Origin of the sequence: Streptomyces sp. SAI-127 (assembly GCF_029894425.1) — a bacterium.
Taxonomy (GTDB): Bacteria; Actinomycetota; Actinomycetes; order Streptomycetales; family Streptomycetaceae; genus Streptomyces.
In genome coordinates this window covers 2,621,495-2,736,837 of the sequence record NZ_JARXYJ010000001.1, presented here as the reverse complement: position 1 = coordinate 2,736,837, position 115,343 = coordinate 2,621,495, and the positions used below count along the sequence as shown (strand labels likewise).

The following is a 115,343-nucleotide window of genomic DNA, read 5'->3' as shown; positions in this document are numbered from 1 at the left end:
CGCCAACATGGTGTCCACGATCGACGGGGCCGCCCAGCACGACGGCCGTTCGCAGCCCATCTCCACCGCGACCGACATGCGGATCTTCGGGACGCTGCGAGCACTGGCGGACGTGGTGATCGCCGGTGCGGAAACGGTCCGCCAGGAGGGGTACCGGCCCGCGCGCGTACGGGACGAGTTCGCGGAGCCGCGCGAGGCGGCCGGACAGGGCCCGGTCCCGGCGATCGCGGTGGTCACCGCGAGCCTGGACCTGGACTTCTCCCTGCCGCTGTACACCTCGCCCCTGGTGCCCACGCTGATCCTCACCGGCGCCGCGGCCGCCCCGGACCGGATCGCCGCGGCCGAGAAGGCGGGAGCGCGCGTGGTGATCGCCGGGGACGGCGTCGGCGTGGACCCCGCGCGGGCGGTACGGGCGCTCGCCGAGCTGGGACACACCCGGCTGCTGACCGAGGGCGGCCCCCGGCTGCTCGGCCAGCTGGTGGCCGCCGGAGTGCTCGACGAGCTCTGTCTGACCCTGTCCCCGATGCTCACCGCGGGAGACGCGCAGCGGATCGCCGGGGGGCCGTCGGTGGCGGTGCCGGCACGGTTCGCGCTGGACTCCCTGCTGGAGGAGGACGGATTCCTCTACAGCAGGTACCGCAGGGCCTGACCGCCCCGCTTTGCTTCCGGCGGGCACACTCAATCCGGCAGTACCGTGCGACCACGGGGCAGGATGGTTTCCGCAGAGCGTAGAGAAGGGGACGCCCGGTGTTCACAAGCGTTTTGATGATCGAGAAGGCCCTGACGTCCGCCGACGTGGAGTTCGTCACCACCTTGCACGGTGACGAGTCGGTCGCGTTCCACGTGCTGCTCCAGCCGCGGGGGGATCAGGCCGACCGCCTGCTGCGGGCCATCGACGACGTGGCGCTGGGCGAGCTGGACGAGGCCGTACGGGAGCGGGAGACCCCCGAGGGGCAGGCCGCGAAGCCCTTCGGGGAACGGGCGCTGGAGGTGTCTCTCCAGGCGCTGCGGGTTTCGGGGAGCCAGGCCGACGGACGGCTGATCGAGGACCATCCGCTGGACGCGCTCAGGGCGCTGGTGGAGGAGATCGGGGCCGACGAGGTGATCGTGCTGACCGATCCCCACTACGTGGAGGAGTTCTTCCACCGGGACTGGGCGTCGAGAGCGCGGCACAAGGTCGGCGTGCCGGTGCTGAAGCTGTTCTCGCACAGCAAGGACTAGGGGCCGGCCGCGGTCGCCACAGGCAATAAGCTGGGGCCTTCGCCGTAGCCGTATGCACAGGGAGACACCACATGGCCCCCGGCCTTCCTACCGCCATGGACCGACCGCACTTCATCGGGATCGGTGGGGCCGGGATGTCGGGGATCGCGAAGATCCTCGCGCAGCGAGGGGCGAAGGTGGCCGGCAGCGACGCCAAGGACTCCGCGACCGCCGAGGCACTGCGGGCGCTGGGCGCGACCGTGCACATCGGGCACGCGGCGGAGCACCTGGCCTCCGACGCCACCTGTGTGGTCGTGTCGTCGGCGATCCGGGCCGACAACCCGGAACTGGCGCGGGCGGCCGAGCTCGGCATCCCCGTGGTGCACCGGTCCGACGCCCTCGCCTCGCTGATGGACGGCCTGCGGCCGATCGCGGTCGCCGGTACCCACGGCAAGACCACGACCACGTCGATGCTGGCCGTCTCGCTGAGCGCACTGGGCCTGAAGCCGTCGTACGCGATCGGCGGCGACCTGGACGCCCCCGGCTCGAACGCCCTGCACGGCGAGGGCGAGATCTTCGTCGCCGAGGCGGACGAATCCGACCGCAGCTTCCACAAGTACGCCCCCGAGGTCGCGATCGTCCTCAACGTCGAGCTCGACCACCACGCCAACTACGCGTCGATGGACGAGATCTACGCCTCCTTCGAGACCTTCGTGGACCGCGTCACCGAGGGCGGCACGCTGGTGATCTCGGCGGACCACGAGGGCGCGCGGGAGCTGACCCGGCGCGTCACCGCGGGTGACGTGCGGGTGGTGACCTACGGCGACGCCGAGGACGCCGACGTGCGTGTGCTGTCGGTCGTCCCGCAGGGGCTGAAGAGCGAGGTCACCGTGGAGCTGGACGGCTCGCCGCTCACCTTCACCGTGTCCGTGCCCGGCCGCCACTACGCGCACAACGCGGTGGCCGCGCTGGCGGCGGGCGTCGCGCTGGGTGTCCCGGCCGCCGAGCTGGCTCCCGCCCTGGCCGCGTACACGGGCGTCAAGCGGCGCCTGCAGCTCAAGGGCGAGGCGGCCGGAGTGCAGGTCATCGACTCCTACGCCCACCACCCCACCGAGATGACGGCGGACCTGGAGGCCATGCGGGCGGCGGCCGGTGACGCCCGCATCCTGGTCGTCTTCCAGCCCCATCTGTTCTCGCGGACGCAGGAGCTCGGCAAGGAGATGGGCCAGGCGCTCGCGGCGGCGGACGGCTCGCTGGTCCTGGACATCTACCCGGCCCGCGAGGACCCGATCCCCGGAGTGACGAGCGAGCTGATCATCGACGCGGCGCGGGCCGCGGGCGCGGACGTGACGCCGGTCCACGACAAGGCGGACGTGGCGTCGGTGGTCGCGGGAATGGCGAAGGCCGGTGATCTCGTTCTCACCATGGGCGCGGGTGACGTGACGGACCTCGGCCCGCTGATCCTGGACCGTCTCGCGAAGTAAGGGGCTGAGCTTCATGTCGTACGACGTCGAAAAGCCGGACGAGCAGTGGCGTGCGGAGCTGACCCCGGCCGAGTACGCCGTACTCCGTCAGGCCGGGACGGAGCCGGCCTTCACCGGCGAGTACACCAACAGCAAGACCACGGGCGTGTACTCCTGTCGCGCCTGCGGGGCCGAGCTCTTCACCTCCACCACGAAGTTCGAGTCGCACTGCGGCTGGCCGTCCTTCTACGACCCGAAGGACACCGACGCGGTCGAACTGATCGCGGACCGCTCCCACGGCATGGTCCGTACCGAGGTCCGCTGCGCCCGCTGCGGCTCACATCTCGGACATGTGTTCGAGGGTGAGGGATATCCGACGCCCACCGACCAGCGGTACTGCATCAACAGCATCTCGCTGCGGTTGACGGCGGACGAGGGCTGACGGAGCGGTTCCGGTCACGTTTCCTCCGGACGCCGACCGATCAACTCCGGCCATGTGAGCCCTCTTTGTGATGCGGTGCCGGGCGCGCGGGCGGGATACGGTGCGGACTCGGTGATCCAGAAGGAGGCCCGATGCGCGTCGGGGGAGTGGCCGAGGTCCGGCCCGTGGCGGAGTTGCTGGTCGGGAACTCCTCGCGATACGGCGGGAAGCTCGCGTTCGCCGACGACCGCCGGTCGGTGAGCTGGGCCGAACTGGAGCTCCGCACAAGGCGGTTGGCGGGCGCGCTGGACGTCGGGCGCGGGGCCAGGGTGGCGTTCTGTCTCGACAACAGCGTGGAACTGGTCGAGGGGTTGCTCGCCACGGTCCGAGCCGCCGCCGTGGGTGTGCCGTTGAGCCCGCGCGGGACCCACGCCGAACTCGCGGCGCTGCTCGCCGACTGTGATCCGGAGGTACTGGTCGTCGACCGGCGCCAGTTGGCCCGGATCGCCAGCGTGGTCGGGGAGCGGTCGCCGCGACTGGTGGTGACCGGGGAGGGGCCGGTGCCGGACGGGGTCGTGCACTTCGACGACCTCGTGGCGGACCGCCGTTCACCCGAACCGCGCGACGATCTCGGACTGGACGAGCCCGCCTGGCTGCTCTACACCTCCGGAACCTCGGGCACTCCCAGGGCCGCCGTCGCCAGTCAGCGGTCCGCGCTCTGGTCGCCGGTCGCCTGCTACGTGCCCCGGCTGGGGCTGGCGGCGGACGACCGGCTGCTGTGGCCGCTGCCGCTCGCCCACACCTACGCCCACTCGCTCTGTGTGCTCGGTACGACCGTGGCGGGCGGCAGCGCGCGGATCACCGCGGTGCGTGAACCGGCCGCGCTGTTACGGCTCATCGACGAGTTCGCGCCGACGGTTCTGGGCGGAGTGCCCCTCACCTACCAGCAGTTGCTGGACGCCGGACTCGGCGAAGTGCCCTCGCTGCGGCTGTGCGTCACCGCCGGGGCGCCGAGCGAACCGGAGCTGCGGGAGCGGGTCGAGGGGCGGCTCGGGGCGCCCCTGCTCGACGGGTACGGCAGCACCGAGACCTGCGGCAAGATCGCGATGGAGTCGCCGGCGGGGCCGCGGGTACGGGGGAGCAGCGGGACGGTGCTGCCCGGCATGGAGGTGCGGCTCGCCGATCCCGGGACCGGGGAGGAGGCCGTCGGCGCCGAGGGCGAGATCTGGGTCCGCGGGCCCGGCGTGATGCTCGGCTACCACGACGGGGGCGCCGTGGCGGGGGAGGGCTGGTACCGCACCGGTGACCTGGGGCGTTTCGGTGAGCACGGAGCTCTGACCGTCACCGGACGCGTGAACGACCGGATCGTCCGCGGCGGCGAGAACGTCGACCCCGTCGAGGTCGAGCAGGTGCTGCGCGGACTGCCCGGGGTGCTGGACGCGGCCGTGGTGGCGCGGCCGCACCCGCTGCTCGGAGAGGTCCCGGTCGCGTTCGTCGTACCGGGGGAGCGGGGCCTCGACACGGGCGCCCTGCTGCGAGCCTGCGCCGAGGTGCTCTCCGCGCACAAGGTGCCCGACGACGTCCTGTTCACCCCGGCCATCCCGCGCACCGCGGCCGGCAAGCCACGGCGGGCCGTCCTCAGGGAGGGCCTCGCCGCACGCCCGGCCGAGGAGACCCTCGCGGGCCTCGCCGACCGCAACCCGGCGGAGCGGCGGGCGGCGCTGACCGAGCTGGTGTGCGCGGAGACGGCGGCGATCGGTGGGTCGGAGGCCGTCGGCGAGCCGGTCGCTTCCGACGGGCCGGTGACCGGTGGTGCGACCGCGCCCGCCCCGGCGGCCGGCGGCGGTGAGGCGCCCGTCACCGATGCGGCGGCGATCGACCCCCACACCGCCTTCGCCGACCTCGGTCTCACCTCCATGGGCGCGATGAACCTGTGGCACCGGCTCAGCCTGCGCACCGGACTACGGCTGCCCGCCACCCTGGTCTGGGACCATCCCACCCCCGCCGCGCTCGCCGCCCACCTGGACGAGCGCCTCCACGGCGGCTCCCGTGAGACGGCACAGCCGCGCCGCGGCCCCGCCGCGGAGCCGATCGCGATCGTGGCCGTCGGCTGCCGTTACCCGGGCGGGGTGCGCTCGCCCGAGGACCTCTGGCGGCTGGTGTCCGACGGTGTGGACGCCACCGGCGAGTTCCCGGCCGACCGGGGCTGGGACGTCGACGCCCTGTACCACCCCGACCCGGACCGGCTCGGGACGACGTACACCCGACGCGGCGGTTTCCTCACCGACGCGGCCGACTTCGACCCGCTGTTCTTCGGTATCTCGCCGCGCGAGGCCACCGCCACGGACCCGCAGCACCGGCTGCTGCTGGAGGTCGCCTGGGAGACGCTGGAGCGTGCGGGCATCCCCGCGCCCTCGCTGCGCGGCAGCGCCACCGGCGTCTACGTCGGTCTGATGCACGGCGGATACGGCGGCGGGGCGTCGCAGCACCCGCTGGAGGCGCACCTCGGTGCCGGTTCGGCGGGCAGCGTGGCCTCGGGACGGATCTCCTACGTGCTGGGCCTGCGCGGCCCGGCCCTGACCGTGGACACGGCCTGCTCGTCCTCCCTCGTCGCCATGGACCTGGCCGCCGCGGCGCTGCGCGCGGGCGAGTGCACCCTCGCGCTGGCCGGCGGGGTGACCGTCCTGGCCAGTCCCAAGCCGTTCGTGGTGTTCAGCCGGCAGCGCGGGCTGTCGGCGGACGGCCGCTGCCGGTCCTTCGCGGACGGCGCGGACGGCACCGCGTGGGCCGAGGGAGTCGGCCTGGTGCTGCTGGAGAAGCTGTCCGACGCCCGGCGCAACGGTCACCCGGTCCTGGCGGTGCTGCGGGGCTCCGCCGTCAACCAGGACGGCGCGTCCAACGGCCTCACCGCCCCGAACGGCGAGGCCCAACGGGAGCTGATCCGGCTGGCGTTGGCCGACGCCGGACTCCGCACGGCCGATGTCGACGTCGTCGAGGGCCACGGCACCGGGACCGCGCTCGGCGACCCCATCGAGGCGGGCGCCCTGCTGGCCACCTACGGCCGCGACCGCGACCCGGACGACCCGGTCTGGCTGGGCTCGGTCAAGTCGAACTTCGGTCACACCCAGGCCGCGGCCGGGGTGGCCGGCGTGATCAAGATGGTCGAGGCGATGCACCACGGCGAACTGCCCAGGTCGCTGTACGCGGAGCAGCCGTCGTCGCACGTCGACTGGTCCGACGGGGCGGTACGGCTGCTGGACCGGGCCAGGCCCTGGCCGCAGCGGGACCGGCCGCGCCGGGCGGCGGTCTCCTCCTTCGGGATCGGCGGGACCAACGCGCACGTGATCATCGAGGAGCCGGGGGAGGCCGCGGAGGAACCCCGGAACGTCCGCTCCGGCCCGCCCGCCACCGCCCCCTGGCTCGTCAGCGGCAGCGACGAGGCCGGGCTCCGGGCCCACGCAAGGGAGTTGACGACAGCTCTGGCCGACCTGGAAGGTGACGCGGCCGCCCTGGATGTCGCGTACTCGCTCGCCACCACCCGGACGCCGCTCCAGCGCCGCGCCGCCGTACTGGCCGCCGACGCGGGCGGACTCCTGGCCGGACTGAGGGAGTTGGCCGACGGATCCGACAGCCCCGCACTGCGCAAGGGCACCGCCCGCGGCACCTCCAAGGTGGCGCTGCTCTGCGCCGGCCAGGGCGCCCAGCGGACCGGCATGGGCCGGGAAACGGCCGCCGCCTTCCCCACGTTCGCCAAGGCCTTCACCGAACTGTGCGACGCCTTCACCCCGTTGCTCGACCTGCCCCTGCGCGAGGTGATCGACGACCCCGACAGCGACCTCCTGCACCGCACCGACTACGCCCAGCCCGCCCTGTTCGCCTACGAGGTCGCGCTGCACACCCTGCTCGCCGACTGCGGGGTACGGCCGGACTTCCTGGTCGGCCACTCGATCGGCGAACTGGCCGCCGCCCACATCGCGGGCGTCCTCTCACGCTCCGACGCGGTACGGCTGGTGGCCGCGCGGGGCCGGCTGATGGCCGCACTCCCCGCAGGCGGCGCGATGTTCGCCGTACGGGCTCCCCTGACGGACGTGGTGAAACAGCTCGACGAGGTGCCCGGCGCCCGGGTCGCCGTCGCGGCGGTCAACGGCCCCGAGTCCGTGGTGCTGTCCGGTGCCGAGGAGGAGGTGTCCGCGCTGGCGGCTCGACTCGGCGGTACGGCAACCAGGTTGAAGGTCAGCCACGCCTTCCACTCGCCGCTGCTCGACCCGATGCTGGAGGAGTTCCGGGAGGTCGCCGAGTCGGTCACCTACCACCGGCCGTCCCTGCCGGTGGTGTCGACGCTGACCGGCCGCCCGGAGCCGGACGCGATCCGGACCGCCGAGTACTGGGTACGGCAGGCACGCGAGACCGTGCGGTTCGCCGACGCGGTGCGGTGGCTGGCGCGGGCGGGGGTGACGGCGTACGTGGAGGCCGGACCGTCGGCGGCGCTGAGCGCGGCGGCCGAGGAGTGCGTCGAGCCGGGCTCCGGGGCCCTGTTCACGTCCGGCGCCGAGACGGCCGTAGCTCTGGCGGAGCTGCACGTCCACGGCGTGCCGGTGGACTGGCGGTCCGTCTACGCCGGGACCGGCGCCCGGCGGCGGCCGTTGCCGACGTACCCCTTCCAGCGGCAGCGGTTCTGGCTCGACGTGCGGGGCGACGACAGCGGTGACGACCGGAAGCTGGTCGGACCGGCGCAGCCGGACGCCGACGGGCCCCGGACCCGGTACAGCGGTGTGCTGTCCACCGCGCGGCAGCCCTGGCTCGCGGACCATGTGATCGGCGACCGGGTGCTGGTGCCCGCGACGGTCTTCGCCGAGCTGGCGTTCCGGGCGGCCGGGGAAAGCGCGGCGGAGGGCTCGCCACGGCTGTCCGAGCTGGTCCTCCACGAGCCGCTGGTGCTGCCCGCGTCGGAACAGGTGCGGATCCAGGTGGTCGCGGACACCCCGGATCAGGAGGGGAACCGCCCGATCACCGTGTGGGCACACACGGGCAGCACATGGACCCGCCATGCCGAAGCGTCGGTCGCCGCGGCCGGTACGCCACCCGCCGCTCAGGACACGCCCTGGCCGCCCGTCGGCGCCGAGGAGCTCGCCGTCGACTATGCGCGGCCCGCCGCGTACGGCCACCACTACGGCCGGGCCTTCCGCGCGGTCACCAGGCTCTGGCGGCGTGGCGCCGAGACGTTCGCGGAGCTGGAGCTTCAGCCGCAGGAGGCGGCGGAGGCCGGCTCGTACACCCTGCATCCCGCGCTGTTCGACGCGGCTCTGCACGCCGCGCTGCTGGCCGGGGGGCCGGGCGAGGCGCGGGTCCCGCTCGCCTGCACCGGAGTGAGCGTGCACGCGACGGGCGCCACCGCCGCGAGGGCGCGTCTGGAGCGGCTCGGACCCGACGAGGTACGGGTGACGCTGACCGGCGTGGACGGGCGGCCCCTGGCCACGGTCGAGTCGATGGTCACCCGGGCGGTGAAGGTCCGGCCCAGCGAGCTGTACAAGGTGGCCTGGCGGCCCGCCCCGGAAGCCGGAAACACCGACACCGAGCACGAACTGCTCGATGCGGCACACCTGTCGGCCGGGTCCCGCGCGGACACGCCGGGCCGGGCCCGGGACCTCGTCACGGCCGTCCTCGCCCGCGTACGCGACCGGGTCGCCGACCCCCGCCCGGGCCGTCTGCTGGTACTCACCCGCCACGCCACCGGGGACGACCCGGACCCGGCGCAGGCCGCGGTGGCCGGGTTCCTGCGCAGCGCCCAGTCCGAGCACCCCGGCCGGATCGTGCAGGTCGACCTCCGTGACGGCACCGCCACGCCCGCGGCGCTGGACGCGGCCCTGCGCACCGGTGAACCCCAACTCGCCCTGCACGACGGCACGGTCCTGGTGCCCAGGCTGGTCGCCACGGGCCCCGCGAGCGCCCCGCCACCCGCCCTCGACCCCGACGGCACCGTGCTGATCACCGGCGGCACGGGTGCGCTCGGCGCGAGCCTCGCCCGGTATCTCGTGGCCGAACACGGGGCACGGCACCTGCTGTTGGCGAGCCGCGGCGGCCGTACCCCGGACTGGGCGGCCGAACTGCCCGCGGACGTGCGGGTGGTGGCCTGTGACGCGAGCGACCGGGCGGCCGTCGACGCGCTGGTCGAGTCCTGCAGGCCGCCCCTGACCGGCGTGTTCCATCTGGCCGGAGTGGTGGCCGACGGTGTCGTGGACGGTATGACGCCCGAGCGGGTGGCCGAGGTGCTGGCGCCCAAGGCGGACGCCGCCTGGCATCTGCACGAGGCGACCGAGGACCTGGGACTGTCCGCGTTCGTGCTGTACTCCTCTGCCGCCGGTGTGCTGGGCCGGCCGGGACAGTCCAACTACGCGGCCGCCAACGGCTTCCTCGACGCGCTGGCCGAGTACCGGGCCGCCCGTGGGCTGCCCGCGCAGTCCCTCGCGTGGGGCCCTTGGACCACCGCGCACGGCGAGGGCATGGCGGGCCGGGTCGCCCCGAACCTGCCGGACGAGGGCGGGGTGCCGGCGGTCACCGAGCACGAGGGCGTCGAGCTGTTGGACTCCGCGCTGCGCACGGCGGAACCGGTGCTGGTGCCCGTCCCGTTCGCCCGCGCGACGGCGAGCGGCTCGACCCCGCCGCCGGTGCTCGCCGACCTGCTTCCGGCGCGCCCGGCACCGGTTGCCGTGGCACCCGTGGCCGGCCAGGCTCCCGGTGCCTGGCGCAAGAGGCTCGCGGCGACTCCCGAGGCCGACCGCGCCGGTGTGCTGGCGGGTCTGCTCCGCGCCGAACTGGCCGCGGTGCTCGGCTTCCCGGACGCGGACGCGTTCCCCGCCGACCGGGAGTTCGGGCAGCTCGGCTTCGACTCGCTGACGGCCCTTCAGTTCCGCAACCGGCTCAGCGCGTTCACGCGGGTGCGGCTGGCGCCCACGGTCGTCCTCGAGCATCCGACGCTGGAGGGGCTGTCGGCGCACATCCTCGACGCTTTGGCGGAGGCGGGTGCGTTGCCGGAATCAGCGGGGCCGGAGGAGCCGGAAGGCACCCCGGTGACGGAGACCGCGGTTCAAGTACCGCCGTCCGCCTACCGGTTCACCACCCTCTACCACCGTGTCCTGGGCGAGCAGGGTCCGCTGGAGGCGATGACCCTGCGGTACGTCGCCTCGTACGCCCTGCCGTCCTTCACCGCCACGGACCGCGCCCGGCATGCCGTCGAACCCCTCCGGCTCGCCCGCAGCGGCACCGGACGAAGGACCGCAGCGCTCGCCTACATCCCCGACTACCTCGCACCCTTCCAGCGCGTCCCGGCCGGACTGGCCCGGCAGTTCGCCGGGGAGCGGGACCTGTACCTGCTGGAGCACCCCGGATTCGGGGCCGACCGGGCGGTGCCGGACTCGATGGAGACGCTGGCGCGAGCGCACGCCGACGCGGTGCGGGAGATCGCCCGGGGCGGCCCCGTGGTCCTGGTCGGCTACTGCGCCGGCGGGGTGATCGCGCACGAGGTGGCACGCCGGCTGGCGACCGCCGGGGAGCCGCCGGCCGGTGTCGTCCTGATCGACTCCCACGCGGGTGTGCTCCAGCGCGGTGACGCGCGCGCACTCGCCCTGATGGCGGCCGGGGCCGCCCTGCCGGAGGACGTGGTCGCGGAGTTCGACGACTCGTTGCTGATCGCGGGCGGCGGCTATGCGCGCGTTCTCGAGGGATGGCACCCCGAGCCGGTCCCCGAGTCGTCCCCCGTGCCGACGCTGCTGCTGCGCGGCCGGCCGACCGCCGAGATGCGGACGATCGACCCCGAGGGGGACTGGCTGCCGCACTGGCCGCTGCCCCACGACACCGCGGACGTCCCCGGCGACCACTATTCCGTCGTCCACCAGGACGCCGACTCCACGGCCGCGGCGATCCGCGCCTGGCTGCCCGCGTAGGCCGACAACCCGCGTAACCCCCGACCGAGAACTGGAGTTCCCGATGGACCCCGAGTACGACCTGATCGTCGTCGGTGGCGGGCCGGCCGGCTCGACCGCCGCGGCCGCCGTCGCGATGCGCGGGCACCGGGTGCTGCTGCTGGAGCGGGAGACGTTCCCGAGGTACCAGATCGGCGAGTCGCTGCTGCCGGCGACCGTGCACGGCCTGTGCGGCATCCTCGGTGTCGCCGAGGAGGTCGCCGAGGCCGGGTTCACCCTCAAGCGCGGCGGCACACTGCGCTGGGGGCGCGACCCGAAGCCGTGGCAGTTCTCCTTCTCCATGACGCCCCGGCTGCCCGAACCCACGGCGACCGCCTTCCAGGTGGAGCGCTCCCGGTTCGACGAGATCCTGCTGCGCAACGCCGCCCGCGTCGGCGCCGAGGTGCGGGAGGGCAGCACAGTGCGCCGGATCGTCGCCGACGACGAGCGGGTGCGCGGAGTCGAGTACACCGACGCTGACGGCAACGCCCGTACCGCGTACGGCCGTTACGTCATCGACGCGTCCGGCAGCACCAGCCGGGTGCACTCCGGGGTGGGCGGGACGCGGGTGTACTCGGACTTCTTCCGCAATCTCGCCGTGTTCGGGTACCTCGCGGGCGGACGGCGGCTCCCCGAGCCGAACAGGGGCAACATCTTCTGTGCCGCGTTCGACGCCGGCTGGCTCTGGTACATCCCGCTGCGCGACGACCTGACCAGCGTCGGCGCCGTGATCTCGCCCGAGCACACCGCCGCCGTCCAGCGGGATCCGCGGGCCGCCTGGCGGGACATGATCCGGGCCTGCCCGGAGGTCGCCGAGCTGCTCGACGGGGTGCCGGCCGCGACCGAGCCGCCGTACGACCGGGTGCGGGTGCGCAAGGACTGGTCGTACTGGAAGACGTCCTTCTCGACGCCCGGCATGGCGCTCGTCGGTGACGCCGCCTGCTTCGTGGACCCGGTGCTGTCGTCCGGCGTCCATCTGGCCACCTACGGCGCCCTGTTGGCGGCCCGCGCGGTCAACTCGGCACTCGACGGCAGTGTGCCCGAGGAGCGCGGCTTCGCCGAGTTCGAGGCGCGCTACCGGCGTGAGTACGGGGTGTTCTACGAGTTCCTCATCGCCTTCTACGACATGGAGCGCAACGACGAGTCCTACTTCTGGTCCGCGAAGAAGGTCACGAAGGTCGACAGCACCGAGGTGGCCGCCTTCGCCGAACTGGCGGGTGGACTGGTCTCGGGTGACTCGGCGGTGCTGGGCCCGGAGCGGCTCGGGGACCACTGGAGTGCCGCGGCGGCCGAACTGGAAGGCGCGGTGGGCCGGTTGGCGACCACCGACGACCGGGTGAACCCGCTGCTGTCCACGCGGGTCGTCGGCGAGACCTTCCGGACCGGCAACGATCTCCAGGAGCAGGCGCTCTACGGCGGACCCCTGGACGACACCGGTCCGGCGGGCACAGGTCACCTCGTCGCCTCCGCGGACGGGCTGGGCTGGGACCCGGCTTGAGGAACGGCCGCCCCGCGCGGCGATGAATGACCGAACCATTGGTATGTTGACTTTCGGCTGGACGAGCCAGAAGATTCCGGGGGTGACCCACACCGAGCGCCAGCCTGCCCGCACCGCCCTGCCCGTCGACCTCGACGAGGCCGCACACCGCTGTCTCGTCGCCGGGTTCGAGGGCACCACGGCCGTCCCCGACACCCTGAAGCGGCTCATCGACCGCGGTCTCGGCGGAGTCATCCTGTTCACCCGCAACGTGCGCGACGCGGAACAGGTGCGCCGGCTCACCGACACCCTGCGGGCGCTGAGGCCCGACCTGCTGGTCGCCATCGACAACGAGGGCGGCGGCATCGGGCACCTGGTCGCCGCGGGCGCCCCGGAGATCCCCGGCTCCTACGCCCTCGGCGTCGTCGACGACCCGGACCTCACCGCCCGCTGCGCCGACGCCCTCGCCGGACATCTGGCCACGCTGGGCATCACCGCCTCCTACGCACCCGTCGCCGACATCCAGCGACAGGCCGGCAACCCGATCGTGCGCACGCGCGCCTTCGGTACCGAGCCAGAGCTGGTCTCCCGGCACCTGGGCGCCTGGATCGCGGCCACCGAGGCGCGGGGCATCGCCTCCTGCGCCAAGCACTTCCCCGGGCACGGCGGCACCCTCACCGACAGCCACCACGAAGTCGCCGTCGACCCGCGGCCGTACGAGGAACTCGACCTCGGCCCCTTCCGGGCCGCGATAGCCGCGGGTGTGCCGATGCTGATGAGTGCGCACGTCGTCTTTCCGGCACTGGACCCCAACCGGCCGGCCACGCTCAGCCGGCGCATCCTGGGGGATCTGCTGCGGCACGAGCTCGACTTCGACGGGGTGCTGGTCAGTGACGCACTGGAGATGAAGTCGATCGCGGACCTGTACGGGGAGGCCGCGGGGGCGCGGATCGCCCTCGCCGCCGGAGCGGACCAGGTCATCGTCGCCGTGGCGGATCTGGGGGTGACTCTGGAGTGCCGGGACGCCGTGCTCGAGGCGCTGCGGGACGGGGTGCTGGCCGAGGAACGGGTTCGGGAGGCCGCGGGGCGGGTTCAGCGGCTGGCGGAGCGGTATGCGACGCCGGGCGCGGAAGTCGCTGTATGGGACGAAGGGGCGGGGCTGGAGGCGGCTCGGCGGGCCCTGCGGGGGCAGGTTTCGCCGGGTCCCGTGTCCGGGGCGCATGTCGTGGACCTGTTTCCGGCGCCGCATCCGGCGTTGAACTGGGGTGGGGAGGATCTGCTGACCGCGGTGCTGGCCGTTGATCCGACGGCCACGGGGACGGCGGTCAACGGGGAGCCCGCCGATCTGGAAGGTGCGGTCGAGGAAATCCTGGCCAAGGCCGGGGGTGCGCCACTGGTCGTGGCCACGTGCGATGCGGGCCTGCATCCCTGGCAGGCCCGCATGCGGGAGGTGATCGAGGCCCGGCGGCCGGGGGTGGTACGGGTCGCCACGGGGCTGCCGGAGGGGGATGCGTTGTGTTCTTACGGGCGGGGGAGGGTCAATCTGCGGGCGGTGGCTGAAGTGCTGGTCGGAGCGCGGTGATTCGTCTGCGGGCCGGTGGGGGCTTGTCGCGCCCACGCGGCGGAGCCGCATATCGATACAGCCCCGCGCCCCTTCGAGGCGCTCACCTTCATGGAATGTGTATGAGCTCCTTGACCCCTCTTGCCGCCAGATAGCCCGCGTCCTCCGCCCGTTCCGCCAGGACCACCGCCGGACGCAACCCCTGCTGGCGCAGGCGCATCCACTCCTCGAAGTACGCCCCGCCCGGCCCCGACACCGATCGCGTGGACGGTGTGCAGGCCAGGACCAGGGCCGTGTCGCGTGGCTCAGCCGGCAGTGATCCGGCCCGCAGTTCGGTGATCGTCGTCGCCAGCGCCTGAGCGATCGGCTTGGGGCGCCCCTCCGCGTCGAACAACCCCAGCGTGTACTCCAGCTCCGGGAAGTCCGCCAGGGAGCGGTCCACGTCGTGGGAGCACCACCACGTCACGCCCCACAGGTTCTCGCAACCCGACGCGTTCAGGATCGTCTCGCGGGCGAAGTGCGGGGCGTCGGCGGCCGGGATGTGGGGTTCGGGGGCGCCTGTCTCCTGGACCCAGACCGGGCGGGACGGGTCCGCGGCGTAGGCCTTGGCCAGTTCCGTGCCGTATTCGGCGAGGTGCAGGACCTGGGGGGAGCGGGGGCCGTAGAGGCTCGCGCAGCCGCCGGAGAAGACCCAGGGGTGGACCGTGGTGAGGTCGCCCTTGCGGGCCGAGGCCTCCGGGGTGAAGGGGTGGTCGTCGCCGTACCAGGCCGCGTCGTACGCGGAGTGGGTGACGAGGCCCTGGGAGCCCAGGCCGTCCCGGGCGGCGGCCAGCAGGGTGTCCAGGTAGTGGTCGACCTCCGCCACCGTCGCCGGGTTGTGCTCGATGAGGTTGTTGAGCTCGTTGCCCAGCTGGAGGCCGATGAGGTTCGGGCGGCCGGCGAGGGCGCGGCCGAGGGTGCGGAGCAGGTCCGCCTGGGCGTCGATCGCCTCCGGGTCGGTGAAGACGTTGCGGTGGTGCCAGCTGCGGGTCCACTCCGGGTAGAAGTCGAAGCTCGACAGATGGCCCTGCACGCCGTCCACCAGGACGTCGAGGCCCGCCTCGGCCGCCAGGTCGACCAGCTGCGTCAGCTGGTCCACGGCGGCGGTGCGGATCAGCGTGCGGTTGGGCTGCAGGAGCGGCCAGAGGTGGAAGACCCGGACGTGGTCGAGGCCGAGCCCGGCTATGTGGGCCAGGTCCTCGCGGGCGCGGCCCGGATCGAAGTCGTGCCAGGCGTGGAACCAGCCGTGGCGGGGCGTGTAGTTGACGCCGAAGCGGAGCGTGGGAATGGGATCCTCCTCGGGCCGGGGCCTTGTCCTGCGCGAATGTATCAATCACCATAGTCGTCGATGGGTAATGATTTGAACCAAGAATTGGTCGTCGGCCTCGACGCCGGGGGCACCCGCACCCGCGCGGTCCTCGCCGCCGCCGACGACGGTCGCGTGCTGGGCGAGAGCACCGGCGGCCCCGGCAACGCCATGACCGTGCCGGTCCCGCAGCTCATCGACCACCTCGCCGAGGCGCTGGCCCAAGTGGTGCCCGAGGGGGCGCGTGCCCGGGTCGTGGCCGTGACCGGCGGTTTCGCGGGCGCCACGGCGGCCTCCGAGCAGGACCCCGGCACTTCCAGGGCCCGCACGGCCCTCACCGAGGCCCTGGGACGCCTCGGCATCCCGGCCTGCCGGGTCGGCGTCTGCAGCGACATCGAGGCCGCCTTCGCCGCAGCCCCCGGCACCCCCTCCGACGGCCTCGCCCTGGTCGCGGGCACGGGCGCGGTCGCCATGCGCATCACCGACCGACACGCCACGACAACGGTGGACGGCGACGGCTGGCTCCTCGGCGACGAGGGCAGCGGCTTCTGGATCGGCCGCAGCGCGGTCCGCGCGGCCCTTCGCATGGCCGACGGCCGCGGCCGTCCGACCGTCCTCGCCGGCTGGGTCGGCCGCACCCTCGGCCTGCCGGTAGACGTCCTCCCGAAGGGCGGAATCCCTTCCTACGACCAAGGCGGCACCGCCCTGCCGAGCGGTACCGGCGCCCACCCCACCGGCGTCCCCGGCTGGTCACGCGCCCGGCGTGAGGACTTCCGCCGCCATCTGCTGCCCGCCGTCATGGCCGATCCGCCGATCCGGCTGGCCCGCTTCGCCCCGCTGGTCGCCGACGCGGCCGCCGAGCAGGACGCCGTAGCCAAGACGATCATGAGCGAGGCGGCGGACCACCTGCTGGAGACCGTACGGGCGCTGGAACCGCGCCCCGGCGAACGGATCGTCGCCACCGGCGGCCTGCTCGGTCCCCGGGGGCCGCTCACGGCCCCGCTGGCCGAACGGCTCCACAGCCACGGCCTGAGCCTCGACTGGGTGGCCGACGGCTGTCCCGGCGCGGTCGCCCTCGCACGGCTGGCGCACCCCTCATGAGCGATGTCCTCTACCGCGACCCCACCGCACCCGTGGCCGCCCGCGTCCGCGACCTGTTGTCCCGGATGACCCTGCGCGAGAAGGCCGGCCAGCTCAACCAGCGCATGTACGGCTGGGACGCCTACCGCCGCACCTCCGACGGCGGGTTCGAACTCACCGAGGCCCTGCACGCCGAGACCGACCGTTTCGAGGGACTCGGTGCCCTGTACGGCCTCCAGCGCGCCGACGCCTGGTCCGGCGTGGAGCACGGGAGCGGACCCGGCGCGCAGGACGGAGCCGCCCTCGCCGAACTGGTCCAGCGGCATGTCATGGGCCGGAGCCGGCTCGGCATCCCCGCACTCTTCGTCGAGGAGGTCCCGCACGGCCTCATGGCCCTCGACGGCACGGTCCTCCCGGTCAACCTGGCGATCGGCGCCACCTGGGACCCCGACCTCCACGAGCGCGCCGCCGCGCACGCCGCCGCCGAACTCCGTGCCCGCGGCGGCCACGTGGCCCTCGTCTCGGCGCTGGACATCGTCCGCGACCCGCGCTGGGGCCGTACGGAGGAGTGCTTCGGCGAGGACCCGTACCTGGCCGCCCGGCTGACGGAGGCGCTGGTCCGGGGAATGCAGGGGGTCCCGGGCGACGACGTCTTCGCCGCCGACAAGGCTCCTGTCGTCCTCAAGCACTTCGCCGGCCAGGGTGCCACCGTCGGCGGCCGCAACTCCGCCGAGTCCGAACTCGGCCTGCGCGAACTCCACGAGATCCACCTCCCCGCCGCCCGGGCCGGTGTCCGCGCGGGCGCCGCCGCCGTCATGGCCGCGTACAACGAGGTCGACGGGATGCCCTGCTCCGGCAACCGCGCCCTGCTCACCGGGCTGTTGCGCGAGGACTGGGGCTTCGACGGGCTCGTCATGGCGGACGGCCTGGCCGTCGACCGGCTGGCCCGGATCACGGGGGACAAGGTCTCCGCGGGTGCTCTCGCCCTCGACTCCGGTGTGGATCTGAGCCTCTGGGACGAGGGCTTCACCCATCTGGAGGAAGCCGTCGAGCGTGGTCTGGTGAGCGAGCAGACCCTCGACACCGCCGTCGCCCGCGTGCTGCGGCTCAAGTTCAGGCTGGGCCTCTTCGACCAGCAGGACGCGACGGCCCGCCCGCCGGCCGACGGTGAGGCGATCAGCAGGGAGGCCGCCCGGGCGGCCGTCACCCTCCTGCGCAACGACGGCGCGTTGCCGATCGGCGCGAACGTCTCACGGATCGCCGTCCTCGGACCCCAGGCCGCCACCACCGCACACCAGTTGGGCGACTACACCGCCCCGCAGCGTCCCGGCACCGGCAGCAGCGTCCTCGACGCCCTGCGCCGCCTCGCCCCGCCCGGCCTGGAGATCCGCCACGCCCCCGGCTGCGCCCTCACCGGCGCCGACCTCTCCGGGATCCCCGAGGCCATCGCCCAGGCCGCCGCGTCCGACCTGGCCGTCCTGGTGCTGGGCGGCAGCAGCGCCCGTACCCCCGAGACGGAGTTCGACGCCAACGGGGCCGCGCGCAAAACCGTGTCCGAGATGACCTGCGGCGAGGGCGTCGACCTGGCCGGACTGCGGCTCGGCACGGCCCAGTACGCGCTCCTGGACGCCGTCGTCGCGACCGGCACGCCCACGGCGGTCGTCCTGATCCAGGGCCGCCCGCACCTCGTCCCCGACACCGCCGCCGCGCTGCTCACCGCCTGGTATCCGGGCCCGTGGGGCGGTGAGGCGATCGCCGGGGTACTGCTGGGGCTCACGGAGCCGGCGGGCCGACTGCCCGTCTCAGTTCCGCGCTCGGCGGCCCAACTCCCCGTTCACTACAACCACAAGGACACCGAGTACGGCGGATACGTGGACGAGAGCACGCAGCCGCGGTACTCCTTCGGGCACGGGCTGTCGTACACGAGTTTCGCGTACGGCACGCCACGGCTCACGGGCCTCACGGTCGAGGTCGATGTCACCAACACCGGTCAGCGGTACGGGCGTTCGGTCGTCCAGGTCTATCTGCGGCGCCTGCTCACCCCCACCTGGCCGCGCACCCTCGAACTGTGCGCGTTCGAGGGTGTCGGCCTGGCTCCGGGTGAGCGCCGTACGGTCTCGCTGACCCTGGACCCCGAGCAGCTCGCCCCTTCCAGGACGGTCGAGATCAGGGTCGCCGCCTCAGCCGGGGAGGCGCTCGCCGCGCGGGGTCACAGCTTGACGGCCCCTGACGAGACACCCTTGTAGAACCACCGCTGGGTGATCACGAACAGCACCAGCACCGGGATCACGGAGATCACCGAGCCGGCCATGACCATCCGCTGGTCGTAGCCGAACGACGAGTTCTGCAGGCGGGAAAGTCCCAGCGTCAGCGTCATGTTGCTCTCGGAGCGCAACACGATCAGCGGCCACAGGAAGTCGTCCCAGGCGCTGATGAAGGTGTTGATGACGACCACCAGGATCGCGCCCCACGCGGACGGCAGATACAGGTGCCGGAAGCGCTGCCACTCGTTCGCGCCGTCGAGCATGGCCGAGTCCTCGATCTCGCGCGGGACCGCGAGGAACGCGCCGCGCATGAGGAGGACGTTGATGGCGCCGACGAACCCGGGCAGCCACACGCCGGCCAGGTGGTCGACCAGGCCCATGTCCCGGATGCTCAGGAACAGCGACACCATGATCGACTCGAAGGGGAACATCATCGAGGCGATCAGAACCACCCAGACCGCCTTGCGGCCCTTCCAGCCGGGCTTGGAGAGCATGTAGCCGGCGGTGGTGGAGAAGACCAGCTGGCTGGTGACCGACAGGGCGACCACGATCAGGCTGTTCCTGATGTACGTGCCCACCGGCACCTGGTCGAAGATGGTCCGGTAGGCCCGCAGGGTCGGGTGGTGGGGCAGCAGGGTGGCGTTCGCGCCGAAGACGTCCTCGCCGGTGCTCTTCAGGGAGGCGAGGAGCTGCCAGAGAAGCGGGCCGACGGTGAGGCCGAGGACCAGGAGGAGCAGCAGATAGCGGACGACGAGTTCGCGGGGGCGGCCGTAGTCCCGCCAACGCGGCATCAGGCGGCGGCGCTTGGGTGCGACAGCGGTCGTCATGCCTCGTCCTCCTTCGTCAGGCGCTGCGCCAGCAGGGTCAGTCCCAGCGTCAGCAGGAACAGGGCCACGCTGACGGCCGAGCCGTACCCCGCGTTGCCGGTGATCGGGTCCAGGCCGACGTCCCGGATGTAGAAGGGCAGGGTGCGGTCGGCGCCGCCGGGGCCGCCGGTGGCGCTGCCGAGCATGTAGATCTCGGTGAAGACCCTGAGCGATCCGATGCCGGTGAGGGTGCCGACGAGCATCATGGCCTGCCGTACGCCGGGCACGGTGATGTGCCAGAAGCGGCGGGCCGCTCCGGCGCCGTCCATGGCGGCGGCCTCGTGGAGCTCTTTGGGGACGTTCCCGAGGGCGGCCAGGTAGAAGACCATGTACCAGCCGAGGCCCTTCCACAGGGTCAGGCCCATCGCGGACAGCAGGATCAGCCAGGAGTCCGACAGGAACGGGACGGCCGACCTGATCAAGTGGGCCTTCTGCAGCCAGGTGTTGACCAGTCCGTCGTCGGCCAGCAGCCACTGCCAGCTCAGACCGACGACCACGCTGGAGGCCAGCACCGGTGTGTAGAAGGCGGACCGGAAGAAGCCGATGCCCGGCAGGTTCTTCTCCACCAGCACGGCGAGCAGCAGTGGCAGCAGCACCATCAGCGGTACGACGATCAGCGCGTACAGGACGCTGTTGCGGGTCGCCAGCCAGAAGTCCGAGTCGTCCAGCATCCGCGTGTAGTTGTCGAGCCCGACGAAACGGTACGCGCCGCCCAGCGGCTTGGCGTTGGTGAACGACAGCAGCATGGTGTTGAGGAACGGGAACACGCCGAAGATCACCGCGCAGGCGATCGCGGGCGCGGTCCACAGCCACGGCAGCCACCAACGGCGGTACATGGCCGCCCCGTTGGCGCCGGGGGCGGGCCCCGGCAGTACGGCCCTGGCGAGTCGGCGGGCGCGGGACGGGGCCGGGCCCGGTGCGGAGACCTTGGCCTCCGCACCGGGCACGGACACCGGGTTCGTGGTGTGCGTCGCCGCCATCAGCTGCTCTGCTTCAGCATCTCGTTGGCCTTCGCCTGGGCGTCCTTCACCGCGTCCGCCGCGCTCTTCTTGCCCTGCATGGCCAGCTGCACCTGGGCGACGATGGCGTTCTGCATGGCCGAGGAGATGTTGGTCTGGTAGGCGGTGGCCGTCTTCAGCTGCTCGGCGACCAGCTTGCGGGCCTGCGCGAACGGGTCGTCACCGGCGACCTTCTGGAAGAACGGGTCGTCCAGCGAGGCCGAGGTCGTCGGGAAGATCACCACCTTCGGGTCCTTGCACCAGGCCGTCTGGTTCTCGGCGTTGGTGAGGAACTCCGAGAACGCCAGCGCCGTGGTGGCGTTCTTGCTGGTCGCCGCCGTCGCGATGTACTGCGGGGCGCCGGTGGTGTGGCCGAGCGCGTCGAAGGGCTGCTGGCCGACCGCGGTCTTGTCGTAGACCGAGGGGCTGTTCTGCTGCACGAAGCGCACGAAGCTCGGGTTGGTCGAGCCGTAGGCGACCTTGCCCTGGCTGTAGAGCGTGGAGGGGTCGTTGCTGGAGGACAGCGAGTCCTTCGGCATCGCGCCCTCCTTGTACAGCTTGGTCATCCACTCGACCCACTGGACCGTGCGCGGATCGTCGGCGAAGACGGCGGACTTGCCGTCGGCGGACAGCGTCTTGATGTTCATCTGGTCCCAGTCGGACGGGATCCGCCACACCGGGTTGGCCATCGTCGCGTAGAACTTGCCGTCGCCCGCCTTGGCGACCTTCTCGTAGTCCGCGAACAGCCCGAACAGGGTCGTCGGCGGCTTCGCCGGGTCGACACCGGCCTGCTTCAGCAGATCGGTGTTGTACGTCAGAACGATGCCGCCGGTGTACCAGGGCAGGACCGTGTGGACCGACGCGCCGGAGGGGTCCTTCATGACGCTGGACTTCCAGAAGGCCGGGACGAAGGGCTTGGCGGCGTCGGGGTCCTTGACGCCCACGTTCAGCAGGTAGCCGGCCTTGGTGAGGGAGGTCGCGGTGGGGGAGTCGACGTTGAGGACGTCCGGCAGGGTGCAGGCCTGGGCGTCGGCGACCGTGCGCTGGCCGAACGTCGAGTCGCCCGGGTCGTCGATCCACTTGACCTTGGTGCCGGGGTGGGCGGTCTCGAAGTCCTTGATCACTCCGTTGAAGAAGTCTCCGAAGTCCTTCTTCAGGTTGGTGGTCTGGAAGGTGATGTCGCCCTTGACCTCGCCGGTGAGCTTGCCCGACCCGACGTTGCCCTTGTCGACCTTGCAGCCGCCGGCGGTGGCGTCTCCGCTGTCGGATCCGCCGCCGGACAGGCCGCAGCCGGCGGCTGTCAGCGACAGAACGGCGAAACAGGTCAGGGTGCGGGTCAGTCTCTTTGCACGCATGTGATGCCCCTCCACGGCTGGTTCAATGAACCAACTCCGACTCCGATTGATGAAAAGGTGGACCAGAATTCATCGGAGGTCAATGGTTTCCCGTGTTGCGTTTAGGTTCCGTGCGAGATCAGTGCCGGTGTTCGTGGTCCGGGTGCGAGGGGTCGCCGGGGTGTTCATGCCCGTGGGCGTAGGTCACACCGGCGCGTGCCTGGTCCAGCCAGCCGAAGAATGCCTTGCGGCCTGCCGCCCTGCGGAGCTCGCGTGTGATGCCTTCGCGGACCTCGTCGTACGGCAGCGTGTCGCTGGGCGCGGCCTCGTCGAAGGGATCGACGCCCCGCCTGAGGGCGTCCGGGGTGAGGAAGCGGTCCCGGTTGCGGTCGTAGTAGTCCCGTACGGCGGTTTCCGGGACCGTCTGTTCGGACTCCAGGGCGGCGAGGAGGGTGCGGGCGGCGGGGGAGTGGGCGAGGGCTGCGGCGACGATGCTGCCGAGGTCTGCGACGTCTGTCTCGGCGACGGCCAGGACGGAGGCGGGTGACACCTCTTCCGGTACGTTCAGGGCTCGGTCGGTGCAGGCCCTTCGGGCGAGTTCGTCGGTGACGACGACTTGGGTGGCCCACCGTCGTCGTTGCCGCGCGGCAGAGGGTGCCTCTGCTTGTCGTCTGGCGGGTGCGGGTTCGTTGGGGCTGGTCGCGCAGTTCCCCGCGCCCCTATGGGGCGCTCCAGGACCGCGTCCATCCAAGAAGGCGTCCACACGTGATTTCGCGATCGCCTCGCCGTCCACCAGTGCCGCGTGTTCCGTCACTCCGTCACCTCCAGGGCGATCGCCTTGGTGTAGGCCACGTGGCCGTTCCACGCCGCCTTCGCCATCAGCCAGTACGAGCCCGGTGGGATCGCGGAACCGTCCACCTCGATCGCGCACTCCACCTGTTCCCCGCCCGGCACCGTGAAGCCCCGCAGTCCGGGGCCCACGCCCTGCCACGTGCCCCATGAGGACACCGCCCACAGCTGGCCGCCGACCGGGCCCCGTGTGGTGTTGTGCAGGCTCACCGGAACCTGAGCCCGCTCACCCCTGCGCACGGTGACCCGGTCGGCGTTCAGCTCGCACACCAGCCCCTGTCCGGCGGGCGGACCGCCGGGCACGTCGAGGCCGATGACGTCCTCGTAGTTCTGCCCGCCGTACGAGAGCCGGGCCGTGAGCCAGTGGCGGCCGGGCTCGGCGTCCGGTGGCGGTGTCACCGTCACCTCGGCCAGCGAGAAGCCGCCGGGGCCGAGCGCGTACGGCAGTTCGGCGGGCTCCGCGGACCAGCCGGGCGGCACCTCGAAGAGCACCGTGCCGTTCGTCGAGGTGTCGGTGAGCTCCGAGCTGATCCGGACCGTCGCCGTGACGGGGCCGGAGGCGGTCAGAGCCGTGGGGGAGAGGTAGACGGAGACGGGCATGTTGCCGCGTGGGGCGGGCCCGGAGTTGTGCAGCCAGTAACGGGTGTGGACGGGCTGGGCGGGCTCGTGGGCGGCGACACCGGGGTCGGCCGTCGGTTCGGGAGCCTGTGGCGGCGTGGCCAGGACGGTGGCCACCTCGAAGCCGGTCAGCTCCGCCTCCAGAGCCCCCTCGCCGTCCGGGATCAGCGACTCCCCGGGCCTTTCCAGTACGTCCGCCCGGGCGCCCTCCGTCCAGGCGACCGGCCCGCGCACCCGTGCCCGCACCGGCCGTCCGTTCACCTCGTGCACGCGGACGACGACCCCGCGTCCCGGGTCCGCCGGCGTCGTGCCGCCCCGTGCCAGCGGGGAGCCCAGCGGCTTGAGGGCGTCGACAAGCACCTCGCCGGCGGGCTCGACCGTCAGCAGGGAGGTCTTCCTGGGCAGGAGCGGGGACGTGGACCCACCGCGCACCCGGGCCGTGAGCGGATGGTTGAACTCATGGCCGCGGGCGGGGAGTCGGAGGTCCCGCCAGTCACCCTCGCCCGCCACGACCGCGTACTCGAAGGTGTGCGACCAGCGCTGGAGCTGGAAGCCCGACCCGTCGGGGGTCGTGCGGCGGGGCGGGTCGACCCAGATGCCGGACGGCCAGCCGGTGCAGGAGCGCATCAGGGACATGTAGAGGTCTCCGGAGGAGGTGACCACACAGCCCGGTGTGCCGCGGTTCAGGACGGCGAAGCCGCGCCCGTCCCAGGCGTCGCCCGGCGGCAGGGCCTCGCCACCGCCCGGCGCCGTGGCCGTGACGGTGAAGTCCTCCAGGTCGGCGATCAGCGCGTCGACCGCCTTGGCGTCACCCGAGGGGTCCGAGCCCGCGATCACGAGCAGGGGCAGGCGTTCCAGGTCGCGCAGGTCGGCGCCCGGCACCCACTCCTCGCGCAGCGAGGCGCGCGGTGCGACCCACACGGACGCCACGCCCCGCTCGGCGACCTGGCGGCGCAGCTCGCGGTCGGCGGCCGGGTCCATGGCGAGCGCCTCGGCGACCAGCGAGTTGCGCTCCGGGCCGCCGACGGCGATCCGGATGTCGGGGAGGTTGGAGTCCACCTCCAGGTCTCCGTAGCGGGGGCCGCCCGCGATGGTCGAGGTGGCGGTGACGCCCGCGCGGACGAGGGCCGCCGCGAGCGGGGCGCCCAGCTCACCGGCCTCGTCCCAGTCGGCGTACACCAGCTCCGCGACGCCGATGGCCCGCCTGCCGAGCGGCGCACCGGAGTCGTCGTGCAGGAGGACCCGGGCCGTGGAACCGAGTCCGAACCAGGTGTTGGCCGGGTTGTCCAGCGTCCACGGGAACTGCTCGCTGTCCACCTCCACGAAGCCGAAGCCGCGCCCGATCACCGCGTCGGCGACCTCGTGCACGGGCAGCCCGCCCCGCACGTCGGAGGGCCAGCGGACCCGGATCAGGCGGTCGGCGCCGTCGTAGCCGTCGATCGTCGTGGAGACGTCGAGACGGTCGACGCCCGCCCAAAGGGTGAGCCGCTGGGTGTACTTGAAGAGGCCGAGGTCGGCACGGACGGTGATCCGGGAGCCGGCCGGGGAGTGAGCGACTTCGATGTCGGCGGTCACGTCACGGCCGCGCGCGGCGGTCGTGCCGGTCGGGGTGAGGTGCCAGGGGCCCTCGCCGAAGCGCGGGTGTCTCGGGAACTCCTCCTGGACGACGAGTTCGTTGCCGATCTCCCCGGCGGGCAGCAGCTCCCGGCCGCCCTCGGTCACCGCCCGCAGGCTGCTCACGGCACCGCCGCGAGCCGCGTCGACCGTCACCTCGTAGAACTCGTTGCGAATGGTGGTCCCCTCGCCGGAGGTCCATCCGGGGAGGGAACCGGCCGCCAGGGGCAGGGTCTTGAGGCCCATGCCGGGCACCTGCGGGACGACGACCCGCAGGGTGCCGTCCTGCTCGCGCACGGCCGGCAGCGGCTGGAAGTCGTCGCCGACGGGCACCAGGCCCGGGTCGTCGACGGTCAGCACGTCCTGTCGTTCCCAGGTCGTCGGGTTGAAGACCACCAGGTCCGGGCCGGTGCCCGGCTCGACCCGGTCGGCCAGCGCCTTGGTGGCATCCGCGTGCACGGTCTCGGCTAGGTCGGCCAACTCCCGCCAGCCGGTGAGGAGATCGATGTACACCTGGTCCGACTCCGAGCCGGTGATGGCGTCGTGGTGGGCGCCGTAGACGAGTTGCCGCCAGGCCTTGTCGAGGGCCGCGTCCGGATAGGCGTGCCCGGTGACGAGGGAGGCGAGGGTCGCCCAGGCCTCCGCGTCGGCGAGGAGCGTCTCGCCGTAACGCTGGGCCTGCTTGGTGTCGATGTAGGAGACGTCCTTGCCGGTGTAGACCGGGTTCATGTCCCGGGTCTGCGGCGAGGCCCTGCGGCCCTCGGCGTCCAGCTCCGCGCGCACGGCGGCGAAGAAGTCCCGGGGGACGGCACTGATGAACCGGGGCCAGACGTAACGGGCGTTCCAGCTCCGGTGGATGTCCATCACCCAGCGGCACGGCGGCGCGTAGTCGCCGCCGACCGGGAGCAGCACGTTGCGTGTGAGCGCGACCTTCTTGAGCCCCTGGAAGAGCTTGAACGCCTCCGCCTCCGCTTCGGGCAGCGTCGGCGCGTTGTCGATCCGCCAGCCGGCGCCGTAGTGGTTGACCATGTACGCGGTGAGGAGCCCGCGCCCCGAGGGTGCGATCCAGTCGAACTCCGCCGGGAACTGCATCCGCGTCGGGTCCCGCGGCTCCTCGCCGAAGACGGACAGGGTGGGGCCCCACTGGTGGAAGGGACCGCGCGCCCAGGAGCTGGACGTCACCCCGGCGTCGGCCATCAGCCCGGGGAACTGCGGGTCGTGCCCGAACGCGTCCAGCTGCCAGGCCGTCTCCGGGGACGCCCCGAGGATCGCGCGCTGGTATCCGTCGCCGTACAGCGCATTGCGTACGGTCGCCTCGGCGCCGGTGAGATTGGTGTTCGGCTCGTTGTAGGTGCCGCCCATGATCTCGACGCGGCCGGTGCGGATCAGCTCGCGCAGGAAGCCGCGCTCCTCCGGGAAGGAGTCCCAGTACGGCTTGAGGTAGTCGACCTCGGCCAGCACGAAGGTGTACGCCGGGTCGCGCCGGGCCAGGTCGCAGTGGGCGCGGACCAGGCTCATCCCGGACTGGCCGCGCGAGTCGAAGGTGCGGGCCGGGAGACCGGTGGTGACCGGGGCGTCGGCGACGTCCCAGGTCTCGGTGTAGGCGCCCTGGGTGTTCCACCAGACGGGGTCGTAGTGGAAGTGGCTGACCATGAACATGGTCCAGCCGGGCTCGGCGACCGTGAACTCTCCGGTGTCGTGCGCGCTCTCGTCGCCGTCGGTCGCGGTGACCGTGATGGGCCCGCCGTCGCCGGTCACGGGTATCTCGGCGCGCACGGTGCCGTTCTCGCCGACGGTGACGACCGTCTCTCCGGTGCCGCGTCCCTCGACGGTGACGCGGACCGAGCGACCCGGAAGGTGCTCGATGGCGACGGCCACCACCTGGAGCGGCCGCTCGGGTGTACCGACGAACAACTCGGTCGACTCAACAGCGGTGACACGCATGGGGCTCCTACGAGATGACTCGGGGGAGCCCCATCCTGGCACTGAGAGGATGATTCAAACAACCATTGTTGAGTTATCTCGGTGGTTCATCCATGCAAGATCGGACATGGTCAACGCGTACGGCGAGCCTTCACCGTGTGCTGCGGGCTGATGTGCTCGGTGAGCGCGAGGGAGGCGCTGGCCCGCTGGTAGCCGACCTGGCCGACGCGGACGTAGAGGCAGTCGACGATCATCAGGACGGAGTGCCGGCCGCCGATGCTGCCGGTGCGGAAGCTGGTCTCGGAGGTCGAGGAGATGAGCCGGATGTCGGCGGCCCTGGCCAGCGGGGAGCGCGGGTCGGTGGTGATGGCGATGGTGGTCGCGCCCCGCTCCCTGGCCATCTCGAAGGGCTCGAGGGTCTCGCGGGTGGCGCCGGAGTGGGAGATGCCTATGGCCACGTCGGCGGGGGTGAGCAGGGCCGCGGAGGTGGCCGCGCCGTGCACCTCGGTCCAGCCGCGGACCTGGCAGCCGATGCGGAACAGCCGGGTCTCGGTCTCCTGGGCGACCGCGCCACTGCCGCCGACGCCGTACACGTCGATGCGGCGGGCCTTCGCCAGGGCCTGGGCGGCGCGCTCCAGGGCATCGAGGTCGATGCGCTCGATGGTCTGCTGGATCGCGCGCAGGTCCGCGCTGCCCACCACCTGGACGACCCGCTCAAGGCTGTCGTCCGGCGAGATGTCGGGGCCGATCTCGGCCGAACCCCAGTCGGAGACCTCGCCGCGGCCGCGCTCCTGGGCCAGTTCGATCAGCAGATGCTGATAGGAGTCGAGTCCGATGGCACGGCAGAACCGGGTCACCGTGGCCTGCGAGGTCCCGGTGCGGCGGCCCAGCTCGGCGGCCGAGCAGTGGGTGACGGCGGCCGGATCCTCCAGGATCAGCTCGCCGACCTTCCGCAGGGAACCGGCCAGCCGGGGCAGCTCGGTGCGGATCAGGGTGGTGACGTCGGTCGCAGGCATGCAAAGAAGGTATCAGCCACCCTTAGAACCACTGATTGAATACCAGGACCGCGTTGTGGTTTATTGATTCACCGATCGGTGATTATATGGTGGTTCAATCCATCAGTGGGGAGTGTCGCGTGTCCGTCGAGTCAGTCAGCGCCCAGGGCTTCGCCGAACAGAGCCTGGACGTCCTCCGTCACGTCACCGAGTCCGCCCGCGAGGACGTGCGCCGCGCCGCCGAGCTGATCGCCGACTGCATCCGCGCCGACGGTGTGATCCACGCCTTCGGCACCGGTCACTCCCAGGCGATGGTCCTGGAGGTCGCGGGCCGCGCGGGCGGGCTCGTGCCCACGAACCGGCTCCAGATCTCCGACCTCGTCCTCTACGGCGGTGACGACCCGAGCGTCCTCGACGACCCGCTGCTGGAACGTGAGCCGGGGGTGGCCGTCCGTCTCTACGAGCTGGCCGCGCCGCACGCCCGGGACCTGTTCGTCATCATCTCCAACTCCGGCGTCAACAACGTCATCGTGGAGATGGCGCTGCATGCCAGGCACCAGGGGCACAAGATCCTCGCGATCACCTCACTCACCCACACGGCGGCCGTGCCGGCCGGGCACGCGAGCGGGAAGAAGCTCGTGGACCTGGCGGATGTGGTGCTGGACAACGCGGCGCCCGTCGGGGATGCGTTGCTGTCGTTGCCGGGGGGTGGGGCGGTGGGGGCGCTGTCCACTCTGACCGGGGTGATGCTGGTGCAGATGGCGGTTGCGGAGGCTTCGGGGCTGCTGCTTGCCTCCGGCGAGCGGCCACCGGTGTATGTCTCGGCCAACGTGCCCGGTGGGTTCGAGGGCAACCTGGAGTTGGAGAAGCGGTACGCGGGGCGGGTTCGGCGTACGGCGAGTTAGGGGTGCCTGGGGTATCGCGGGGAACTTGCGGCCGGTGGGGGCTGGTCGCGCCCGCGCGGCGGTAGCCGCAGATTCGACTCAGCCCCGCGCCCATTTTTCAGCTTGCCCTCAGTCGACAGGTACCGGAGTCAAGGCGACGGCCAGCGGATACGCGCCGGTCGTCAGCGGTGACCCGGCGGTGTTCGTGGCGGTGTCCACCGGCACCAGGGAGTTGCCGTCCGCCGTCGTGACGTAGGCCGTGCCGCCGTTCCAGTCCAGGGCCACGTCGAAGGCCGACTTGCCCACCTTCACCGTGGTGCCCGGTGCGCCGGTCACCGTGTCGATCGGGGTGATCGTGTCCCCGTTGCTCGGACTGACCCACAGGGTCCGGCCGTCCGGTGAGAGGGCGAGGCCGTACGCCTGGCCGGAGACCAGGAAGGTCGGTTCGGTCTCGTTCGTCGTCGTGTCGATCGGAGTCACCGTCGAGCCGCCGGAGTTGGAGACGTAGACCGTCCTGCTGTCCGGGGCCGCCACGACGTTGAAGGGGCTGGGGCCGACCGGGATCGCCGCGCCCGCCCTGCCGGTGGCGAGGTCGACGGGGCTCACCGTGTTGTCGTGGATGTCGGCCACGTACAGCGTTCTGCCGTCGGGCGTGATCGCCATGTTCTCGGGGCCGTCGCCGACCGGGACCGGAGTGCCGGTCTTCAGGGTGCCCGTGTCGATCGACTGCACTGTGCCGTCCGTGTAGTTGGCGACCCAGAGTGTGGCGCCGTCCGGGGTGAGTGCGAGTCCGGCGGGGACCTTGCCGACGGCGACCGTGGCGGTGACCGTGCCGCTCGCCACGTCGATCACGCTGACCGTGTCGGAGCCCTGGTTGGCGGCGTACGCGGTACGCCCGTCCGCGCTCACGACGACCTCGCCGGGGTTGTTGCCGACGGCGATGTTCCTGGTCGTGCCGGAGGTCAGGTCGATGGAACTCACCGACGCGCCACTGAAGTCGGCGGTCAGCGCGCGGGGTGTGCCGGTGCCGTCGGTGACCTGGACCGGGAGTGCGCGGTCCAGGATGCCGGTGCCCGACACGACGACGGAGTGGACGCCCTCGGTCTTCCCGGTGAGGGTGACGGTGACCTTGGCGCCCGGGGTGGTGGCCGTGCCCTCGGAGGGCGAGGCCGTGACGCCGTCGGGCACGTCGAGCTTCCAGCTCACGGTCCTGGCCTGCGCGTCGGAGAAGTCGAGGGTGACCGTGGCGGAGGCTCCGGGCCCGACCGACAGGGAGCTGGGCGTGAAGGAGGCGTCCACGCCGGGATCGGGGGCGTTCTCCAGCATCGTGGTGTAGAGGAACTGGTCCATCACGCCCGGTGAGACCTGCTGCGGAATGGCGTCCAACTGCTTGCGCTCTTCCTGGAGTTGCTTCCAGTACGTGGAGACGGCGTCCGCGTCACCGCGCTTGTGGGCCAGCAGCAGGTCCACGGCCGTCCCGCCCGCGCCGCCGTAGCGGCCGAGCTTGTCGAGCCAGGCGGAGGTCTCGTCGAGGAACCCGGGGTTGTCGAGCCGGGCGCGCAGTTGGGCGGGAGTGGCGGCCATGTCGGCGAAGTAGGCCTTCAGCCGGGCTGCCGCCCGGTCGAGTCCGCTGTCCTGCTCGTATGCCTTGCGGAAGGCGGCGATCAGCCGGGTGAGGGTGGGGGACTCCGTCGGGTCGAGCTGGGAGGAGTAGTTGTTCTCGGCGAAGATTCGCAGCCATGTGGCGGCGTGGGGTCCTGCCAGGTCCTGGACCGAGGCGTCGAACGCCTTGCCCGGGTCGTAGGCGGTCGGGTTCCACAGATAGGCGGCCGAGGTGAACAGCGCGATCCGGCTCGCCTCGCCCTGGACCATCGGGTTGGCCGTCACGCCGGTGGCGGCGCTCGCCACGCCGGGTTCCCGGCCCGTGTAGGGGCCGAGGAGGAGCCGACTGGTGACGTAGTCGTTGACCGGGTAGTTGTCCCAGACCAGGATCGGGTGGCCGTAGACCTCGCGGGCCTGCTTCACCTGCGCGGTGGTGATGGTGGGCGCGATGACGCCGACGCCGGTCCACTCGACGACCACGGACGGATCGAGCTGCTCCCTGAGGGCCTTCTTGTACGGGGAGTCGGTGAGGTCGGAGTACTCGGTGGGAACCATTTCCAGGGGCTGGAGGCCGGTGTGGTCGGCGGAGAACCGCTTCCACACGGTGTTCAGCAGATGCGCCTGCGCGGCACCCGCCGCACCGCCGCCCGTGCCGAACTCCTGCTCGTCCTCGGGGCAGTTCCACTTGGTGTAGCTGATGTCGTCCAGCGGTATCGCGAAGGAACGGACGCCGATGGCGTACAACGAGTCGAACTTGGCGGTGAGTGCCTTGATGTCGGAGTCCGAGGAGTAGCAGACCGACAGGCCGGGCGAGAGGGCGTAGGTGAAGCGGACGTGGTCGGCGTCGGCCCGGTCGACCAGTTCCTTCAGCCGGTCCAGTGCCGCGGGCGGGTACTCGTCCCGCCAGCGGGCGCGCAGGTAGTCGTCGTCCTTGGGGGAGTAGACGTAGACGTTCTGCTTCGTACGGCCGTAGAAGTCGAGCTGGGCGAGTCGCTCGGCGTGCGTCCAGGGTGTGCCGTAGAAGCCCTCGATGACTCCGCGGAGCGCGGCGGTGGGCCAGTCGCGGACCGTGACCACAGGCAACTGGCGCTGTCCGGCCAGGAGTTGGCGCAGGGTCTGGGCGGCGTAGAAGGTGCCGGTGGTGTCGACGCCGGAGAGGGCGAGGAGGGCCTGGCCGTGGCTGCGGCCGGAGGCCAGGACGTAACCGCCGGGGGCGAGACCGGACGGGGAGGCGGCGCCGAGTCGTTTCAGCGTCCGGGCGGTGGCGCTGTTCTCCCCGGGGCCGCCGACGTAGACGGTCAGGTCGGCCGGCGGCGGCCGGTCGCCGGCGTCGACCTTCGTGATGTGGTCGGCTCCGGCGGCCTTGAGGGCCGCCTCGACGACCTTTCGGGCCGAGGGATCGGTACCGGGACCGACGACCTCGACTACCCGGTCGGGAACGGGGAGTCGGCCCTGCCCGACGGTGATCTTCTGAGGGGTCGGCCATACCTCCGGCACCGTCTGCCGGGGCTCGGCCGAGGCGGGGGCCGCCGGTGCCGCGAGGCCCAGGGCCAGCAGCAGGGCGGCGGCCACACATCTGAGATTGATGAATGAATCCACCTGAGGATGCTAGAAGCGTTGAATACATCATTCAATGGTTCCCGGGTGTTCAGAGTGCCTTTCGGTGCACGAGGGCCGACATGCACAGCACACCCGGCAGCAGGGGCAGCCACACCGTCAGAACGCGGTAGCCGATGAGGGTCGCCGTGCCGAGGCTCACGGGGACGCCGTAGACGGCGAGGGTGAAGACCATGGCCGCGTCCACCGGGCCGATGCCGCCGGGCGCGGGCACGGAACCGACCGCGCTGCTCGCGGCGAGGTACGCGAACGCGACCTGTGCCCAGGACAGCGTCACTCCGAGCGAGGCGCCGACCGCGTGGATCACGCTCGCCTGGAGCAGGGGTGCGGCGGCCGCGCCGCCCCACAGGGCGAGGACCCGGCTGGGCATGGTGTGCAGCCGGCGGGCGTCGGTCAGGGCGGTGCGCACGAACGTGACCGCCGGGCGGCGCAGCGGGCGGACGAGGGTCAGCACCAGGAGCGTGCCACCGAGCCCGAGTCCCGCGGCCACCAGGGGCAGGAACAGCATGCGCCGGTCCGGGACGAGCTCACCGAGCCGCAGCAGACCTGGCATGGCGACCAGGAAGCCGATCAGGACGAGCGTCTTGGCGATCGGCCTGACCAGCGCGTACAGGGCGAGCGAGGCGGTGGCCCGGCCCAGCGGGATGCCCCGCGCCTGAAGGAAGCGCAGGGTGACCGCGTGCGCGCCGAGGCTCGCCGGCAGCACGTGGTTGGCCGCGCCGGCCGCGAACTGCGAGGCGACCAGCAGCCCCGCCGGCAGCCGCTCGGGCAGGGCGCCCTGCCGGACGACGGAGGCGGACACCCAGCCCAGGCAGGTGTAGAAGAGCCCGATGAGCAGCCACCCGGGGTCGGCGGTGGCCAGCCGCGCGGTGCCGTCGTACAGGGCACGCCAGTCCAGCACCGCCCAGATGCCGATGAGCAGGACGGGGAGCAGGGTGAGCAGGCGGCGGGTGAGACGGGTCAGGGAGCGGCGGGAACCGGCGGGAGCGGGAGCCGGAACACTGATCGGGAGCGGTGCCGGGGCGGGAGCGGGGAGCGGACCCGGGGGACCTTCGAGCGGAAGCAGGGACACGGCGCACGTCGTCCTTTCGCGTCATGCCCCGTGCGGGACACGGGGCATGACGGAGGCAAGGCGATGCAGAGGGGACGAGGGAAACGTTCCCGCTCGGTGTGACGTTCAAATGTCCGGCAGTCGAAGGAGCGCGGGCGGCTGGGCGAAACGGGGTGGGGCGCCGGTGCGGAAACGGGTCCGCCCCGGCTCCCTTTCGGGATGCCGGGGCGGGCAAGGGAACTTCGGTCGCTACAGGGGGCTTCAGCTGATGAAGGAGCCCGGGGCGCAGGCGCCCGAGGTCACCCAGGCGTGCGACTCGATGCTGTTGTTCATGTACACGCCGTTGGTGTAGCGGTTCCGGCCGAGGTCGTCCACATACTTCTCGCCCGGCAGGAGGCAGCCGTACGCCCTGTCGTCGTACCCCCCGAGGTAGTAGAAGGCCACGACGTCCTTGCCGCCGACGAATCCGCTGTTCATGACGGACGAGGCGCGGTTGACGTCGGAGCCCTGGAAGGGGCCGAGGTTGTCGTCCCACTCGGGGTCGTTGCCGGGGGTGACGCCGAGGAGTTCGCCACCGCAGTCGGTGCCGTCCCAGGCGCGGACGTTGCCGTCGCGGCCGTGCGAGTTCCAGTTGGCGTTGCAGCCGGGGCCCGCGTGGGCGGTGGCCGGGATGGCGATGCCGAGGGCCGCGAGGCCCAGGGTGGCGAGGGAGACGGTCAGCTTGCGCATACGGATTCCTGTTCTGCTTGCGCCCCGTGGGAGGCGTGGGTGGGATGGTGAGGAGACGACCCGCGAGCATCGTCGCGGGGTCTGTCCGTGACGCGGGTGTCACGGATGTCTGGGGCCGGCGCGTCCTGGATCAGGTGCGGGCCGGGACAGTGCGCTCGGCGACGGTCAGGGCGTGCCGCCGCATCCGCAGGTGGGCGTCGAGGGCGTGGCCGTACTTCTTGGCCAGTTCGCCGACGTAGTGAGCCTCGCGCCGTTCGCCGATCGAGCGGAGGGAGACGGATCGGGCGCAGGTGGCGTCGGCGACCGCGATCCGGGTCTCGTTCGCGAAGGTCCTGGCCTCCTCGGCCCGGGTCTGCTGCGCGCTGGGCTCGCGTGCGGACCGGCGTGCCGCGTCGGGGTCGGGGAAGGGGTGGCCCGCCTGGTTCATGCAGCGCGACCAGGCGGCCACCGCGCTCTTGAACTCCTTGTCGCCCAGCAGCTTGCCCACGTACAGGGGGCGCAGGTTTCTGACGGCCACGTCGGAGCGGAACCATGCCGCCGGATCGCCGTACAGCATCTTCTCGGCCTGGCGGGCGCAGCCGCCGGACTGCTTGGTGATCGTGCCGCCGGACGGTGTCGGTGACTTCAGCAGTACGGCGTCCCGGCCGCCGTCCATCGCGATGTCAAAAGCCTTCTGGCGCGAGCGGGAAAGGGACTCGCGGTAGGCGATGTTGGGGTTGCGCAGGCGGGCGCGGTCCTCCTTCGCCGTGATCCGGCTGCCGTAGCCGTGGCTGCGCGCCCAGTCGGCGTCGTCCTGGACGTAGCCGACCGGTCGGCTCTCCTCCAGGCTCAGCGGCTTTGCCTCCCAGTAGCGGAAACCCCGCTTCCTCATGCAGACCGTGATCAGGTGCTGCTCGGCGTCGGAGATCCGCAGGTCCTGGGCGTAGGTGAGCTTCTCGCCGGCCGTGGCGGCCTCGGTCCGCGCGGCCGGCGAGGCGCGGTGGGCCGCGTCGGTGGCCGCCGTGCAACCGGCCAGCACGAGCGAGGTCAGTGCGGCGATCACGCCCACCGCGGTGGCCGCGCGTCGTGGGCTGCGTCCACTCGGTACCACCGTCCGGCGTGGGGCGTCGGCGCGCTTCATCGGCATGCTCCGGGGGTGAAGTCGAACTGGGTTGTTCTTACGAGCCGTTGACGCCCCGGAAGGCACGTCCGTATGACCCTCGGACCGCGGATTTGTTTCTTGTGCCGGCGGTCATACGAGGACGGCGCGCGATGGGTCTTCTCTGTCTGCAACCGCGTGTCACACGGGACGTACACGAATCTCCGACGCGGGAAATTCCGGCGGGCCCTCATACGAGCGGCCCCGCCCAGCCGTCCCTCGGACGAGCAGGACCTGCGCCCACGTCGAAATCCGGCCAACCACCGTTCGGCGTGGAAGTCGACAGGCGCACCGCCCGTTCCGGGATCCGGGCCCCGTCCGAGGCCCGCCCCGGGGTGGCGGGCCGGTCGGATCAGGCCAGGGCGGCTGTGACCACGGCATGAACTGTCAGTGCCCGTCGATATCGTCGAACGCGTATCCGTGGGGTGGGCGGTGCGGCGATCGGGGGACCATGCTCCAGGTACGTCTACTGGGTCCGGTGGAGGTGTGGGAGGGGAACCGACGGGCCCCGCTCGGCGGGGTCAGACCCCTGGCGGTGCTGTCCGCGCTCGTCGTTCATCTGGGCGAGGTGCTCTCCACGGAACGGCTCGTGGACTGTGTCTGGGACGAGCAGGCGCCCGCCACCGCCAGTGCCCTCGTCGCCACCCATGTCTCCGCGGTGCGCCGCGCGCTGGCCCGCGTCGGTGAGGCGGAGGTGATCCGCACCCGGCCGCCGGGATACGTCGCCGACCTCGACCCCTCCCAGGTCGACGCCCGCCGCTTCGAGGAGCTGCTCACGTCGGGCCGGGCCGAGGCCGCCCGGGGCCGCGCCGACGAGGCCGCCGAGCTGCTGTCCGAGGCGTTGGGACTGTGGCGGGGGCAGGAGGCCATGGAAGGTCTGGGCCAGTCGTTCGCCCGGATCGAGGCGGCCCGGCTGGGCGAACTGCGGCTGGTCGCCCAGGAGGAGTCCTTCGGCCTCCAGCTGGAGCTCGGCCGCGCGGACCGCACCATCGCGCCCCTGCTCGCGCACGTCGCCGCCCACCCCCTCCGGGAACGGCCGCGCGGCCAGCTGATGACCGCGCTGTTCCGCACCGGACGGGTCTCCGACGCCCTGCGCACCTACCAGGAGGGCCGCGAGGTCCTGCGCGAGGAGCTGGGCATCGACGCCGGGCCGGAACTGCGGTCGCTGCACAAGGCCGTACTCACCAACGACCCCTCGCTGCTCGGCACCGGCACCGGCACCGGCTCCCGCACCGGCCCCAGATCCGACTCCGCTCCGCCGGGCTCCGGCGCAGGCCCCCACAACCCCTCACCGCTCGGCTCCGGCTCCAGCCCGTCGGCACAGGAGGCCGCCGCCGCTTCGAAGGCCCGGCAGCGGACCACGAGCCCTGCGACGGCGGTCGGCACCGGACCGGGCGCGCCGTCCCCGAGACCCGCCCCGTCCCACCTTCCCCCGGACATAGCCGACTTCGTCGGCCGGTCGGACCAGGTCGACTGGGCCGTCTCGCTGCTGGGCCGGGTCGACGATCCCGGCCGTACCGCCCCGCCGATCGGGGTGATCTCCGGACGCTCCGGAACGGGCAAGACCGCCCTCGCCGTCCACGTCGGTCATCGCACCGCGGAGCTCTTCCCGGACGGCCGCCTGTTCGTGGACCTGCGGGCCGCCGACACCGCCCCGCTGGAGCCGGCCGACGCCCTCGCCCGGCTGCTGCGGGCCATGGGCGCCGAACCGGCGACGCTGCCGAGCTCCGTCGAGGAACTGACGGGGCTGTACCGCACGTACACCGGGCACCGCCGCATTCTGCTGATCCTCGACAACGCCGCCGGCGAGGCGCACGTACGGCCGCTGCTGCCGCCCGGACCCGGCTCCGCGGTGCTCGTCACGAGCCGGCGCCGACTCGTGGCGCTGGAAGGTGCGGCCCATCTCGATCTGACCGTCCCGGACGAGGAGGAGGCACTCGAACTCCTCAGACGGGTCGCCGGAGCCGACCGGGTCCGCGCGGAGCCGGAACAGACCGCCGAGATCGTCGCCCTGTGCGGGCGCCTGCCGCTCGCCGTGCGCATCGCCGGCGCGCGGCTCGCGGCCCGGCCGCACTGGGTGCCCGGCCGGCTCGCCGCCCGCCTGCGGGACGAGCGCCTGCGGCTCAACGAACTCCGCGCCGGGGACCTGGAGTTGCGCACCAGCCTCGAACTGGGCTACGCCGACCTCGATCCGCAGGAACGGCGCGCCCTGCGCCGCCTGGCCCTGCTCGACCTGCCCGACTTCGCGGCCTGGATCGCCGCGCCCCTGCTGGACATCGGCACGGAGGAGGCCGAGGAGGCCGTCGAGCGGCTGGTGGACTGCCACTTCATCGACGTGATCGGGGTGGACGGCACCGGCCGCAGCCGTTACCGCATCCACGACCTGGCCCGGGAGCACGCCCGCGAACGCTGTCTGTCGGAGGAGAGCGCCGAGGAGCGGGCGGCGGCCGTGCGGCGCCTGGTGGAGTGCTGGCTCGGGCTGGCCGAGAAGGCCGCGGCGCGGGGCCCCGGCGGCACCGCACGCTACTTCCCCGAACCGGCCGCCGTACGGCCCGTCGACCCGCTCGATCCGCACGCCGAGGAGGATCTGCTCGGCCGCCCGGCGGCCTGGTTCGCCGCCGAACAGGCCGGCCTGCTGGCGGCGGTGGAGTACTGCGCCGACCACGGGATGGACCGCGCCGCCCGGGACCTCGCCGGCGCGCTGATCGCGAGCTCGGTCGCGCTGTACAACCAGTTCGACGCCTGGTCCCGCTCGCACACCGCGGCGATGGCGGCGGTGCGGCGCAGCGGCGACGGTGAGGGCGAGGCGTGGCTGCTCACGGGGCTCGGGCAACTGCGCTACGAACAGGACGAGTTCGAGGAGTCGTACGCCTACTACCGCGACGCCCTGCGGCTGTTCGAGGCACAGGGCGACGGGCCGCAGGGGACGGCCCAGGCCCTGCTCGGCATGGCCACGGCCCGGCGTGAACAGGCCCGCTACTCCGAGGCACTGGAGCTGCTCGGCGCGGCGCTGGAGCGATACGGGCGGCTCGACGACCGCGGGGCGCGGGCCCGGGTGCTGTACGGCCTCGGCTACGTGTACCGGGAACAGGGCGACGGCCCCGCGGCCCGTGAGGCCTTCGCACAGGCCCTGGAGCTGCACCGCACGGAGAACGACCGGCACGGGGAGGCGCTGATCCTGCGCGCGCTGGCCCTCTGCCACCGGGCCGAGGGGGAGTACGAGGACGCCGAACGGTTGCTGCGGGGCGTGCTGCGGGTTTTCGTCGGCCTCCACGACACGTTCGGCGTGATGTACACGGAGCAGTCGCTGGCGAAGGTGGAGCTGCGGCTGGGTCTTCTGGACGAGTCGCGCGAACGGCTCGGGCGGTGTCTGGAGCTGGCGCGGGAGCGGCAGGACCGGTTCGGCGAGGCACTGGTGCTGCGGACGCTGGGGGAGTGGTGTCTGGCTTCCGGCGACGCCGGGAGTGCGCGGGGGCCGCTGGAGCGGTCGCTGTCGCTCTGGGAGACGTTGCGGCTGCCGCTGTGGCGGGCGCGGACCCTCTGGGACCTGGCTGAGGCGTGGGAGGCCGACGGGGAGGCGGGGGCGGCTTCGGGCGCCCGAGCCGAAGCGATGGGGATCTTCCGGGAGTTGGGGGCTCGGGAGGCGCGGGAGCGGGCGTAGGAGCGAAGCGCTGCAGAACTCTCGGTCCACCGCTTGCAGGCGATCTGCAGAGCATTTGCAGAAGGCCCCGCGACGCTCTTCTCGTGACAGACATCATCACGCTCGCGGATCCCAGGGTTGCCGCGGTGACGCACGACGAGTGCGGGGAACCGCTCGTCGATCTGCGGGAGGACGGCCGGTTGCGGCTCGATGCCCGGCAGGCCGACGACGAGGGGAGCTACGCCCATCTGCGGGTCGGCGCGCTGCAGCGGCTCGTGCGGGCGCAGCGGCTGCTGCCCGTGGGGATCCGGTTCCTGGTGGTGGAGGGGTACCGGCCGCCCGACCTCCAGCGCCGGTACTTCGAGCAGTATGCGGCGACCATGCGGAAGGCCCACCCGGACGCGTCTCCCGAGCGGATCCGTGAGCTGGCGAGCGCGTACATCTCGCCGCCGGAGGTCGCCCCGCACGTCAGTGGCGGCGCGGTCGATCTGACCCTGTGCGACCACACGGGCCGGGAACTGCCGCTCGGCACGGAGGTCAACGCCACCCCGGAGGAGAGCGCGGGCGCCTGCCGCACCGACGCGCCCGGCATCGGCGCCGAGGCCCGCGAGCACCGGGCCCTGCTGCGCCGGGTGCTCACCGCGACCGGGTTCGTCAACTACCCGACCGAGTGGTGGCACTGGTCGTACGGCGACCGGTACTGGGCCCTGCTGCGCCGCGTGCCGGCCGCCCGCTACGGCCCCGCCGACCCGCCCCGCCCTCCGGCCTGACCACCGGAGCGGGACAGCGCACGAAGAACACCACGAGGGGATCACCGCAAGGGATCGCCGCGAGGATCACCGCAAGGGGGAAACAGATGCACAGCCACGCCACCTGTCCGCCACCGCCGCGCGAGGCCGACGACCGGACGAGCCCGGACAACCGGATGACCCCGGGAGACTTCGACGCGTCCTTCACGGCCGACATGCCACGTCTGCGACGACGGCTGCTGGCCCTGACGGGCAATCCGCACGACGCCGACGACCTGCTCCAGGAGACCTATCTGCGGCTCTCCCGGCGGGCCCGCTCCCAGAGCCTGACGCGGCAGCAGCATCCGTACGCCTACACCTGCGCCGTCGCCCTCAACCTGCTGCGCGACTCCTGGCAGCACCCCTCCCGCCGCGAGCGCACCACGGACCAGCTGCCGGAAGCCGGCTGGGACGGCGGGCTCGCCTCCTACGAGGCCTCCGCGACGGCGCTCGCGCTGCTCGGCATGCTCTCCGAGAAGGAGGCCGCCGCGGTGATCCTCGTGGACCTGGAGGGACTCACCCACGACACGGCCGGGGAGCGTCTCGGCGCCCACCGCGGCACGGTCCAGCGCAACCGACTGCGCGGCCTCGCCAAGATGCGTGCCGCTCTTCACAGCTAGCCCGGGTGGCGCACCCCCACGGGGGTGGGGTGCGCCACCCGGGTCTCCGCGTCTCCCACCGGTGTCACCGGCCTCCCGCTGACGCCACCTCGACGAAGGAAGAGTCCCTTGAAGACCATCAGTACGCGCCGTCGGACCAGCGGCGCGCTCGTGGGTGCCTCGGCGCTGGCGCTCACCGCGTTTTTCTCCGCCCCGGCCCACGCCGCCCAGGACGCCACCTGCGGTGTCCTCGCGCCCGGCGCCTCGGCCACCGCGCAGGCCGCCGTCGACGCGGCCTGTTCGCAGATCGGCGTCTGGTACAGCTGGGGCGGCGGCCACGCCGCCACGCCCGGCGCCAGCTACGGCTTCTACGACGGCTCCGACCCGGACAGCCTCCACGACGGCGAGCGCAAGGGCTTCGACTGCTCGGGCCTGATGCGGTACGCCTACTACCGGGCGACCGGCAAGGACCTGCTCAACGGCACGGCCGACGACCAGTTCCACAGCTCGCAGGCCTCCGCCCGGTTCTCCGCCGGGCAGGGCACCGCCCCGCTGCTGCCGGGCGACCTGATGTTCTGGGGCAACGGGCACATCCACCACGTCGCCATGTACCTGGGCGGCGGCCAGATGGTCGAGGCGTACGAGTCGGGCACCCACATCAGGGTCACGTCCGTGCGCACCGGCGGCGACTACGCGGGCGCGGTCCGGATCAACGGTTCGGGCACCCCCGTCCCGCCGCCCGCGAACGGCGGCACGGTCTTCGAGACCTGGGGCACCGGCGTGCGCACGCACCGGACGCCGAGCGTGGGCTCCGCCGTCGTCGACACCTTCCCCGGACCGACCCAGGTGTCGGTCCAGTGCCAGCAGCACGCGGAGACCGTGACCGCCGAGGGCTACACCAACGACGCCTGGGCCAAGCTAGCCGACGGCTCGTGGGTGACCAACATCTACATCAAGGGCCCGGCCTGGCTGCCCGGGATCCCGGACTGCGGCGGCAGCAGCACCTCGCCGCCGTCCGGTGGCAGCAAGGCCTTCCAGACCTGGGGCACCGGGGTGCGCACCCACAGCGAGCCGAACGTCAACGCCGGCGTCGTCGACTACTTCGCGCAGCCGACCACGGTCAACGTGGTCTGCCAGAAGCACGCCCAGGAGGTGACGGCCGAGGGCTACACCAACGACGCCTGGTCGAAGCTGACCGACGGCTCGTGGATGACCAACATCTACATCAAGGGCCCGGCCTGGCTGGACGGCGTGGCCACCTGCTGACCCGTTCACTCGCGGTGTTGTGATGCGCGTCACAAGGGGTCTACGGTGTAGGGGCTTGGAGGGCGCCGGGGGGGCGAGCCGAGTGGCGGCGAGCGACCGGGCCGCCTCCGGGTGAGGGAAGTGATTCCGTTGTCCGTCACCTGGGACGACATCGGCGGGCTGGTCGATGCCCACGAACGATTCCTGACCGGTGCCCGGGTGGACGCGGATGTCCGGAGCGCGGTGCTCGACTCCTGGAAGCGGTGCAGGTCCGTCGGTCTCGAGCCGGACCGGCTGCTGGTGCCGTACGCACCCGGTCTGGCCCTGGACGACACCTTCCTGCGGGCCGCCGAGCCGGTGCTGCAACGGCTCACCGGCTCGCTGTCCGAGGTCGGCATGACCATCGCGCTCTGCGACAGCCAGGGCCGGATGGTCCAGCGGCTCGGCGGCGACCGGCTGTTGCGGGAGCGACTGGACGGCGTGCAGTTCGCCCCGGGCTTCGACGCCTCCGAGCAGGTCGTCGGCACCAACGGCGTCGGCACCGCGCTGGCCGAGCGCGGACCCGTCTATGTCGTCGGGCGTGAGCACTTCGCGGACTGCCTCCAGCCCTTCGCCTGTGCGGGCACGCCGGTGCGCAACCCGCTCAGCGGGCACATCGAGGCCGTACTCGATCTCACCTGTCTGCGGGACGACGGCGACCCCCTCATGCTGCGGCTGGTCCGCGAGGCCGCCCGTGACATCGAGGCGCGGCTGCTGGAACAGGCCACGCAGCGGGAGCGGGCGCTGCTCGCCGCGTACCGGCGCGCCGGACGGGACGCCGACGGGTGGCCGCAGCAGCCCGCGGGCGCGCGGCCGGGGCGGTACGGCGAGGGGGCGGGCGCTCGCCTCGGGCGGATCGATCTGGCCGTACTGCGGGAGAAGGCCGAGGAGCTCATCGCCGCGCCGCACCGGACCCTCGACGAAGTGATGCTGTCGGGCGGCCGCAGCGCCATGCTGCTGCGCCGCCAGGTGCGGGGAGCGGCGGGGGAGACGGGAGTCGTGGTCGAGGCGCGGATTCTCGGCGGGGCGGATGTGGGGCCGGTCGGGCTCGCGGGACCGGGGACCGTGGCCGGGGTGGTGCCGGTGTCCAAGATCGCCCCGCCGCCGCCGTCGAAGAAGAAGGCGGCCGCCGCCGGCCTGCCCGGTCCGCCCACGTCTCCGCCCACTCCCATGCTTCTCCTCCCGCCCCCGCAGCCCTCCGCCCCCCAGCCCGTGACCGACGACCGCCTGCTCCTCCTCGGCGACCCCGGCGTGGGCCGGCTCGCCGTACTCGCGCGCAGGCGCCTGGAACTGCTGCACGAGGCCGGGATCAGGATCGGCACCACGCTGGACGTCGCACGGACCGCGGAGGAGCTCGCGGAGGTGGCCGTACCGTGGTTCGCCGACTTCGCGTCCGTGGATCTCCCGGACCCGGTGCTGCACGGCGAGGAGCCGGGACCGCTCGGCGCGGCGACCCCGCTGCGCCGGGTCGCCGTGGGCAGCGTGCGCGAGGAGCCCGACCTGTACGGCGTCGGCGACCAGGTCGGTTACGTGCCCTCCACCCCGCAGTTCCGCAGCCTGGAGACCGGGCGGGCGGTGCTCGAACCGGTGCTCGCGGAGGCGGGCGGCTGGCTGGCCCAGGACCCGGCGCGGCTCGCCCGGGTGCTCACCGCCGGCATCCATTCCCTGATCACCGTGCCGCTGCGGGCGCGCGGCACGACGCTCGGCGTGGTCAGCTTCTACCGCTCGGGGCACCCCGCCCCCTTCGAGGAGGACGACCTGTCCCTCGCCCAGGAGCTGGCCGGACGCGCGGCGATCTGCATCGACAACGCACGCCGCTACACCCGCGAGCACAACACCGCGCTCGCCCTCCAGCGGAGCCTGCTGCCGAAGGGCCGCCCCGAGCAGAGCGCCGTCGAGGTCGCGTACCGCTATCTGCCCGCGCAGGCGGGTGTCGGCGGCGACTGGTTCGATGTCATCCCGCTGTCCGGGGCGCGGGTGGCGCTGATCGTCGGCGACGTCGTCGGCCACGGCCTGCACGCCGCCGCCACCATGGGCCGGCTGCGCACCGCCGTGCACAACTTCTGCTCCCTGGACCTGCCGCCCGACGAACTCCTCACCCACCTCGACGACCTGGTGGGCCGCCTGGACCGCGGCGAGGGCTGGGCGGTGGACAGCAGCCAGGCGGACTCCGGCATCGTCGGTGCCACCTGCCTGTACGCCGTCTACGACCCGGTGTCCCGGCGCTGCGCCCTCACCCGCGCCGGACACCCCCTGCCCGCGATCGTCCGCCCCGACGGCACCGTCGAGTTCGTCGACCTGCCCTCGGGACAGCCCCTCGGGCTCGGCGGCATGCCCTTCGAGACGGTGGAGCTGGAACTCGCCGAGGGCAGCCAACTGGTGCTCTACACCGACGGGTTGATCGAGGACCGGCACCAGGACATCGACGCCGGGCTGGAGCGGCTGCGTACCGTCCTGGCCTGTGCCGACCGGTCACCGGAGGAGACCTGCGAGGCCGTGCTGGACACGCTGCTCCCGGCCCGCCCCAGCGACGACGTGGCCCTCCTCGTCGCCCGCACCCGCGCCCTCGGCCCCGAGCGGGTCGCCCAGTGGGAGCTGCCGAGCGACCCGGCGGTCGTCTCCCGCTCCCGCGCCGCGGTCACCGAACAGCTCGCCGCCTGGGGCCTGGACGAGCTGTCGTTCACCGTCGAACTCGTCGCCAGCGAACTGGTCACCAACGCCATCCGTCACGCCACGGGCCCGGTCCAGCTACGGCTGCTCCGCGACCGCGCCCTGATCTGCGAGGTCTCCGACGGCAGCGGCACCTCGCCCCGGCTGCGCCGCGCCCGCACCGAGGACGAGGGCGGCCGCGGCCTCTTCCTCGTCGCCCAGCTCACCGAGCGCTGGGGGACCCGCTACACCCCCGACGGAAAGATCATCTGGACCGAACTGCCGCTGCCGTGAGGGCTCACCACCCCGTGAGCAGGAGATGGTTCAGGAGCAGCGCGAGCACGGCCTGCCCGACCAGCCACCCCCGCGCCCCCGTCAGAAACGCACACGCCGGCAACAGCCACACGGCGAACGGCAACCAGATCCGCTCGGTCTCCGCCTTGCTCATCCCGGAGAGATCGGCGATGAGCAGGGCCAGCACGGCGGCGAGCACCAACACCGCCAAGGGGCGCGGGGAGCTGCGCGACCAGCCCCCATGCGGCCGCAGCCCAACCACGGCCCGCCGCACCCCCGCCACCGTCGCCGGCCCCACGATCAGCACCGTGCACGCCAGGTTCGCCCACACCCAGTACCCGTACGGCCGAACCCCGCCCGCCCCCTGGTAGTAGCGGGTGACGAGGATCCGGTACCCCTCCCACCACTCGAACCCCAGCGCGGTGAAGACGGCCGGCACGACCACGAAGCCGGCCAGGGCGAACAACAGGGGCCGCCGGCGGGAGGACCCCATCCACACCACCGCCCCCGCGACGACGGCCATCAGTGTCAGGCCGTACGACAGATAGACGGTCAGCCCGAACAGCAAGCCCGAGCAGAAGCCGTTCAGAGCCGACCGGACCCCCCGCACCGCAAGGGCGAGCAGCGCCACCGCCCACGCGGCCACCGCCGCGAAGTACCCGTCGGCCGACGTGCCCACCCAGACCGCGGCCGGCGCCAGGACCAGGAAGGGCGCGGCGCGGCGGGCGAGCGACTCGGCGGCGAGGGTCCGTACGGCGACCAGGACCGCGACCGCCGCGGTCGTGCCGACGGTGATGCACCAGGTCCCCGCCCAGCCCCCGCCGCCCAGCCCGATCCGGTCGAGCAGGACGAAGGTGAGGGTGGCGCCCGGGGGATGCCCGGCGACATGGGCGCCCCAGTTGTCCGGCGAGTCGATCAGGATGTGCCGGGTGAAGTCCCGCAGGGCCGCCGGGATGTCGTGGAAGCGGCCGACGGCCGGGAGGTACTCGTTCCTGGTGGTCAGCTGCTCGGCGACGCCCCGGTGCCAGCCGTCCACGAGGGCCAGGGACCAGGTCCAGGCCATGCTCGCGCCCCAGACGGCGAGCAGCAGCGACCGCCAGGGGAGGCGGGCCGCCAGCGAGGGGCCGTACGCCACCACGGCGGCCGCGACGACGACCGCGGCCGGGGTGCCGGGGCCGACATGCGGGTCCCAGCTCGCCAGCAGGGGCGGCCAGCCGACCCGCAGCGAGCCGTTCCGGTGCTGGATCGCCGTGCCGACCAGTACGGCGGTCAGCACGAGGAGAGCGGCGCACAGGGCCGCGTACAGGTCACGACGAAGGTCCCGGTTCACGCGGACGACGCTAGGCCGCAGGCCCTCCCCCGGACGGCTGACATGCGAGGACGTCAGAGTTTCGTCATGGTTCGCGGACGCGTTCACGGGGTGGCGCGGGCCTACCGTCGGGGCATGGCACGGTCTCCCTTCGCACCCTCCTTCTGGCGCAGTCCGCTGCGCGGCCCCTGGCTCACCTCGGTCCTCGGCGTCGTGCTCCTCGGCGGGATCACGCTGCTGTTCGTCACCGGGCTGCTGTCGTACGCCGCCTACAACCCGGACCTCTCGCCGGTGAACGACAAGACCCCGGACAAGGGCCTCCTCGGCTTCTACCTCTTCTCCTGGCCGACCGACCCGCACTGGCTGTACCGGCTGAACCAGGGCGTCCACGTCACCCTCGGCGTCACCCTGATCCCCGTCCTGCTGGCCAAGCTGTGGTCGGTCGTACCGAAGCTGTTCACGCTGCCGCCCGCGCGGTCGCTCGCGCACGCCCTGGAACGGATCTCGCTGCTGCTGCTGGTCGGCGGTGCCCTGTTCGAGTTCGTGACCGGAGTGCTCAACGTCCAGTTGGACTACGTCTTCCCGGGCTCCTTCTATCCCCTGCACTTCTACGGGGCGTGGGTGTTCTTCGCCGCGTTCGTCGCCCATGCCGTCCTGAAGATGCCGCTCGCCTGGCGGAATCTGCGCCGACTCCGTGAGGAGAAGACCGAGTTGGTGTCGCCGGACCCCGCCCGGCCGACCGTGTCCCGGCGCGGCGCCCTCTGGTTCGTCGGGAGCGGCTCACTGCTGCTGTTCGTCACCACGGCCGGGCAGAACTTCGACGGCGTGCTCCGCAGAACCGCCCTGCTCGCCCCGCACGGGGGCGCCGAACCGGCCTCCGGACCGGGCGGCTTCCAGATCAACAAGACCGCCGCGTACGCCGGGATCGATCCGCGTGAGACGAGCGAGGAGGCCTGGCGGCTCGTCGTCGTGGGACGTGCGGGACGTACCGTCCGTCTCGGCCGCGCGGAACTCCTCCAACTCCCTTTGCACAGCTCGGCGTTGCCCATCGCCTGTGTGGAGGGCTGGTCCACCTCCGACCAGTGGTGGCGCGGGGTGCGGCTGCGGGACCTCGCGGCGCTCGTCGGGTACGAGGACGATCCGCCGGACGTCTTCGTGGAGTCACTGCAACGGCACGGTGCCTTCCGGCGGGCCGCCCTGCGCGCCAACCAGGTCGCCGATCCGCGGTCCCTGCTGGCCCTGTCCGTCAACGGAGAGGACCTGACCCCCGACCACGGCCACCCGGCCCGGATCATCGTGCCCGCGGCGCCCGGTGTGCTCAACACCAAGTGGGTGGCCCGGCTGACGTTCGGAGACCTGTGATGCGGATCCCTCTCGGCAACCCACTCCAACTCCTCCTGCTCGTCTGCTCGTTCGCCCTCGCGGGGTATGCGGGGGTGCAGCTGCTCGCGGGGGACTGGTTCGGGGTCGCGCTGTGGTTCGTGGGGGCGGCCGTGGTGCACGACGTGCTGCTGCTGCCGCTGTACGCGGCGGCGGACCGGGCGCTCGTGAAGACGGCGGGGCGGCACGTGCTGTACGTCCGGGTCCCCGCCGCCCTCTCTCTCCTGCTCCTGCTCGTCTGGTTCCCGCTGATCAGCGGGCAGGTCGCGGACCGCTACGCCTCCGCGACCGGCCTGTCCCCGGACGGCTTCCTGGCCCGCTGGCTGCTGGTGACCGCCGTGCTGTTCGGTGGCTCGGCGGTGGTCTTCGTCGTACGGCGGCGCAGGGACACGAAGGAACGGCCGCCCGCCGCCCACTGATCCACGGGCGCCCAGTCGCTGCGGGCCGCGTGCCGCAGCAGGGCCGGGCTGCCGAGCCGGGCCCACGGGAACGGGTTGCCGGTGGCTCCCCGGGCATCGGTGACCCGCACCTGGACCCGCTCGTCGATGTCCGGGTCGGTGACCGTCTCCGCGATCAACAGGCCGCCGGGGGCGAGGAGTTGGGACATCCGGTCGAGCAGGGCCGGTGGGTCGCCGCCGATGCCGACGTTGCCGTCGATCAGCAGCGCGGTGCCCCAGCGGCCCTCGCCCGGCACGGTCTCGAAGACGGACCGCCGAAGGGCTTGCCCGCCGAGCGCGACGGTCCGTGCGACGGCCGCCTCGCTCACGTCGATGCCGAGCACCCGCCGGCCGCGGGCACCGAGCGCGGCGACGAGCCGCCCGGGACCACAGCCGACATCCAGCACCGCGCCCTCGCAGCGCCGCAACACCTCCAGATCCGCGGCATCCGCGGCCGCGCACCACCGCTCCAACTCGAGCAGGAGCAGCCACCCGTCGGAGCGCCGCAGGAACAGCGGCCCCTGACCGGTGCGGAGGGCCTGGGCATAGGGGTCGGCGGACCAGGTGCCGTCGTGGGAGGGGGCATCCGTGGCGTGCGGCCAGGCCCCGGGTCGTGTGTGGATCGCGGTGGCCGTGAGCGGCTTTCGTCGCTGTCCGGTGCTGTCCGTCTGTGGTCGTGGGCTGTCGGCTTGGGCGGTCGTGCCGGGGCCGGGCGGTCGGGTTCCGGGGCGTGTGTCGGTCGCGGCGGCCGTGAGCGGCTCTCCTCGCTGCCCGGTGCTGTCCGCTCGAACTTCCGGGCCCGTGTCGGGCGGCCGGGTATCAAGCGCGGTCGTCAGGGTCGGTTCCCGTGGTGCCCTGGCCGCGTCTCGCGGCCGTCCGACCCCGCCCCGCCGCGGGCTGTCGGCCTCGCCGTGCGCCTCCGGGCCGGCGCAGCTCTCGCCGTCCGCCCGCAGGCGCCCCGCCTCCGCGATCCGTGCCGCGACGTCCGTCCCCGGTCCCCTCATCGCCCCGCCCCCGCAAGTCGTTCCAGCTCCGCCGCGAACCGTCCGCCCGGTGCCGCCTTCGCCACCAGCTCCGCGTCGTACGCCGTGTCCACGTCCCGCAGCGGCGGCAGCTGCCTTACCCGCAGGCCGGTCAGCCGGGCCCGCTGGGCCGCTCCGGTCCGTGGTGTCGACATCGGCACCCCGCGCAGCCGGGACGGATCCGGTTGTGCCAGACCCAGTGCCCAGAAGCCGCCGTCCTCGGCCGGCCCGAAGTACGCGTCGCAGTCGGCGAAGTCCACCGTGAGCAGTTCCGGGGTCACCTGGGGCGTGTCCATCCCGATGAGGAGGGCCGGGCCGTCGCAGCCCGCGAAGGCCGCGGCCAGCCGTTCGTCGAGGCCGCCCGCGCACTGCCGTACGACATCGAAACCCGGCGGCAGCCAGGGGCCCGGCGCGCCCTCCAGGACCAGGACCCGGCGGCGGGCCGGAGTGCGGGCGACCACGTCGAGGGTGTCCGCGAGGGACGCCTCGGCCAGCGCGGCCGCCTCCTCCGGGGTGAACGGCGGGGTGAGCCGGGTCTTGACCCGCCCCGGCCGCGGCTCCTTGGCGATGACGAGCAGCGTGGTCACGCCCGCACCCCCGTCCCGGACTCGGAGAGGACCTGGCTCATGTCCCGCACCGCCTGCCACGTGCCCCGCCAGGTGCCCGTCACCTTGGAGGCGCCGGTGCGCGGCCGGTACGGGACGTCGTGCTCGGCGATCCGCCAGCCCGCGTCGGCCGCCCGCACCACCATCTGCAGGGGATAGCCGCTGCGCCGGTCCGTGAGGCCGAGGGCGAGCAGCGGCTCGCGCCGGGCGGCGCGCAGCGGGCCCAGGTCGTGCAGGCGCAGACCGGTGCGGCGGCGCAGCAGCCGGGCGAGCGCGAGGTTGCCCGCCCGGGCGTGCGGCGGCCAGGCACCACGGGCCTGCGGGCGCCGCCGGCCGAGCACGAGATCCGCCTCGCCGGCCAGCACCTCGGCCACGAACGGCACCAGGTCAGAAGGGTCAAGCGAGGCGTCGCAGTCGCAGAAGCACACGATGTCGGCCGTGGCCGCGGTCAGCCCCGCATGGCAGGCGGCGCCGAAACCGCGCCGCTCCTCGCGGACGACGGTCGCGCCGAGGGCCTGGGCGATGCGGGCCGAGCCGTCCGAGGAGCCGTTGTCGACGACGAGCGCGCGCCAGCCGGGCGGGATGCGTTCCAGCACCCACGGCAGGGCCCGGGCCTCGTCGAGACAGGGCAGCACGACGTCCACGGACGCCGCCGGTTCGTTTGCGGAAGGGGTCGTCACGACGTTCACCCTACGAGCGCAAAACGGACGAACCCGACTTCGGCTCCTTACGAAACAAGGACGTCGGCGCCCGTCGGCCGCACCTGCGCACGCGCGGTGCGAGGCTTGCGACATGGAGCAGCAGCAGTACGCACAGACCCGGCCCCGGGTCCTCGTCGTCGACGACGACCCCACCGTCGCCGAGGTGGTCGCCGGCTACCTCGACCGGGCCGGATACCTGGTGGACCGGGCCGCCGACGGCCCCGAAGCCCTCGCCCGCGCCGCCGCCAACCGCCCGGACCTCGTGGTCCTCGACCTGATGCTGCCCGGCATGGACGGCCTGGAGGTGTGCCGCCGGATGCGGGGGCGCGGACCCGTCCCGGTCATCATGCTCACCGCGCGCGGCGACGAGGACGACCGGATCCTGGGCCTGGAGGTCGGCGCCGACGACTACGTCACCAAGCCGTTCAGCCCCCGCGAACTGGTCCTGCGGGTGGAGTCCGTGCTGCGCCGCTCCCGGCCCACCCAGCCGTCCGGCCACCTGGGCGCCGCCGGACTCTCGATGGACCCGGCGGCCCGCCGCGCCCTCAAGGACGGCACCGAACTCGCCCTCACCATCCGGGAGTTCGACCTCCTCGCCTTCTTCCTGCTCCACCCCGGCCGGGTCTTCAGCCGCGAGGACCTGATGCGCGAGGTGTGGGGCTGGGACTTCGGCGACCTGTCGACCGTCACGGTCCATGTGCGCCGGCTCAGGGGCAAGGTCGAGGACGACCCGGCCAGGCCCCGCCTGATCCAGACCGTGTGGGGCGTCGGCTACCGCTTCGACGGCTCACCGGCGGAGGTGTGACCCGTGCAAGACATGCTCCTCATCGCTCTCTACGCCTTCCTCGGCGCCGTCACGGCCGGAGTGCTCGGCGCGTGCGTGCTGCTGCTGATCCGGCGGCGCTCGCTCTCCCTGCACCTCACCGTGGTCGCCGCCGTCGGCATCACCGCGATGCTGGCCGGCACCCTCGCGGTCGCCCAGGCCATGTTCCTGTCCGGGCACGACCTGAGCGTCGTCACGACCGTCGTCCTGATGGCCGCCGTGGTCTCCCTGGCCACCGCGCTGCTGCTGGGCCGCTGGGTCGCCGCCCGCAGCCGGGCCCTCGCGCTCGCAACCCGCTCCTTCGGCGACGGCGGTGACTTCACCTCACCCGGCGGCCCCACGACCGCCGAACTCACCGAACTCAGCCGGGAGCTGGAGGCCACCAGCGCGAAGCTCGCCGAGTCCCGGGAGCGGGAACGTGCCCTGGAGTCCTCCCGGCGTGAACTCGTCGCCTGGATCTCCCACGACCTGCGCACCCCGCTGGCCGGCCTGCGCGCGATGTCCGAGGCCCTGGAGGACGGTGTCGCCGCCGACCCCGCCCGCTACCTGAGGCAGATCCGCACCGAGGTCGAACGCCTCAACGGCATGGTCGGCGACCTCTTCGAACTCTCCCGCATCCACGCGGGGACGCTCGCGCTGAGCCCGAGCCGGATCTCCCTGTACGACCTCGTCTCGGACGCCCTCGCGGGCGCCGACCCCCTGGCGCGCGAATACGGCGTACGGCTGGTCGGCGACCGGGTGGCGGCCGTGCCGGTCGAGGTGGACAGCAAGGAGATGAGCCGCGTGCTGGGCAACCTCCTCGTCAACGCCATCCGCCGCACGCCCGCCGACGGGACGGTCGCGGTGGCCGCCGAGCACCGCGCCGAGGGGGTCGTCCTGTCCGTCACGGACAGCTGCGGCGGCATCCCCGAGGAGGACCTGCCCCGCGTCTTCGACACCGGCTGGCGCGGCACGCACGCCCGGACACCGCCCGCCGGGGCGGGACTTGGCCTCGCCATCGTCCGGGGCATCGTGGAGGCCCACGCGGGCCGGGCCACCGTACGCAATGTGCCGGGCGGCTGTCGCTTCGAGGTGGTGCTGCCGTCGGCCGTCTCCTGAAAGGCGGCCTCTTGAAAAAGAGGTGGTGCCACCCGCGGCCGCTTTCTTTCGCGGGCGGCACCACCGGTCCACCGCGGGCTACGCGCCCCGCATCCCGGCGCCCGCGAACTCCCGCATTCCCTCGGCGAATCCGACCTCCGCCTTCCACCCCAGCTCCGCCCGCAGCCGCGCCGAGTCCGCCGTGATGTGCCGTACGTCCCCGAGGCGGTACTCCCCGGTGACCACGGGCTCGGGCCCGCCGTGCGCCCCGGCCAGCGCGCGGGCCATCTCGCCCACCGTGTGCGGCTCGCCGCTCCCGGTGTTGTACGAGGTCAGCGCGCTGCTCCTCGAACTGGCCTCCAGCGCTGCCACGTTGGCCGCGGCCACGTCCCGTACGTGCACGAAGTCCCGGCGCTGACAGCCGTCCTCGTAGACACGTGGGGCCTCGCCGCGGGCGAGCGCGGAGCGGAAGAAGGAGGCGACGCCGGCGTACGGGGTGTCGCGGGGCATGCCCGGTCCGTAGACGTTGTGGTAGCGCAGTGCCACCGCCGACCCGCCCGTGGCCCGCGCCCAGGACGCCGCCAGGTGCTCCTGGGTGAGCTTGGTCGTCGCGTACACGTTCCGGGGATCGACCGGGGCGTCCTCGCCGACCAGGCCGGGGGAGAGGGCCGCGCCGCACACCGGGCACGGCGGCTCGAAGCGCCCCGCGTCCAGGTCGGCGACGGCTCGCGGACCCGGCCGTACGGTCCCGTGCCGGGCGCAGGTGTACCGGCCCTCGCCGTACACCACCATCGACCCGGCCAGCACGAGCCGCCGTACCCCCGCCCCGGCCATCGCGGCGAGCAGGACCGCCGTGCCCAGGTCGTTGTGGGAGACGTACTCCGGGGCGTCGGCGAAGTCCACGCCCAGGCCGACCATCGCCGCCTGATGGCACACCGCGTCCACCCCGGTCAGGGCGCGGCGGACGGCGTCGGGGTCCCGTACGTCGGACGCCGGGTCGGCGCGGACGTCGTACAGGACGGGCTCGTGGCCGTGTGCCACGAGCGCCTCGACGATCTGGGACCCGATGAAACCGGCACCGCCGGTGACCAGTACGCGCATGCCCTCACGCTAGGGCCGTGAGCTGCCCGGACGGCCGGACCGCGCCCGTCACGTCACGGCTTCGTAAGACTCACGGCCGCGTGAGGCTCAGCGGGAGCGACACCGTGAACACCGTCGAGCCGGGCTCGGCGGCCAGCTCGATCGTGCCGCCGTGCGCCCGGACCAGGGACCTCGCCACCGCGAGGCCCAGACCGCTGCCGCCCCGGTCCCGGCTGCGGGCCTTGTCGACGCGGTAGAAGCGGTCGAAGACCCGCTCCTGGTCGGCGGCCGGAATGCCGGGACCCGCGTCCGCGATCCGCACCTGCGCCCGGCCGTCCCGGACGCGGACCCCGACGGAGACGGCCGTGCCCGGCGGAGTGTGCATGGCCGCGTTGGTGAGGAGGTTGTCGAGGACCTGGCGGACGCGCTGCGGATCGAGCCGCAGCTTCAGGGCCTGGGGACCCGGTGTCACCGTCAGCGGATGGTCCGGGTGGCTCGCGCGGAAGGCGTCGGCCGCGAGCTCCACCAGCTCCACCAGGTCCGCCACGACGGGCCTGAGCGGGGTCTCCACCTCCGCCGCGTCCAGACGGGCGAGCAGCAGCAGGTCGTCCAGGAGGAAACCCATGCGGGCGGCCTCGGCGCGCAGCCGGGCCAGGTGCTTGTCGCGCTCCTCGGGGGCGTTCGCGGCGGCGTACTGGAAGAGGTCCGCGTAGCCCCGTACGGACATCAAAGGGGTGCGCAGCTCGTGCGAGGCGTCCGCGACGAACCGGCGCAGCCGCTGCTCGGCCTCCGCGCGGACCGCGAGCGAGTCGTCGATGTGCTCCAGCATGGTGTTGAATGCCGTCCGCAGCTCCTCGACCTCCGGACCGCCGCCCCGCTTGTCGGCACGCAGCGGCAGACGGGCCGCCGACTCCGTCAGATCGTGCAGGGCGATGCCGTGCGCGGTGTGCGCCATGTCGCTCAGCGGCTTCAGGCCCCGGCGCAGCAGCTTGCGGCCGACCACCACGAGAGCCAGCAGCGCGAGCCCGAAGGCGACCACCTGGACCGTGATCAGCCGCCGTACCGTGGCCTCGATGTCGTCCATGGGAGCCGCGCTCACCAGGACCACACCGGGCTCGACCTCGCAGGCGCGCAGCCGGTACTCGCCCTGGCCCCTCAGGTGCTCGGTGGCCAGAACCTCGGTGTGCGCGACGGTCTGCGCCTGCGCGACGGCGGTGAGCTCGTCGACGTCCTCCGGCAGGTCTGAGGGGTCCTCGGGCTTGCGCAGCCGAGGGGTGCCGTCCTTGACGTCGTACACCGCGTAGTACCAGCTCCAGTACTTCTTGCCCGCGAGCGTGCCGGACTCGGCGATGCTCTTCGACTGGGCGACCTGGGCGAGCGACAGCTGCTCGTTGAGCTGGGCCGACAGATAGTCCCGCATGTACGTGGTCAGCGCGGTGCCCACCACCGCGAACACCACCAGGGCCAGCGCCCCGAGTCCCAGCGCGAGACGGGTACCGAGCCGCATCCTCCGGTACGCCGAACGCAGCCGGCCGAAAAAGGATCTCATTCGGCCGCCTGCCGGATGACGTACCCGAAGCCCCGCACGGTGTGGATCAGGGGCTCGCCCGTGTCGTCCAGCTTGCGGCGCAGCCGGCTGACGACCAGCTCCACGACGTTGGAGCGGCCGCCGAAGCCGTACTCCCACACATGGTCGAGGATCTGCGCCTTGGTCAGCACGGTCGGCGACTTGCGCATCAGATACCTGAGGACCTCGTACTCGGTCGGCGTAAGGGTGAGCAGCTTGTCGCCGCGGCGCACCTCGCGGGTGTCCTCGTCCATCGTGAGATCCGCGACCGCGAGCACCGAGCGCTGGAAGCCGGGCCCGGAGCTGCGCCGCAGTACGGTCCGCAGCCGGGCCATCAGCTCCTCCACCGCGAACGGCTTGACCAGGTAGTCGTCCCCGCCCCGGGTCAGCCCGGCCACCCGGTCGGCGACCGCGTCCCGCGCCGTGAGGAACACCACGGGCACCATCGTGCCCGAGCGCCGCAGCCGCTCCAGCACGCCGAAGCCGTCGATGTCGGGCAGCATGAGGTCGAGCACCACGATGTCGGGACGGAACTCCGCGGCGCGGCTCAGCGCCTCCTCACCGGAGTTGGCGGTGACCGCCTCCCAGCCCTCGTAGCGGGCGACCGTCGCCACGAGATCGGCGATCGGCGGGTCGTCGTCCACGACGAGGAGTCGTACTTTTTCCACCTGCTCATAGTGCTGCACAGCGGCCGGAAAGCCATCGCCGGGTGGGCGCCCCGGCCACATCGATAAGCTCTTGAAAGTTGTACGACAGTGAATCGACAGCTCCCGCCGGAGAAGCTCGGTTATCCAGAGGCCCCGATCAAGGAGCTACGACCCGTGACGACCGTCCAATCGCCCCCTGCGCCCCCCACGGCGATACAACGCCCCAGGGTGGTGGCCCGCACCGGGCTCTACGCCGTGCTGGCGGCCAACGCGGCCGTGGTCGCCTGGTTCTTCGCCCAGGCCGGCTTCGCCTCCAACGCGCTCATCGTGCTCGGCCGCCTCACCGGCCTGTACGCCGCGCTCATCATGGCCTTCCAGCTGGTCCTGGTGGCCCGGCTGCCCTGGCTCGACCGCCGCATCGGCATGGACCGGCTGACCTCCTGGCACCGCTGGACCGGCTTCGGCATCCTGTGGACGCTCCTCGCCCACGTCGTCTTCATCAGCTTCGGCTACGCCGAGGGCACCGACGTGGGCCCGATCGGCGAGATCGTCGACCTCGCCGAGACCACCGAGGGCGTCCTGCGCGCGGTCGTCGCGTTCTGCCTGATCATCGTGGTCGGCGCGGTCTCCGCCCGGTACGCCCGGCGCCGTCTCGCCTACGAGACCTGGCACTTCATCCACCTGTACACGTACGTCGCCGTGGTGCTGGCCTTCACCCACCAGGTCGCCGTCGGCACCACCTTCACGTCCTCCTCCGTCGCCACCGGGTACTGGTACGGCGTCTGGGGCGTGGCCCTCGGCTCGGTCGTCCTGGGCCGCGCGGTGCTCCCGCTGTGGCGGAACTGGCGTCACCAGTTCCGGGTCACGGCCGTCGTGCCCGAGAACGACAGCGTCGTCTCGATCTACATCAGCGGCAAGGACCTCGACCAACTGCCCGCCCGCGCCGGACAGTTCTTCCTGTGGCGCTTCCTGACCGCCGACCGCTGGTGGCAGGCCAACCCCTTCTCCCTCTCCGCCGCCCCCGACGGCAGGACACTGCGCCTGACCGCCAAAGCGGCCGGCGAGGGCAGCGCCGCCCTCAGGCACGTCAAGGTCGGCACCCGCGTCTTCGCCGAGGGCCCCTACGGCGCCTTCACCGCCCTGCACCGCACGCGGCCCGAGTCCGTCCTCATCGCCGGCGGCGTCGGCGTCACCCCGATCCGGGCCCTCCTGGAGGAGGTGCACGGCCACGCCGTCGTCATCTACCGGGTCGGCTCCGACCGGGACGCCGTCCTCTACGACGAGCTGCGCGAGCTCGCGATCGCCAAGGGCGCCGAACTCCACCTGGTCACCGGCCCGCCCGTGCCCGACAAGCTGGCGGCGGGCGAGCTGGCGCGTCTCGTGCCCGACATCGCCGAGCGGGACGTCTTCCTGTGCGGACCGCCCCCGATGATGAAGGCGGTCCTGGGCAGCCTGCGCGAGCTGGACGTGCCCAAACCGCAGATCCACTTCGAGCGCTTCAGCCTGGCGGGATGAGGAACAGACCGTGAAACGAGCCATACCTGTCGTCGTCCTGAGCATCGCGGGCCTGGTCCCCGTGTGGCTCTACCAGCCGTCGGCCGAGTCCTCCACCGTCCAGGCCACCACTCCGGCGCCCTCGACGTCCTCCTCGTCGTCCTCGTCCTCCGGGTCGTCCGGTACGAACGTGGTCACGACCACGACGGTCGACACGGAGAAGGGCCCTGTGCAGCTCCAGGTGACCTTCTCCGGTACGAAGATCACGGCCGTCAAGATGCTTCAGCAGCCGAACCACCCGCAGACGACGGCCGCCGTGCCGAAGCTGGTCGCGGAGACGCTGGAGGCGCAGAGCGCGGACATCGACACGGTGTCCGGTGCGACCATCACCAGTGACGCCTACAAGGAGTCCCTCCAGGCCGCGATCGACGACAACGCCAAGGCGGCGTCGGCCTCGCCCTCGGCATCCGCTTCCGAGGCGTCTTCCCGGACCGTCGACGGTTCGGCCCTCAGCACGGAGAAGGGACCCGTACAGGTCCAGGTGACCTTCTCCGGTACGAAGATCACCGCGGTGAAGATGCTTCAGCAGCCGAACCACCCGCAGACGACGGCCGCCGTGCCGGTGCTGGTCGCGGAGACGCTGGAGGCGCAGAGCGCGGACATCGACACGGTGTCCGGTGCGACCATCACCAGTGACGCCTACAAGGAGTCCCTCCAGGCCGCGATCGACGCGAAGGGCTGATCATTCCGATGCACCGCGTCGAACACGTCATGGGGTTCCCGGTCTCGCTGCGGGTCGACGACGAGGACGTCCCCGAGTCGGCGGCGGACGCGGTCTTCGCCTGGCTGCGCGAGGCCGACGCCCGGTTCAGCCCGTTCAAGGAGGACAGCGAGGTGTCGCGGTACGACCGCGGCGAGCTGTCCGCGGACGAGCTGAGCGCGGACCTGCACGAGATCCTCGACCTGTGCGAGCACTACCGGAAGGCCACCGGCGGCGCCTTCGACGTACGGCTGCCCGGTCGCCGTCTCGACCCCTGCGCGGTGGTCAAGGGCTGGTCGGTGCAGCGGGCGGCGGAGTTGCTGACAGCGGCCGGCGCGACGCGGTTCGTCCTCAACGCCGGCGGTGACGTGGTCACCGCCGGCGGCCCCTGGCGGGTGGGCGTACGGCACCCCGAACACGCCGACAAACTGTGCACGGTCCTCTCGCTCGACAGCGGGGCGGTCGCGACGTCCGCGCGTTATGAGCGGGGCGACCACATCATCGACGGCCGGACCGGAGGTGCGGCGACGGGCCTGCTCAGCCTCACCGTCGTGGCCCCGACCCTCACGGAGGCCGACTCGGTCGCCACGGCGGCCTTCGCCATGGGCCCCGAGGGCGTCGACTGGGCCGCCTCCCTGGAGGGCTGCGAGGTCTTCTCGGTGGACGCGGAGCGCCGGGTGCTGCGTACGCCGGGCTTTCCGGCCGTGCCCTGACCGGACACGTCACGAGGGCGGGCCGCCGGTTTGTTCACCGGCGGCCCGCCCTCTGCGTGTCTCCATGCTGGTCAGCCGAGGCGGTACAAACCGCTGTAGGCGGAGACCGCCGTGCCGTTCTTCTTGACCCAGGTGGAGATCTCGGAGTTCGAGGAGCCCTGGCCGCTGCTGCTGATGACGATGTAGTGCAGCTTGCCGGACTTCACGAGGCTCTTCAGTTTGGCGAGGGTCATGGCGTTGTCGGAGCCGGACCAGCCGCCCATGGAGATCACCGGCTCACCGGACTCCAGGATGATCGAGGAGGCGGTCTGGTCGGTGGCGACGGCGACCAGCCAGGTGGCGCCGTCCTGGTTCTTCTTCAGGTACGAGATCATCGCGGAGGAGACCTGGGTGTCGCCCATGCCTCCGGCGGTCCGGCCGGACGCGGACTGGCTGCTGGAGCCGGGGCTGCGCGAACTGCTGGTGCCGCTCGGTGTGCTGCCGCTGTTGCTCGTGCCGGTGCCGCCGCCCGGGCCGCCGCTCCCACTGGGCCGCTGACCCCCGCCCATGCCGCCACCGCCCATGCCGCCGGTGCTCGGACCGGCCGTCGGGTTGGTGCCGTTGGTGCTGGAGCCGGCCGCCGACGCCGCGTACGCGGCGGGACCGGCGAGCAGGGCGACGACCGCCGCGAGGGCCGCGATGCCCGTCAGCCGCTGCCGCCCGGTGAACCGGCCGAGCAGCAGCCCGATCACGGCGACCGCACCCGCGACCCCGGCCACGACCTCGGCGACCGTGTACAGCGTCCCGGAGCCGGAGACCCGCTGGAGCAGGACGACCGCCCAGACCGTGCTGCCCGTGATCGCCGCCGGCAGCACCCACGCCCACTTCGCCGCCGAGCCCTCACGGAAGGCCTTGTAGAGCGTCACTGCGCCGATACCGGCCAGGGCGGCGACACCCGGCGCCATGGCGGTGACGTAGTACGGGTGGAAGGTGCCCTCGGCGAGCGCGAAGGTCAGGTAGTGCAGGACGAACCAGCCGCCCCACAGCAGCAGCGCCGCCCGCTTCGCGTCCGTACGAGGGGCCCGGCCGCGCAGCACCAGACCGCCGATCAGGGCGACGACCGCGAAGGGGATCAGCCAGGAGATCTGGCCGCCCATGATGCTGTTGAACAGCCGGTACAGCCCCGCCTCACCGCCGAAACTGGCGCCGTTGCCCTGCGAGCCCACCGAGGAACTCGCCCCGAAGATCCGGCCGAAGCCGTTGTAGCCGATGACCAGGTCCCACACCGTGTTGTCGGTGGAGCCGCCGATGTACGGCCGGGAGGACGCCGGAACGAGGTCGACGACCACCATCCACCAGGCGCTGGAGACGACCAGCGCGACGGTGCCGACGGCGAGGTTGCGGATACGGCGGCCGAGCGAGCCCTTGGCCGCCCACAGGTAGACCAGGAAGAAGGCAGGCAGGACGACGTACGCCTGCATCATCTTGGTGTTGAAGGCGAAGCCGATCGCGACCCCCGACCACACCAGCGGCATCAGTCGCCCGGTGCGCACGGCCTTCATCAGCGCGGCCGCACCCAGCAGCATCAGGAAGACCAGGACCGGATCGGGGTTGGTGTCCCGGGTGATGGCGACGGTGATCGGCGTGAGAGTGAGCGCGAGCGCCGCGATCGTGGCCGCGACGGCGCCGAAGTCCCGCTTGACCATGCGGTACAGCAAGGCCACCGAGCCGGTGCCGAGCGCGACCATCGGCAGCATCAACTGCCAGGTGCCGTACCCGAGGACACGCGCCGAGAGGCCCATCACCCACAGCGCGAACGGCGGTTTGTCGACCGTGATGAAGCTGCCCGAGTCCAGGGCGCCGAAGAAGAACGCCTTCCAGCTCTTGGTGCCGGAGTAGACGGCCGCGTTGTAGAAGGTGTTGCCGCTGATGGACGACATGTTCCAGGCGTACAGGGCCGTGGCCAGCACGAGGATCGCCCAGAGAGCGGGGCGGGCCCAGCGCGGATCCTCCGCGGGACCGGTGAACAGTCCGCGCAGCCGGCTGCTCGCGGCGGGCGGCGCGGCCCGGTGCCTGCCGTCCTGGGTGGTCGGCGCGGGCGGTGGGGCGAGGGTCGTCATGGCACGTACTCCAGGTCTCCGAGCGGTGGTTGCCATGACCGTCGGGCCCGGGGCTGGGTGATCCCTGTGGCTTCGCTGAACGCAGGATGAGAATCAGGGAACTCACAGGTCATGCACAGCGGGTGGGGCGCCACCCGCTCGTCTGAAACGCACTCAATTCAGTGTTGGCGCAAATTTGCTAACCGATGTACGCCTGGTGGACAACGTTTCACTCTTGCGGAAACCGCCCGGAATCCCGAAGGACCGTTGCGGTGGGACACGGTTGCACGGAAGATGTTCGGTGACGCTGCCGAGGTCCGAGTGAACCGCGGGAAACAAGTTTCACAGAACGAGGCCCCCTTGCACATCATCGTTCGTCGGGTCGGTCCATCTCCGCGCGAGCGGGGTTGTCCCTGTATTAGCTGTTCGCGCGTTCTTGTTGCCTTGTCGCCGGACGACATGGAGACGATTTTCGAGAAGCGCATCAGGCCCGACTACGAGCCCGTTGTGCGCCGGGACGACCCGCGCCTCGTGTGTGTCGCGGCCCAGCCCGGCGCAGGAAAGACCGACAACCCGGCCCTGGTGTTTTCCGGTCGCGAGGCGACGCGCATCTGTGGGGACGACTTCAAGATCGCCCATCCCCGGTATCTGGAACTCCTCGCGGCCGACCCGCGCACCGCCGGAGAAAGGATCCGCCCCGTCTATCAGGAGTGGCAGCGGCGGATGGAGAGCCTGGTACGTGACCTGCGCGGTGATGTGGTGATCGAGCTCAGCCCCGGCCCGGACGGGAAACTCCTCGACGACGTCGCCCTGTACCGGGCCGTGGGCTATCGCGTCGAACTCGTCGTGCTGGCCGTGCGCAAGGCGGACAGCCGACAGGGCATCAGCCTGCGGTACGCCCGGGCGCTGACCAGTCCGTGGGCCCGGTTCACCTCGGTCGCCGGGCACGACGTGTGCTTCCAGGCCCTGGCCGAGGTCCTCGCGGCGGTCGAGCGGGAGTCCGCGGTCCACTCCGTGCAGGTCGTGCGCCGCGACGGCACCGTGCTCCACCACAGTGAGCGCGACGCCGCGGGCAGCCTGGGCGAGGGTGCGGTCGAGGCCCTGCGGAAGGAATGGGAGCGTCCCTACACCCCCGAGGAGGCGGAGGTGTTTCTCGAGAACCAGGAAGAGTTGTACCGGACGCTGCCCGAGTACTGCGTGGAATGGGACGACATCGCCGCGTTGGCCGACCGGCTGATGCCGTTGTCGCTCAACTGACGCCGGTCAGCTCCCGGAATCGCTTCCCGTACTTCCGTGCCACGCTTCTGATCTCGTCGGGACCGGCCTGGGCGAGCGACTTCCGGGCGATCACGCACTCCCGTCGCTCGGCGATCAGCCTGTCCAGACGGCCGGCGTCGGGCGAGGGCGCGTGCTCCTCGTCGTAGATCGCGCTGTTGTACCAGGCGATGACGAGCCGTACGCATTCCAGGGCCACGGCGTATCCGCCGGAATCGGTGCGGGACGAGGAGTTCGGTGCGGGTGTTCTCCGCGGGATTTCCGGATCGGACACGGCAGGTCCCTTGGTGCCTTGCTCGGCCCGGGCTTTCTCGGGGGTCCGAATTCCCAAGGCCGTCAGGGCAGTCTTCCACGGGTGACGAATGCACGCGGAATTTCTCTTGTCGGCGGTCTCGCCCGGGTGTCTACCCGTGTCCCTGATGGTCAACCCCACCGGCTTCTCTCCGTGTCTTGTGGTACGGGAGCGGAGCATGAAGAGGCTTGTGCGCTTCCCCCGTTCCGTGCGCCACAGCTTAGGGTGGTTGGGTCGCCAGTGACACTCTTGCGACATGACCAACACGCAGCGCAGTACTGGAATGTCTGATTCCAGTATGGGATCCCCGGTTTGCCCACGCATAAAATCCTGGTATATCCGGGGGGTGCAGGTTGGGCGGGCGGGATTTGGATCTTCGTGCGCTGTTCGGTTCGAATGATCGGGGAATCCAGGTCGAAGAGCACTTCACCGACCGTCAGGAGCAGTGGGAGGCGGTCGTAGCCGCCCTCGCCGAGCACGCGCGAGCCGTCGCCGCGCCCGGCTTCGACGTCGAGGATCTGGAGACGCCGCGTGACAACGTTCTCGTCTTCCACGGCGTCGGCGGTATCGGCAAGTCCACGCTGTCGAGGAAGGTGGAGTCGGCGCTGGCCCACGGCGACCAACGGCCGGCCCAATGGGGTGCGCCCGTCCGGGTGAACGCCCGGGTGCTTCCTGTCCGGATCGATCTCGCCCGTTCGGCCGGTACCGACTTCGAGCGGGTGGTCCTCACCCTGAGGCTCGCCCTCGCCGAACTGGGCCGGCCGCTGCCCGCCTTCGACCTCGCGCTGCGCCGCTACTGGGACCACGTCCACCCGGGTGAACCGCTGGAGGAGTTCCTACGGCGCGGTGGACTCGGCCGCCGGTTCGGCAGGGCCGTACCGCAGCAGATGCAGTCCGCGCTCACCGACATCGCCCAGGCCGTGCTGCTGCCCGGCACCGTCGGCGCCGTGGTCGGGCAGATCACCGGCGCGCTGGTGCGGGCGCTGCGGGACCACCGGGCCTCGGTCCGGGCGCTCGCGGGCTGTTCCCGGTTGGCCGATCTGCTGGAGGCCGAGCCCGGTCTGGACGCGCTCTCCTACTACCCGCACCTGCTCGCCTGGGAGCTCGCCCGTCTGCCCCCGGCCAGGGCCGTCGTGCCGGTGATCCTCCTGGACACGTTCGAGGACATCGGCGACCGCGTGCATCGAGATCTGGAACGGCTGCTGCAGAGGGTCGTGTGGCTCATGCCCAACGCCTTCTTCGTCGTCACCGGACGCAGTCGGCTCCAGTGGGCCGAGGAGGCCCTGCACGGACAGCTCGACTGGACCGGTCCCGCGGCCTGGCCCGGCCTCGCCGTACCCGCCGGAACGGCGGACGCCACCGCACCGGGACCGGCACGACAGATCCTCATCGGGGACTTCTCCGCAGAGGACTGTGACGACTACCTCGCCCGGCGGCTGACGCGGAACGGCGAGCCCGTCATGGGACCGGACGTCCGGGCCGTGATCACCGCGCGCTCCCACGGACTGCCGCTCCATCTCGATCTGGCCGTCCAGCGGTTCCTGGCGATCCGGCGTACCGGGCGCGACCCGCGGCCGGCCGATCTCGACCTCGACTTCCCCGCTCTCATCGTCAGGACACTCAGCGATCTCACCCCCGACGAGCGGCATGTCCTGCGCTCCGTCTCCCTCCTCGACAACTTCGACGTGGCGCTCGCCTCCCGGGCGGCCGGAATGACCTTCGAGTCGGCCGCCCTGCGCATGGTCGAGCGGCCCTTCGTCCGTTTCGATCCGCACGCTGTCTGGCCGTACCACCTGCACGGAGTGATCCGCTCCACCATCCGTACGGCCGGTGACCGGGCGGACGACCGCTGGTCGGAGCGGGACTGGACGCAGGCGGCCGTGCGGGCCCTCGAGGCGATCGGCGAACGCTGGGCCGAGGCGTCCGCCCCGGGCCGCGGCCTGCTCGTCGACTGTCTGCGCCAAGGCCTGCGCCTGGCACGGGACTTCGGCCTGGGGCTCGGCTGGCTCGCCGACGCCGCATGGAGCTATGTCGCCGACTCCGTGTGGGAGCCGCTCGCCCCGCCCGCCCCGGACGAGCCCGCCCCGCCCACGCTGAGCACCGCGGCCGACGCCCTGGTGGAGACGCTCAGTGCGCTCGCCCGCCGCCAGCACGAACACCGCGAGCACACCGTCGCCCGGCTCACCGCCGTCGTCGACTCCGGCCTGCTGCCCGCGGAACTGCGCGACATGGCGGTCTACTACCGGGCCAAGGCCCTGCGCGACCTGGGCCGTTCACAGGACTCACGGGACGGGATGCGCATGGTCGCCGACGGCGGCGGGCGGCTCGCCCCGGCGGCCCGGCGCGGACTCGCGCACCTGGCCCGCCTGACCGGGGACTTCCCCACCGCCCTGCGGACCGCCGGCACCCTCGGCTGGGCCGGGCGCCACCACCGCGTCCTCGGCGACGTGTGGTGGGTGCAGGGCGACCTGGCCCGCGCCGCCGAGGCGTACCGGGCCGCCCGCGACGAGGCCGAGCAGCACGCCGTCGCCGGCGAACGCGCCACCGCCCAGGCGCAGCGGGCCTTCACGCTGGCCTTCGCCGATCCCGCCCTCGCCCAGGACGAACTGGACCTCGCCCATCAGCTGCTGGTGGGCCTGGACCTGCGGGCCACCCGCCTCACCGCGCACATCGCCGCCCTCGTACGGGACGCGGGAGCCGCCTCCGCCCAGCTCGAGGGCCGCGCCCAGGTCCTGCGCGCCGAGGCGGGCACCGCCGGGATCACCGCGGCCCGGCTCGCGGTCGAGCTCGCGCTCGGCTTCCACCACGCGATCCTCGCCGATCACGCCCGGCTGGACGCGTGCCTCGCGCGTCTGCGGGAGGCGGTCCACGGCGGCGACTACGCCTACTACGGCGACATCGTGTGTTTCATGTCCGGCCGCCCCCTCCCCGACGACGGGCCGCCGCGGGCGCGATGGCTCGACGGGCCGGGCCCCACCCGCGCCCGCTGGCAGGCCCTGGTCGCCGCCCGGCGCGCGGTGTACGGCGGAGCGCCGTGACGAGCGGCGCGGCCGGGACAGGCGTCCGCGGCTCAGGACACCGTTCGAATGTCCGCAACACAAGCCGTCTAGACTCTGCCGGACGGCCTGCCGGACTGGCCGAATGCGGACAACTTCTGCCAGACCCGAAGGGTATTCGGCGCTTTGATACGGATAGATTCAGTCACCAAGCGGTACCCGGACGGCACGGTGGCGGTCGACCGGCTCTCGTTGGAGATCCCCGACCGTTCGATCACCGTCCTCGTCGGTCCCTCGGGCTGCGGCAAGACGACGACCCTGCGCATGATCAACCGGATGGTCGAGCCCAGCGAGGGGACCATCCTGATCGACGGCAAGGACAGCCGGCAGCAGCCGGTCAACACGCTGCGCCGGTCCATGGGGTACGTCATCCAGAACGCCGGTCTCTTCCAGCACCGCACGATCGTCGACAACATCGCCACCGTGCCCCGGATGCTGGGCTGGGGCAAGGAGAAGGCGCGGGCCCGGGCACGGGAGCTGATGGAGCGGGTCGGGCTCGACGGCTCGCTCGCCAAGCGGTACCCCTACCAGCTGTCCGGCGGACAGCAGCAGCGCGTCGGTGTGGCGCGGGCGCTCGCCGCCGATCCGCCGGTGCTGTTGATGGACGAGCCGTTCTCGGCCGTCGACCCCGTCGTCCGCAAGGGTCTCCAGGACGAACTCCTGCGCATCCAGGAGGAGTTGGGCAAGACCATCGTCTTCGTCACCCATGACATCGACGAGGCCGTCAAGATCGGCACGATGGTCGCCGTGATGCGCACTGGCGGCAAGCTCGCCCAGTACGCGCCGCCCGCCGAACTGCTCTCCAGCCCCGCCGACGCGTTCGTCGAGGACTTCCTCGGCACCGACCGCGGCATCCGGCGGCTCTCCTTCTTCCCCTCCGCGGGCCTGCGACTGCTCACCGGACCGGTCGTCGCGGTCGACGCCACCGCCGAGCAGATCGCCGCGCGGGACACGGCCGAGGCCCCCTATCTCCTCGTCACCGACGTGGACGGCAAGCCCCTTGGCTGGAGCGAGCCGCGACAGCTGACCGCCGGGAGCGTCGACGTCGGGCAACTGCTGCCGTACGGACGGCCGTTCGTCGCCGGTACGGACTCGCTGCGGGCCGCGCTGGACTGTGCCGTGCTCTCACCCACCGGGTGGGCCGTCGGTGTCGACGCCGAGGGCCGGGTGGCCGGAGTGGTCTCCCAGCAGGCCATCGGCGAGGCGATCCGCGGGGCGCACGCGCAGGGCCGTGCGGACGCCCCCGTCCCGGACTCCAAGGTCGGCTGATGGACGGCTTCTTCGACATCCCCAGCGACCTCCAGCACAGCTGGCTCGGTCTCGTCGGCCTGCACGTCCGGGAGGCCGGGCTGCCGGTCCTCGCCGGTCTGCTGATCTCCCTGCCGCTCGCCCAGCTGTGCGTGCGCTTCCGGTGGCTGTACCCGCCGGTGCTGTGGGTGACGACCGTGCTGTACGCCATCCCGTCGCTGGCCTTCTTCGTGGTCCTCATCGACTACACCGGACAGACCGAGCTCACGGTGATGATCCCGCTCACCGTCTACACACTCGTCATCCTGGTTCCGGCGATCGTCGACGGCGTCCGTTCGGTGCCGCAGGAGACCATCGCCGCCGCGACGGCCATGGGCTTCGGACCCGTACGCCGTTACATCCAGGTCCAGTTGCCGATCGCCGTGCCCGCCATCATCGCGGGGCTGCGGGTGGCGACCGTGTCCAGCATCTCCCTCGTCAGTGTCGGCGCGCTCATCGGCAACCAGGGGGCGCTCGGCAACCTCATCAACGACGCGAACATCTACAACCGGCCCGAACTCGCCGTGAACGCCGTGCTGACCATGGCGGTCCTCGCGATCCTCGCCGACGGGCTGCTGGTCGTCGTACGACTGCTTCTGACGCCGTGGATGCCGAGCGGCGCGCGTGCGCGGCGCACGGACCGGCCCGAACCGGAGGTCGCCGCCCGGTGAACATCCTCAACTTCATCAACGCGTTCTTCAGCGACAGCGCACACTGGCAGGGCTACGACGGGATTCCCACGAGGCTGGGGGAGCACGTCCAGTACACCCTGGAGGCCCTCGCCATCGCCGCGGCGATCGGACTGCCGGTGGGGCTCGTCACCGGGCACTACGGGCGGGGCGGCAACGCGCTGGCCTTCATCGCCGTCGCCGGGCGGGCCCTGCCCACCTTCGGTCTGCTGGTGCTGATGACCCTGTCGCTCGGGTTCGGGCTGATCAACGTGATGATCCCGCTGGTCGTGCTCGCCGTGCCGCCGATCCTGGTCACCACCTACGAGGCGATGCGGTCGGTCGACCCCGCCCCGGTGGACGCGGCCCGGGGGATGGGTATGCACGAGGTGGAGGTGCTTTTCCGGGTCGAGCTTCCGGTCGCCCTTCCGCTGATTCTCGGCGGACTGCGGTCGGCGGCCATCCAGATCGTGTCGACGGCCACGATCGCCGCGTACGTGTCTCTCGGAGGGCTCGGGCGGTACATCGTGGACGGGCTCTACCAGCGCAACTACGAGAAGGTCGTGGGCGGCGCCGCACTGGTCGCCCTGATGGCGCTGGCGACGCTGGCGCTGTTCTGGGGGATCACCCGGCTCACGGTCTCGCGCGGGGTGCTCAGGAGCAACTAGGCGAAGGCCGGGGGAGTTCCGATTCCCCCGGCCCCGTCAAGCCTCCGTGCGCGCCAACGCCTGTTCCAGGACGACCAGCAGCGCGTCGCGGACCGAACCGCGCTCCCTCGCGTCGAAGACGATCACCGGGACGCGGTCGTTGACGTCCAGGGCCCAGCGGACCTCGTCCAGGGTGTGCTCGACCCTGCCGTCGAAGGCGTTGACGGCGACCGCGAACGGGATCTGCCGGTGCTCGAAGTAGTCGACCGCGGCGTAGCAGTCGTCGAGGCGGCGGGTGTCGACGATGACCAGGCCGCCGAGCGCGCCCTCGACGATGTCGTCCCACATGAAGCCGAAGCGCTCCTGCCCCGGCGTGCCGAACAGGTACAGCTTCAGGGTCGGGTCGACGGTGATGCAGCCGAAGTCCATCGCGACCGTGGTCGTGGTCTTGCGCGGGGTGTGGCTGAGGTCGTCCACGCCCGCGGCGACCTCGGTGATGGCGGCCTCGGTGGTCAGCGGCTCGATCTCGGAGATCGAGCCGACCGCGGTGGTCTTGCCCACCCCGAAGCCACCCGCGATCACCATTTTGACCGGCAGCGGCGGTCGTACGGCGGCGGAGGGCGCGGCCGAGGGCCGGGTGGCCGGTTCAGTCGGTGTCACGGAGTACCCCTCGGGAGTCGGGGATGGCGCGCAGGCCGTCGATGAGCCTGCGCAGGACGGAGGCGTCGTGGGTGACGTCGGTGTCGGGCACGTGCACCGTCAGCTGCCCCGCCGTGCGCAGGTCCTCGGCGAGGATCCGGACCACGTTCAGGTGCAGCCGCAGCCGGGCCGCGATCTCCGCGATGGACTGCGGTATCCGGCACGCGGCGACGATGTCGTGCTGTTCGAAGGCGAGCCGGTCGAGCACGGCGAGTCCCTCGGCGGTGGCCACCACCTGGGTCTCGACGGGCATCGTCCGGCCGGACGGATCGGGTGCCACCCGGCCGGCGGTGACGAGGAACGGCCGTACGGCGGGCACGGGACCGCCCGGCTCCGAGCTCGGAGGCGTGCTGCCGTCCGCCATGACTGCGCTTCCTCCTCGGTCAGCGCTTCGACACGGTGCCGACGCTGTTCTTCAGTTCGAGCACGAGCTGGGGGCTGAGCGCGCTGCCGGCCCGGTTCGCGAACAGCGTCATCTCGTACGCGATGTTGCCGAGCTTGGCCTCCTTGTCGGTGACGACGCCGAGCACGGCGCCGCTGCCGATCGCGGAGACCAGGACATGGCCGCCCTCGAGGTCGATGATGACCTTGTTGAGGCCGCCGAGGCCGTAGTTGCCGGAGGCACCGGCGGCCAGGCTCGTGATGCCGGAGACGATCGCGGCGAGGCGCTCGGAATCCGCGTGCTCGCGCAGTTCCGACACCGCGATGAGCAGCCCGTCCGAGGACACGGCGATGGCGTCGACGACGCCCGCCGTCTCCGTCGCGAAACGGTTCAGCAGCCAGGTGAAGTCGGCTGCGGCGGCCTGCAGGTCGGCGGGCGTGGTGCCTTCCGTAGGCGTGTCACCTGTGGACGTGCTCACTGCTCCGCTCCTTCCGGGGAGTGGTTCTGTTCGTGCGGGGGGTTGGATGCGGTCTTGTGGGTTTCCACGTCGTCCTCGAACACCGGTCTGGTGTGGTTGCCGGTCTCGCTGTCCCGGTGGGCGCGCTCCACGGCCGCCTCGAACTCGTCGAGCGCCTCACGCACGGCCTCTGGGTCCGCGGGCCGGGGCGGGGCCGCCTTGGGCTCGGCGTCGGCACCGAGGGTGGTGCGCAGCGTGGCGCCACGGACGCGGCGACGCAGGGGACGCACGCCGTCGCCGCCGTCGCCGTCGCCGTTCCCGGTCATCTCGGCGGGTGCCGCCTCGCCGGTACGGGCCGACGGGATGAACGGGGTTGTGTCGGAGGGGGCGTCGCGGTGGGGGATACGGCGGGGGAGCGGGGCGGGCTCGCCGGTGTCGGAGGTGGGGGACCCGTTCGATGCGCCGGGGCCGGCTCCTCGGACGCCGGCTTCGGCGGGCCTCGCGGCACCCCGACCGGAACCGGCGCCCGCGGTCCCGTCCACGGTGGCTTCCGCCCGCGCCGCCGGTACCGGACCCGCGGACGAGGCCGTACGGGGGTCCTGCGCCGGCTCCGCGGCCGAGTCCGGGAGTGTTCCGGTGGTGGCAGGCCGCGTGCCAGTGATCGGGGCCGTAGGAGAGTCCGCCGCCGTGTGCGGGGTGGCGCCGGCGTGGCCTCCGGCGGCCGCGGTCGAGCCCGGGAGCGTTCCGTTGGTGGTGGCGGACGCGCCCGCCGACGGTGCCGTACGTGCCTCCGCCGCGGAACCGCCGGAGGCAGAGGCAACCGCCAGGGGGCTCATCGTCAGCAGCAGGGACGACGGGATCGTCACCTCGGCCGTGACGCCGCCGCCGGGGGTGCGGGTGAGGCTGACGCCCACCTCCCAGCGGCGCGCCAGCGTGCCGACCACGAACAGGCCGAGCACCTTCGTCGGGACGAGGTCGAGGCGTTCGCGGCGGATGAGGCGGGCGTTCTCCTCCTCCAGGCGCTCGGCGCTCATGCCGAGACCGTGGTCGGAGATGACGACCAGCGCACCCTCGTGACTGTCCTTGACGATCACCTCGACGGGGCTGCCGGCGGGCGAGAAGGACACGGCGTTCTCGACGAGTTCGGCCACCATCAGCGTGAGGTCGCCGATGATGTCGGGCTCGACCATGACCTCCGTGCCGACCTGGAGGGAGACCCGCTGGAAGCCCTCGATCTGGCCGAGCGCGGCGCGGACGACGTTGGTGAGGGCGAGCGGTCCGGAGTCGAGGACGGTCTCGCGGATGCCGGCGAGCAGCATCAGGCTGTCGGCGTTGCGGCGCAGACGGACCGCGATGTGGTCGATGCTGTAGAGGCGTTCCAGGAGTGCCGGGTCGGTCTCGCCGCGCTCGACCGCGTCGATCAGGGCCAGCTGCCGGGTGGTCAGGTTGCTGACCCGGCGGCCCACGTTGCCGAACATCTCGGCGACGTTGCGGCGGCTGAGCACCTGGCGTTCCAGGAGCGCGACCGCGGTGGTCTGCACCTGGTTGAACACATCGGCGAGATCACCGATCTCGTCCTTCGCGGTGACCGGCATCTCCTGGAGCCGCGGCGTCCCGGTGTCCTCGGTGTCGTCGTCGGCCACGCGGGCGAGCTCACGGCCCGCCACCTCGGCGACCTGCTTGGCGGCACCGGTGAGTGCCTGCACGGGGCGCACCACGGAGCGTCGTACGGCGACCGAGAAGGCGAGCCACAGCACGAAGCCGAGGAGGGCCGAACCGAGCAGCCAGGCGGCGTTCGAGCGCGCGTCCCGGGAGGCGGTGTCGGCGCGGTCGGCGATCTGGTCGATGAGCGAGGTGGTGGTCTTCAGCCGGGTCCGGGCCTGGGCGCGGTAGTCCGGGTAGGAGTCGAGCGCCGTCTGGAAGGCGTCCTTGATCTCGGACGGGGTCCCCGCCTGGAGCGCGCCAGGGTCGATCTGCAGCTCGGCGTACTGCCGGGCGATCGTCGCCTGGGCGCTGTTGTGCTCGATGTCGCCGAGTTCCTCGGCCTGCTCCGCCGTGGCGAACCGGCCGAAGCGCTCGACCTGGTGGGTGTACTCGTCGTAGGAGCCGATCGCGCCGATCAGCTCGATGAGGGCGTTGGAGTCGCCGGTCGTCGCGGAGAACACACCGGTCTCGAAGGCGCCGTGGGCGGCGTCGGCGCGCAGCAGCGAGTCGAGCAGGTTGCCGGTGAAGGTGGCGGCGAGGGCAGGGTTGCGGTCGAGCCCGAGACCGTCGATCAGGCCCTTGGCGGCGTCGCTGTAGGCCGGGTCGATGTTGTCGGCCGGCAGATAGGACTTCTCGATGGTGTTGCGCAGGTCCTCCAGGCCGTTGACCTCGAGCAGGGCCTGGGCCTCCTCGTCCGGCAGCCGGCCGCCGAAGGTCGCGTGGACCTTCTCGACCTGGTTGTCCACGCGGATCTGGGCCTCGCGGTAGGCGGACTGCGAGGGGGTGGCGCCGTCCCAGGTGGCCTGGTGGCGCACGGAGAGCAGGACGGCCTGCTGGTGCTCGGCCTCCAACTGCCCGACGAGCTTGGCCACCTCGGCACTGTCCCGCACCAACTGCGCCGCGTCCGACGCGTCCTGGGACTGGCCGACCTGGTCGGCGAAGAGATAGGTCAGCAGCACGGCGACGACCGCGAGAGGCACACCCACCAGGATGTTCAGCTTGCGCCGGAACGGCCAGCGCTCGGCGAAGTCCCGTATGCCCCGTACACCGCTGCCACGGGTGCCGCCCGGGGACGGCGACGGTGCCGACCCGGTGGACGCGCCCACCTCGTTCGTGGACACCAGCCCTCCTTCGTGGATGTCTCGGCGGCGCGAGAACGCACATGACCGATACTGATCGCTACGGGACGGTGCATAGGACACCTGAGTGGCTCCTGCACGCCTGTGTGACCGGCGCCAACTTCGGCGAGACTACAGCCTCTTCGGACAGCGCTTGCCGCCGCCCTGAGTCAAGAATCCGTTACAACCCGCGGCGCACCCAGCGTGCCGGTTTCGCTCTTCCTTCACAACCGATCATGGGTTGGCGCCAATCGTGACCAGGCTGGTCTTGACTGACCGAGAACAGGCTGGATTGGATCAGTGCGAGGGCTTCCCCCCTTGCACGTCCTTGAACCACCTGGCATCCCCTGAGTTCCGGAACGGGAATCGTGACTTCTACCGCCGCACACCGCAGGTCCATCAGGAAGAACCCCGGCGTGGCCGCTGTCGCGCTCGCCGCCGCCGCCACGGTCCTGCTGGCGGGATGCGGGTCCTCCGACGACACCTCCGACCCGCTGAGCGAGGACACGGGCAAGGCCGGCAGCGGCGACACCGTCGTCGTCGGCTCCAACAACTTCGCCGAGAGCATCCTGCTCGCCGACATCTACGGTGAAGCCCTGAAGGCCAAGGGCATCAAGGTCACCTACAAGCCCAACATCGGCAGCCGCGAGACCACTTACGGCCTGCTGAAGAACGGCTCCATCACCGTCCTGCCCGAGTACAACGGCTCGCTGCTCGCCTACCTGGACAAGGACGCCAAGCAGGAGTCGGCCGAGGCCGTGGACGCCGCGGCCAAGGCCAAGCTCGACTCGAAGCTGACGCTGCTGGACTCGGCGCCGGCGGAGGACAAGGACTCGGTCACGGTCAACGCGGACACCGCGAAGAAGTACAACCTGACCACCGAATCCACACTCGCCGACCTCAAGGACATCGCCCCGGACCTGGTCATCGGCGGTTCGCCGGAGTTCCAGACCCGGCAGCAGGGTCTGCTGGGCCTGGAGTCCCAGTACGGCCTGAAGTTCAAGTCCTTCAAGGCGCTCGACGCGGGCGGTCCGCTGACCCAGGCGGCGCTGAAGAAGAACACCGTGCAGGCCGCGGACATCTTCACGACCGACCCGACCATCACCAAGGAGAAGTTCGTCGTCCTCCAGGACCCGAAGAACCTCTTCGGCTTCGCGAACGTGACTCCGCTGGTCTACAAGTCCGGTCTCACCCAGGAGGGTGTCGCCGCGCTCAACGCGGTCTCGGCCAAGCTGGACACCAAGGCGCTCCTCGACATGGACTCCCAGGTCCAGCTGGACAACAAGGACCCGCTGGACGTGGCGAAGGCGTGGCTGAAGACGAACGGCCTGGGCTGACCTCGGTCGACGGCCGGCGCGGGAGGCCCCTGGGGGAAGGCCTCCCCATAGGGGGCCCGCGCCGGTCCCGATCGGCCATGCTCCACACCGGCGCGGGCGACGCCGGGGCCAGGCTCCCACCCCGCCGGGTCCGAGCGACGCGCACCGCCCGCGGCAACCGGCCGCTGTCCGGCGGCCCCGGCGCCCACCCCGACGTCGTGACCGCACCAACCTCCGGCCGGTTCGCAGGTCAGACTCCGAGTTCCGCCCGGACCCGGGCCGCGGCGCCCACCGCCACCGCGTCCCCGCGGAGCAGTGAGGGCAGCACCCGTACCGGATGCCCGCTGACCGGCGGTTCGGTGGCCAGGGCCCGCAGGATCGACGCTTCGAGGAGCGTCCAGGCGCGGCTGACGCCCCCGCCGATCACGACGGTGGTGACATCCAGCAGGCCCGCCGTGACGAGGAGCGCGCGAGCGACGGCGGTGCCCGCGTCCTCGTACACGGCGAGCGCGTCCGGGTCGGAGGCCTCCGCCACTTCGCGCGCGCTGAGTTCCCGCCCGGTCCGCTTCCCGTACCGCGCCGCGATCGCCCGCCCCGACGCCAGTGTCTCCAGATGGCCGCGCCCGCCGCATGTGCACGGCAGGTCGCCGAAGCCCGGGATGTGCCCGATCTCGCCCGCCGCGCCGTGCGGCCCGCCGTAGAGCGCGCCGTCCAGCCACAGCGCCCCGCCGACCCCGGTGCCGAGGGTCATCCCGAGCACATCGGGCTCGCCCGCCACCGCCCCGGCCGTCGCCTCGCCGCGCAGGAACGCGTTGACGTCGTTGTCGAGGAACGCCGGCACACCGAGCGCCTCCTCGAACGCCGCCGTCACCCCGAACCCGGCCCAGTTCCGGAAGGAATCGCTGGCTACCAGGATCCGCCCCTCCCGCGCGTCCACCACACCCGCCGCCCCGACCCCGACACCCAGCAGCCGTGCGTCCGTACGGTCGAGAAGCAGGCGTACGGCGTCCAGCGCGGCACCGGCCATCGCGCCCCCGCCGGCAGCCGCGGGCGTGGGCACCTCCAGTCGGTCGACGAGCGTCAAGTCAGCGTCGAACAGGGCCACTTGTGTGCTCGTACCGCCGATGTCGACACCCGCGACCGCCTTCACGCGGTGACCCCGGCCCGCTGCTCGGCGCGCCGCCGCCGCTGCACGACCGGATCCGGCACGGGTACGGCCGCGATGAGCCGCCGGGTGTACTCGGTCTCCGGGCGCAGCAGCGTCGACATGGTCGGCCCCTGCTCCTCGACCCGCCCGTCCCGCATGACGACGACCCGCTGCGCGAACTCCTGCACGACAGCCAGGTCGTGGGAGACGAAGAGACAGGCGAACCCCAACTCCCGCTGCAACTCGGCGATCACCTCCAGCACGGTCCGCTGCACGCTCACGTCCAGCGCGCTCGTCGGCTCGTCCGCGACCAGCAGCCGGGGTTCGAGGACCAGCGCCCGGGCGAGACTCACCCGCTGCCGCTGACCACCGGACAGCTCACGCGGCCCCCGCCCGGCCAACTCCCTGGGCAGCCGTACGAGTTCGAGCACCTCCGCGACCCGGTCCCGCCGCTCGGCCCCCGACATCCCCCTGCGGTGCACCCTGAGGGGCTCTGCCACGCACTCGGCCACACTCATCCGCGCGTCCAGCGAGGCCACCGGGTCCTGGAGCACCACACCCACACCGGACAGGAGCGCCCGCCGCTTCCGGCCCCGGGCCCTGCCCAGGTCGGTCCCGAACAGGGACACCGAGCCGGCGGCGGGCGCGACGAGCCCGAGTGCGACCCTGGCCGCGGTCGACTTGCCCGACCCGGACTCGCCCACGAGCCCGACGGTTTCTCCGGGACGGACGTCGAGAAAGACGCCGTCGAGGGCCTGGACCCGCCCGAACCGCACGGACACGTCACGGAGTCGCACCACCGGGGGCTCCTCGGCCGGGGGTGCGTCGTCACCGCTGAACCTCAGCCGCGGCACCGCCGCCAGCAGCCCCCGCGTGTACTCGTGCTCGGGCCGCAACAGCACGTCCTCCACGGGTCCCGTCTCCACGACCTCGCCCCGCAGCATCACGGCGACCCGGTCCGCGAAGTCCGCGACCACGCCCATGTTGTGCGTGACCAGCAGTACGCCGGTGCCCGAGTCGGCCGCCAACCGCCGTAGCAGGTCCAGGATCTCGGCCTGCACGGTGACGTCGAGCGCGGTGGTCGGCTCGTCCGCGATCAGCAGACCGGGCGAGTTGGCGATCGCCATGGCGATGACGACCCGCTGCCGCTGCCCGCCCGACAGCTGGAACGGGAACGCCGAGGCCCGCCGCTCCGGCTCGGGAATCCCGACGCGGCGCAGGAGCTCGACCGCCTCACGGGCGGCTTCCGACCGGGGGACGTCCCGGTGGTTCCGTACGACTTCCGCGATCTGGGCGCCGACCCGGGTCAGCGGATCGAGGGCGCTGGCCGGTTCCTGGAACACCATGGAGGCGGTGCGCCCCCGCAGCCGGGCGAGCGAGGCCTCCGAGGCCCCGACGATCTCCGTACCGTCGACCGCGACCCGCCCCGAGGCGCGCGCGTTGCCCGGCAGCAGCCCCATCGCGGCGAGCGCCACCGTCGACTTCCCGGACCCGGACTCGCCGACGAGGGCGAGTGTCTCGCCCGGCCGGACGTGCAGCGACACGCCACGGACGGCGGGTACGTCACCCGTCTCCGTGGAGAAGGTCACCCCGAGGTCCTCGATGGTCAGGATGTTCACGCGCGTCCCCTCACGTCGAAGGCGTCCCGCAGCCCGTCACCGATCGCGTTGAACGCGCACACGACGAGGATGATCGCGAGGCCCGGCGGAACGATCAGCCACCAGCGCCCCGAGTACGCGGCCGTCAGCCCGGCCGACAGCATGCCGCCCCAGTCGGTCTTCGGCGGCTGCACACCGAGCCCGAGATACGACACATAGGCGATGAGCAGGATCGCGTCGGCTATTTGGAAGGTGGCCGCGACGACGATCGTGGACACCGAGTTCGGCAGGATGTGCCGGCGGATGGCCCGCCCGTGCGTCCCGCCGGTCGCCCGCAGGGTCAGTACGTAGTCCCGGTTCTTCAGCGTGAGCGTCTCGGCGCGCACCAGCCGGGACGGCACGAGCCAGGAGACCAGCCCGAGTACGACGATCAGCCCGAGCGTGCCGGGACTGGTGATGGCGGACACGACCAGCAGGATGAACAGCGCGGGGATGGCGATGCCCGCGTCGACGACCCGCATCATCACGGCGTCCACCCAGCCGCCCGCATACCCCGCGACCGCACCCCACAGCGTCCCGATGACGGTCGCGAGCACCCCGGCCGCCAGCCCGACGAGCAGAGACACCTGCCCGCCGTACATGAGCCGCCCGAGCTGGTCGTGTCCGACGGCATCGGTACCGAGCCAATGGGCTGAACTCGGCGTCAGGTTGACCTGGGTGAGGTCGGTGTGGGTCTGATCGGTGGAGTACACGAGGGGCCCGATGAAGCAGAAGGCCAGGAAGAGGATGACGACCGCGAGTCCGGCCACCGCGAGCCGGTTGCGCGCGAAGCGCGCCTTCAGGGGCGCGGGGCTGCGTCCATGTGCGGCTCCGCCGCGGGGCGCGACAAGCCCCCACCGGCGGACGGTTTCGACACGACCGCTCATGCCCGCGCCTCCTTCACCCGAGGATCCACGACCCGCTGCACGACATCCGCGAGCAGGGTCCCCACGACGGTCGCGACCGAAATGACGAGCACGCACCCGAGCAGCACCGGATAGTCGGACGACTGCGCGGCGGACCAGAACAGCAGCCCCATCCCCGGGTAGTTGAAGAGCTGCTCCACCACCAGCGCACCCCCGAACAGCACCGGCACGTAGTACCCGAGCATCGCCACCACCGGCGTCAGCGAGTTACGGAAGACGTGCCGGAAGAGCACGGCGTACTGCCCCGCGCCTCCCGCCCGAGCGGTCCGCACATAGTCCTCGGAGAGGTTCTCCAGCGTCGCGCCCCGCATGTAGCGGCTGAACACGGCAACCATGGACGCGGCCCCGGTGACCACGGGCAGCACCAGCGCCGCAGGATCCGCCAGCACCTGCCCCAGCGTGTCCCCTTGAGGCGCCTGCGACGGAAACCACCGAAGCGTCTGCGTGAACAGCAGAATCAGCAGCAGTCCAAGGAAATACACCGGCGTCGAATACGCGACGAAGCTCAGCGTGGTGATGACATAGTCGGTCGGCCTGTTCCGCCGCACGGCCTGCCACATTCCCAACGGCACGGCCAGCACCAGCCCGACCGTCGCGGACAGCACGGTCAACACCAGCGTTTTCGGCAACCGTTGCTCGATCAGCCGGGAGACCGCTTCGTTCAGCGTGTACGACGTTCCGAGATCCCCCTGCACCAACTCGCGCAGATACAGCACGTACTGCACGGGCAGGGAACGGTCGAGCCCCTGCTCGTGGTTGAACGCGGCGATCTGCCCGGCCGTCGCCTGCGGCCCGAGGATCCCGCGCGCGGGACCCCCGGGAAGCGCGTGCAGCAGGCAGAAGACCACGATCGTGACGATCAGGATCACGGCGAGGGCCTGAAGAAGCCGGCGGACGAGATAGAGGGCCGTGTCCACTAGCCGATCCACTTCCACTGCGCCGGGTGGAAGTTGGCCAGCGAGTCCTGGGAGAAGCCGCCGAGCCCGTTCTTGACGACGGAGATCTGGTAGTCCGGCTCGGGCAGCCAGATCACGGGCAGGTCCTTCGCGAGGGCCGCGCTGTAGTCCTGGATGGCCTGGTTCGAACTGGACGTAGTGGAGGCGGAGATGAGCTTGTCGACGTCCGGGTTCGAGTAGCTGCCGAAGTTGGAACCGCCGCCGGTCTGGAACAGCGAGTCACCGGTCGGGAAGGCGTTGAAGTACCAGCTGCCCGCCGTGCCGAAGAAACTCAGCTGCCACTTGCAGATCGACTGCCCCGAGGTGCACTGCGGGGTCTGGGAGAGCACCGAGTTGACCGGAGCGGTCTTGATGGAGAACTTGATGCCGGTCTTCGCGAGGGAGGACTGGATCGCGCTCATCATGTTGTCGGTGACCGCGGAGCCGGACTGCGAGAGCACCTGCATCTCGAACTTCGTGCCCTTGGCGACGCCCTCACCGCACTTCGCGGGCTCGGAGCAGGTCATGACCCCGCCCTGCTCGGTCCAACCGTGGCTGGTCAGCAGGGACTTGGCGGTGTCGTTCGAGAACGGGTACGGGTTGTCCTTCTGCACCGGCGACAGGAAGTCCGAGGCCTGTCCCTGCGGGATGGGGCCGTAGCCGGGTACCGCCGTCCCGTTGAGGACGACCTTTGCGAGACTCGCCTGGTCGATGGAGTGCTGGATGGCCTGACGGGCGTAGAGCTGCTTGAACACGGCGCCCATCGCCGGGTTGTTGAAGTTGTACGGCATGTAGGTGATCGCCCAGCCCGACCACGGCTCCACCTTGAAGCCCTGCGCGGTGAAGCTGGCCTTCTGGTCGAGGTCGGTCGCCTCGATGTAGCCGTAGTCGACGCTGCCCGAGCGCAGGGCGTTCTTCTCGGCGTCGGCGGTGGTGAAGGGGAGCAGGTTCACCGTGGGGATGTTCGCCTTCTCGCCGCCGTCGTACTTCTTGTTGGCGGTGAGGACCACCTTGCCGGCCGTGGAGAAGGACTTGACGGAGTAGGGGCCGCTGATGGTCTTCCACAGCGGGTTCGAGGCGTACCCGGAGATGTTCTTCGCCGCGTCGTTGAGGTACGTCCAGGCCTGCTTGGCATCCCGGCCGCCGGCCCAGGCGTGCTGCGGGAGCGGGGTGATGGAGTTCAGCTCGTTGGCGAGCATCCACTGCGGGTTGTAGGTCTTGTCGAAAGTGATCGTGAAGTGGCGGGCGTCGACCGTCCTGAAGGACGTCCAGTTGTCCGGCGCCTTGCCGGGGTTGTAGCCCGCCCACTCGCTCTTGTTGGCCTTGATGAGGTCGAACCAGAACTTCACGTCCGCCGAGGTGATCGGCTTCCCGTCGCTCCAGTGCCGGTCGCCCAGGGTGATCGTCACGCTCTTGTTGTCCGCGGCGAACTTGGCGTCCGTGGCGACCGAACCGGCCTTGTTCCAGCCGATCTTGCCGGTCGAGCCGTCGTAGGCGATGAGCGGCTCCCACAGCGTGTTCGCGATGGAGATGTTGTTGGTGTTGAGGTGCGCCGCGGTGCCGATCGGCAGGATCCAGTTCGGGGTGAAGTTCGCGGGCAGCGCGTAGTTGATCGCGTCGTGCGAGGAGGACGACGACGAGCCGCTCGACCCCGAACAGGCGGTGAGCAGCAGGGTGCCCGCGCTGAGGGCGGCGGCACCGGCGAGGAGTCTCGTGCGGGCAGGGGGCATGGCGTGCTCCTGGGACCAGGGAGGTGGAAGCGGGGTGGGGCAAGTGAACGCCCTCTCTGTTGGAAGAAATAGGCGTGCCGCTGTAAAAAGCCTGTTTCTGCTGTTCTGGAAAAAGCGCGGAGAGGGTTTTCGGGCCTACGCTCGACGCCTGGGCCGTCGAATTCGGGAGTAACTTCGACCATGCTTGAAAAAAGTCCGCCACCGCATCGACGGCACGGCTCCGGCTTCTCCTCGCTCGCCGAGGGTGTCCTCGAACTCCTCGCCTCCGGTCAGGCGTCGACCCGTACGGAACTGTCCGCACTGCTCGGCGCCGCGCCCTCGACCGTGTCCTTCGCGGTCGGCCAGCTGCTGGCGCACGGTCTGGTGGCCGAGGAGGGCACCCGGTCCTCCACCGGCGGGCGGCCGCGCAAGGTGCTGCGGCTCGGCGGCAGCGACGGATACGCGGTCGCGGCCGACCTCGGCGGAAAGCACGCGCATGTCGGGGTCGTGCACCCCGGGGGCGGTCTCACCGACGTGTCGACCGTGCCGTTCGCCACGGCGGACGGGCCCGAGGCCGCGCTGCCCGGCCTGGCGGACACGCTCCAGACGCTGATCGACCGGCACGGCCGGGAGCAGCTGCGGGGAGTCGGTCTGTGCCTGCCGGGCCCGGTCGACGTCGAGCCGGGCCTCGTCACCCTTCCGGCGCGCATGCCCGGCTGGAACCGCTTCCCCGTACGGGACTGGTTCGAGGAGCGCTTCGCCGTCCCGGTGGCCGTCGAGAACGACGCCAACTGCATGGCCGTGGGCGAGCACAGTGTCCGGCCCGTCGAGCACCGGCAGTCGATCATGGTGAAGGTGGGATCCGGGATCGGGGCGGGCGTCATCGCCGACGGGCGGCTGTACCGGGGCGCGACCGGAGGGGCCGGGGAGATCACCCACGTCCGCGTCGAGGCCGCCCAGGACACCCCGTGCTCCTGCGGCAACACGGGCTGCCTGGAGACGGTCGCCTCGGGCGCGGCGCTGGTCAGGATCCTGCGGGAACGGGGCCTGCCGGTGGCGAGCACCGAGGACGTCGTACGCCTCGCCCTCGACGCCGACCCCGAAGCGACCCGCGCGGTCCGCCAGGCCGGCCGCTACCTCGGCCAGGTCCTCGCCGCCAACGTCAACTTCTTCAACCCCGACGCCGTGTACCTGGGCGGCATCCTCTCCACCCTGGAGCCGTTCGTCGCGGCGGTGCGAAGCCAGCTGTACGAGGGCTGCCATCCGCTGGTGACACAGCATCTGGTGATCGAGCGGACGTCGTTGGGCGCCGACGCCGGGTTGGCGGGGGCGGGCCAGTTCGCGCTGCAGCGGGCGCTGGCGCAGGCGATGCAGACGGTCACCGGAGGCTTGTAGGGGTGCGACCGGCCACGACGAACTCGCAGACAACAACGGACCTGGAGCAACCGTGCCTTCATCCCTCCCCGTAATCGCCATCGCAGGCCTCGGCATCGAATCCTCGACCTTCTCCCCAGCCCGCACCGAGGCCCCCGCCTTCCACCCCCTGCGCGGTGCGGACGTCCTCACCCGCTACCCCTTCCTGGCCTCGGGTCAGCCGTTGCGCGAGGCCGCAGACTGGCGAGGCACCCTCGTCGGCAAGGCACTGCCCGGCGGTACGGTGACGGCGGCCGCCTACGCCGAACTGACCCGTGAACTACTCGACCGTCTCCGGGCGTTGGGCCCCGTCGACGGCCTCTGGTACGACATCCACGGCGCGATGACCGTGGAGGGCGTGGACGACGCCGAAGCCGAACTCCTGCACCGCATAAGGGAGATCACCGGCCCCGGCACGATCATCTCCGCCTCCATGGACCTGCACGGCAACGTCTCGCGGGAACTCGCCCACCGCACGGACCTGATCACCTGTTACCGCATGGCCCCGCACGAGGACGCGATGGAGACGAAGGAGCGGGCCGCCCGCAACCTCCTGAACCACCTCACGAGCGGCGCCCCCCGCCCGGTCAAGGCCTGGATCCCGGTCCCCGTGCTCCTGGCCGGCGAGCAGACCTCCACCCGGATCGAGCCGGCGAAGAGCGTCTACGCCGCCGTGGCGGAGGTGGAGGCGACCGACGGAGTGACGGACGCGGCGATCTGGGTCGGCTACGCGTGGGCGGACGAGCCCCGCAACCGGGCCGCGGTCGTCGTCACGGGCTCTTCCGCGGACGCGGTGACGACCGGTGCCGAACGGCTCGCCCACGGCTTCTGGAAGGCCCGCCACGACTTCGACTTCGTCGCGCCGACCGGCACGCTCGAGGAGTGCCTGGACGCGGCGCTGGCCTCGCGGAAGCGGCCGTACTTCATCAGCGACACCGGCGACAACCCGACCGCGGGCGGCGCCGGTGATGTCACCTGGGGCCTCCAACAGGTGCTGTCCCGCCCGGAGTTCCAGGACCCCTCGGGCCCGGTGGTCATCTACGCCTCGCTCCCGGGCCCGGCCGCCGTCGACACGGCCGTACAGGCCGGCGTCGGTGCCACGGTCACCGTGAGTGCGGGTGCCGAGGTCGACGACCGTCACGCGGGCCCGCTCACGCTGACCGGTGTGGTCCACGCGATCCGGCACGGTGACCAGCACGCGGTGACCGAGGCGGTGCTGCGGGTGGGAAGCGTGTACGTGATCCTGACCCGCGCCTGAGAAAGCCGTACCACTGTGAACACGACTTCACCAACCTGGAGTTGGCGCCGCGCGAGGCGGACCTCGTCCTCGTCAAGATCGGGTATCTGGAGCCCGAGCTGTTCGCGATGGCCGCCGACTGGAAGATGGCCCTCACCCCGGGCGGCGTCGACCAGGACCTGCCGCGCCTCGGCCACCGGCGCATCCGCCGGCCGATGTTCCCCTTCGACCGCGAGATGCCCGACCCGGACCTCAGGGCCCGGCTGGTCCCGTCCTCGGACGAGGAGTTGACCGGGCCGGACGAGTGAGCTGCCGCTAGTCGACCGCCGCGGCGATCAGCAGGTCCAGAAGGGCGATCAGCACGTCCCGGGACGACTCGCGTCGCCGTGCGTCGCACAGCACCACCGGAACGCCCTCCGGGAGGGCGAGGGACTCCCTGATGTCCTCGGCCGGGTACGGGTGCCGGCCCTCGAAGCCGTTCACGGCGACGACGAAGGGGATGCGCCGGCGTTCGAAGAAGTCCACGGCGGCGAAGCTCGACTCCGGGCGCCGGACGTCGATGAGGACGACCGCGCCCAGGGCGCCGACGGCGAGGTCGTTCCACATGAACCAGAACCGCTGCTGGCCCGGGGTGCCGAAGAGGTAGAGCACGAGTTCGTCGCTGATGGTGATCCGGCCGAAGTCCATGGCCACGGTGGTGGCCCGCTTCTGCTCGATCCCGGCGAGGTCGTCGACGCCGAGGCCCGCGACGGTGAGGGGTTCTTCCGTGCGCAGCGGGGTGATCTCGCTGACCGACCCGACCATCGTGGTCTTGCCGACCCCGAAGCCCCCGGCGATGAGGATCTTGACGGTGTCGGGTGCGGTGGGACCACCGGCTGTCTCGGTGGCGAGCGGGTCAGAGCCGGCCAAGGCCTTCCCTCACTTTCTGCAACAGGTCCAGGTCCGGGGTGCGAGGCGAGACGGGACGCGGCGGGTGCGCGGTGATGAGACCCGCCTCCAGCAGATCGCAGAGCATGATCACGACCACGCTGACCGGGAGGTCGAGCAGCGCGGCCAGCTCCGCCACGGCGAGCGGGCGGGCGCACCGGCGCAGGATGCGGGTCTGCTCGGCCTGCGGGCGGGGGGCGAGTTCCGGTGGCGGGTCCACCGCGGTCACCGTGGTGATGAGGGTGAAATCGGCACGGCTGGGCCGCGTCCTTCCGCCGGTCAGGGCGAACGGTCGCACCAGCCTGGCCGCCGCGTCGCTGTCGGTCACCTCACCCGCCGGTGGGGCCGATGCCGGCCCGTGGTGCCGCGCTGAGGTGCTCGCCGATCTTCTTCACCAGCATGTTCATCTGGTACGCCACGACGCCGACGTCGGCGTTCGGCCCGGTGAGCACGACGAGGTGGGCGCCGGGCCCCGCGGAGGTGAGGATCAGGAAACTGTTGGCCATCTCGATGAGCGCCTGGCGCACCGGGCCGCCCCGGAAGTCCATGCTGACGCCCTTGCTCAGGCTCATCAGACCGGACGCGGTCGCCGCCAGCCGCTCGGCGTCGTCGCGCAGGAACCCGGTGGACTTGCTGACGACCAGCCCGTCCTCCGAGAGCACGACAGCCTGCGTCACGTCGGCGACCCGCTCCACGAGTCCGGTGAGCAGCTGGTCCAGCTGGGTGTGCGTGGCGGGGGTGGGGCGTGTCATGGCGTGTCCTTCATGAGCGATCGATATGGGGACGAGCGACGACGGCGGCGTCCTGGGCGGGGACCATTTTTTCGAGGCTGCCGGGAGGGGGGTCGTCGGCGGGCGTGTGCTGGGCGGTGTTCGGGGTGTTTGGGGTCCCGGGCAGGTGGTGGTGGTCGGCGGGGCCCGTTTCTTCGGCGCTGCCACGCAGGGGTTCGACGGCGGGAAGGTCCTTGCCAGTGTTCGGCTTGCCCGGAGCACTGGGCGGATCGTTCCGGTCGGTGGGGGCAGAGTTCGCCGGAGTGCCGGGCAACCCGTCCTCGGGGGTGCCGAGCGGGTCGGTCCCGGTGCTGGTTGCCGTGGGGACGTCGTCCTCGTCCCGGGCGCGGAGGGTTCCGAGCTGGAATCCGGCGAGCGAGGAGGCCGCGTGGTCCGGGGTGAACTCGTCGGCGTCCTCTTGCTCGCCGACGGCCGGGGCGTCCTCCCTCAGCTCGACAGCCAGACTGGTCTGCGGCACCCGCCGGGGGAGAGGCGCGAGCCCGTCCGGACGGGCGGCTCCCACCGGACGCGACGCGCTGATGGGTCGTCCTGACCCCGCGCCTTGTGCACGACCCGCGACCGCCGAAGTTCCCGCGGAGATGGGTCTTGATGAGTTCGCCGGGGCTGCCGCGCCTTGTGCGCCGGCCGCGGCCGCCGAACCTCCCGCGTCCATGTCCCCCGACAGGCGGGTCGGATCTCCCGGGCCCGCGGTGGTCGACGCACCGGTCGGGTCTCCTGCGTCAGCCGACCCCGCTGCACGAGCCCGGTCTCCCGCTTCAGCCGATCCCGAGGCACCGGTCGGGTCTCCCGCGGCGGCTCCCGGAATCCGGGCCGGGTCTCCCGCTTCTGCCGACCCTGGGGCACCAACTGGGTCTCCCGCTTCAGCCGATCCTGAGGCACCGGTCGGGTCTCCCGCGTCGGCGGCTGCCGGAACCCGGGCTTGGTCTCCCGCGTCGGCGGCTGCCGGATCTCGGGCCGGGTCTCCCACCTCCGCCGACCCTGGGGCACCAACTGGGTCTCCCGCTTCAGCCGGTCCCGAGGCACCGGTCGGGTCTCCCGCGCCGGCGGCTGCCGGAACCCGGGCTTGGTCTCCCGCGTCGGCGGCTGCCGGATCTCGGGCCGGGTCTCCCGCTTCTGCCGACCCTGGGGCACCAACTGGGTCTCCCGCTTCAGCCGGTCCCGAGGCACCGGTCGGGTCTCCCGCGCCGGCGGCTCCCGGAAGCCCGGCCGGGTCTCCCGCGACAGCCGACCCCGGCGCACCAGCCAGGTCTCCCGACTCTGCGGACCCCGTCGCGCGTGCTGCGCTCGCCCGCTCCCTTGCATCCGCCCCAAGCCCCGTACCTGCCAAAGGACTTGCGTACCCGGAGTCCCTCGTTCGGTCTCCGTCGGGCGTACTCTCCGCACGTCTCGAAGCCGTCATGGCCCCGACACCGGCCGAGCCCCCCGAAGTCGCTGGGGCGACGGCTCCGACCGGGTGCTCCGGCTCGTCCTCCTCCCGTACGACGATCTCGTGCGGGATCAGCACGATCGCCGCCGTCCCGCCGTACGGCGAGGACCGCAGTGTCACCTGGACGCCGTGGCGGTTGGCGAGGCGGGCGATGACGAACATGCCCAGGCGGAGGTCGTCGGCGAGGGCGACGACGTCGAACTTGGGAGCTTCGGCCAAGTGAGCGTTGAAGGAGGCGTATTCGTCCTCCGACATGCCCAGCCCCCGGTCCTCGACCTCGACGGCAAGACCCTTGGCGACCAGCCCCGCCCGTACCGAGACGGGACTCGGCGCGGGGGAGTACAGCGTGGCGTTCTCGATGAGCTCGGCCAGGAGGTGGATCACGTCCGCGACCGCGGGCGGCGCCAGGCAGACCTCCTCCTCCGTGTGCACCTCCACCCGCTGGTACTCGGCGACCTCACCCACCGCACTGCGCAGGATGTCGATCAGCGCGACCGGCTCGGTCCAGCTGCGCCGTGGCTGCCCGCCGCTGATGATGACCAGGTTCTCCTCGTACCGGCGCAACTGGCTGGCCGTGGAGTCCAGTTCGTACAGCCCCGACAGCACGTCCGGGTCCTGGTGCTCGCGCTCCAGCGTGTCCAGCCGGCTGAGCTGGAGGTTGACCAGGTTCTGGCTCTCCCGCGCGATCCCGAGGATCACCTTCTGGAATCCCCGCCGGGTGTCGGCGAGTTCGACGGCGGTCACCACAGCCGTACGCTGTGCCGCGTTGAACGCCTTGGCCACCTGCCCCAGTTCGTCCGAGCCGTAGTCCAGCTCCGGCGCGGCCCGGTCCACATCGACCTTCTCGCCCCGGTCCAGCCGTGCGACCACGTCCGGCAGCCGCTCCTGGGCCAGGCTCAGCGTGGCCTCCCGCAGGCCGCGCAGCCGCCGGGACAGCGAACGGGTGATCCGCCAGGACATGACGAGGCACAGCAGCAGCGCGATGAGCCCGCCGGCACTGAGCGAGGCCGCCGTCAGCAGCTGATCGTGCGCCTTGTCCGCGCTGCGGGTGAGCAGCCCGGACGTCTGCTCCCGGATCAGCGCGGTGTAGCGGACGGACACCTTGTCCATCGCAGGCGCCCACCGCTTCCGCAGGTCCGGCAGGGCCACCTGCCCCGTCCCGGCAGCCGGGCGCGCGGCGAGCACCTGGTCCTCGACGGCCGTCAGCGCCCGCCAGTCCGGGCTCGCCAGGATCCGCTCGGTCTGCGTCTTCGCGGTGCCGCTCAGCGCGGGCACGATCTGGTCCTCGACGAGCCATCGGCGCGTGTTCACCAGCTGGACGAACTGCTCCCAGGCCTTCTCGTCGAGTTGCCCGGACGGCCAGGCCAGGGTGAGCGCCACATCCTCCTGCGAGGTCAGCTCCGCCGCGTGTTCGATGGCGACGAGCGGCCCGGCCTGCGAGGTGAGGTCGCCGTCGTCGACCTGCGAGAGCTGCTGGAAGGCGTGTATCTGGTCGTCGATGATCGACGTGTACTGGCCGAGGGCCTGCTGGGCGGTGATGTCGGTGGGGTGGTCCACCTGGTCGCGGTAGTACTCCAGGCTGCCCACCGAGCCGAGGACCGAGTACAGCTGGTCGGCGATGCGTGCGGGCGCCTGCTGGATCTCGTCGGACCGCTGGACGAGCTTGGCGACCGCCGCGTCCGTGGCCGCGCGTTTCTCGTCCAGGGCGGCCCGGGAACCGGGCACCTTGGCCAGCCAGGCGGCGGACACCGCACGTTCCCCCTGCAGTGCGAGCGTGGTCTCGGTGCCCATCGCGCCGGTCGACCGGCTGAGCTCGGTCTGCGAACGCAGCCGCAGGCCCTCCGAGAACAGCTGCGTGGTCGTCACACCCCACATGGCGGCGAGGGTGACGCTGGGCACCAGCGCCAGCATGATGAGGGAGAGACGTATGGAGCCGAGGCGGCGCCGGTTACCTGTCCGGTCGGGCATGGTCGTCCTTGGGCGGTCAGGGAGAGCGGAGTGGGGTGTTCGGAGGCGAGTCGTCGTTCCGAAGGGAGGTCACCTCGTGCCGGCCGCGGCGAACTTCGCGACCGCGGCGACGTTCGTCCGGGTGACGAACGCGGGCCCGGTGAGGACGGGAGCCACGCCGCCCCCGCTGATGTTGCCGTTGGTCCTGTACAGCCACAGGGAGTCCACCGCGAGGTAGCCCTGCAGATACGGCTGCTGGTCCACCGCGAACTGTACGTTCCCGGCGCGGATCGCCTTGACCAGGTCGTTGTTGAGGTCGAAGGTGGCGACCTGGGCCTTGCTGCCCGCCGCCTTCACCGATCCCACGGCGTCCAGGGCGAACTGCGCGCCGAGGGTGACGACTTCGTCGATGCCGGGGTCCTGCCGCAGCCGGGCCGTGAGCACGGTGTCCACGGCCTCGGGGTCGGTGCCCTCCACGTACAGGTTCTCGGTCTCGCCTCGGAACGTCTTCTTCACACCGGCGCAGCGCGCCTCCAGGGCGACGTTGCCCCGCTCGTGGATGACGCACAGCGCGTGCTTGACCTTCAGGCCGTTCAGCTTGTCCCCGACGGCGGCGCCGGCCACGCTCTCGTCCTGGCCGAAGTACTCCAGCAGCCCCTGCGACTGCCAGGCGTCGATACCGGAGTTGAGGCCCACCACCGGGATGCCCGCCGCCCGTGCCGCGGCCACCGGTGCCTTCATCGCGGCCGGCTTGGCCAGGGTGACCGCGATGCCGTCGACCCGGTCGCTGATCGCGTCGCGCACCAGTTGGGCCTGGCCGGCCGGGTCGGAGTCGTCCGCGTACGTCAGATCGACGCCGTCCTTCGCGGCGGCGGCCTCGGCGCCCTTCTGCACGAGCTCCCAGTAGGCGTCACCCTCGCCGCCGTGGGTGATCAGGGCAACCGTCAGCCCTGCGGTGTCCGCCCCCGCCGCGCCCCTGCCCGACTCGAGTGCGGAGTCGCCGCCGGCGCCGGAGCAGCCGGCGAGCAGCAGAAGGGCTACGGAGGTGAGGGCGGCCGTGCGCAGGGATCTCGAGGGAGTCCGAGGTGGGGGAGGAGTGTTCATGGGTGCGGCACCTCGCTGTGCGGCCGAGCAGGCGGAACGCGAAGGGGTGGCCGGAACGCGGGTGCGTCGGCCGGTTTAACCTTCACTGGCCAGGAGCCAACCGCGTGTGACCGCCGGTAGTCAAGTGATCAGCCCCTTGTAGTGGCTTCTCGGTTCCGCATCGTAATGATCTTCACGTCTGCGGGCAGGAGGAGGTGGCGGTAGCGGGGTGGCGTTCATGGCCCCTCGTCATCCCCCGCGTCACCCCCCGCGTCACGGCTTGCGCCCCACCACCCCGTACATCGCGATGTCCGCGTCCCGGATCACCTCGGTGTCCGAGCCGTCCGGATGCCATTTGTGCACCTGGACGATGCCCGGCTCCACGATCTCCAGTCCCGTGAAGAACTCCGCGGCCTCGGCGACGGTGCGCAGCCGCATCGGCATTCCCCGTGCGGCGTACTCCCCGGCCACCCGGCCGACCTCGTCCGGGGCGAACTCCGCGGTACCGATGGACATCGCGAGGTGGCTGCCGGACGGCAGCGGGTCGAGGAGCCGGCGCACGATGCCGACGGCGTCGTCCTCGTCCGTCATGAAGTGCACGATCGCGATCACCAACAGTGCCACCGGTCGCGTGAGATCGAGCGTCGCCCGCAGCTCCGGCGCCTCGAGGATGCTCGCCGGATCCCGCATGTCGGCCTCGATGTACGAAGTCCGGCCCTCGGGCGTGCTGTTGAGCAGGCCCTGGGACAGGCGCAGCACGAGCGGGTCGTTGTCGACGTACACCACCCGGGCGTCGGGGGACACCGACTGGGCGATCTCGTGGATGTTGGGGGAGGTGGGGATGCCGGTCCCGATGTCGAGGAACTGCCGTATCCCCGCCTTCTCGGCGAGGTGGCGCACCGCGCGGTTCATGAAGTCGCGGTTGGCCCGCATGTGGACCGGCAGCGCGGGCCACTCCCGGACCATGGCGTCGCCCGCCTCGCGGTCCGCCGGGTAGTGGTCCGCCCCGCCGATGATGTAGTCGTAGATCCGCGCGGAGTGCGCGCTGCCGGTGTCGACGTCTCGCTCCATGCCCCTACCGTCCCACGGTCAACCGCCGTCCAACCCAGGGTGGTTGAGGGAGGGCGGGGTTTCCACCCACCAGATCGTCGGCTGCGGGCCGGTGGGGCTGGTCGCGCAGTTCCCCGCCCCCAGGTGGGTACGGTCGACGGCAGTCACATGCCGCGGGGCAGCGCCCGAGTCGTCACCCCGAACAGCATCGCGTCGACCTCGACGTCGAGGAACAGTCCGCAGATCGGACAGCGCGGGGATCAGACCACGGTCGAGGTCATCGGGCATGCCCCCATCCTCGTCCCTGTCCTCGCACGCCCGCTGGCTATGATCATGTGAATGGGCTCGGAACCGACCATCGTCGCCACCTCCGGAGGACATCGCACCGGTGGTCGCACCATGGTGTCGTTCCACGCGCTGGTGCACCATGCCGTGGATCTGTCGGGTGCCCACGGCCGCAGACCGCGCGTGATGTACGTCGGCACGGCCATCGGGGACGCCGAACACTTCACGGCACGTATGCACGAGGCGGCCCGGGTGGCCGGCTTCGACCTCACCCCGCTCCAGCTCTTCCCCATGCCCAACCTGGACGACGTCGAGGGCACCGTCCTGGCGCAGGACGTGGTGTGGGTCATGGGCGGCTCGGTGGCGAACCTGCTCGCCGTGTGGCGGGTGCACGGCCTCGACCGCGTGCTGCGCAGGGCCTGGGAGGCCGGGGTGGTGCTCAGCGGGGTCAGCGCGGGCTCCCTGTGCTGGTTCGAGGGCGGCACCACCGATTCGTACGGTCCCGAACTCCGCCCGCTCACCGACGCGTTGGGCTTCCTGCCGTACGGAAACGGCGTGCACTACGACAGTGACCCGGGCCGTCGCCCCCTGGTCCACCGGCTCGTCGCCGACGGCACCCTGCCCACCACCCACTGCACGGACGACGGCGTGGGACTGGTCTACCGCGGCACCGAACTCGTCGAGGCCGTCACCGAGGTACCCGGAAAGGGTGCCTACGTCGTCACTCGCGACGGCGGGACGGCGGTCGAGGAACGCGTCGAACCGCGCAGGCTGCCCGGCGTCTGACGGGCGGTGCCTGCGCGGTCCGGGCCCCGGGAGGGCGGGCGCGCGTTCCTGCGGAGGTGCGTGAACCCACGGACTGGTGCGGTGACGGTCTCCGCCAAGGTGGCGGTCTGCGCGGGCGCGGCTACCGGGCGGCCCGCGGTGTACCGGAGACCATCCCGGCCTGCGCCGTGTCGGTCGCGGGACCGGGCTGCCCCGGGCCGGTCTCCGTACCGGGCCGCTCCGCCTCCCGGGCCTGCTCGCGCCGCTCGCGGCGGCTCACCCACGGGTCCTGGTCGGGCAGCCAGCCGAAGGTCAGGATGCTCCCCGCGACCCCCAGCAGGAGGCCGACCATGAAGCCGCCCAGGTTCGAGGTGACCCAGGTGCCCATGGAGATCAGGACGCCGGTGATCGAGTAGAACAGGCGCTGGTCGGGGCTGAAGAGGATCAGCAGTCCCAGCAGCACCATCAGGGTCGGCAGGAGGTAGCCCGCCACTCCCTGCATCCCCACATGCAGGACGACCTTCACCGAGGCCTTCATGGTGAGCAGGATCCATGCCCCGCCCAGGGTGAGCCAGAGTCCGCCGAAGAAGGGGCGTCCGTACACCCAGCGGGTGAACGCGTCCTGGACGAGGACGGGCTGCTGTACGCCCGTGGGCTCGCGTCCGCTCACCGGCTCCTGGCTCTCCATCAGCAACCCTTGCTGCTGAAGCTGAGCTTGAGGCCGGGCAGCTTGAACACAGCGGCCGTGGTGGCGTAGTTGGTCTGCCGCAGGTCGCCGATGTGCACGGTGTCGGCCTGCTGGCTGAAGACGCCGATGGGGCCCTTCACGCCCGCCTTGGTGAGGGTGCTGGCGTCGTTGCCGATCTCGATGTTGTCGAACGAGGCGTTACCGGTGAGCTCGGTCGAGTCCGTGGTCAGGTCGGTCGCCTCGACCTTCTTGTCTCCCTGGCCCGCCTTGATGAGCAGGTTGGTGCCGCCCAGGTCGACGCTCTGGCACAGCTTGGTGAGGGTCGCGTTCTTGATGGCGGAGGTCACGACCAGCACCTGACCACCGGTGTCGCCGGCGTTCGGGCTGTTGTCCGCCATGTTGTCGAGGCCGCCGAACTGCTCGAACCCAGTGCCGTCGAGACTCTCGGCGGTGACAGTGAAGGGCATGCCGGAGATGGCGAACTGGACACCGAGAGCACCCTCGGCGGTCAGGATCGCGAGCCCCGCCGTGATCGCGACGGCCGGCACGGCCATGATCGCGGCCCGGCGTCCCCGGACCCGCCCGCGTCTGGCGGGGCTGTCGGAGGCTTCGGGGGTGGAACCGCTTTCGGGGGTCTCGGAGATGGTGCCGACGGACGAGGCCATGTGCTGCTCCCAGGGGCATAGTCAACGCAAGTGGGGCTCACGTGCGGATGTGCGGCTTCAGTGGCTTGTTGTCCTGGCGCGGACGGCGGCTGCGGCGCACGTCTCCTCCCAACCCCCGGCGGCTGCAAGGGCTTTCACGTACTCCGCAGTAGCGACTCGGAAGTTACCGGCGGTTACGGTCATGGGTCAAGCAAGTTGTGAGTAAAGGGTGTTGATTATGTGGCAGCAGTGATCAACAACGTTCCCACCGGCAGGGAAATATCGTCGATCGATGATCAACTCCCTTTCGGTACCTTGACGTTGACGGATAATCAGGTCTACAACTCTCCCTGGCTTCCCCAGGATCCGTGGCGCCGGATCCAAGCCGTCGGGCGGCACCTGCCCGCGTTTCCGGACCATCTGTCCTCACGGGCTCTTCACCGCCCGAGTCCGACCCTCCACGGCACCCGAAACGGTCGCTTCCTCCCTGGGCCGTACCGGGCTCGCCACCTCCCGCCCGGCCCGTCCGGAGCCCTCCCCCATGGGGTGTCCGGCCGGTCACCGGCCGGCTGCCGTTGCCGGTCCGTCACGTACGGAGAAGGCGTGACGGGTCGGCGACGGCGGACGCCGACATGCGTCCGCGCCCCCCACACCCACCCTCACCTCAGGAAAGAGGCAACCCCGCATGCGTATGCGTTCTCTGCTCTCCCTCACCGCCGCTGCCGCCGCCTTCGCGCTTCCCGTGGCCGTGGCCGCGTCCGCCCCCGCCGCCGCGGCCGACGTCGCGGTACTCACCACCGGCGGGGTCGGCGGCACCACCGTCGCCGAAGGCACGACCATCAGCGCGTCCCTGGCCGAGGGGACCACCGCGACCCTCTACTCCAGCTCGACGGGCACCAGCGGGATCAGCTGCTCGGCCTCCACGTTCACCGCCACGGTCGACGGCAACCCGACCGCCCCGGGCACCGCCACCGAGTCCCTGACCGGGCAGACCTTCAGCAACTGCACCTCGAACGTGGTCGGCGTCCTCGGCGTCACCAGCATCACGGTGAACAACCTGCCGTACACCACCGCCGTGTCCTCCGACGGCACCGTCGCCGTGACCCCGGCGAGCGGTTCCGCCATCCAGACCACCGTCGTGCTGCGCACCCTGCTGGGCAGCGTCAGCTGTGTCTACCAGGCGGCGTCCGGCCTGTCCGGCACGGCCGACAACACTGACAACAGCATCAAGTTCGCCAACCAGCAGTTCAGCCGGACGTCCGGTTCCTCGCTGTGCCCCGCCAGCGGTTTCTGGACCGCGAAGTACAGCCCGGTGACCGCGAGCGGCGAAGCGGTCTACGTCAACTGAACTCCGTGACCGCGTAGTTCAGCGCCGGCGCAGACGAAGCGCCAGGGCGGCGCCCCCGGTGAGCACCAGCACCGCGGCGGCGCCGCCCGCCACCATGGGCGCGGAAGGCCCGGAGGCGGGCTCGGAGTCGGCGGCCACCGGAGTGGAGTCGGGTACGGCGCCGCCCGCCGAACGGGCCACGGGAGGTGCCGGCGTGGGTGAGGCAGTGGTCGGCGCCGGACTCCTGGCGGGCTGCTTCTCCGCCGCCTTCGACCGGGTCGGCGACGCGGAGGCGCTCGCCCCGCCCCCACCCCCGCTCCCGCCCTTGTCGGCCGCTGCCGGGAACACCACGTCCGAGCACGAGTAGTACGTGTCCGCCGTACTGCTGTTCTGCCAGATCGTGTACAGCACCTGCCGGCCCGTCCGGTCCTTGGGCAGCGTCATCCTGATCCGGTACGCGCCGTCCGTCAGCGCCGGGTCCTTCACCTGAGCGAACGGCTGCTCCGGCAGATCGGACCACTTGAGCGGCTTCGACGGATCGTAGCCGGGCTCGGTGAGGTACATCCGGAACGTGCCGGTGTGCGGGATCGTCGAGACGTACTTCATGGTCAGCGTCGCGCCGGGGGTCAGGCGGGTCGACGGCCAGTCGGAGCGGGCCAGGTCGAGGCCCGCGTAGGCGGGCAGGCCGCCGCTGCACAGCTTGCCGTCGGGGATCGTCTGCCGGTCCCGGCCGTTCACGTTCGCGACCCGCAGGTTGTCCCACGCCGTGAAGGGCGAGCCGTTGGCCGCCACGGCGGCGCGGCATGCCGCCGTGCCCGTGGAACCGCCGTCGGGGGAACAGGCGAAGACCCGGCTGACCGGATCCGTGGGAGCGCCGTGGGCCTGCGCGGGCGCCGCCGCGAACACGGTCAGCAGGAACGGGGACAGGGCGGCGACCGCCGCACTCGTGCGACGGGCGGTGGTCCAGGGCATCCGGGCCATCCGGAACGCCTCCTCGGGCGGCGCGGGAACTACGGGCTTCCGTGCAGTACGGGAAACCGGCCTCACGCGTTCACCGGCGCACCGGGTCGTCCGCCTCCGCTCAGAGGCGGGCAAAGTGCCCGTCACCGGTCAACCGGCCACCGTAGAGGGTGTGTTCTCGGCCGGATCAAGGGTTTCCCCTGTATCCGCATGACCTGCTCTTTGCCTATCGTTCGACCACTGCTGACCCACAGGTAACCCCGAACGGGTCATGCGCCTCCGTCTGGCCGGCCGCCGCGCTCTTGGCTTCACCCCCCGCCGCTTCACCGACGAAGCGATTCGACTGCCGCTCCGCGCTGCCCGGAGCACGGCCACGAAAGGCAAGCCCTTGCGTACCTCCCCCTCCCTCCGGCGGAAGCTGATATCCGCCGCCGCCGTCTCCGCTGCCCTGCTCTCGGTCGGCACGGCCTCCGTCGCCGCCGCCCAGGACGCCCCCGCCCAGGAAGCCGCCGTCCCGGCCGCGCTCACCGAGGCCGCCCCCGGCGTCCAGGCCGAGCGCCTCATCGTCGGCTACAAGAACGGCGCCGCCGAGGCCACGTCCAACAAGGCCGCCGAGGCCGACGCCGCAACCAAGGACGCCGACTTCCAGCGCAGACTCGGCACCGGCGCCGCTCTCGTCGATCTGGGTACGGACCCCAGCAGGACCGAAGTCGCCGACGCCGTCGCCGAGTTCAAGGCGGACCCGCAGGTCGCCTACGTCGTACCGGACCGCCTGAACAAGCCGCAGGCCGACCCGAACGACACCGAGTACGCCAAGCAGTGGGACCTGTTCGAGTCCACCGCCGGCATGAACGTGCCGGCTGCCTGGCCGACGTCGACCGGCAGCGGCGTCACCGTCGCCGTCATCGACACGGGCTACGTCACCCACTCCGACCTCGCCGCGAACATCGTCGGCGGCTACGACTTCATCTCCGACACCGCGGTCTCGGTCGACGGCAACGGCCGCGACAGCAACCCGGCCGACCCCGGCGACTACTACGCGGCCAACGAGTGCGGCTCGGGCATCCCCGCCTCCAACTCCTCCTGGCACGGCACGCACGTCTCCGGCACGATCGCCGCGGTCACGGGCAACGGCAAGGGTGTCGCGGGCATCGCGTACGGCGCGAAGATCTCCCCGGTGCGCGTCCTCGGCAAGTGCGGCGGCTACGACTCCGACATCATCGACGCCATCACCTGGGCGTCCGGCGGCACCGTCTCCGGCGTGCCCGCCAACACCAATGTCGCCAAGGTCATCAACATGAGCCTCGGCGGCGACGGCGCGTGCACGTCGGCGACCCAGACCGCCATCAACAACGCCGTCGGCCGCGGCACGACCGTCGTCGTGGCCGCCGGCAACGACAACGAGAACGTCTCCGGCCACTCGCCGGGCAACTGCAACAACATCATCTCGGTCGCCGCCACCAACCGCACCGGCGCCAAGGCCTCGTACTCCAACTACGGTTCCCTCGTGGACATCTCGGCGCCCGGCGGCCAGACCAGCACCGGTACCGCCAACGGCATCCTGTCCACGCTCAACTCCGGTGCCTCGACGCCCTCTTCGGAGTCGTACGCCTACTACCAGGGGGCACCAGCATGGCCACCCCGCACATCGCGGGCCTGGTCGCGCTGGTGAAGTCGGCGAACTCCTCGCTGACCCCGGCGCAGATCGAGACCGCCATCAAGAACAACGCCCGTCCGCTGCCGGGTGCCTGCTCGGGCGGTTGCGGCGCGGGCCTGGCGGACGCGGCGAAGACGGTCGCGGCCGTGAGCGGCGGCGGTACGACGACGGGGACGACCTTCTCCAGCACCACCGCCGTCGCCATCCCGGACAACGGCTCGGCGATCGAGTCCTCCATCGCCGTCACCGGCCGCAGCGGCAGCGCCCCCTCGGCCCTCCAGGTCGGCGTCGACATCACCCACACCTACCGCGGTGACCTGGCGATCAGCCTCGTCGCCCCGGACGGCACGGTGTACAGCCTGAAGCCGGCGAGCTCCTCGGACTCCGCTGACAACGTCAACACCACCTACACCGTGAACGCCTCCTCCGAGACGGCCAACGGCACCTGGAAGCTCCGCGTCCAGGACACCGCGGCGCAGGACACGGGCACGCTCAACGGCTGGAAGCTGACCTTCTGAGCGAACTCCCCCGAACGGGTGGGCCGGCCGGTGCGGATGGGGCACCGGCCGGCCCGTCCTGCGTCTGCGCCTGCCGGGGCGGGCACTCCACCCACCCGGAATCACGCCTCGGCGCCCACCAGTTCACCGCTCTCCACCGACGCCAGCACGCGGGCCCCGCGGTCGGGCCGGCTGTCGAGGCCGATCAGCAGTCCCGGCACCGTGATGCTCGGCAGCAGGTGAGCCCACATGACGGAGATCCGGTGCCCGAGGTCCTCCCGCCCGTGGAGTGCCCGCGACATCAGCTGAACCCCGGCGAACGCCCCCACCAGCAGGTCCGCGGTGTCCCGCAGCTGAATCGTCGGCAGCAACTCGCCCTGGTCGCGGGCCTGTTGCAGCATCGCCACCAGATGCTCGCTCCACTGCCGGAACGGCCCCGTGTGATCGACACCGGGCGGTGCGCACTGGTCCACCGTCAGCCGGACGCTCCCCTTCAGCAGGGAGTTGGTCCGCAGCCGCTGCCCGAAGACGAACGTCATGTCGACGATCTCCTGCACCTTGCACGGATGCGGCGGTACGGCCCCCAGCGACAACTGCTCGTCGAGCACCGCCTGGGCCAGGGACTCCTTGGAGGGGAAGTGGAAATACAGTGCGCCTTTGGTGACTTCGGCCCGCTCCAGCACCATCGCGATGGTGCTCGCGGCGTACCCGTGCTCGTCGAAGACGGCGCCCGCGGCCTCCACAATCGCCCTGCGTGTCCTGATGGCGCGCTCCTGTCTCGCCATAAGAACCCCTCCCATGCGCCGAGTTCGGATCCTGTCCGGTCTCGATCAGGTCACATTGAAAACAGACCGGAATCCCTCGTACTCTAGCGCTCACCGGCACGGGCACCTCGCCGTCCGTCATCGCTTCGGAGGAACGAGGGGGAGACATGCCAGAGTTGCGGCAGTTCACACGGACCCCGGCCGGGACAGGGGTGCTGACGGCGACCGTCCCCCGTGAATTCGTGCACCGGGTGGCCGTCGCGGAGATCCTCCTCACCGGCTGGACCAGGACGGACGCCGACCGGTTCACCCTCACCGCCCAGTGGCCGCGCACCCATCAGTTACACGTGTCCCCGGACCGCTCGGCGTACGAACCGCTGCTGGTTGCAGAAACGGTCCGCCAGTGCGGGGCGCTGCTCGCCCACGCGGCGTACGAGGTCCCGCTGGGTCATCAGTTCGTCCTGCGGGAACTGCGTGTCGACACGCGCCCCGAGCATCTGGCCGTCGGCGCCGCCCCCGCCGAGCCCGTCATCGACATCACGGTCGGAGAGGTCCGCCGCCGCGCCGGCCGCCCGGCCGCACTGCGCTACGACGCCGTCGTACGCCTGGGCGGCGAACGGATAGCGACCGGCGGTGTCGCCGTGACCTGGACGAACGCGTCCGTCTACCGACGACTGCGCGGCGGGCGGACCGCCGACGTCGGCGCCCTGCGGCTGCCCCAGCCGCCCCCCACGCTGCTGCCGGCCGACACGGTCGGACGGGCCCTGCGCGCCGACGTACTCCTGTCGCCCACGGCCCGGCCAGGTCGCTGGCGGCTGCGCGTCGATACCGCACATCCTGTTTTCTTCGATCACCCGCTGGACCACATCCCCGGCATGCTCCTCCTGGAGGCAGCCCGCCAGGCCGTACGGGCGCACGGAGGTGACGAGGGCCGGGTGCCGGCGTCCTTCCACGCCGCGTTTCACCAGTACGTGGAGCTCGACCGACCGGTCTGGATGGAGGTGAGCGCAGGGGACGGCACCGACGTACAAGTCGTCGCGTTGCAAGGGGAATCGTTGGTCTTCGAGTGCCGGGTGGGTGCCGTCGCAGGGTGAGTTATCTTGTACAGGGAGTCAGAAACAAACGGCATGACCCGTTCTTTTCCGTCACAGGAGTGTGCAGTCGATGCCGAGGCAGTTACGCGCTGAACAGACCCGAGCGACGATCCTCACCGCCGCCGCCGATCTGTTCGACCGCCGTGGCTATGAATCGACCAGTCTCAGCGACATCGTCGAGCACGCCCAGGTCACCAAGGGCGCGCTGTACTTCCACTTCGCGGCGAAGGACGATCTCGCGCACGCGATCATGGAGATCCAGTCACGGGCGTCGCGTCAGTTGGCGGGGGACGTGGACGCCCGGGGGTACACCTCGATGGAGGCGCTGGTCCGCATCACCTTCGGGATAGCGCGGTTGTCGGTCGAGGGGCCGGTGCTCCGCGCCGGACTCCGGCTCGCCACCGGCGGGGTCGAGGTGCGGCCGCCGCTTCGGCATCCGTTCACGGAGTGGCTCGACCTGGCCACCGGGAAGCTGCTGGGTGCGGTCAAGGAGTCGGACCTCCATCCGGACACCGACGTGGAAGCGGTGGCGCACTCGCTTGTCTGTTTCTTCGTCGGGACGCGGGTGGTGGGACGGCATCTGGAGCCGGTGGGGCGGCAGCCGCGGCGGCTCGCGGAGATGTGGCACGTCATGATCCGCGGGCTGGTGCCGGTTCCCCGACGGGCACGGTATCTGGCTCTCGTCAGCCAGCTGGAGCAGGAGTCCCGGAGCGGGTGAGCCCAGTTCCGGCATGTGCCGGTGGGTGGGCCCAGCCCCGCGCCCCCAGATGACTACAGTCGGGGCATGTCTCCCAGCGCGGCTGTCATCCTCGGCAGTGCACCCGAGTCCTTTCCGCACAGTGTGCTCGCCGAGCGGCACCCCGCCATCATCGGGCAGGTGCGGGAGGCCTTTCCCTACGGGCCCGAGCAGCACCGGGCGCTCGATGCGCTGCTCGTCGGCTGCACCAAAGGAGTGATCGAACCGCTCCCCGACGGGGCGTGGCGCGCGTGGGGAATCGATGACCACGTCGGGCAGTCCTGGTTCGACGTGCCGTGGCTGTGGTCCGAGAGCTACTTCTATCGGCGCCTCCTTGATGCCGTCGGCTACTTCGGGGACGGGCCCTGGCATGGCATCGACCCCTTCCGGCCCTCCAAGCTCGCCGAACTCGACTCCGCCGAGACCGACCATGAGCTGGCCGCTCTGGACGAACTCGCCTCCCGGACGGCCGAGGAGCAGGGGGCGGCTCTGCTGCACGGATCGTTGTGGGGGAACCGGGCCGACCTCGGCTTCCGGCTCTCCGACGGTGAGGCCGAGAGGCGGGACGCCGTACCGGATCTGGTCGCCGACGACAGCGACCGGCTCTGGTCGCTGCTCGACGGTGCCGGCACCCTCTGCCTGATCGCCGACAACGCCGGGCGTGAGCTGACTCCCGACCTGCTGCTGCTGGCTCACCTCCTGGAACACGGTCGTGTCGAGCGGGCGGTTCTGCACGTGAAGCCTTACCCCTACTACGTCTCCGACGCGACCACCGCCGACGTGGTCGACGCGCTGCGCCGGCTCGTGCGGGCACCGGGGCGGGCCGCGGAGTACGGGCGCCGGTTGTGGGACGCCATGGCCGACGGACGGCTGAGCGTTCGTGCGCATGCCTTCTCCTGCGCCCCGCTGCCGTACTCGGACATGCCGGACGACCTTCGTGCGGAGATCGGCGGGGCCGCGCTGACGATCCTGAAGGGAGACCTCAACTACCGGCGCCTGGTGGGGGATCGCTGGTGGGCGCCGACCACGTCCTTCGCCGAGGTGACCGCGTACTTCCCGGGACCGGTCGCCGCCCTGCGCACCCTGAAGTCCGATGTGATCACCGGGCTCGACGAAGGTACGGAGACGGCGCTGGTCGAGGCGGAGGGGCGGCGCTGGCGGACCAGCGGGACCCATGCGCTCATCCAGGTCCGGCCCTGAGGAGCGTAAGCTGCGGGGCTGTACAGGTGGGCTGCCATACGTCCCGCCGACGGGCAGCGAAAGAGGACGTCATTGACCCCGCGGTACCTGAGCAATCCAGGGGAGCCCGTCTACGACGTGGACGCACGGCGCTACGTCGACGTCACGGACGCCCGTGCCGAGGCCGACCTGCACGACGTGTTCACGGACATCTACCGCACCAACCGCTGGGGATCCGACGAAACCCGCTCAGGACCGGGCTCCGAGCTGCAGCGCATGAAGCAGGTGATCGGCCAACTCGGCGCCCTCATCAAGGACTTGGGTGTCCGTTCGGTGCTGGACGCGCCGTGCGGGGACTTCAACTGGATGCAGTACGTCGACCTGCACGGCGCCTCCTATCTCGGCGGTGACGTCGTCACGGAGCTCATCACGGCCAACCGCGCCCACCACCCCGGCCCCGGGCGCGAGTTCCAGCTGCTCGACTTCACGTCCCAGCCCGTGCCACGCGTCGACCTCATCGTGTGCCGCGACGCCCTCGTGCACTTCTCCTACCAGCATGTGGTGGAGGCGCTGACCCGCTTCCGGGAGAGCGGTTCGCGCTACCTGCTCACCACGACCTTCTCCCGGACACCCGCCAACACGGACATCGTCACCGGCTGGTGGCGCCCCATCGACCTGTGCAAGGAACCCTTCGGCCTGCCCGAACCGCTGCGCGTCATCGGCGACGACGAGTCCGACGACTTCTACGACGACAAGGCGCTCGCGCTGTGGGACCTGAGGCAGGTCCCCGCGCGTTTCCCGGGCTACGAGCCGGCGGTCGCCGAGTCGGGATCGCTGGGCGCCTGATCGCCGTCCCTGGAACGCAGCCGGGCGAGGGCGTCCCGGGCGGCCAGGGTCCGCGGGTGCCGTAGTCCCAGCACCTCCTCACAGGTCTCCCGCACCTCCGTGAACTCCGCCTCGGCCGCCGTGTGTTCACCCTTGAGACAGAGCAGGTCGGCCAGGTTGTGCCGGACCGCCAGGGTTCCCGGGTGCCGTGGCCCCAGCGTCCGCACGCAGTCCGCGAGCACCGTCCGGTACTCCGCCTCCGCCTGCTCGACGTGCCCGCGCAGATGCAGGACGTGCGCGGCGCCGTGCCGTACGGACAGGGTCAGCAGGTGCTGTTCGCCGAGTACGGTCCGCCGGGCCTCGTACACCTCCCTGAACTCCTGTTCCGCCGCCGCGAACCGGCCCTGGTCCTTGAGCAGGTCGGCGAGGTTGTGCCGGACCGCGAGCGTGCCGGGGTGGCGGGGCCCGAGGGTGTCCACGCAGTCCGCCAGGACCGTGCGGTACTCGGTCTCGGCCCGGTCGGTACGGCCCCGCAGATGCAGGACGTGCGCGGCGCCGTGCCGCACCGAGAGGGTGAGCAGGTGCTGTTCGCCGAGCACCTCGCGGCGCGCCGCGTACACCTCTCTGAACTCCGTCTCCGCCGCCTCCAGTTGGCCGCGTTCCATCAGCAGGTCGGCCAGGTTGTGGCGGACCTCCAGGGTGTGCGGGTGCATGTCGCCGAGCAGCCGGCGCTGGACCTCGAAGACCTCCCGGAACTCGGTCTCCGCGTCGGTGGGCCAGCCCCGGTCGCGCAGCACGGTGGCCAGGCCGTGCCGGGCGGCCACGGTCTCCGGATGGTCCTCGCCGTAGGCGTCGGCGCGGAGTCCGAGCACCGTACGGAACTCGTGCTCGGCCTCCACGAGCAGCCCGCGGTCGCGCAGGACGTCCGCGAGGTCGTGGCGCACGGCGAGGGTGCTCGGGTGGCGCTCGCCCAGTACGTCAGCGCACACCTGGAGCGTCTCCCGCAGCTCCTGCTCCGCCTGCCGGAACATCCCGCGCTCGTGCAGCACCTGGGCCATCTCGTGCCGGGTGACCAGGGTGTCGGGGTGGTTCGCGCCGAGCGTCTCCCGATAGGCGTCCAGGAGCAGGCGGTAGTCCTCCTCGGCCTCCGCGAGCAACCCCCGGTAGCGCGCCATCCAGGCCACGCCCTTGCGGGCCGCCAGGGTCCGGGGGTCGCGCTCGCCCAGCAGGGTCCGGCGCGTGGCGTGGACCGCGCGGTACTCGGTCGCCGCCTCGACCGGCCGGCCCCGCCCGTTGAGCAGGTTCGCCAGGGCGTACCGGGCGTCGGCGGTCTCGCCGGCCGCGTCGCCGAACAGGGCCCGGGTGTCCTCCAGCACCGTGCGAAGCAGCGACTCGGCCGCCGGCAGCCGACCGCGCAGATGGAGCAGGTGGGCGGCGGCGGAGCGTACTTCGAGGGCGTCGGGATCCCGCGGACCGCACGCCAGCACCACCGGCTCGCACGCCCCCAGCACCTCCTCCGCCCGGTCCAGCCAGCCCCTCTTGATCAGATGCCGGGCCCCGGCCGCCGCCGCCCGCAGTGCCTTCGAGACGAGTTCGTCCTCCGCCTCGTACGGGTCGCCGATCAGGGCCAGCGGGGCGTCGCAGTGCGGCTGCAGCAGCCGCCAGCGCGGCCAGTCGCGCGGGTCGTCCTCGCTCAGCTCGGCGGTGGCGCAGACGACCAGGTCGGCGACGACGGCCGCGTACTCCCTCATGTGCTCGGCGAGGTCCCGCTGGAGCCGGCCGGCGTCCCGGACGAGCGGGTGCATCAGCAGGGTGCGGGTGTGGTCGTCCCCGCCGGGCGGGGTGTGCAGCTCGACCAGACCGAAGTCGGCGAGCGAGGTGAGCGCGGTGTACAGCTCCTGGGGCGTGACACCGGGCAGCAGCGACGAGTCCGCGAGCCGGTCGGGGCGTAACAGGCCGAGCAGCGGCACCGGTGCCTCGCCCAGACAGCACAGCAGCCGCATCAGCGGCCGGGCCTGGGCGATGCCCCGCCGCTCGAGGAGGTCCAGTGACAGCTCCCAGGTACCGGTCACCGGGACGGAGTAGTTGCTGCCCTGCCGCCCGTGCGGGCGCTCGTCGAGGAGTTCGGTGAAGCGCTCGTCGAGGGCCACGCGGTAGTCGGCGTACGTCCGCACGGTGGTGGTGCCCGGCCACGCGGGGAACGCCGAGGCCGCCGCGAGATGCGAGCCCGCGATGCGCAGCGCCAGGGGCAGCCCGCCGAGCCGCCGGGTCAGCAGCCGGGCGTCCTCACGGGAACCGGCCCGCTCCCCGGCGAGGTCCCACAGCACCTCGGTGGCGTCGGCCTCCTCCAGGGCGTCCACCGAGTGCAGCGTGGCCCACGGCCCCCAGGTCGTCGGGCTGCTGTCCCGGCTGGTGATCAGTACCAGGCCGGGCAGCTCCGCGGCGGGCCGGATCCAGCCCGTGCCCTCCGCCAACCGGCCGTAGGGTGCCAGGTGTTCGGGCTCGTCGGCGTTGTCCACGACCAGCAGCCAGGGGCTCGCGGTGTCGCACAGCCGCCGCCACAGCAGGTCGGTCGCGCTCGAACGCCCCGACCAGGCACGGTCGATGAGATCCGAGGGCGTGCCCAGCGCGGCCACCACCTCGCGCATCCCGGCACTCAGCGTGGCGGGGTTCTTCGCCGTCACCCACCACACGTCGACGTTCAGCGCGGCGGCGTGGGCGGCGATCTCCAGGGCGACCGTCGTCTTCCCGCTCCCGCCCATGCCGTGCAGCACCCGCACACCCGAAGTGGGCTTGCCCACCAGCTGTTTGAGCGTGTCCAGGAGCGGCTCGCGGCCACGCACCCGGCGGTCGAGCCGGCCCAGGGGCGGCGCGACGGTCAGCGCACCCGGTGCCCGGACGGGCTCCACCGGGGCCGGGGGCTGCTGGACCTGGATGAAGACCGGGCGCGCGAAGCCGGAGAACTCCTGGACGAACTCGGTCAGCAGGCCGGACAGCGCGGGGTCCCTGGTCAGCAGAGCGCGCAGGGTCGTGTCCAGATCGTCCCGCTGTTCCCGCAGGATGATCTGCTGCCGCCCCGGCGGCGCGGCATCCAGTTCCGCCCGCGCCCGCTCCAGCCGCTCCACGTCCTCGCGCCGCAGGATCCGCGCGATCCGATGCCTGGCCGCCTGCCAGGCATCCGTGGTCATCAGCCCGACCATCGTGCCCGCTGCGGCGGCAGCGGTCTGGGTGAACAACTCTGCCCCGAACACCGAGGACCCCCTGTCGGCACACACCTCGACGGCTACGTCCGAACCCCTCTCCCGTCTTCAGGTTCTCATGTCACGCGGACCCGGCGGGACTTGATCCGGTTGTTGAAGTTCGACATGAGCCGTTCGGGCCGGGCCCACTCGTCAAGGGATGAGAGGAGACCGTCGCCTTGTTGGCCCAGGTGCACCACCCTCTGCCCCTCATCCCAAGGGAGTCGCACCCCATGCGTCTGGGAGTCGCACCGCACCGCTTGTGGCCCGCGCACGAGGACGAGCTCGACGGCGTCCTCGAAACCGCCCGTACCGCCGAGGAATTGGGCTTCGACCATCTCATCGCGAGCAGCCATCTGCTGGCGGGAGCGGTGGGCGTGACCCCGGATCCGCTGGTCATGCTGTCCGCCGTGGCCGGGGCGACCACCCGGATCCGGCTGGTGACCAGCGTTCTGATCCTGCCCCTGTACCCGGCTCGAGGATTGTGCGGGACCCGCCGGTCCGGCTCCCCGGGCGGCGGGACCAGATCGCCACCCGGGGACTGCCCGAGTTCGTCGCACTGCGGGCGCAGGTGGGGCGGGCGGTGCGCAGCAGGGAGACGGATTGAACGGGTGAAGTCTGCGCGCGTGGAGATCAACGCCACAAGTCCCGCCGAGAACTCCCGAGTTCGGTCCGGATTCACGCGATGGTGTGATCATGTGTGCCGGGGCGGATGCCTCCGGAGCGTCCTGGGTAGGGCCCGGCTCATGACGCAGCAGCCCTTCGAACTCCCGCACTTCTACATGCCGTATCCCGCCCGGCTGAACCCGCACGTCGACGAGGCCCGCGCCCACTCGACCGTGTGGGCGCGCGAGATGGGCATGCTGGAGGGGTCCGGGATCTGGGAGCAGTCCGACCTCGACGCGCATGACTACGGCCTGCTCTGCGCCTACACACACCCCGACTGCGACGGCCCAGCCCTCTCCCTCATCACCGACTGGTACGTGTGGGTGTTCTTCTTCGACGACCACTTCCTGGAGATCTTCAAGCGCACCCAGGACCGCGCCGGCGGCAAGGCCTACCTCGACCGCCTGCCGCTGTTCATGCCGATGGACCTGTCGACCCCGATGCCCGAGCCGGAGAACCCGGTCGAGGCCGGCCTCGCCGACCTGTGGACGCGGACCGTGCCGTCGATGTCCGCCGACTGGCGCCGCCGCTTCGCCGTCGCCACCGAGCACCTGCTCAACGAGTCGCTGTGGGAGCTGTCCAACATCAACGAGGGGCGGATCGCCAACCCCGTCGAGTACATCGAGATGCGCCGCAAGGTCGGCGGCGCCCCCTGGTCGGCCGGTCTCGTGGAGTACGCGACGGCCGAGGTACCGCCGTCCGTCGCCGGAACCCGACCGCTGCGCGTGCTGATGGAGACCTTCTCCGACGGCGTCCACCTGCGCAACGACCTGTTCTCCTACCAGCGCGAGGTCGAGGACGAGGGCGAGCTCAGCAACGGTGTCCTCGTCCTGGAGACCTTCTTCGGCTGCACCACCCAGGAGGCCGCCGACATCGTCAACGACGTCCTCACCTCCCGCCTCCACCAGTTCGAGCACACCGCCCTCACCGAGGTCCCCGCGATCGCCGTGGAGAAAGGTCTCTCGCCGGGCGAGCTGACCGCCGTCGCCGCATACACGCAAGGCCTCCAGGACTGGCAGTCCGGCGGCCACGAATGGCACATGCGCTCCAGCCGCTACATGAACGCCCGCGCCGAGACCACCTCGCCCTGGCAGACCCTGACCGGCCCCGGCACCTCGGCCGCCGACGTCGGCGCCCTGCTCGCCGCGGCCGGCGCCGAGCGGCTGCGCGCCCACACGCATGTGCCCTTCCAGAAGGTCGGTCCGTCCCTGCTGCCCGACTTCTACATGCCGTTCCGGAACGAACTCAGCCCGCACCTGCCCGGCGCCCGCCCCCGCCTCATCGAGTGGACGCACCGCATGGGCATGCTCCAGGAGGGCGTCTGGGACGAGGACAAGCTCGCCGCGGCCGATCTCCCCCTGTGCGCGGCGGGCATCGACCCGGACGCGAGCCCCGAGGCCCTCGACCTCAGCTCGGACTGGCTCGCCTGGGGAACCTACGGCGACGACTACTACCCGCTCGTCTACGGCGGCCGCCGCGATCTCGTCGCCGCCCGCCTGACCACACAGCGTCTGTCGGACTGCATGCCCCTGGACGGCGAGCAGGTCCTGGTCCCCGTCAACGCCATGGAACGCGGTCTGATCGACCTGTGGGCCCGCACCACGGCCGAGATGACCTCCGACCAGCGGCGCACCCTCAAGGACGCGGTGAACGCGATGACCGAGAGCTGGGTCTGGGAGCTGGCCAACCAGATCCAGCACCGCGTCCCCGACCCGGTCGACTACCTGGAGATGCGGCGCGCCACCTTCGGGTCCGACCTCACCATGAGCCTGTGCCGGATGGGCCACGGTCCCGCCGTCCCGCCGGAGGTCTACCGCAGCGGACCGGTGCGCTCCCTGGAGAACGCCGCCGTCGACTACGCATGCCTGGTCAACGATGTCTTCTCCTACCAGAAGGAGATCGAGTACGAGGGCGAGGTCCACAACGCGATCCTTGTCGTGCAGACCTTCTTCGGCATCGACTACCCCACCGCGCTGCGCGTCGTCCACGACCTGATGACCCAGCGCATGCAGCAGTTCGAGCATGTCGCCGCGCACGAACTGCCCGTCGTGTACGACGACTTCGGTCTCTCCGAGGAAGCGCGGGAGATCATGCGGGGCTATGTCGCCGACCTCCAGCACTGGATGGCGGGCATCCTGCACTGGCACCGCACGGTCGACCGCTACAAGGAGGACCACCTGGCCGGCCGCACCCACGGCTTCCTCCCGGACCGGCCGCCGGCGCTCCCTCTGGCCGGCTGACGGCTGGGGTTCCGGCCGCCGGGGACGTCACGACCGCTCGGGCCCTTCGACCGCCCGCGTGCCCGTGCCCTTCGTCGTCATGCCCACGGAGGCAATGAAGTTCGACCACGGTGGGGCCCACGGCGGCCACGGCGAGGGGCACACAGGCTGACGCTCCCCGCGCGCGGTTGGGTCACGCGGACTGACGCACTCCGCGCCCGGCGTGCTCCACCGCGGCTCGCGCCAGCGCCCGGACGACCGGGTGCGGGCGCGAGCCGTCGCCGGACAGTTCCGGCTGGAACAGTGTGGCGAGGAAGAAGGGATGGCCCGGGAGTTCGGCGATCCGGACCTGACCGCTCTCGTCGTGCCCGGAGAAGCGCAGGCCGTGTGCGCGCAGGGTGTCCAGATGCCGGGAGGGACCGTAGGCGCAGAAGTAGCGCTCCACGGTCCGCTCGGAGCCGATCACCGACCGGGCGAGCGAGCCGGGCTCGACGTTCACCACGCCCGCGTGGTCGACGAGGGAACAGGCCAGCGGCTCGATGAGGAGGTCGTCGGCGTCGGGGTCGTTCTCGGCGTGCGCCGCCCGTGTCAGTCCGCAGACATCGCGGGCGTACTCCAGCAGGGCGTGCTGGAACCCGGCGCAGGTCCCGAGGAAGGGGATGCCCGTCGCGCGCGCGGTGCGGATCGCCGCGAGGACACCCGCCTCACTGCGATACGGGCTGCCCGGCACCACCCACACCGCGTCGAACCCGCGTACGGCGTCGGCGTCCCCCGCGTCCTCCGACGGGATCCAGTAGGCGTCGAGCACGAGCCGGTCGCGCTCGACGAGGGCGTCCAGCAGGCCGGGGATGCGGGTGTGCGACACCACGTTGGGGGAGCGGTCGCCGATCAGGGCGATCCGGGCGGTCCGTGCCGCGTTCGTCGTCATGCCGTCATCCTTGTGGCCGCCGAGAATCGTGTCCAACGATGATTACTGCACGCTCGATAAGCAGCTCTGATGCAATGCTGGGCGCATGGATCCGCATCTCCTGCGCACCTACGTCACCGTCGCCCGCCTCTCCTCCTTCTCCGAGGCCGCCCGCGAACTGGGGTACACCCAGTCGGCGGTGTCGCAGCACATCGCGGCACTCGAACAGGACCTCGGCGCGCCGCTGCTCACCCGCCGCCCCGTCGCCCCCACCGCGGCCGGCGGGCGGCTCCTCGAACACGCGGAGCCGCTGCTGCTGCGACTGGACGCGGCCCGCGCGGACGTCGCCAGGACGGCGGCCGCGCCCGCACATGGACTGACCCTGGCGGCAGCGCCCACCGCACTCGGTCCGCGGATCCTCGCCGCGCTCCCGGCCGCGGAGGTGACCCTGCGGGTGACGGCCCGTGACGCGGTCCCCGCGGCCGTGGCCACCGGCACGGCCGACGTCGGTCTGACCGATGGTCTGGTCGCCCCCAGTGATCCGCTGCGGCTGCCGGACGTCGCCCCGCTGATCACACGCGGCGTCGGAGAGGAACCCGTGTGCGTCCTGCTGCCCGACACGCATCCGCTGGCCCGGCGCCCCGGACTGCGCCTCGGCGACCTTGCCGACGCCCGCTGGATCGACGCGCCCGACACCGCTCTGCCGCTGGCTCACCTCCGCGCCGCGAACGGCGGTCACGGCTTCCGGTGCGCCCTGCGCTACGAGGGCACGGACGTGAGCGTCCTGACCGCCCTCGCCGCTGTCGGCCATGGCCTGGTCCTGCTGCCCCGGCCGGTGGCCACCGGTGTTCCGGGCACGGTCGCCGTGCCGATCGCCCATCCGCGGGTCGTGCACCGGACGGAACTGGTGTGTGCGGGCGCACCGAGCGGAGCCGCGGCGGACTTCGTCGACCTGCTGGTTCGGGCCGCTTCCCGCTTCTGACCCCCCGTCAGTCTCACTCGTTCGTGGCTCGTCGCATGCCGGTGCGCCGGGTAGGCACCATCCGGTGGTGATCCAGCCGGAGGCGATCCATGGAACAGACTGCGTTGCGCCCCAAGCCGATGCCCGGTCAGGAACCGGGTGGAGGCGGGAAGTCCGGGTCCGCCCGGCGTCCGCACGCCGCGCGCCGGCGCGGACGGCGGCTCACGACCCTGCTGTTCGGCCTGTTCGTCGCGGCCGTCCTGGTGCTGACGGGGGTGGGCCTCGGGACGGTGGCCGTCACAGTGATCGGCATGAGCAGACTGGCCGAACTGCAACGGCAGGCGGGCGGGCCGGGAGTGCCGGGGCAGGCCGCCTCCGGCCGGGGCGCACCGGGCCAGGACGGGCGGCGCTCCCAGACAGGTCCGTCCGGCTCGGAGTCCGCGAACTCCTCCGCTTCGGCTCCGCCACGCCGGCCGGCCCCCGTCACCGCGACCCTGGGGCTGGAGGCCGTGGACGCCGAGAAGTCGGGCGCAATGGTGGTCGGCGTCCACATCCCGGGCCCGGGTTTCACGGCGGGCCTGGTCCGCGGCGACGTACTCCTCGTCGTCGGCCGTACCCGGATCGACACGGCCGACGACCTCGCGCGAGCCGTCGCCGGCGCCCGCCCCGGCCGCGAGGTCGTGCTGACGGTCCGCCATCGCAGCGGCGGCTACCAGCAGTTGACGGCCGTGCCGGGCGTCGTCACGTGAACCGTTGCCGGGTGAACGCTCGTCGCGGGCCCGCGTTCACGTGACCACCCGGAAGTGCGTGGTGAGCCGTCCGTCGTCGTCCAGCACATGAAAGGCCAGACCGACCGGCGCGTCCCGGTCCGCGATCTGCTCGCCCTCCCAGGGCAGCCGCAGCGTCCAGGTCACCCCGGGCCCCACGACCAGCGGCCGCCCGGCGAACACGGTCGCCGCAGGTGTGTGCGCATGACCGGTGATCAGTCCGGCGATCTCGGGCCGCCGCTCCAGCAGCGCGGCCAGCCGCCCGGGCCCGTCCAGCTGGTAGGAGTCGGGGAGCGGGTGGTGCAGCGCCACCGGCGGATGGTGGAAGGCCAACAACGCCGGAAGGCTCCCGTCCAGTTCGTCGAGGGTCGCCTCGATCCAGGCGTACGTCTCCTCGTCCAGCGCCCCTTCGTCGCTGCCCGGGATGCTGGAGTCGCACATCAGCACCGCGCCGCCGTCGAACACCTGCACGCTGTTCACGGGCCCGTCGCCTGCGCCCCGCCGGAGCATGGCCTTGCGGTACGGGGCCCGGCTGTCGTGGTTGCCCGGGCAGGTGAGCACCGGGAACGGCGGGTCGCCCTCGTGCAGTCCCAGGATCCGCGCGGCCTCCTCGTACTCCGCCTCGGCGCCGTGATCCGCGATGTCACCGGTCACCAGCAGAGCGTCCACGCGCCCCGGCAACCGCCACAGCCGGTCCCGCACCCGCTCGGCGCGCTCGGTCGCCCGTGCGCTCCCGTCGAGATGCAGATCGCTGATGTGTGCGAGTACCAGCACGACCGTACCCCCTCTTCTAATGGCTTGGTTTGATCCAAGCATTAGCGCCAATGCGTGATCAAGCCGCTCCCGTCAATCGGGTGGGAAATCCACTGGTTCGGATCCGGCCGTCGGCGTCACGATGAGCCCATGCCGACCACGATCATCGCCTTCCTGGGTGCCTGCACCCTCATCGCCGCGTCCCCCGGGCCGAGCACCGTGCTGATCATCAAGCAGTCGCTGCACAGCAGACGCTCCGGCTTCCTGACCGTGCTCGGCAACGAGACCGGGGTGTTCATCTGGGGCGTCGTCGCCGCGCTGGGCCTGACCGCGCTGCTGACCGCCTCCGAGATCGCCTACGACGTGATGCGCATCGGCGGCGCCGTCGTGCTCGTCGCCTTCGGCATCCAGGCGCTGCGGCAGGCGCGCCGCACCAAGGCGGCCGCGGCGGACGGCGGCTGGGAGAGCACTGGCAGGACCGGCTGGGCCGCCTACCGTGCGGGACTGCTGCTCAACCTCGCCAACCCCAAGGCGGCCGTCTTCGCCCTGTCCTTCCTGCCGCAGTTCGTCCCCGAGGGCGCCCCGCACCTGCTCTGGGGGTACCTCCCACGCCCTTAAGGCAGTGGGGGAGGTCGGGCTGGCCGCGCTCTGGGCGGTCTACGAGGTCGGCTACTACGGCCTCTACGTGTGGTTCGTCGGCCGGTTGCGGGCCGTGCTGTCCCGCGCGGGCGTGCGCCGGCGTCTGGAGCAGGTCTCCGGAGGCGTACTGCTGCTCCTCGGCGTCCGCATGGCCCTGGAGAGCTGACGCGGGGGCCGGCACTCCGTCCGGTCCGTCCGAAAGACGTGTCGATCGGCTCGCGCGCCCCTCGCCGTCCGGGCAGGATGCTGCCGTAAGACCCTCACCCGCCCAGGGAGGCCCGGATGACCGGCACCGCAGCGCCCTTCGCCGCCGACGACTACAGGGCGCGCATGGAGCGCGCGACGCGGTCGGCCGCCGAGGCCGGGCTCGCCGGTCTCCTCGTGGCCCCCGGCCCGGACCTGGTGTGGCTCACCGGCTACGCACCCACCGCCGTCACCGAACGGCTCACCCTGCTGGTCCTCGCCCCCGGACAGGACCCCGTCCTCGTCGTGCCCACCCTGGAGGCCCCGGACGCGGCCAAGGCGGCCGGCGCGAGCGCCCTGACCCTGCGGGACTGGACCGACGGCAAGGACCCCTACGCCGCCACCGCCGCCCTCCTGGACGCCGGCGGTCGGTTCGGCGTGAGCGACAACGCCTGGGCCATGCACCTGCTGGGCCTGCAGAAGACACTGCCCGGCACGTCGTATGCCTCCCTCACCGCGGCCCTGCCCATGTTGCGGGCCGTCAAGGACACGGCGGAGCTGGAGCTGCTGGCGGCCGCGGGAGCGGCCGCCGACGCAACGTTCGAGGAGATCAGGAAGGTTCCCTTCGGCGGCCGCAGGGAGTCCGAGGTGGCCGCCGACCTCGCCGCACTGCTGCGCCGGTTCGGCCACTCCCAGGTCGACTTCACCATCGTCGCCTCGGGCCCGAACGGCGCCAACCCGCACCACGAGGTGGGCGACCGGGTCATCGAACGCGGCGACATGGTCGTCCTCGACTTCGGCGGCCTCAAGGACGGCTACGGCTCCGACACCTCCCGTACGGTCCATGTCGGTGAACCCAACGACGAGGAGCGCCGGGTGCACGATCTCGTGCGCGCGGCGCAGGAGGCGGGCTTCCGTGCGGTACGGCCCGGCGTGCCCTGCCAGGAGGTCGACCGGGCCGCCCGCGCGGTCATCGCCGACGCCGGGTACGGCGAGTACTTCATCCACCGCACCGGCCACGGCATCGGCGTCACCACACACGAACCGCCGTACATGATCGAGGGCGAGGAACAGCCCCTCGTCCCGGGCATGTGTTTCTCCGTGGAGCCCGGCGTCTATCTGCCGGGCCGCTTCGGGGTACGCATCGAGGACATCGTCACGGTCACCGAGGACGGCGGCCGCAGGCTCAACGACACCACCCGCGAGATGGTCATAGTGGAGTGACCGAACCCCAGGAGCCCCTCCACCCCCGAGCGACTACGGCGCGACCATGACCCAGGCACCGACACCCACCGCGGACACGGTCCGCCGACTGGTCCGTTCCCTGCTCAAGGACAACACGCCCGGCGCGGGCGAGGCCGGCGGGCCCGAGGTCCGGCCCGTCGCCGAGGGCGGCGGGCACTCCACCTGGTGGGTCGGCACCCGCCATGTGCTGCGCCTCGCGGGCGACCGCGCGGCCTCCACCCGCAGGCGCCGCGAACTGCGGCTGCGCGACCTGGTCCGCCCGCACGTCCCGGTCGCGGTGCCGACCAGCGTGGCCCAGGGCGAGTGGGCGCCCGGGCTGGCCTACACCCTCGACACCAAGGTGCCCGGCGGTTCGGCCGAGGACCACGACGTCTCCGCCGTCGGCGAGGCCGACCTTGCCGGGCTGCTCACCGGGCTGCGCGAGGTGCCGGTACGGCAGGCAGAGGCGCTCGGCGTCCCACGCGTCGCCCCGCGCTCCCTGGAGCGACTGCGCCGGGAGGCCGGCCGGGCCGCCGAACGCCTGCGCGCGGCCGACGAGTTCGATCCGGCCCGGCTCCAGCAGCTCACCTCGCCGGCCGCGGTCCAGCTCGCCGCGCAGCCCGGCAGCGCGGTCCTCGTGCACCACGCCCTGACCGGCGAACACCTCGTGATCAGCGCCGACGGCCGGGTGCGCGGCGTCCTGGACTGGACCGCCACCGTGGTCGGCGACCCCGCCGAGGACATCGCGGGCCTCGCCCTCGCCGTCGGCTCGCCCGCCGCCGTGCGCGCCGCCACCCTCGCCGGGTACGGCGCCCGGCCCTGCCTGCGCGGTCTCTGGCTCGCCCGCTGCGACACCGTGATCCGCCTCGCCGCGGGACTGGAGGGCCGCGATGCCGCCCTCCTGCCGCTCCTGCGCACCCGGCTGCTGCGCGCCTGGGAGGCGATCCTGCTGGAACGCGTCACGGAACTGCGGGACGAGGAGCCGGACGACGCGGAGTTGTAGGCGTCTCCACCTGGTCTTTTCCACCCTCCATCCCCACCGCGGGCAACGACCTCGTGCTGATCGGCGTGTTCGCCGGGACCGGCGTGGCCTTCGGGCTGGCAGGAGGCTCGATCACCCGGGTCCGGTACGCGGACGGGCACATACGGTCAAGGCGACCTTGGGCGCGGTGGCCCTGTGGGCGGTCAGCATGGGCTTCCGTCTCGGCTTCGCGGTCTGGTCCTCCCACCCCTCCGGTGGGGCGTCCGTCGCCCGCTTCTCCACCGATCACGACATCACCGGTGGACAGGCGTGGGTGGCCGCCCTGGTCCTCATGGCCGCACACGCGCCCGTCACCGGGAACCGGCTCCCGTGTCCGCCCTGGCTTGAGCCGGGGCAGCGAAAGGGGCTTCGTGACGTCAGGACTGAAGCAGCACCACGCACGACTCCCCGGGCACATGCAGCACCCCGTCCGCGCCCGGTGCCTCCACGGGCTCCCAGGCCGCGAGGACGGCGGCCTCCCGGGGGCCGAGGGGGATCGCCGCCGGCGACTTCGCGAGGTTCACGGCCACCCGGACGTCCCCGCGGCGGAAGGCGAGCCAGCGCTGGTCCGCGTCGTAGGCGACCTTGGTGTCGGCGAGGTCGGGGTCGGTGAGGTCCGGCTGTTCGTGCCGCAGCGCGAGGAGCCGGCGGTACCAGGCGAGTACGCGCGCGTGAGGCTCGCGTTCGAGCTCCGACCAGTCGAGGCAGGAGCGGTCCCGGGTCGCCGGGTCCTGCGGGTCGGGCACGTCCTCCTCGGCCCAGCCGTGCTCCGCGAACTCCCGCCGCCTGCCCCGCCCGTACGGCCTCGGCAAGCTCGGGATCGGTGTGGTCGGTGAAGAACTGCCAGGGCGTGCCCGCCGCCCACTCCTCACCCATGAACAGCATGGGCGTGAAGGGCGCGGTCAGGGTGAGCGCCGCCGCACAGGCCGCCAGGCCGGGGGACAGCGACGCCGCCAGCCGGTCGCCCACGGCGCGGTTGCCGACCTGGTCGTGGGTCTGGGAGTAGCCGAGCAGCCGGTGCGCCGCCGTGCGCGTACGGTCCAGTGGGCGCCCGTGGCTGCGGCCACGGAAGCTGGAGTAGGTGCCGTCGTGGAAGTAGCCGCCGGTGAGGGTCTTGGCGAGCGCGGCCAGGGGCGCGCGGGCGAAGTCGGCGTAGTAGCCCTGCGACTCACCGGTCAGCGCGGTGTGCAGGGCGTGGTGGAAGTCGTCGTTCCACTGCGCGTGCAGCCCGAGACCGCCCTCCGCGCGGGCCGTGATGAGCCGCGGGTCATTGAGGTCCGACTCGGCGATCAGGAACAGCGGCCGCCCCAGCTCGGTGGCGAGGCTGTCGACAGCTGTCGACAGCTCCTCGAGGAAGTGGCACGCGCGCGTGTCGGCGAGCGCGTGCACGGCGTCCAGGCGCAGTCCGTCGATCCGGTAGTCCCGCAGCCAGGACAGCGCGCTGGCCAGCAGATACGCGCGCACCTCGTCGGATCCGGGCGCGTCCAGATTGATCGCGGAACCCCAGGGCGTGTGGTGCGTGTCCGTGAAGTACGGTCCGAAGACGGGCAGATAGTTGCCCGAGGGGCCCAGATGGTTGTGCACCACGTCCAGGACAACGCCCAGGCCCAGCTCGTGCGCCCGGTCGACGAAACGCTTCAGGGCCTCGGGACCGCCGTAGGGCTCGTGCACGGCCCACAGGGAGACGCCCTCGTAGCCCCAGCCGTGGCGCCCCGGGAAGGGACACAGCGGCATCAACTCGACGTGGGTGATGCCGAGTTCGACGAGGTGTTCGAGGCGGGCGGCGGCCGCGTCCAGGGTGCCCTCGGGTGTGTAGGTGCCCACGTGCAGCTCGTAGAGGACCGCGCCCGGCAGCGGACGGCCCGCCCACCGCGTACGCCATGCGTACCGCTCGTGCTCGACGACCGCGCTGAGCCCGTCCGGGCCGTCCGGCTGACGGCGCGAGCGCGGATCGGGAAGGACGGGGCCGTCGTCCAGCGCGAAGCCGTAGCGGGTGCCGTCCCCGGCCTCCGCCTCGCCCCGCCACCATCCCGGGCGCTCCGGATCGCGCTCCAGTGCGCGCGTGGCGCCCTCGCAATGGAGCGTCATGCGGTCGGCCTTCGGTGCCCACACCTCGAACTGCATGGACGGTCCCCTTCGTCTGCTCACCGTGATGTAGCCCGTCCATGGTGCGTCAAACGAGATCAATCCGCCTTTGTATCCTCCGCTTTGCGGCAGGTGTCGTCAGCTACGCGCGTGCGGCGGGCGTTGTCTCGTTTTCTGGACACCCGGGGTTCGCTG

Annotated in this window: 81 protein-coding genes and 4 pseudogenes (1 of these 85 cut by a window edge); 42 read left to right on the top strand and 43 right to left on the bottom strand. The window is 71.9% G+C overall.

All coding sequences use genetic code 11. From position 1 onward, the window contains the following. The 7 genes from M2157_RS12585 to M2157_RS12555 all read left to right on the top strand — a co-directional run. Positions 1 to 649: the 3' portion of a pyrimidine reductase family protein gene (locus tag M2157_RS12585; protein ID WP_280861912.1), read on the top strand. The gene continues 146 nt to the left of window position 1, outside the view; the window shows 649 of its 795 coding nt (coding positions 147-795); the start codon falls outside the window, past its left edge; it ends in the stop codon at positions 647 to 649. 98 nt (positions 650 to 747) lie between these two features. Further along, positions 748 to 1,221, top strand: a complete 474-nt coding sequence (locus M2157_RS12580; RefSeq protein WP_280861911.1) for an indole-3-glycerol phosphate synthase — start codon at positions 748 to 750, stop codon at positions 1,219 to 1,221. A 71-nt stretch (positions 1,222 to 1,292) separates the two neighbouring features. Then, the gene (gene murC, locus M2157_RS12575; protein ID WP_280861910.1) at positions 1,293 to 2,684 is read left to right on the top strand and encodes a UDP-N-acetylmuramate--L-alanine ligase; all 1,392 of its coding nucleotides are present in this window, start codon (positions 1,293 to 1,295) and stop codon (positions 2,682 to 2,684) included. Positions 2,685 to 2,697: 13 nt separating this feature from the next. Next, positions 2,698 to 3,105 carry a peptide-methionine (R)-S-oxide reductase MsrB gene (msrB, locus tag M2157_RS12570; RefSeq protein ID WP_057611153.1) on the top strand — a complete coding sequence of 136 codons (408 nt, stop codon included), beginning with the start codon at positions 2,698 to 2,700 and terminating at the stop codon, positions 3,103 to 3,105. A 131-nt stretch (positions 3,106 to 3,236) separates the two neighbouring features. Beyond that, positions 3,237 to 11,024, top strand: a complete 7,788-nt coding sequence (locus M2157_RS12565) for a type I polyketide synthase (protein ID WP_280865284.1) — start codon at positions 3,237 to 3,239, stop codon at positions 11,022 to 11,024. 43 nt (positions 11,025 to 11,067) lie between these two features. Further along, a complete protein-coding gene (locus tag M2157_RS12560) occupies positions 11,068 to 12,540 on the top strand; it encodes a tryptophan 7-halogenase (protein WP_280861908.1) in 1,473 nt (490 codons plus the stop codon). Between the two features lie 82 nt (positions 12,541 to 12,622). Next, complete coding sequence (locus M2157_RS12555; RefSeq protein WP_280865283.1) at positions 12,623 to 14,101, top strand: glycoside hydrolase family 3 N-terminal domain-containing protein; 1,479 nt, start codon at positions 12,623 to 12,625, stop codon at positions 14,099 to 14,101. Between the two features lie 88 nt (positions 14,102 to 14,189). Here M2157_RS12555 and M2157_RS12550 read toward each other — a convergent pair whose 3' ends face one another. Continuing rightward, entirely contained in the window at positions 14,190 to 15,452 is a 1,263-nt protein-coding gene (locus M2157_RS12550) for a cellulase family glycosylhydrolase (RefSeq protein WP_280861907.1), read from the bottom strand. A gap of 27 nt (positions 15,453 to 15,479) precedes the next feature. Here M2157_RS12550 and M2157_RS12545 point away from each other — a divergent pair, with 27 nt between their 5' ends. Both M2157_RS12545 and M2157_RS12540 read left to right on the top strand, forming a co-directional pair. Further along, on the top strand, positions 15,480 to 16,526 hold the full coding sequence (locus tag M2157_RS12545; RefSeq protein ID WP_280865282.1) for a BadF/BadG/BcrA/BcrD ATPase family protein: 1,047 nt from the start codon (positions 15,480 to 15,482) through the stop codon (positions 16,524 to 16,526). After that, positions 16,523 to 18,751: a glycoside hydrolase family 3 N-terminal domain-containing protein gene (locus M2157_RS12540; protein WP_280861905.1), complete on the top strand. Its 2,229-nt coding sequence runs from the start codon at positions 16,523 to 16,525 to the stop codon at positions 18,749 to 18,751. Before M2157_RS12545 ends, M2157_RS12540 begins: the two co-directional genes overlap by 4 nt. On the opposite strand, the gene M2157_RS12535 is transcribed toward M2157_RS12540, so the two are convergent. The 6 genes from M2157_RS12535 to M2157_RS12510 all read right to left on the bottom strand — a co-directional run bounded on the left by M2157_RS12535 (position 18,715) and on the right by M2157_RS12510 (position 27,987). Next, positions 18,715 to 19,596, bottom strand: coding sequence for a carbohydrate ABC transporter permease (locus M2157_RS12535; RefSeq protein ID WP_280861904.1), 882 nt, complete (start codon positions 19,594 to 19,596; stop codon positions 18,715 to 18,717). The two genes, M2157_RS12540 and M2157_RS12535, sit on opposite strands and share 37 nt — an antisense overlap. Beyond that, positions 19,593 to 20,615 (bottom strand): sugar ABC transporter permease, encoded by a 1,023-nt coding sequence (locus M2157_RS12530; RefSeq protein WP_280861903.1) that lies wholly within the window; start codon positions 20,613 to 20,615, stop codon positions 19,593 to 19,595. Before M2157_RS12530 ends, M2157_RS12535 begins: the two co-directional genes overlap by 4 nt. Then, positions 20,615 to 21,988, bottom strand: a complete 1,374-nt coding sequence (locus M2157_RS12525) for an extracellular solute-binding protein (protein ID WP_280861902.1) — start codon at positions 21,986 to 21,988, stop codon at positions 20,615 to 20,617. Before M2157_RS12525 ends, M2157_RS12530 begins: the two co-directional genes overlap by 1 nt. A gap of 118 nt (positions 21,989 to 22,106) precedes the next feature. Next, a complete protein-coding gene (locus M2157_RS12520) occupies positions 22,107 to 22,781 on the bottom strand; it encodes a peptidyl-prolyl cis-trans isomerase (RefSeq protein WP_280861901.1) in 675 nt (224 codons plus the stop codon). Then, positions 22,778 to 26,992 (bottom strand): NEW3 domain-containing protein, encoded by a 4,215-nt coding sequence (locus tag M2157_RS12515; RefSeq protein ID WP_280861900.1) that lies wholly within the window; start codon positions 26,990 to 26,992, stop codon positions 22,778 to 22,780. The genes M2157_RS12520 and M2157_RS12515 overlap by 4 nt, the downstream gene beginning before the upstream one ends. Before the next feature lie 110 nt (positions 26,993 to 27,102). Beyond that, positions 27,103 to 27,987 (bottom strand): MurR/RpiR family transcriptional regulator, encoded by an 885-nt coding sequence (locus M2157_RS12510; RefSeq protein ID WP_280861899.1) that lies wholly within the window; start codon positions 27,985 to 27,987, stop codon positions 27,103 to 27,105. A 119-nt stretch (positions 27,988 to 28,106) separates the two neighbouring features. On the opposite strand from M2157_RS12510, the gene M2157_RS12505 reads away from it, so the two are divergent. Further along, positions 28,107 to 28,871, top strand: a complete 765-nt coding sequence (locus M2157_RS12505; RefSeq protein WP_280861898.1) for an SIS domain-containing protein — start codon at positions 28,107 to 28,109, stop codon at positions 28,869 to 28,871. A gap of 108 nt (positions 28,872 to 28,979) precedes the next feature. Here the strand turns inward: M2157_RS12505 and M2157_RS12500 are convergent, their stop codons facing one another. The 4 genes from M2157_RS12500 to M2157_RS12485 form a co-directional block, all read right to left on the bottom strand. Next, a complete protein-coding gene (locus tag M2157_RS12500) occupies positions 28,980 to 32,051 on the bottom strand; it encodes a beta-N-acetylglucosaminidase domain-containing protein (RefSeq protein WP_280865281.1) in 3,072 nt (1,023 codons plus the stop codon). A gap of 49 nt (positions 32,052 to 32,100) precedes the next feature. After that, a complete protein-coding gene (locus tag M2157_RS12495; protein WP_280861896.1) occupies positions 32,101 to 33,141 on the bottom strand; it encodes a lysylphosphatidylglycerol synthase transmembrane domain-containing protein in 1,041 nt (346 codons plus the stop codon). 240 nt (positions 33,142 to 33,381) lie between these two features. Further along, complete coding sequence (locus tag M2157_RS12490; RefSeq protein ID WP_280861895.1) at positions 33,382 to 33,849, bottom strand: hypothetical protein; 468 nt, start codon at positions 33,847 to 33,849, stop codon at positions 33,382 to 33,384. A gap of 130 nt (positions 33,850 to 33,979) precedes the next feature. After that, positions 33,980 to 34,975 carry a hypothetical protein gene (locus M2157_RS12485; protein WP_280861894.1) on the bottom strand — a complete coding sequence of 332 codons (996 nt, stop codon included), beginning with the start codon at positions 34,973 to 34,975 and terminating at the stop codon, positions 33,980 to 33,982. Positions 34,976 to 35,438: 463 nt separating this feature from the next. Here M2157_RS12485 and M2157_RS12480 point away from each other — a divergent pair, with 463 nt between their 5' ends. The 5 genes from M2157_RS12480 to M2157_RS12460 all read left to right on the top strand — a co-directional run bounded on the left by M2157_RS12480 (position 35,439) and on the right by M2157_RS12460 (position 44,241). After that, positions 35,439 to 38,648, top strand: coding sequence for an AfsR/SARP family transcriptional regulator (locus M2157_RS12480; RefSeq protein ID WP_280865279.1), 3,210 nt, complete (start codon positions 35,439 to 35,441; stop codon positions 38,646 to 38,648). A gap of 83 nt (positions 38,649 to 38,731) precedes the next feature. Continuing rightward, positions 38,732 to 39,397, top strand: coding sequence for a M15 family metallopeptidase (locus M2157_RS12475; protein ID WP_280861892.1), 666 nt, complete (start codon positions 38,732 to 38,734; stop codon positions 39,395 to 39,397). A gap of 86 nt (positions 39,398 to 39,483) precedes the next feature. Next, a complete protein-coding gene (locus M2157_RS12470) occupies positions 39,484 to 40,035 on the top strand; it encodes an RNA polymerase sigma factor (RefSeq protein ID WP_280861891.1) in 552 nt (183 codons plus the stop codon). Positions 40,036 to 40,143: 108 nt separating this feature from the next. Beyond that, complete coding sequence (locus tag M2157_RS12465) at positions 40,144 to 41,280, top strand: NlpC/P60 family protein (RefSeq protein ID WP_280861890.1); 1,137 nt, start codon at positions 40,144 to 40,146, stop codon at positions 41,278 to 41,280. Between the two features lie 129 nt (positions 41,281 to 41,409). Then, positions 41,410 to 44,241, top strand: coding sequence for a SpoIIE family protein phosphatase (locus M2157_RS12460; protein ID WP_280861889.1), 2,832 nt, complete (start codon positions 41,410 to 41,412; stop codon positions 44,239 to 44,241). 4 nt (positions 44,242 to 44,245) lie between these two features. On the opposite strand, the gene M2157_RS12455 is transcribed toward M2157_RS12460, so the two are convergent. After that, positions 44,246 to 45,571 carry a hypothetical protein gene (locus M2157_RS12455; protein WP_280861888.1) on the bottom strand — a complete coding sequence of 442 codons (1,326 nt, stop codon included), beginning with the start codon at positions 45,569 to 45,571 and terminating at the stop codon, positions 44,246 to 44,248. A 114-nt stretch (positions 45,572 to 45,685) separates the two neighbouring features. On the opposite strand from M2157_RS12455, the gene M2157_RS12450 reads away from it, so the two are divergent. Next, on the top strand, positions 45,686 to 46,912 hold the full coding sequence (locus tag M2157_RS12450; protein ID WP_280865278.1) for a molybdopterin-dependent oxidoreductase: 1,227 nt from the start codon (positions 45,686 to 45,688) through the stop codon (positions 46,910 to 46,912). Positions 46,913 to 47,204: 292 nt separating this feature from the next. Here M2157_RS12450 and M2157_RS12445 read toward each other — a convergent pair whose 3' ends face one another. The 3 genes from M2157_RS12445 to M2157_RS12435 form a co-directional block, all read right to left on the bottom strand. Continuing rightward, positions 47,205 to 47,990: a methyltransferase domain-containing protein gene (locus M2157_RS12445; protein ID WP_280863749.1), complete on the bottom strand. Its 786-nt coding sequence runs from the start codon at positions 47,988 to 47,990 to the stop codon at positions 47,205 to 47,207. A 377-nt stretch (positions 47,991 to 48,367) separates the two neighbouring features. After that, the gene (locus tag M2157_RS12440; protein ID WP_266509410.1) at positions 48,368 to 48,976 is read right to left on the bottom strand and encodes a DUF2064 domain-containing protein; all 609 of its coding nucleotides are present in this window, start codon (positions 48,974 to 48,976) and stop codon (positions 48,368 to 48,370) included. Continuing rightward, positions 48,973 to 49,683 (bottom strand): glycosyltransferase family 2 protein, encoded by a 711-nt coding sequence (locus M2157_RS12435; RefSeq protein WP_280861886.1) that lies wholly within the window; start codon positions 49,681 to 49,683, stop codon positions 48,973 to 48,975. Before M2157_RS12435 ends, M2157_RS12440 begins: the two co-directional genes overlap by 4 nt. A 103-nt stretch (positions 49,684 to 49,786) precedes the next feature. On the opposite strand from M2157_RS12435, the gene M2157_RS12430 reads away from it, so the two are divergent. After that, a complete protein-coding gene (locus M2157_RS12430) occupies positions 49,787 to 50,500 on the top strand; it encodes a response regulator transcription factor (protein WP_280865277.1) in 714 nt (237 codons plus the stop codon). A 3-nt stretch (positions 50,501 to 50,503) separates the two neighbouring features. Next, positions 50,504 to 51,616: a HAMP domain-containing sensor histidine kinase gene (locus M2157_RS12425; RefSeq protein WP_280865275.1), complete on the top strand. Its 1,113-nt coding sequence runs from the start codon at positions 50,504 to 50,506 to the stop codon at positions 51,614 to 51,616. Positions 51,617 to 51,694: 78 nt separating this feature from the next. Here M2157_RS12425 and M2157_RS12420 read toward each other — a convergent pair whose 3' ends face one another. The 3 genes from M2157_RS12420 to M2157_RS12410 all read right to left on the bottom strand — a co-directional run bounded on the left by M2157_RS12420 (position 51,695) and on the right by M2157_RS12410 (position 54,910). Then, on the bottom strand, positions 51,695 to 52,696 hold the full coding sequence (locus M2157_RS12420; RefSeq protein WP_280865272.1) for an NAD-dependent epimerase/dehydratase family protein: 1,002 nt from the start codon (positions 52,694 to 52,696) through the stop codon (positions 51,695 to 51,697). Positions 52,697 to 52,766: 70 nt separating this feature from the next. Continuing rightward, the gene (locus M2157_RS12415; RefSeq protein WP_280865271.1) at positions 52,767 to 54,224 is read right to left on the bottom strand and encodes a HAMP domain-containing sensor histidine kinase; all 1,458 of its coding nucleotides are present in this window, start codon (positions 54,222 to 54,224) and stop codon (positions 52,767 to 52,769) included. Beyond that, a complete protein-coding gene (locus M2157_RS12410; RefSeq protein WP_167362981.1) occupies positions 54,221 to 54,910 on the bottom strand; it encodes a response regulator transcription factor in 690 nt (229 codons plus the stop codon). Before M2157_RS12410 ends, M2157_RS12415 begins: the two co-directional genes overlap by 4 nt. 153 nt (positions 54,911 to 55,063) lie before the next feature. On the opposite strand from M2157_RS12410, the gene M2157_RS12405 reads away from it, so the two are divergent. Genes M2157_RS12405 through M2157_RS12395 form a run of 3 tightly spaced genes read left to right on the top strand, consistent with a single transcriptional unit; the run spans position 55,064 to position 57,856 of the window. Next, complete coding sequence (locus M2157_RS12405) at positions 55,064 to 56,404, top strand: ferredoxin reductase family protein (protein ID WP_280865270.1); 1,341 nt, start codon at positions 55,064 to 55,066, stop codon at positions 56,402 to 56,404. A 10-nt stretch (positions 56,405 to 56,414) separates the two neighbouring features. Then, complete coding sequence (locus M2157_RS12400) at positions 56,415 to 57,125, top strand: FMN-binding protein (RefSeq protein ID WP_280861880.1); 711 nt, start codon at positions 56,415 to 56,417, stop codon at positions 57,123 to 57,125. 8 nt (positions 57,126 to 57,133) lie between these two features. Beyond that, entirely contained in the window at positions 57,134 to 57,856 is a 723-nt protein-coding gene (locus M2157_RS12395; RefSeq protein WP_280861879.1) for an FAD:protein FMN transferase, read from the top strand. Between the two features lie 71 nt (positions 57,857 to 57,927). On the opposite strand, the gene M2157_RS12390 is transcribed toward M2157_RS12395, so the two are convergent. Then, positions 57,928 to 59,955, bottom strand: a complete 2,028-nt coding sequence (locus M2157_RS12390; protein WP_280865269.1) for a glycosyltransferase family 39 protein — start codon at positions 59,953 to 59,955, stop codon at positions 57,928 to 57,930. Positions 59,956 to 60,393: 438 nt separating this feature from the next. Here M2157_RS12390 and M2157_RS12385 point away from each other — a divergent pair, with 438 nt between their 5' ends. Then, complete coding sequence (locus M2157_RS12385; RefSeq protein WP_280861877.1) at positions 60,394 to 61,191, top strand: zeta toxin family protein; 798 nt, start codon at positions 60,394 to 60,396, stop codon at positions 61,189 to 61,191. On the opposite strand, the gene M2157_RS12380 is transcribed toward M2157_RS12385, so the two are convergent. Then, positions 61,184 to 61,483 carry a hypothetical protein gene (locus M2157_RS12380; RefSeq protein WP_280865268.1) on the bottom strand — a complete coding sequence of 100 codons (300 nt, stop codon included), beginning with the start codon at positions 61,481 to 61,483 and terminating at the stop codon, positions 61,184 to 61,186. The genes M2157_RS12385 and M2157_RS12380 overlap by 8 nt on opposite strands. A 386-nt stretch (positions 61,484 to 61,869) precedes the next feature. Here M2157_RS12380 and M2157_RS12375 point away from each other — a divergent pair, with 386 nt between their 5' ends. The 4 genes from M2157_RS12375 (at position 61,870) to M2157_RS12360 (ending at position 67,180) form a co-directional block, all read left to right on the top strand. Then, positions 61,870 to 64,539: an ATP/GTP-binding protein gene (locus M2157_RS12375; protein ID WP_280865267.1), complete on the top strand. Its 2,670-nt coding sequence runs from the start codon at positions 61,870 to 61,872 to the stop codon at positions 64,537 to 64,539. A 144-nt stretch (positions 64,540 to 64,683) separates the two neighbouring features. After that, complete coding sequence (locus M2157_RS12370; protein ID WP_280861874.1) at positions 64,684 to 65,826, top strand: ABC transporter ATP-binding protein; 1,143 nt, start codon at positions 64,684 to 64,686, stop codon at positions 65,824 to 65,826. Next, the gene (locus tag M2157_RS12365; protein WP_266509434.1) at positions 65,826 to 66,515 is read left to right on the top strand and encodes an ABC transporter permease subunit; all 690 of its coding nucleotides are present in this window, start codon (positions 65,826 to 65,828) and stop codon (positions 66,513 to 66,515) included. Before M2157_RS12370 ends, M2157_RS12365 begins: the two co-directional genes overlap by 1 nt. Next, a complete protein-coding gene (locus M2157_RS12360; protein ID WP_280845273.1) occupies positions 66,512 to 67,180 on the top strand; it encodes an ABC transporter permease in 669 nt (222 codons plus the stop codon). Before M2157_RS12365 ends, M2157_RS12360 begins: the two co-directional genes overlap by 4 nt. A gap of 36 nt (positions 67,181 to 67,216) precedes the next feature. Here M2157_RS12360 and M2157_RS12355 read toward each other — a convergent pair whose 3' ends face one another. The 4 genes from M2157_RS12355 to M2157_RS12340 are packed head-to-tail and all read right to left on the bottom strand — an operon-like array spanning position 67,217 to position 71,522. Beyond that, positions 67,217 to 67,819, bottom strand: a complete 603-nt coding sequence (locus M2157_RS12355) for an ATP/GTP-binding protein (RefSeq protein ID WP_266558025.1) — start codon at positions 67,817 to 67,819, stop codon at positions 67,217 to 67,219. After that, positions 67,806 to 68,222, bottom strand: coding sequence for a DUF742 domain-containing protein (locus M2157_RS12350; protein ID WP_266558023.1), 417 nt, complete (start codon positions 68,220 to 68,222; stop codon positions 67,806 to 67,808). Before M2157_RS12350 ends, M2157_RS12355 begins: the two co-directional genes overlap by 14 nt. Before the next feature lie 19 nt (positions 68,223 to 68,241). Then, complete coding sequence (locus tag M2157_RS12345; protein ID WP_280861873.1) at positions 68,242 to 68,718, bottom strand: roadblock/LC7 domain-containing protein; 477 nt, start codon at positions 68,716 to 68,718, stop codon at positions 68,242 to 68,244. Further along, on the bottom strand, positions 68,715 to 71,522 hold the full coding sequence (locus M2157_RS12340) for an ATP-binding protein (RefSeq protein WP_280865266.1): 2,808 nt from the start codon (positions 71,520 to 71,522) through the stop codon (positions 68,715 to 68,717). Before M2157_RS12340 ends, M2157_RS12345 begins: the two co-directional genes overlap by 4 nt. A 365-nt stretch (positions 71,523 to 71,887) precedes the next feature. Here M2157_RS12340 and M2157_RS12335 point away from each other — a divergent pair, with 365 nt between their 5' ends. Then, a complete protein-coding gene (locus M2157_RS12335) occupies positions 71,888 to 72,856 on the top strand; it encodes an ABC transporter substrate-binding protein (RefSeq protein ID WP_266509446.1) in 969 nt (322 codons plus the stop codon). Between the two features lie 229 nt (positions 72,857 to 73,085). Here M2157_RS12335 and M2157_RS12330 read toward each other — a convergent pair whose 3' ends face one another. The 5 genes from M2157_RS12330 to M2157_RS12310 are packed head-to-tail and all read right to left on the bottom strand — an operon-like array spanning position 73,086 to position 79,210. After that, on the bottom strand, positions 73,086 to 73,985 hold the full coding sequence (locus tag M2157_RS12330; protein ID WP_280861870.1) for an ROK family protein: 900 nt from the start codon (positions 73,983 to 73,985) through the stop codon (positions 73,086 to 73,088). Further along, complete coding sequence (locus M2157_RS12325) at positions 73,982 to 75,601, bottom strand: ABC transporter ATP-binding protein (RefSeq protein WP_280865265.1); 1,620 nt, start codon at positions 75,599 to 75,601, stop codon at positions 73,982 to 73,984. Before M2157_RS12325 ends, M2157_RS12330 begins: the two co-directional genes overlap by 4 nt. Then, positions 75,598 to 76,506 (bottom strand): ABC transporter permease, encoded by a 909-nt coding sequence (locus M2157_RS12320; RefSeq protein ID WP_280861868.1) that lies wholly within the window; start codon positions 76,504 to 76,506, stop codon positions 75,598 to 75,600. Before M2157_RS12320 ends, M2157_RS12325 begins: the two co-directional genes overlap by 4 nt. Beyond that, positions 76,503 to 77,462, bottom strand: a complete 960-nt coding sequence (locus M2157_RS12315; protein WP_280861867.1) for an ABC transporter permease — start codon at positions 77,460 to 77,462, stop codon at positions 76,503 to 76,505. The genes M2157_RS12320 and M2157_RS12315 overlap by 4 nt, the downstream gene beginning before the upstream one ends. Continuing rightward, positions 77,462 to 79,210 carry a peptide ABC transporter substrate-binding protein gene (locus tag M2157_RS12310; RefSeq protein ID WP_280861866.1) on the bottom strand — a complete coding sequence of 583 codons (1,749 nt, stop codon included), beginning with the start codon at positions 79,208 to 79,210 and terminating at the stop codon, positions 77,462 to 77,464. Before M2157_RS12310 ends, M2157_RS12315 begins: the two co-directional genes overlap by 1 nt. A 180-nt stretch (positions 79,211 to 79,390) precedes the next feature. On the opposite strand from M2157_RS12310, the gene M2157_RS12305 reads away from it, so the two are divergent. Both M2157_RS12305 and M2157_RS12300 read left to right on the top strand, forming a co-directional pair. Beyond that, the gene (locus M2157_RS12305; RefSeq protein ID WP_280861865.1) at positions 79,391 to 80,584 is read left to right on the top strand and encodes an ROK family transcriptional regulator; all 1,194 of its coding nucleotides are present in this window, start codon (positions 79,391 to 79,393) and stop codon (positions 80,582 to 80,584) included. A 52-nt stretch (positions 80,585 to 80,636) separates the two neighbouring features. Further along, positions 80,637 to 82,147: pseudogene (locus M2157_RS12300) on the top strand (M81 family metallopeptidase). Between the two features lie 7 nt (positions 82,148 to 82,154). On the opposite strand, the gene M2157_RS12295 reads toward M2157_RS12300, so the two are convergent. From M2157_RS12295 to M2157_RS12270, 6 genes are all read right to left on the bottom strand, one after another. Continuing rightward, positions 82,155 to 82,748, bottom strand: coding sequence for an ATP/GTP-binding protein (locus M2157_RS12295; protein ID WP_280861863.1), 594 nt, complete (start codon positions 82,746 to 82,748; stop codon positions 82,155 to 82,157). Continuing rightward, the gene (locus M2157_RS12290; protein WP_280861862.1) at positions 82,735 to 83,094 is read right to left on the bottom strand and encodes a DUF742 domain-containing protein; all 360 of its coding nucleotides are present in this window, start codon (positions 83,092 to 83,094) and stop codon (positions 82,735 to 82,737) included. The genes M2157_RS12295 and M2157_RS12290 overlap by 14 nt, the downstream gene beginning before the upstream one ends. A 1-nt stretch (position 83,095) precedes the next feature. Then, positions 83,096 to 83,518, bottom strand: a complete 423-nt coding sequence (locus tag M2157_RS12285; RefSeq protein WP_030313681.1) for a roadblock/LC7 domain-containing protein — start codon at positions 83,516 to 83,518, stop codon at positions 83,096 to 83,098. Positions 83,519 to 83,528: 10 nt separating this feature from the next. Beyond that, the gene (locus tag M2157_RS12280; RefSeq protein ID WP_280865264.1) at positions 83,529 to 86,951 is read right to left on the bottom strand and encodes a nitrate- and nitrite sensing domain-containing protein; all 3,423 of its coding nucleotides are present in this window, start codon (positions 86,949 to 86,951) and stop codon (positions 83,529 to 83,531) included. 69 nt (positions 86,952 to 87,020) lie between these two features. Further along, a complete protein-coding gene (locus M2157_RS12275) occupies positions 87,021 to 88,034 on the bottom strand; it encodes a substrate-binding domain-containing protein (protein ID WP_280861861.1) in 1,014 nt (337 codons plus the stop codon). Between the two features lie 252 nt (positions 88,035 to 88,286). After that, on the bottom strand, positions 88,287 to 89,084 hold the full coding sequence (locus tag M2157_RS12270; RefSeq protein WP_280865263.1) for an SAM-dependent methyltransferase: 798 nt from the start codon (positions 89,082 to 89,084) through the stop codon (positions 88,287 to 88,289). A 318-nt stretch (positions 89,085 to 89,402) separates the two neighbouring features. Here M2157_RS12270 and M2157_RS12265 point away from each other — a divergent pair, with 318 nt between their 5' ends. Beyond that, positions 89,403 to 90,134 (top strand): peptidase E, encoded by a 732-nt coding sequence (locus tag M2157_RS12265; protein WP_280865262.1) that lies wholly within the window; start codon positions 89,403 to 89,405, stop codon positions 90,132 to 90,134. Between the two features lie 121 nt (positions 90,135 to 90,255). On the opposite strand, the gene M2157_RS12260 is transcribed toward M2157_RS12265, so the two are convergent. Both M2157_RS12260 and M2157_RS12255 read right to left on the bottom strand, forming a co-directional pair. Beyond that, the gene (locus tag M2157_RS12260; RefSeq protein WP_280861858.1) at positions 90,256 to 90,801 is read right to left on the bottom strand and encodes a DUF6114 domain-containing protein; all 546 of its coding nucleotides are present in this window, start codon (positions 90,799 to 90,801) and stop codon (positions 90,256 to 90,258) included. After that, entirely contained in the window at positions 90,801 to 91,466 is a 666-nt protein-coding gene (locus M2157_RS12255) for a DUF6230 family protein (protein WP_266509474.1), read from the bottom strand. Before M2157_RS12255 ends, M2157_RS12260 begins: the two co-directional genes overlap by 1 nt. A 664-nt stretch (positions 91,467 to 92,130) precedes the next feature. Between M2157_RS12255 and M2157_RS12250 the strand changes: the two genes are divergently transcribed. Then, positions 92,131 to 92,793 (top strand): Tat pathway signal sequence domain protein, encoded by a 663-nt coding sequence (locus tag M2157_RS12250; RefSeq protein ID WP_280865261.1) that lies wholly within the window; start codon positions 92,131 to 92,133, stop codon positions 92,791 to 92,793. Positions 92,794 to 92,811: 18 nt separating this feature from the next. On the opposite strand, the gene M2157_RS12245 is transcribed toward M2157_RS12250, so the two are convergent. Next, the gene (locus M2157_RS12245) at positions 92,812 to 93,753 is read right to left on the bottom strand and encodes a lytic polysaccharide monooxygenase (protein ID WP_280861856.1); all 942 of its coding nucleotides are present in this window, start codon (positions 93,751 to 93,753) and stop codon (positions 92,812 to 92,814) included. 367 nt (positions 93,754 to 94,120) lie between these two features. Here M2157_RS12245 and M2157_RS12240 point away from each other — a divergent pair. Continuing rightward, positions 94,121 to 95,907: pseudogene (locus M2157_RS12240) on the top strand (S8 family serine peptidase). A 101-nt stretch (positions 95,908 to 96,008) separates the two neighbouring features. On the opposite strand, the gene M2157_RS12235 reads toward M2157_RS12240, so the two are convergent. After that, entirely contained in the window at positions 96,009 to 96,671 is a 663-nt protein-coding gene (locus M2157_RS12235; protein ID WP_280861854.1) for a ScbR family autoregulator-binding transcription factor, read from the bottom strand. A gap of 146 nt (positions 96,672 to 96,817) precedes the next feature. On the opposite strand from M2157_RS12235, the gene M2157_RS12230 reads away from it, so the two are divergent. The 4 genes from M2157_RS12230 (at position 96,818) to M2157_RS12215 (ending at position 100,505) form a co-directional block, all read left to right on the top strand. Continuing rightward, positions 96,818 to 97,744 (top strand): ScbA/BarX family gamma-butyrolactone biosynthesis protein, encoded by a 927-nt coding sequence (locus tag M2157_RS12230; protein WP_280865260.1) that lies wholly within the window; start codon positions 96,818 to 96,820, stop codon positions 97,742 to 97,744. A gap of 70 nt (positions 97,745 to 97,814) precedes the next feature. After that, complete coding sequence (locus tag M2157_RS12225; RefSeq protein ID WP_280861852.1) at positions 97,815 to 98,462, top strand: ScbR family autoregulator-binding transcription factor; 648 nt, start codon at positions 97,815 to 97,817, stop codon at positions 98,460 to 98,462. Positions 98,463 to 98,528: 66 nt separating this feature from the next. Next, positions 98,529 to 99,680, top strand: coding sequence for a damage-control phosphatase ARMT1 family protein (locus M2157_RS12220; protein ID WP_280861851.1), 1,152 nt, complete (start codon positions 98,529 to 98,531; stop codon positions 99,678 to 99,680). 72 nt (positions 99,681 to 99,752) lie between these two features. Next, complete coding sequence (locus tag M2157_RS12215; protein ID WP_280861850.1) at positions 99,753 to 100,505, top strand: class I SAM-dependent methyltransferase; 753 nt, start codon at positions 99,753 to 99,755, stop codon at positions 100,503 to 100,505. On the opposite strand, the gene M2157_RS12210 is transcribed toward M2157_RS12215, so the two are convergent. Continuing rightward, complete coding sequence (locus M2157_RS12210) at positions 100,463 to 103,735, bottom strand: tetratricopeptide repeat protein (RefSeq protein WP_280865259.1); 3,273 nt, start codon at positions 103,733 to 103,735, stop codon at positions 100,463 to 100,465. The genes M2157_RS12215 and M2157_RS12210 overlap by 43 nt on opposite strands. Before the next feature lie 734 nt (positions 103,736 to 104,469). On the opposite strand from M2157_RS12210, the gene cyc2 reads away from it, so the two are divergent. Then, on the top strand, positions 104,470 to 106,629 hold the full coding sequence (cyc2, locus tag M2157_RS12200; protein WP_280861848.1) for a germacradienol/geosmin synthase Cyc2: 2,160 nt from the start codon (positions 104,470 to 104,472) through the stop codon (positions 106,627 to 106,629). A gap of 172 nt (positions 106,630 to 106,801) precedes the next feature. Here the strand turns inward: cyc2 and M2157_RS12195 are convergent, their stop codons facing one another. Next, on the bottom strand, positions 106,802 to 107,536 hold the full coding sequence (locus tag M2157_RS12195) for a hypothetical protein (RefSeq protein WP_280865258.1): 735 nt from the start codon (positions 107,534 to 107,536) through the stop codon (positions 106,802 to 106,804). 85 nt (positions 107,537 to 107,621) lie between these two features. Here M2157_RS12195 and M2157_RS12190 point away from each other — a divergent pair, with 85 nt between their 5' ends. Beyond that, a complete protein-coding gene (locus M2157_RS12190) occupies positions 107,622 to 108,497 on the top strand; it encodes a LysR family transcriptional regulator (protein ID WP_280865257.1) in 876 nt (291 codons plus the stop codon). Positions 108,498 to 108,586: 89 nt separating this feature from the next. Next, positions 108,587 to 109,225: a PDZ domain-containing protein gene (locus tag M2157_RS12185; protein WP_280861845.1), complete on the top strand. Its 639-nt coding sequence runs from the start codon at positions 108,587 to 108,589 to the stop codon at positions 109,223 to 109,225. Positions 109,226 to 109,261: 36 nt separating this feature from the next. Here the strand turns inward: M2157_RS12185 and M2157_RS12180 are convergent, their stop codons facing one another. Further along, positions 109,262 to 110,017, bottom strand: a complete 756-nt coding sequence (locus M2157_RS12180; protein ID WP_280861844.1) for a metallophosphoesterase — start codon at positions 110,015 to 110,017, stop codon at positions 109,262 to 109,264. 129 nt (positions 110,018 to 110,146) lie between these two features. Between M2157_RS12180 and M2157_RS12175 the strand changes: the two are divergent. The 3 genes and pseudogenes from M2157_RS12175 to M2157_RS12165 all read left to right on the top strand — a co-directional run bounded on the left by M2157_RS12175 (position 110,147) and on the right by M2157_RS12165 (position 113,045). Next, positions 110,147 to 110,801: pseudogene (locus tag M2157_RS12175) on the top strand (LysE family translocator). 116 nt (positions 110,802 to 110,917) lie between these two features. Continuing rightward, positions 110,918 to 112,042, top strand: coding sequence for an aminopeptidase P family protein (locus M2157_RS12170; protein ID WP_280865256.1), 1,125 nt, complete (start codon positions 110,918 to 110,920; stop codon positions 112,040 to 112,042). Positions 112,043 to 112,088: 46 nt separating this feature from the next. Further along, complete coding sequence (locus tag M2157_RS12165; protein WP_280865255.1) at positions 112,089 to 113,045, top strand: aminoglycoside phosphotransferase family protein; 957 nt, start codon at positions 112,089 to 112,091, stop codon at positions 113,043 to 113,045. A gap of 395 nt (positions 113,046 to 113,440) precedes the next feature. On the opposite strand, the pseudogene treZ reads toward M2157_RS12165, so the two are convergent. After that, positions 113,441 to 115,187: pseudogene (gene treZ, locus M2157_RS12160) on the bottom strand (malto-oligosyltrehalose trehalohydrolase). Between the last annotated feature and the right edge of the window lie 156 nt (positions 115,188 to 115,343).

What these genes read in the sequence shown, in the direction of transcription:
- M2157_RS12235 (WP_280861854.1), bottom strand. Translation starts at nt 96,671, where the DNA reads ATGGCGAGACAGGAGCGCGCCATCAGGACACGCAGGGCGATTGTGGAG.
- M2157_RS12350 (WP_266558023.1), bottom strand. Translation starts at nt 68,222, where the DNA reads ATGGCGGACGGCAGCACGCCTCCGAGCTCGGAGCCGGGCGGTCCCGTG.
- M2157_RS12535 (WP_280861904.1), bottom strand. Translation starts at nt 19,596, where the DNA reads ATGACGACCGCTGTCGCACCCAAGCGCCGCCGCCTGATGCCGCGTTGG.
- M2157_RS12430 (WP_280865277.1), top strand. Translation starts at nt 49,787, where the DNA reads ATGGAGCAGCAGCAGTACGCACAGACCCGGCCCCGGGTCCTCGTCGTC.
- M2157_RS12225 (WP_280861852.1), top strand. Translation starts at nt 97,815, where the DNA reads ATGCCGAGGCAGTTACGCGCTGAACAGACCCGAGCGACGATCCTCACC.
- M2157_RS12390 (WP_280865269.1), bottom strand. Translation starts at nt 59,955, where the DNA reads ATGACGACCCTCGCCCCACCGCCCGCGCCGACCACCCAGGACGGCAGG.
- M2157_RS12415 (WP_280865271.1), bottom strand. Translation starts at nt 54,224, where the DNA reads ATGAGATCCTTTTTCGGCCGGCTGCGTTCGGCGTACCGGAGGATGCGG.
- M2157_RS12275 (WP_280861861.1), bottom strand. Translation starts at nt 88,034, where the DNA reads ATGAACACTCCTCCCCCACCTCGGACTCCCTCGAGATCCCTGCGCACG.
- M2157_RS12485 (WP_280861894.1), bottom strand. Translation starts at nt 34,975, where the DNA reads ATGCCGATGAAGCGCGCCGACGCCCCACGCCGGACGGTGGTACCGAGT.
- M2157_RS12165 (WP_280865255.1), top strand. Translation starts at nt 112,089, where the DNA reads ATGACCCAGGCACCGACACCCACCGCGGACACGGTCCGCCGACTGGTC.
- M2157_RS12565 (WP_280865284.1), top strand. Translation starts at nt 3,237, where the DNA reads ATGCGCGTCGGGGGAGTGGCCGAGGTCCGGCCCGTGGCGGAGTTGCTG.
- M2157_RS12530 (WP_280861903.1), bottom strand. Translation starts at nt 20,615, where the DNA reads ATGGCGGCGACGCACACCACGAACCCGGTGTCCGTGCCCGGTGCGGAG.
- M2157_RS12285 (WP_030313681.1), bottom strand. Translation starts at nt 83,518, where the DNA reads ATGACACGCCCCACCCCCGCCACGCACACCCAGCTGGACCAGCTGCTC.
- M2157_RS12250 (WP_280865261.1), top strand. Translation starts at nt 92,131, where the DNA reads ATGCGTATGCGTTCTCTGCTCTCCCTCACCGCCGCTGCCGCCGCCTTC.
- M2157_RS12220 (WP_280861851.1), top strand. Translation starts at nt 98,529, where the DNA reads ATGTCTCCCAGCGCGGCTGTCATCCTCGGCAGTGCACCCGAGTCCTTT.
- M2157_RS12480 (WP_280865279.1), top strand. Translation starts at nt 35,439, where the DNA reads ATGCTCCAGGTACGTCTACTGGGTCCGGTGGAGGTGTGGGAGGGGAAC.
- M2157_RS12515 (WP_280861900.1), bottom strand. Translation starts at nt 26,992, where the DNA reads ATGCGTGTCACCGCTGTTGAGTCGACCGAGTTGTTCGTCGGTACACCC.
- M2157_RS12265 (WP_280865262.1), top strand. Translation starts at nt 89,403, where the DNA reads ATGGGCTCGGAACCGACCATCGTCGCCACCTCCGGAGGACATCGCACC.
- msrB (WP_057611153.1), top strand. Translation starts at nt 2,698, where the DNA reads ATGTCGTACGACGTCGAAAAGCCGGACGAGCAGTGGCGTGCGGAGCTG.
- M2157_RS12385 (WP_280861877.1), top strand. Translation starts at nt 60,394, where the DNA reads ATGGAGACGATTTTCGAGAAGCGCATCAGGCCCGACTACGAGCCCGTT.
- M2157_RS12270 (WP_280865263.1), bottom strand. Translation starts at nt 89,084, where the DNA reads ATGGAGCGAGACGTCGACACCGGCAGCGCGCACTCCGCGCGGATCTAC.
- M2157_RS12525 (WP_280861902.1), bottom strand. Translation starts at nt 21,988, where the DNA reads ATGCGTGCAAAGAGACTGACCCGCACCCTGACCTGTTTCGCCGTTCTG.
- M2157_RS12365 (WP_266509434.1), top strand. Translation starts at nt 65,826, where the DNA reads ATGGACGGCTTCTTCGACATCCCCAGCGACCTCCAGCACAGCTGGCTC.
- M2157_RS12490 (WP_280861895.1), bottom strand. Translation starts at nt 33,849, where the DNA reads ATGCGCAAGCTGACCGTCTCCCTCGCCACCCTGGGCCTCGCGGCCCTC.
- M2157_RS12190 (WP_280865257.1), top strand. Translation starts at nt 107,622, where the DNA reads ATGGATCCGCATCTCCTGCGCACCTACGTCACCGTCGCCCGCCTCTCC.
- M2157_RS12560 (WP_280861908.1), top strand. Translation starts at nt 11,068, where the DNA reads ATGGACCCCGAGTACGACCTGATCGTCGTCGGTGGCGGGCCGGCCGGC.
- M2157_RS12185 (WP_280861845.1), top strand. Translation starts at nt 108,587, where the DNA reads ATGGAACAGACTGCGTTGCGCCCCAAGCCGATGCCCGGTCAGGAACCG.
- murC (WP_280861910.1), top strand. Translation starts at nt 1,293, where the DNA reads ATGGCCCCCGGCCTTCCTACCGCCATGGACCGACCGCACTTCATCGGG.
- M2157_RS12420 (WP_280865272.1), bottom strand. Translation starts at nt 52,696, where the DNA reads ATGCGCGTACTGGTCACCGGCGGTGCCGGTTTCATCGGGTCCCAGATC.
- M2157_RS12305 (WP_280861865.1), top strand. Translation starts at nt 79,391, where the DNA reads ATGCTTGAAAAAAGTCCGCCACCGCATCGACGGCACGGCTCCGGCTTC.
- M2157_RS12280 (WP_280865264.1), bottom strand. Translation starts at nt 86,951, where the DNA reads ATGCCCGACCGGACAGGTAACCGGCGCCGCCTCGGCTCCATACGTCTC.
- M2157_RS12540 (WP_280861905.1), top strand. Translation starts at nt 16,523, where the DNA reads ATGAGCGATGTCCTCTACCGCGACCCCACCGCACCCGTGGCCGCCCGC.
- cyc2 (WP_280861848.1), top strand. Translation starts at nt 104,470, where the DNA reads ATGACGCAGCAGCCCTTCGAACTCCCGCACTTCTACATGCCGTATCCC.
- M2157_RS12470 (WP_280861891.1), top strand. Translation starts at nt 39,484, where the DNA reads ATGCACAGCCACGCCACCTGTCCGCCACCGCCGCGCGAGGCCGACGAC.
- M2157_RS12245 (WP_280861856.1), bottom strand. Translation starts at nt 93,753, where the DNA reads ATGGCCCGGATGCCCTGGACCACCGCCCGTCGCACGAGTGCGGCGGTC.
- M2157_RS12255 (WP_266509474.1), bottom strand. Translation starts at nt 91,466, where the DNA reads ATGGCCTCGTCCGTCGGCACCATCTCCGAGACCCCCGAAAGCGGTTCC.
- M2157_RS12395 (WP_280861879.1), top strand. Translation starts at nt 57,134, where the DNA reads ATGCACCGCGTCGAACACGTCATGGGGTTCCCGGTCTCGCTGCGGGTC.
- M2157_RS12450 (WP_280865278.1), top strand. Translation starts at nt 45,686, where the DNA reads ATGGCACGGTCTCCCTTCGCACCCTCCTTCTGGCGCAGTCCGCTGCGC.
- M2157_RS12320 (WP_280861868.1), bottom strand. Translation starts at nt 76,506, where the DNA reads ATGAGCGGTCGTGTCGAAACCGTCCGCCGGTGGGGGCTTGTCGCGCCC.
- M2157_RS12230 (WP_280865260.1), top strand. Translation starts at nt 96,818, where the DNA reads ATGCCAGAGTTGCGGCAGTTCACACGGACCCCGGCCGGGACAGGGGTG.
- M2157_RS12170 (WP_280865256.1), top strand. Translation starts at nt 110,918, where the DNA reads ATGACCGGCACCGCAGCGCCCTTCGCCGCCGACGACTACAGGGCGCGC.
- M2157_RS12510 (WP_280861899.1), bottom strand. Translation starts at nt 27,987, where the DNA reads ATGCCTGCGACCGACGTCACCACCCTGATCCGCACCGAGCTGCCCCGG.
- M2157_RS12195 (WP_280865258.1), bottom strand. Translation starts at nt 107,536, where the DNA reads ATGACGACGAACGCGGCACGGACCGCCCGGATCGCCCTGATCGGCGAC.
- M2157_RS12260 (WP_280861858.1), bottom strand. Translation starts at nt 90,801, where the DNA reads ATGGAGAGCCAGGAGCCGGTGAGCGGACGCGAGCCCACGGGCGTACAG.
- M2157_RS12310 (WP_280861866.1), bottom strand. Translation starts at nt 79,210, where the DNA reads ATGCCCCCTGCCCGCACGAGACTCCTCGCCGGTGCCGCCGCCCTCAGC.